At 57.9% G+C, this 86,581-nt stretch carries 76 protein-coding genes (1 of these 76 only partly in view); 40 read left to right on the top strand and 36 right to left on the bottom strand.

From position 1 onward, the window contains the following. Window positions 1–332: 332 nt before the first annotated feature. On the bottom strand, window positions 333–1,874 hold the full coding sequence (locus tag ACR0FE_RS15615; protein ID WP_480913747.1) for an acetolactate synthase large subunit: 1,542 nt from the start codon (window positions 1,872–1,874) through the stop codon (window positions 333–335). Window positions 1,875–2,082: 208 nt separating this feature from the next. Next, a complete protein-coding gene (locus tag ACR0FE_RS15610; protein WP_170611469.1) occupies window positions 2,083–3,051 on the bottom strand; it encodes a LysR family transcriptional regulator in 969 nt (322 codons plus the stop codon). 129 nt (window positions 3,052–3,180) lie between these two features. On the opposite strand from ACR0FE_RS15610, the gene ACR0FE_RS15605 reads away from it, so the two are divergent. The 6 genes from ACR0FE_RS15605 to ACR0FE_RS15580 all read left to right on the top strand — a co-directional run bounded on the left by ACR0FE_RS15605 (window position 3,181) and on the right by ACR0FE_RS15580 (window position 10,151). Next, on the top strand, window positions 3,181–4,188 hold the full coding sequence (locus ACR0FE_RS15605) for a TAXI family TRAP transporter solute-binding subunit (RefSeq protein ID WP_480913744.1): 1,008 nt from the start codon (window positions 3,181–3,183) through the stop codon (window positions 4,186–4,188). A gap of 80 nt (window positions 4,189–4,268) precedes the next feature. Beyond that, window positions 4,269–6,482, top strand: a complete 2,214-nt coding sequence (locus ACR0FE_RS15600) for a TRAP transporter permease (RefSeq protein ID WP_480913742.1) — start codon at window positions 4,269–4,271, stop codon at window positions 6,480–6,482. Window positions 6,483–6,486: 4 nt separating this feature from the next. Continuing rightward, a complete protein-coding gene (locus tag ACR0FE_RS15595) occupies window positions 6,487–7,725 on the top strand; it encodes an NAD(P)/FAD-dependent oxidoreductase (protein WP_170611475.1) in 1,239 nt (412 codons plus the stop codon). Window positions 7,726–7,753: 28 nt separating this feature from the next. Then, complete coding sequence (locus tag ACR0FE_RS15590; protein ID WP_480913740.1) at window positions 7,754–8,494, top strand: aspartate/glutamate racemase family protein; 741 nt, start codon at window positions 7,754–7,756, stop codon at window positions 8,492–8,494. Between the two features lie 332 nt (window positions 8,495–8,826). Continuing rightward, window positions 8,827–9,918, top strand: coding sequence for a peptidoglycan-binding domain-containing protein (locus ACR0FE_RS15585; protein WP_480913738.1), 1,092 nt, complete (start codon window positions 8,827–8,829; stop codon window positions 9,916–9,918). A gap of 47 nt (window positions 9,919–9,965) precedes the next feature. After that, window positions 9,966–10,151, top strand: coding sequence for a hypothetical protein (locus ACR0FE_RS15580; RefSeq protein WP_480913736.1), 186 nt, complete (start codon window positions 9,966–9,968; stop codon window positions 10,149–10,151). Window positions 10,152–10,504: 353 nt separating this feature from the next. Here the strand turns inward: ACR0FE_RS15580 and ACR0FE_RS15575 are convergent, their stop codons facing one another. Then, a complete protein-coding gene (locus ACR0FE_RS15575) occupies window positions 10,505–10,981 on the bottom strand; it encodes an Lrp/AsnC family transcriptional regulator (protein ID WP_170611484.1) in 477 nt (158 codons plus the stop codon). Window positions 10,982–11,177: 196 nt separating this feature from the next. Here ACR0FE_RS15575 and ACR0FE_RS15570 point away from each other — a divergent pair, with 196 nt between their 5' ends. From ACR0FE_RS15570 to ACR0FE_RS15560, 3 genes are all read left to right on the top strand, one after another. Continuing rightward, complete coding sequence (locus ACR0FE_RS15570) at window positions 11,178–12,080, top strand: pyridoxal-phosphate dependent enzyme (RefSeq protein ID WP_480913734.1); 903 nt, start codon at window positions 11,178–11,180, stop codon at window positions 12,078–12,080. Beyond that, on the top strand, window positions 12,073–13,197 hold the full coding sequence (locus ACR0FE_RS15565; RefSeq protein ID WP_480913732.1) for an amidohydrolase: 1,125 nt from the start codon (window positions 12,073–12,075) through the stop codon (window positions 13,195–13,197). Before ACR0FE_RS15570 ends, ACR0FE_RS15565 begins: the two co-directional genes overlap by 8 nt. Before the next feature lie 357 nt (window positions 13,198–13,554). Beyond that, the gene (locus ACR0FE_RS15560) at window positions 13,555–16,875 is read left to right on the top strand and encodes an ATP-binding protein (RefSeq protein WP_480913730.1); all 3,321 of its coding nucleotides are present in this window, start codon (window positions 13,555–13,557) and stop codon (window positions 16,873–16,875) included. Between the two features lie 50 nt (window positions 16,876–16,925). Here the strand turns inward: ACR0FE_RS15560 and ACR0FE_RS15555 are convergent, their stop codons facing one another. The 14 genes from ACR0FE_RS15555 to ACR0FE_RS15490 all read right to left on the bottom strand — a co-directional run bounded on the left by ACR0FE_RS15555 (window position 16,926) and on the right by ACR0FE_RS15490 (window position 30,956). Beyond that, entirely contained in the window at window positions 16,926–17,621 is a 696-nt protein-coding gene (locus ACR0FE_RS15555; protein WP_170682677.1) for an RraA family protein, read from the bottom strand. Beyond that, complete coding sequence (locus ACR0FE_RS15550) at window positions 17,618–18,313, bottom strand: alpha/beta fold hydrolase (protein WP_480492131.1); 696 nt, start codon at window positions 18,311–18,313, stop codon at window positions 17,618–17,620. The genes ACR0FE_RS15555 and ACR0FE_RS15550 overlap by 4 nt, the downstream gene beginning before the upstream one ends. Continuing rightward, window positions 18,310–19,434 carry a cobalamin-independent methionine synthase II family protein gene (locus ACR0FE_RS15545; RefSeq protein ID WP_480913728.1) on the bottom strand — a complete coding sequence of 375 codons (1,125 nt, stop codon included), beginning with the start codon at window positions 19,432–19,434 and terminating at the stop codon, window positions 18,310–18,312. The genes ACR0FE_RS15550 and ACR0FE_RS15545 overlap by 4 nt, the downstream gene beginning before the upstream one ends. Before the next feature lie 102 nt (window positions 19,435–19,536). Continuing rightward, complete coding sequence (locus tag ACR0FE_RS15540) at window positions 19,537–20,499, bottom strand: cupin domain-containing protein (RefSeq protein WP_480913726.1); 963 nt, start codon at window positions 20,497–20,499, stop codon at window positions 19,537–19,539. Window positions 20,500–20,650: 151 nt separating this feature from the next. Further along, window positions 20,651–21,625 (bottom strand): nuclear transport factor 2 family protein, encoded by a 975-nt coding sequence (locus ACR0FE_RS15535; protein WP_480913724.1) that lies wholly within the window; start codon window positions 21,623–21,625, stop codon window positions 20,651–20,653. Continuing rightward, complete coding sequence (locus tag ACR0FE_RS15530) at window positions 21,622–22,641, bottom strand: LacI family DNA-binding transcriptional regulator (RefSeq protein ID WP_480913722.1); 1,020 nt, start codon at window positions 22,639–22,641, stop codon at window positions 21,622–21,624. The genes ACR0FE_RS15535 and ACR0FE_RS15530 overlap by 4 nt, the downstream gene beginning before the upstream one ends. Then, a complete protein-coding gene (locus ACR0FE_RS15525; protein WP_480913721.1) occupies window positions 22,641–23,408 on the bottom strand; it encodes an SDR family NAD(P)-dependent oxidoreductase in 768 nt (255 codons plus the stop codon). Before ACR0FE_RS15525 ends, ACR0FE_RS15530 begins: the two co-directional genes overlap by 1 nt. 1 nt (window position 23,409) lies before the next feature. Beyond that, window positions 23,410–24,459, bottom strand: coding sequence for an ester cyclase (locus ACR0FE_RS15520; protein ID WP_480913719.1), 1,050 nt, complete (start codon window positions 24,457–24,459; stop codon window positions 23,410–23,412). A 98-nt stretch (window positions 24,460–24,557) separates the two neighbouring features. Beyond that, window positions 24,558–25,895 (bottom strand): histidinol dehydrogenase, encoded by a 1,338-nt coding sequence (gene hisD / locus ACR0FE_RS15515; protein ID WP_480913717.1) that lies wholly within the window; start codon window positions 25,893–25,895, stop codon window positions 24,558–24,560. 11 nt (window positions 25,896–25,906) lie between these two features. Continuing rightward, window positions 25,907–26,437 carry an ester cyclase gene (locus ACR0FE_RS15510; RefSeq protein ID WP_170682669.1) on the bottom strand — a complete coding sequence of 177 codons (531 nt, stop codon included), beginning with the start codon at window positions 26,435–26,437 and terminating at the stop codon, window positions 25,907–25,909. Between the two features lie 135 nt (window positions 26,438–26,572). After that, window positions 26,573–27,454, bottom strand: a complete 882-nt coding sequence (locus tag ACR0FE_RS15505) for a carbohydrate ABC transporter permease (protein ID WP_170463829.1) — start codon at window positions 27,452–27,454, stop codon at window positions 26,573–26,575. Between the two features lie 9 nt (window positions 27,455–27,463). Then, a complete protein-coding gene (locus ACR0FE_RS15500) occupies window positions 27,464–28,495 on the bottom strand; it encodes a carbohydrate ABC transporter permease (RefSeq protein WP_480913714.1) in 1,032 nt (343 codons plus the stop codon). Between the two features lie 71 nt (window positions 28,496–28,566). After that, on the bottom strand, window positions 28,567–29,811 hold the full coding sequence (locus ACR0FE_RS15495; protein WP_480913713.1) for an ABC transporter substrate-binding protein: 1,245 nt from the start codon (window positions 29,809–29,811) through the stop codon (window positions 28,567–28,569). A 98-nt stretch (window positions 29,812–29,909) separates the two neighbouring features. Further along, the gene (locus tag ACR0FE_RS15490) at window positions 29,910–30,956 is read right to left on the bottom strand and encodes an ABC transporter ATP-binding protein (protein ID WP_170463835.1); all 1,047 of its coding nucleotides are present in this window, start codon (window positions 30,954–30,956) and stop codon (window positions 29,910–29,912) included. 162 nt (window positions 30,957–31,118) lie between these two features. Here ACR0FE_RS15490 and ACR0FE_RS15485 point away from each other — a divergent pair, with 162 nt between their 5' ends. The 7 genes from ACR0FE_RS15485 (at window position 31,119) to ACR0FE_RS15455 (ending at window position 37,723) form a co-directional block, all read left to right on the top strand. After that, window positions 31,119–32,120 carry a nuclear transport factor 2 family protein gene (locus ACR0FE_RS15485; RefSeq protein ID WP_480441446.1) on the top strand — a complete coding sequence of 334 codons (1,002 nt, stop codon included), beginning with the start codon at window positions 31,119–31,121 and terminating at the stop codon, window positions 32,118–32,120. Next, window positions 32,117–33,007 (top strand): amidohydrolase family protein, encoded by an 891-nt coding sequence (locus ACR0FE_RS15480; protein WP_170682666.1) that lies wholly within the window; start codon window positions 32,117–32,119, stop codon window positions 33,005–33,007. The genes ACR0FE_RS15485 and ACR0FE_RS15480 overlap by 4 nt, the downstream gene beginning before the upstream one ends. Further along, a complete protein-coding gene (locus ACR0FE_RS15475; protein WP_480913709.1) occupies window positions 33,004–33,480 on the top strand; it encodes a thioesterase family protein in 477 nt (158 codons plus the stop codon). The genes ACR0FE_RS15480 and ACR0FE_RS15475 overlap by 4 nt, the downstream gene beginning before the upstream one ends. A gap of 505 nt (window positions 33,481–33,985) precedes the next feature. Next, complete coding sequence (locus tag ACR0FE_RS15470) at window positions 33,986–34,468, top strand: paraquat-inducible protein A (RefSeq protein WP_480492140.1); 483 nt, start codon at window positions 33,986–33,988, stop codon at window positions 34,466–34,468. Next, complete coding sequence (locus tag ACR0FE_RS15465; protein ID WP_480913707.1) at window positions 34,429–35,079, top strand: paraquat-inducible protein A; 651 nt, start codon at window positions 34,429–34,431, stop codon at window positions 35,077–35,079. Before ACR0FE_RS15470 ends, ACR0FE_RS15465 begins: the two co-directional genes overlap by 40 nt. Beyond that, entirely contained in the window at window positions 35,076–37,157 is a 2,082-nt protein-coding gene (locus ACR0FE_RS15460) for a PqiB family protein (RefSeq protein ID WP_480913705.1), read from the top strand. Before ACR0FE_RS15465 ends, ACR0FE_RS15460 begins: the two co-directional genes overlap by 4 nt. A 2-nt stretch (window positions 37,158–37,159) precedes the next feature. Then, window positions 37,160–37,723 (top strand): PqiC family protein, encoded by a 564-nt coding sequence (locus ACR0FE_RS15455; RefSeq protein WP_480913703.1) that lies wholly within the window; start codon window positions 37,160–37,162, stop codon window positions 37,721–37,723. Between the two features lie 182 nt (window positions 37,724–37,905). Here the strand turns inward: ACR0FE_RS15455 and ACR0FE_RS15450 are convergent, their stop codons facing one another. The 4 genes from ACR0FE_RS15450 to ACR0FE_RS15435 form a co-directional block, all read right to left on the bottom strand. Then, the gene (locus ACR0FE_RS15450) at window positions 37,906–39,156 is read right to left on the bottom strand and encodes an aminotransferase class V-fold PLP-dependent enzyme (protein WP_480913701.1); all 1,251 of its coding nucleotides are present in this window, start codon (window positions 39,154–39,156) and stop codon (window positions 37,906–37,908) included. 211 nt (window positions 39,157–39,367) lie between these two features. Beyond that, on the bottom strand, window positions 39,368–39,955 hold the full coding sequence (locus ACR0FE_RS15445; RefSeq protein ID WP_480913699.1) for a TetR/AcrR family transcriptional regulator: 588 nt from the start codon (window positions 39,953–39,955) through the stop codon (window positions 39,368–39,370). Between the two features lie 304 nt (window positions 39,956–40,259). Then, on the bottom strand, window positions 40,260–40,781 hold the full coding sequence (locus tag ACR0FE_RS15440) for a DUF2141 domain-containing protein (RefSeq protein ID WP_480913697.1): 522 nt from the start codon (window positions 40,779–40,781) through the stop codon (window positions 40,260–40,262). Between the two features lie 4 nt (window positions 40,782–40,785). After that, window positions 40,786–41,694, bottom strand: coding sequence for a sterol desaturase family protein (locus ACR0FE_RS15435; RefSeq protein ID WP_480913695.1), 909 nt, complete (start codon window positions 41,692–41,694; stop codon window positions 40,786–40,788). 238 nt (window positions 41,695–41,932) lie between these two features. Here ACR0FE_RS15435 and ACR0FE_RS15430 point away from each other — a divergent pair, with 238 nt between their 5' ends. After that, the gene (locus tag ACR0FE_RS15430) at window positions 41,933–43,684 is read left to right on the top strand and encodes an adenylate/guanylate cyclase domain-containing protein (RefSeq protein ID WP_480913693.1); all 1,752 of its coding nucleotides are present in this window, start codon (window positions 41,933–41,935) and stop codon (window positions 43,682–43,684) included. A 57-nt stretch (window positions 43,685–43,741) separates the two neighbouring features. On the opposite strand, the gene ACR0FE_RS15425 is transcribed toward ACR0FE_RS15430, so the two are convergent. The 4 genes from ACR0FE_RS15425 to ACR0FE_RS15410 are packed head-to-tail and all read right to left on the bottom strand — an operon-like array spanning window position 43,742 to window position 49,961. Then, entirely contained in the window at window positions 43,742–44,722 is a 981-nt protein-coding gene (locus tag ACR0FE_RS15425; RefSeq protein WP_170611535.1) for a C45 family autoproteolytic acyltransferase/hydrolase, read from the bottom strand. Between the two features lie 5 nt (window positions 44,723–44,727). Further along, window positions 44,728–46,179: a biotin carboxylase gene (locus ACR0FE_RS15420; RefSeq protein ID WP_170611537.1), complete on the bottom strand. Its 1,452-nt coding sequence runs from the start codon at window positions 46,177–46,179 to the stop codon at window positions 44,728–44,730. 18 nt (window positions 46,180–46,197) lie between these two features. Then, window positions 46,198–48,942: an aminotransferase class I/II-fold pyridoxal phosphate-dependent enzyme gene (locus ACR0FE_RS15415; protein ID WP_480913691.1), complete on the bottom strand. Its 2,745-nt coding sequence runs from the start codon at window positions 48,940–48,942 to the stop codon at window positions 46,198–46,200. Between the two features lie 50 nt (window positions 48,943–48,992). Further along, window positions 48,993–49,961: a carbon-nitrogen hydrolase family protein gene (locus ACR0FE_RS15410; protein ID WP_480913749.1), complete on the bottom strand. Its 969-nt coding sequence runs from the start codon at window positions 49,959–49,961 to the stop codon at window positions 48,993–48,995. A 478-nt stretch (window positions 49,962–50,439) separates the two neighbouring features. On the opposite strand from ACR0FE_RS15410, the gene ACR0FE_RS15405 reads away from it, so the two are divergent. Then, a complete protein-coding gene (locus ACR0FE_RS15405) occupies window positions 50,440–51,495 on the top strand; it encodes a tyrosine-type recombinase/integrase (protein ID WP_480913689.1) in 1,056 nt (351 codons plus the stop codon). A gap of 66 nt (window positions 51,496–51,561) precedes the next feature. Here the strand turns inward: ACR0FE_RS15405 and ACR0FE_RS15400 are convergent, their stop codons facing one another. Further along, window positions 51,562–52,668, bottom strand: coding sequence for a ParB/RepB/Spo0J family partition protein (locus ACR0FE_RS15400; RefSeq protein WP_480913687.1), 1,107 nt, complete (start codon window positions 52,666–52,668; stop codon window positions 51,562–51,564). Beyond that, window positions 52,665–53,972 carry an AAA family ATPase gene (locus tag ACR0FE_RS15395; RefSeq protein ID WP_170611545.1) on the bottom strand — a complete coding sequence of 436 codons (1,308 nt, stop codon included), beginning with the start codon at window positions 53,970–53,972 and terminating at the stop codon, window positions 52,665–52,667. Before ACR0FE_RS15395 ends, ACR0FE_RS15400 begins: the two co-directional genes overlap by 4 nt. A 462-nt stretch (window positions 53,973–54,434) precedes the next feature. Between ACR0FE_RS15395 and ACR0FE_RS15390 the strand changes: the two genes are divergently transcribed. From ACR0FE_RS15390 to ACR0FE_RS15365, 6 genes are all read left to right on the top strand, one after another. Further along, window positions 54,435–55,118, top strand: a complete 684-nt coding sequence (locus tag ACR0FE_RS15390) for a DnaA N-terminal domain-containing protein (protein ID WP_170679209.1) — start codon at window positions 54,435–54,437, stop codon at window positions 55,116–55,118. A gap of 714 nt (window positions 55,119–55,832) precedes the next feature. Then, a complete protein-coding gene (locus ACR0FE_RS15385; protein WP_170611548.1) occupies window positions 55,833–56,924 on the top strand; it encodes an ABC transporter ATP-binding protein in 1,092 nt (363 codons plus the stop codon). Then, a complete protein-coding gene (locus tag ACR0FE_RS15380) occupies window positions 56,924–57,853 on the top strand; it encodes an ABC transporter permease (RefSeq protein ID WP_170611550.1) in 930 nt (309 codons plus the stop codon). The genes ACR0FE_RS15385 and ACR0FE_RS15380 overlap by 1 nt, the downstream gene beginning before the upstream one ends. Before the next feature lie 3 nt (window positions 57,854–57,856). Then, a complete protein-coding gene (locus ACR0FE_RS15375; RefSeq protein WP_170611552.1) occupies window positions 57,857–58,666 on the top strand; it encodes an ABC transporter permease in 810 nt (269 codons plus the stop codon). A gap of 19 nt (window positions 58,667–58,685) precedes the next feature. Further along, window positions 58,686–59,723 (top strand): extracellular solute-binding protein, encoded by a 1,038-nt coding sequence (locus tag ACR0FE_RS15370; RefSeq protein WP_480913685.1) that lies wholly within the window; start codon window positions 58,686–58,688, stop codon window positions 59,721–59,723. A gap of 437 nt (window positions 59,724–60,160) precedes the next feature. Next, window positions 60,161–60,523: a cupin domain-containing protein gene (locus ACR0FE_RS15365; RefSeq protein ID WP_170817115.1), complete on the top strand. Its 363-nt coding sequence runs from the start codon at window positions 60,161–60,163 to the stop codon at window positions 60,521–60,523. 17 nt (window positions 60,524–60,540) lie between these two features. On the opposite strand, the gene ACR0FE_RS15360 is transcribed toward ACR0FE_RS15365, so the two are convergent. The 8 genes from ACR0FE_RS15360 to ACR0FE_RS15325 form a co-directional block, all read right to left on the bottom strand. Beyond that, window positions 60,541–60,801, bottom strand: coding sequence for a CBU_0592 family membrane protein (locus tag ACR0FE_RS15360; RefSeq protein ID WP_480913683.1), 261 nt, complete (start codon window positions 60,799–60,801; stop codon window positions 60,541–60,543). A gap of 8 nt (window positions 60,802–60,809) precedes the next feature. Beyond that, window positions 60,810–61,958: an acetylornithine deacetylase gene (argE, locus tag ACR0FE_RS15355; protein ID WP_480913682.1), complete on the bottom strand. Its 1,149-nt coding sequence runs from the start codon at window positions 61,956–61,958 to the stop codon at window positions 60,810–60,812. 117 nt (window positions 61,959–62,075) lie between these two features. After that, complete coding sequence (locus tag ACR0FE_RS15350; protein WP_480909442.1) at window positions 62,076–63,014, bottom strand: LysR substrate-binding domain-containing protein; 939 nt, start codon at window positions 63,012–63,014, stop codon at window positions 62,076–62,078. 25 nt (window positions 63,015–63,039) lie between these two features. Further along, window positions 63,040–64,536 (bottom strand): aldehyde dehydrogenase, encoded by a 1,497-nt coding sequence (locus ACR0FE_RS15345; RefSeq protein WP_480913680.1) that lies wholly within the window; start codon window positions 64,534–64,536, stop codon window positions 63,040–63,042. Between the two features lie 15 nt (window positions 64,537–64,551). After that, a complete protein-coding gene (locus ACR0FE_RS15340; protein WP_480812777.1) occupies window positions 64,552–65,226 on the bottom strand; it encodes a DUF1028 domain-containing protein in 675 nt (224 codons plus the stop codon). A gap of 84 nt (window positions 65,227–65,310) precedes the next feature. Continuing rightward, window positions 65,311–65,727, bottom strand: a complete 417-nt coding sequence (locus ACR0FE_RS15335; RefSeq protein WP_170611570.1) for a RidA family protein — start codon at window positions 65,725–65,727, stop codon at window positions 65,311–65,313. Between the two features lie 17 nt (window positions 65,728–65,744). Beyond that, window positions 65,745–67,022, bottom strand: coding sequence for a flavin-containing monooxygenase (locus ACR0FE_RS15330; RefSeq protein ID WP_480812778.1), 1,278 nt, complete (start codon window positions 67,020–67,022; stop codon window positions 65,745–65,747). A gap of 301 nt (window positions 67,023–67,323) precedes the next feature. Beyond that, window positions 67,324–68,127 (bottom strand): helix-turn-helix transcriptional regulator, encoded by an 804-nt coding sequence (locus tag ACR0FE_RS15325; RefSeq protein ID WP_480913677.1) that lies wholly within the window; start codon window positions 68,125–68,127, stop codon window positions 67,324–67,326. 167 nt (window positions 68,128–68,294) lie between these two features. Between ACR0FE_RS15325 and ACR0FE_RS15320 the strand changes: the two genes are divergently transcribed. The 6 genes from ACR0FE_RS15320 to ACR0FE_RS15295 all read left to right on the top strand — a co-directional run bounded on the left by ACR0FE_RS15320 (window position 68,295) and on the right by ACR0FE_RS15295 (window position 74,489). After that, the gene (locus tag ACR0FE_RS15320; RefSeq protein WP_480913675.1) at window positions 68,295–70,364 is read left to right on the top strand and encodes an oxidoreductase; all 2,070 of its coding nucleotides are present in this window, start codon (window positions 68,295–68,297) and stop codon (window positions 70,362–70,364) included. A 195-nt stretch (window positions 70,365–70,559) separates the two neighbouring features. Next, complete coding sequence (locus tag ACR0FE_RS15315) at window positions 70,560–70,922, top strand: YybH family protein (protein WP_480492158.1); 363 nt, start codon at window positions 70,560–70,562, stop codon at window positions 70,920–70,922. Between the two features lie 343 nt (window positions 70,923–71,265). Then, window positions 71,266–72,750, top strand: a complete 1,485-nt coding sequence (locus ACR0FE_RS15310; RefSeq protein WP_480913673.1) for an FAD-binding oxidoreductase — start codon at window positions 71,266–71,268, stop codon at window positions 72,748–72,750. Next, window positions 72,747–73,157 (top strand): DUF4383 domain-containing protein, encoded by a 411-nt coding sequence (locus ACR0FE_RS15305; protein ID WP_170806796.1) that lies wholly within the window; start codon window positions 72,747–72,749, stop codon window positions 73,155–73,157. Before ACR0FE_RS15310 ends, ACR0FE_RS15305 begins: the two co-directional genes overlap by 4 nt. Beyond that, window positions 73,154–74,206, top strand: coding sequence for a hypothetical protein (locus ACR0FE_RS15300; RefSeq protein WP_480913671.1), 1,053 nt, complete (start codon window positions 73,154–73,156; stop codon window positions 74,204–74,206). The genes ACR0FE_RS15305 and ACR0FE_RS15300 overlap by 4 nt, the downstream gene beginning before the upstream one ends. Further along, complete coding sequence (locus ACR0FE_RS15295; protein WP_170611585.1) at window positions 74,196–74,489, top strand: hypothetical protein; 294 nt, start codon at window positions 74,196–74,198, stop codon at window positions 74,487–74,489. Before ACR0FE_RS15300 ends, ACR0FE_RS15295 begins: the two co-directional genes overlap by 11 nt. A gap of 53 nt (window positions 74,490–74,542) precedes the next feature. On the opposite strand, the gene ACR0FE_RS15290 is transcribed toward ACR0FE_RS15295, so the two are convergent. Continuing rightward, a complete protein-coding gene (locus tag ACR0FE_RS15290) occupies window positions 74,543–75,583 on the bottom strand; it encodes a LacI family DNA-binding transcriptional regulator (RefSeq protein WP_480812785.1) in 1,041 nt (346 codons plus the stop codon). A gap of 113 nt (window positions 75,584–75,696) precedes the next feature. Between ACR0FE_RS15290 and ACR0FE_RS15285 the strand changes: the two genes are divergently transcribed. The 10 genes from ACR0FE_RS15285 to ACR0FE_RS15240 form a co-directional block, all read left to right on the top strand. Continuing rightward, entirely contained in the window at window positions 75,697–77,208 is a 1,512-nt protein-coding gene (locus tag ACR0FE_RS15285; RefSeq protein ID WP_480913669.1) for a tripartite tricarboxylate transporter permease, read from the top strand. Then, window positions 77,205–77,660 (top strand): tripartite tricarboxylate transporter TctB family protein, encoded by a 456-nt coding sequence (locus tag ACR0FE_RS15280; protein ID WP_170679178.1) that lies wholly within the window; start codon window positions 77,205–77,207, stop codon window positions 77,658–77,660. Before ACR0FE_RS15285 ends, ACR0FE_RS15280 begins: the two co-directional genes overlap by 4 nt. A gap of 43 nt (window positions 77,661–77,703) precedes the next feature. Next, window positions 77,704–78,663, top strand: coding sequence for a Bug family tripartite tricarboxylate transporter substrate binding protein (locus ACR0FE_RS15275; protein ID WP_152459978.1), 960 nt, complete (start codon window positions 77,704–77,706; stop codon window positions 78,661–78,663). Between the two features lie 60 nt (window positions 78,664–78,723). Then, complete coding sequence (gene sauS / locus ACR0FE_RS15270) at window positions 78,724–80,145, top strand: acylating sulfoacetaldehyde dehydrogenase (protein ID WP_170611590.1); 1,422 nt, start codon at window positions 78,724–78,726, stop codon at window positions 80,143–80,145. Next, window positions 80,142–81,653 (top strand): class I adenylate-forming enzyme family protein, encoded by a 1,512-nt coding sequence (locus ACR0FE_RS15265; RefSeq protein WP_480913666.1) that lies wholly within the window; start codon window positions 80,142–80,144, stop codon window positions 81,651–81,653. The genes sauS and ACR0FE_RS15265 overlap by 4 nt, the downstream gene beginning before the upstream one ends. Before the next feature lie 296 nt (window positions 81,654–81,949). Continuing rightward, complete coding sequence (locus tag ACR0FE_RS15260) at window positions 81,950–82,162, top strand: hypothetical protein (protein ID WP_170817108.1); 213 nt, start codon at window positions 81,950–81,952, stop codon at window positions 82,160–82,162. A 251-nt stretch (window positions 82,163–82,413) separates the two neighbouring features. Beyond that, window positions 82,414–83,211 carry an inositol monophosphatase family protein gene (locus ACR0FE_RS15255; protein ID WP_480913665.1) on the top strand — a complete coding sequence of 266 codons (798 nt, stop codon included), beginning with the start codon at window positions 82,414–82,416 and terminating at the stop codon, window positions 83,209–83,211. A gap of 4 nt (window positions 83,212–83,215) precedes the next feature. Next, the gene (locus ACR0FE_RS15250) at window positions 83,216–84,916 is read left to right on the top strand and encodes a Na/Pi cotransporter family protein (RefSeq protein WP_170806787.1); all 1,701 of its coding nucleotides are present in this window, start codon (window positions 83,216–83,218) and stop codon (window positions 84,914–84,916) included. Window positions 84,917–85,246: 330 nt separating this feature from the next. Next, window positions 85,247–86,077, top strand: coding sequence for a DeoR/GlpR family DNA-binding transcription regulator (locus tag ACR0FE_RS15245; RefSeq protein WP_480441482.1), 831 nt, complete (start codon window positions 85,247–85,249; stop codon window positions 86,075–86,077). Between the two features lie 341 nt (window positions 86,078–86,418). After that, window positions 86,419–86,581, top strand: partial view of a RidA family protein gene (locus ACR0FE_RS15240; protein ID WP_480492165.1) — the start only. The gene runs 182 nt beyond the window's last position; 163 of the gene's 345 nt are visible here — the first part of the coding sequence; the start codon lies at window positions 86,419–86,421; its stop codon lies beyond the right edge, outside the window.

The raw sequence follows: 86,581 nt of genomic DNA, 5'->3' as shown, positions 1-86,581 counted from the left end.
AGCCGCGACCCGATAAAACCCGCGCCCCCCGTGATCAGAATCTTCATTAAGCTATCCACCATGTCTACAGATGGCGCGTCACTAGTTCATTAATACTTCGATTGCAATCGGGGGGCGCATTGCAGCCTGCCGTTCTGCCACGGTGGTTGCAGTATATCTGGCATGTCCCGAGGGGTATGTTTTTGAGGTTCGAAACCGCTGTTCGCCACCCGTTCTTCTTGCTCTGTTCTACCCTCGCCTAACACGCCTTAGACCCAACAGGGTCAAACACCGCGCTCTAAGGTGTCGTATTCTTATTGCTCTCCCGAGGCGCGGCGACGTATCGGGCACCATCAGACGATCAGCTCGATCAAGAATGGACCGAGTCTTGCGAAACTGGCCTGCATCAGATCGCCAAGCTGGTCCAGATCGGTGGCCACTGCGGCCTCGACCCCCATGCCGTTGGCCAGATTGACCCAGTTCAGATCCGGTTTGCCAAGGTCCAGCATGTCCATCGCCGTAGGGCCCGGCGTTGCACCGACATTGCCGTATTCGCCGATCAATATCTGGTACTTGCGGTTCGAGATGATGATCGTCGTGCAGGGCAGCCCTTCGCGCGACTGTGTCCAGAGCGACTGAAGCGAATACATCGCCGAGCCGTCGGCCTGCAAGCTGATCACCCGGCGTTCACCTTTAGCCGCGATGGCGGCCCCGGTGGCCACCGGCAGGCCATCGCCAATGGCCCCTCCGGCCAGATGCAGCCAGTCATGGGCCGGGGCCGCGAAGGTGTGCGGATAGAAAGCCCGTCCATAGGACACGCTTTCATCCGAAATGATCGCATTCTCGGGCATCAAAGCCGCAACTGCCTGCGCCAGACCTTCCGGGCTGCAAGCGCCCGAAGGGGCCTCGAGTCGAGGGCCAGGATCAGGGATCGCGACGGCGGGCGCGTTCAGTTCATCCACCAGTGCCTGAAGCGCGGCTTCGGCGTCCTGATCCGGGCGCGACAGACGAATGAAACGTGCGTCGTCGGCATATTGGGTCGAGGATTTCCCCGGATACGCGAAAAACCCCACCGGAGGTTTTGCCCCGACCAGAATGATGGTCTTGAAATTCGCAAGCGTTTCCCGCGCCAGGTCGGTGTCATAGGGCACCCGCACTAACGGCAGACGCCCGCGTCCCCGCGCCAGATGCGGCGTGACGAAATCTGCCATCAGCGCCGCGCCGGTCGCCTGCGCCACCCGCCAGGCCAGGCCCTGCGCGGGGGTCAGCACACCGTGGCCTGCCAGCAGGATCAGGACATTTTCGTCATCCCGCAGGGTGCGGGCGGCCTGAGCGACAGCCGCAGGATCGATCTTTGCCGGTGCTGGAACCGGCAGCGGATGGGCAACCCTGCCGCCCTTATACCAGCTGGCATCCGAAGGCAGGATCAGTGTGGCGATCTGCCCCGGCATAGTTTTTGCCGCCTGAATGGCACGGGCCGCATCGGCCCCGACCTGATCGGATCGCGAACTGGTATGAACCCAGTTCGACACCGTGCGCGCCATACTGTCCGTGTCGGCCTGTAACGGAGCATCGTGCCTGGCATGATAGGTGGCCTGATCGCCCACGATATTGACTATCCCCGACCGCGCCCTGCGGGCATTATGCAGGTTGCCCATTCCATTGGCCAATCCCGGACCGCAATGCAGCAAGGTCGAGGCTGGTTTGCGCGCTATCCGGAAATAGCCGTCTGCCATGCCAGTGACGACGTTCTCCTGCAGGCCAAGAACGCAGTGCATCCCCGGGATCTGATCCAGAGCCGCCACGAAATGCATCTCGCTGGTGCCGGGATTGGCGAAACAAGTGTCCACACCCGCCCCAAGAAGTGTTCTGACCAGGCTTTCTGCACCATTCATTCTCGCTCTCACCGTTCGAAAAGTCTCGTCTGCAAATCAGCCTAGCGGCCTCAGCGGCAGATCAGAACCCGTTATGTGCCTTCAGTAATGCCTTTCCTAACTCCTGAACATGACAGCTTGTCGCCTGGACCGGCAGAGCACGATGAAGAGAAAACCGGCGTGATCGTCGCAAGGTATCTCGACGCCCGCCTTTGATGATCACGATTATTCAGTCTTGCTTGCCTTCGGTTTCATCAACCCATTCTGCACGGGGATTGGCCCCCACTTCCTCCAGTTTCTTCAAAACTTCGGCTTTCCAGCCTGCCTTGATGTTGAGCGCTAGCTGTGACGCTGGTCGGTGGTCAGGCTGAAGGATCGCGTATTCATATCTGAGCGGGTTTTCGAACGGCAAAAACGCAACTTTCCCTTGAGACAGCCCCAGTTCACGTTCGGTGGCAAAGGTCAGCGGATCAACGATTGTGCAGCACTGACCCGAACTTACAAAGGGGATCAACGGAAGAAAGTACTGGCAGGTGACCGTCGGTTTGTAGTTTGCAGATTCGTCCTGAAACTCTTGCCGGATCTTACGCTGGAACGGATGGGTTTCGTGCAACCCGCCCATGGGGATCCCGTCCAGATCAGAAATCGTTATGCTTTTCCGGGACGCCAGAGGGTGTGCGCTGTCTATGGCGCAAAAACAGTCAGCCCGGATGAGTTCGGCTGAATATTGCGGTTTTCTGCCGGCAGAGTGTTCAAAATCAGCGAAACCAAAATCGATATTCTGGGTACCTGCAAGCTCCATGATCTGGGGCGAACTGCGTGTGGACAGCGTGATGCGTATATTGGGGTTTTCCCCGACAGACTGGCTGATGAACCGCGGGAAAAGAAACGCCGAAGGACCAGGCATTGTGGCGATGTTCAAACTGCCGGAATGCCCTTTGATCAGTCCTTCCATGGTACTGGAAATCGTCGATAGCCGATCCAGGATACCCGTAGTTTCCGCAAGAAGGTAGTGCGCTTCGGGAACCGGCACCAGACGCCGCCCTTTGCGTTCGAACAACGTAAGGCCCAAGTTCTTTTCAAGGTTCTTCAATGCCAGGCTGATCGCTGGTTGCGTGCGGTTCAGTTTTTTCGCCGTCTGAGAGATGGAACCAGTTTCCATCACTTCGCGAAATACGGCCAGTTGGGTAAGATTCATGCGCTATATATAAGCTAAATTTAAGTTTTGTGAAATATAACAAATTTGTATTTATGTGAATTCCCTCTACGCTGGCGGGATCAAATTTCGGGCAAACCGAATCCGATGATCCACAACTTGGAGGAAACGATGAGACTATCGAAATGCCTGGCAGGCATCGCTCTGGCTGGCGCGCTGGCCGCACCGGCGCTGGCACAGGACCCGACCTTTTTCCGCATCGGTACCGGCGGGGCTGGCGGCACCTACTTTCCCATCGGCGGCACAATCGCAAACGGGATTTCTGCCCCTCCGGGTTCGCGCCCGTGTGAAGAAGGCGGCCAGTGCGGCGTGCCCGGTCTGATCGCGATTGCGCAATCCACCACTGCGTCTGTCTTTAACAATGCGGCCGTTCAAAACGGCGAGCTGGAGGCCGGTCTGGCCGCCGCCGACGTCACTCGCTCGATGTATCTGGGTGAAGGCAAGTTCGAAGGCAAACCGCATCCCAACCTGCGCATCGTGGCCAATCTCTTCCCCGAGGACCTGCATTTGGTTCTGCCGGCAGGTCAGACGATCAATGATCTGGGCGATCTGGAAAGCAAGCGTGTTGGTATCGCGCAGGCGGGTTCGGGCACTCAGGTGGCCGTTCTGCAGATGCTGGACGCCTGGGGCGTCAACCGCGACAACATGGACGAGGCCGAGCTGAACAACAGCCAGAGCGCGGAGCGTCTGGCCGACGGTCAACTGGACGCCTATTTCTATGCTGCGGGCTGGCCGGTCGCCGCGATGGTTCAGCTGTCCTCGACCAAGGGCATGAACCTGCATTCCTTCTCGGACGAGGATCTGGCGAAGATCAACGAGATCATCCCGGCTTATATCCCCTCGGCCATTCCGGGTGGTGTGTACGAAGGTATCGACGGTGAGACTAAGACACCGGCCGTCAGCGCGATGCTGGTTGTATCCTCGGACCTGTCGGACGATCTTGTCTATCAGCTGACCAAAGCCCTGTGGAACGACAACACCCGCAAGCTGCTGGATAACGGTCATGCCAAAGGCAAGCAGATCACAGCCGAGACGGCGCTGGACGGTGTCGAGGCACTGGGTGTTCCGCTGCATCCAGGCGCTGAGAAGTTCTACAAAGAAGCCGGGCTTCTTCAGTAATCCTCTCTCACGAAACTTAAACGTCCGGTGTCCCGATTGGGGCACCGGGTACTCGAAATACGCGTAATCAGGGGGCCATCATGTCCGAGACACAGAAACTTGATGACCACGAGCTGACAGCCGAGGAACTGGCTGCCATCGAAGAACAATTCGACGAAGGCGCCGCCGTCCGGCAAGTGTCGCCCGCAACCGCCAAGGTTCTGCGAGTCGTCGCCCTGATCTTTGCATTCTATGAATTCTTCACCGCCGGGTTCGGCCTGCCCGCCGATCACTGGCACATGGGCATCTATCTGGCCCTGCTGTTCATTCTGGTTTATGCGACAATACCGATTATCGGGGCCAAAAGCCTCTATGCGCTTAAAGTAAGCCACTTCCGCATCGGTAACATCCCACTCTACGACTTGGTCTTCATGGCGCTGGGGATCATCGCTGCGCTGTATGTCGGGCTCGCATGGCGCGGCATTCCGTTTCTCGGGATCGAGGAACAGACGTTCCGCATGGGCAACCCCAACACGTACGACGTGATTTTGGGCGTAATCATCATTCTGCTGGTTCTGGACATCGCGCGCCGCACGTTGGGTTGGGTGCTGCCGCTGATCATCTGTGTGTTCATCTCCTACGCCCTGCTCGGCCCCTATTTCCCCGGCCTGCTGCAGCATCCCGGCGTGAATTTCAAAACTTTCGTATCGTCGATGTACTTCCCGCAGGAAGGCATCTACGGCGTCACACTTTGGGTTGTTTCCACAATTGTGTTCCACTTTGTGCTGTTTGGCGTCATTGCCCAGCGCACAGGGCTGGGACAGCTTTTCATCGACAACGCAACCATTTTGGCGGGCCGTTATACCGGCGGTCCGGCAAAAGTGTCGGTGGTATCCTCGGCGTTCTTCGGCACGATTTCGGGTTCTTCGGTGGCCAACACCGTTTCGACCGGCGCGCTGACAATTCCCAACATGAAGCGCCTGGGATACCCCGGCCATTTTGCAGGCGGGGTCGAGGCCGCGTCCTCGGCCGGTGGCCAGATCACTCCGCCGATCATGGGGGCGGCCGCCTTCATCATGGCCGAGTTCCTCGAGGTTCCCTATACAACCATCGTGATCGCGGCGATCTTCCCGGCCATCCTGCACTATGTCGGCGTCTTTGCCGTCGTGCACCTGATGGCACGCAAGCTGAACCTGAAGGGTCTGGCGAAAGAGCAACTGCCGCAGCTCAAGGCTGTCTGGACCGAAGGATGGGCCAATATCGTGCCCCTGATCGGACTGCTGGTAGTGCTGTTCACGGGCTACACGCCGTTCATGTCCGCCTTTTGCGGTATCTCCCTTGCCGTGATCGCGGGCATGTCGCGCCTGAAGCAACCTCCGACACTGATCTATGCGGCGGCGTTCCTTGCCTTCGTGCTTTGGAAGTTCTCGGATGGTGGCTTCGATCTGACCATGACGGCCATTCTTTGCGGCCTGTCAGTGATCGCTACACTGAACCCCCAGAAACGGATCGAAATTCCCGAGATGCTGGCCGCGGTCGAACTGGGCGTGAAATACTCGCTGGCCGTGGGGGCCGCTGCGGCCGCTGTCGGCATCGTGGTGGGTGTCATCAATACCACCGGCATCGGGTTCCGCATCGGTTTCATGGTGACGCAGGGCGCGGGCAACCTGGCGGCGGATCTGTACAACATGATCTCGTTCGGCAGCTTCCAACTGTTTGCTATGGAAGACCTGCAGCTGTTCATCTCGCTGGTGTTCATCGCCATCGTCTGCATCCTGATGGGCGCAGGCATCCCGACCACAGCGTTATACATCATGCTGGTTTCGGTCGCACAGCCCGCGCTGGCGCAATTGGGCGTGCCGCCCATCGCCAGCCACCTGTTCGTGCTATACTACGGTGTCGTGTCCGAGATCACGCCGCCGGTCTGCACTTCGGCCTATGCGGCCGCGGCCATTGCCAATTCCAACCCGTTCCGAACCGGGCTGTCCGCCTTTACACTTGGGCTTGGCAAAGTCATCGCGCCCATGGCCTTTGTCTATGCACCGGTTCTGCTGTTCGTGTCGTCAACCGGGTTCAATCTGTGGGAGTTCACCTACACTGCCGCCAGCTGCATTGCAGGGGTCATCGCCCTGTCCGCCGCCGTGGTGGGATATTGGCTAAAGCCGCTGAACATAGCCTCGCGTATCTTGATGGCATTGGCAGGCGTTATCTTTGTCGCGCCCAGCCTGACCGCTGATCTGATCGCGCTGGCCGTGGCCTCTCCGGTCATCGTCACTCAGATGATCGCCCGCAACCGCAGTCATTCCCCGGCATAACAACATGGCGAAAGAAGTCACCATCATCGGCGCTGGCATCGTCGGCATCTGTTGCGCGTTGTCCCTGCAGGAGCGCGGCATTCCCGTCCGGCTATTGGACAGAAGCGAACCGGGGCAGGAAACCTCGTTCGGAAACGCGGGCGTTGTCTCTCCGTGGTCGATCATCCCGCAAGCCGTGCCGGGGATCTGGAAAAAGCTTCCGGCAATGCTGCTGAACCCAAAAAGCGCGCTGTCTGTCCGGCTTTCGTTTTGGCCAAAGATGGTTCCCTGGGGGATGCGCTTTCTGGGTAACTCCGGCGAAAAGACGGTGCGTGAGATCTCGGATGCGATGGAGCTGTTGTGCCGTCCTTCCATTGATCTGTACCGGCGGCATCTGCAGGGCACCGGTCACGAGGATCTGATCACCGACAGCCTCTATGTCCACGCGTTCCGCCATCCGGAACAGGCCAACCTGGATGGGCTGGACTACCTCATTCGGCGGGAAAAGGGAGGCGACCTCGACCGCATCGATGGCGTCGAATTGCGGCGTATCGAACCTGCGCTGAGCCGTGATTTCAAGGCTGCCATTGTGATCAAGGGTCAGGCACGCGTCACATCTCCGGGACGGTTGGCTGCGGTTCTGGCCGACAAGGCCAGAATACAGGGCGCAGAAATCGTCCAAACCGAGCTAAAAGGGCTGAGCCGTGCGCAGGATGGCGGCTGGCAGCTTGCCACCGCGCAAGGGCTCCTTCATGCCGACAAGGTCGTTCTGGCCGCCGGAGTCTGGTCAGCCGAAATCCTGAAACCCCTTGGCTTGTCGATCCCGCTGGTCGCCGAGCGCGGATATCATGTCGAGTTTCCAACGCCTTCCGCCAGTCTGAACAATTCGGTCATGGATGTGGACGCAAAAGTTGTCGCAAGCTCGATGCAGGGTGGCCTTCGTGTCGCGGGAACAGCCGAGTTCGCAAGCGTCGACGCGCCCGCCGATCCCGGAAAGGAAAAGACACTGACCGCGCAAGCCAAGTCCATGGTTCCGGACCTTGATACAAGCGGCGCAAGGTTCTGGATGGGGCGGCGTCCGTCCTTTCCGGACAGCCTTCCCGCAATCGGACCTTTGAACGGAAAAGATGGTCTCTACACGGCGTTTGGCCATTCCCACTATGGGTTGATGATGGCTCCGAAAACCGGCGAGCTTGTGGCCGACATCATCTCCGACCGCAGCCCAAATATCGACCTGGACCCGTTTTCACTGGCCCGGTTTTGAACCTCTGATCTGAAAGGAACTGACGACCATGCCAATTTACGAAGGCGGCCAGAACATCTGCGGTGCCTCGATAGGGGTTTTATGCCTTGAGAGCTATTTCCCCAAGCCTCCGGGTCATATCAAAAACCCGTCCAGCCTGCCGTTTTCGGTGCTATACGAAATGATAGATGGCGTTACCGTCCCGACCCTGTTGAAGAACCCGACCCCGGAACTGCTGGGCCCCTTTATCGCCGGGGCACGGCGCCTTGAGGCCGAGGGTGTACGGGCCATCACCGGCAGTTGCGGTTTTCTGGCGCTCTTCCAAAAGGAACTGGCGGCTGCCGTGTCCGTCCCGGTCTTTGCATCCAGTCTGATACAGGTGCCTTTGGCGTTTCACATGACCGGCGCAAATGCCCCAGTGGGCGTGCTGACCGCAGATGCGTCGGCACTAACGCCGAAACATTTCGAAGGTGTAGGTGCCGCGGGCATCCCCGTCGCGGTACAAGGGCTGGAGGACAGTACCGAATTTGCCGAAGTGATCCTGCGCAACACGCGAACGCGTATGGACACTGATCTAATCGAAGTTGAAGTCATGCAAGCGGTTCACAACCTGAAGCGGAGGGACCCGGGCATCCGGTCATTGGTTCTGGAATGCACCGATCTGCCACCCTATGCCGCGCGGATTCAGGAAGAACTGCAGCTTCCCGTTTTTGACCTGACGACACTGGCGCAGATGGCGCATTCCGTAAGCACGCGCAGTTCGTATTCAGGGATCATGCCCTGGTCTTAAAGACCAGAAGGCACACTATTGGACGTGCCCAAAAGCACGAGATGGCGACGTTACAAGTGTCGGCGGCTTTCGCTGATACACTAAAAAAGACGCGCGCATCCCAACGGTTATGATCCTGACGGATGGGCAAAACCTGTTTTCGCGTTTGCGGCAGGCCCTCGGAAACAAGTCCGGTCTTGAAGGGTTGCCCAACACCGCAATGACACCTGGCCCCGGCAGCGATGATCGAAGTCAGAGTGTCCCACGGAGCGGATTTGCATCGCTGGAAGGGGAACAATCGGCTACTCTGAACGCAAAGCTGCTGAACCTTGGAGACCTTCTTGCGGAGACGAATGCCAAATCTGACGTGTGACAAGACCCTGCAAAGACGAGTTTCAACTCTGGCCTATGCCCTGCTGCTTTGGGTTTGCTTTCATGGGGTATCCACCGCTCAGGTTAACGACCCCGCGCAGTTGGCGGCCGCTGCGGATTGCATCCGAAAAGCGATCTCAGGGAATCCTCAGATCGACGTTGAGATTGAATTCGAAGTTGGTCCAGCCGGCGACATCGTGGGGCTGCCGGTGATGACCGCGCCGGCGGCCGCCCGGTCCGCGCATCGCCAGTTCTACTTTTTCTTCGCATCTGCGCTGGAGGGTTGCGCGCCGTTCCGGGATGGCCTGGAGGGTAAACAATACATAGCCAAGTACAGTCAGGGCAACCTGACCATAACCGGTGCGCCAGCCACACAGTCTGCATTGCTCCGGGAAGCTCCGCCTGCGCTGAAACAGCTTCCGCCGCTAAGACCGCTCCCCTCGCTGAAACCGGTTCCGGAAATTGGCACTGCAGAATCGGAAGCTGCTTTGGCGCTGGACAAACAGGCGATCCGCGACATTCAGGCCCGGCTGAGTGTTCTGGGCCATGATCCGAATGGAATAGACGGTGTCATGGGTCGCGGGACCAAAGGGGCAATTCAGGCATGGCAGGCAAGCCGGGGCTTTCCGGCAACGGGTTACCTTTCAGCCAGCCAACTGGCAGCACTCAGGATCCAGTCGGAAGCGCAATTGCAGTCCTGGCTGGCGTTTCCCGACAACAGCGACCTCTACAACCCTCCGCCCCCGATTCCGATTGGGCCAACGGAAATGTCGGGGAACTGGCGTTTCACAACAACTTGCGGATCCCGCAGCAAAATCGGACAGCAGAAAATAACGGGTGCAATGAAGGTCAGACATGTCGGTGGCGGCAATTACACGGGCCAGGTGAAAACCTCGCAAGGGTTTACTGGGCGGTTCAACGGTCGGCTGTCGGGGCGTCGAATGTCGGGTGAGATTAATTATGGCTTCCTGTTGGGGCGTGTTCGCAGCAACGGGGTTGTCGCGGACCAAAAACTGGCAATCAGCGGGCGCGATTCAAACGGTTGTTCGTTCTACGCGGCAAAAACCAGTTAGTACTGTTTTGACTTGGACTGGTTTCAACCGTCTTCACCAAACCTGACTTGCCACACGTTCTCGCACTGATGGTTGGGTCGCAAAGGCTGTCGTCTGACACAGACGAGACACCGGAAACCGCACCGATATTCCTGAATGTCTGGCTGTTTACACATGCCGATCAAGGCGGACGCGCATCCCTGGCAGCCATGAAGGAATGGCTGTCGGGCATTCCGTGGCCAAATCCGACATAACAACTGCCGTTGGTCAGCGTTCAGGCCGTCATGTTAGTTTCCCGGTTGAACGTCCGGAAGTCGCAGGAATCGCCCAGCCGAACGCAGTCCTTTGCAACGTTGTCCACTGTACACTTGGCAAGCGGCGTGTTCGAACCGCCAGTCTGCAACAGGGTGGCAAGCCACTCCATTCATCGTCCAAAGCAAAACGACGGCGATACAAGCGGCATTTGCGGTGGCTGATCGAAGCCGGCGATGAAAACCGAGTTCGCTTCCGAGCTTTGGCGTGACTTAAGCGTCTATAAGGCAAGAGATTTCAACAAGGGTCGCCCAAGCCTTGCCGTACAGATTGAACGACTTCACGAGGGCTTTCGTCACTTTGCCCCTTCGCCATCAACCGGAACACCCAACCCGATTTTTTTCCGGCCCATGACCACAGATGTTCGAAAGCGACGGACGTTTGAATTGTCGAAAAACAGGCGCTTCGTAAGTTCTTGAAAATCATCCATGTCCTTTGCAGTGCAGACCAGACAGAAGTCGGCGTCTCCTGTGATGTAATAGCACTGCTGGACCATGGGCTCGGACTGCACCTGACGCGAGAACGCGTCTATCTGATCCTGACGTTCGCGCTCCAGTTCAACCATGACAATGAAGCTCATCGCGACGCCAAGTTTTTTAGCGTCAACAATCGCCACTTCGGACAGAATAGCACCCGAGGTTCTGAGCGCCTTCAGACGCCTTTGTACGGATGCGACAGACAAGCCCGTCTCTGACGCAAGGGCTTCGAGGCCCATCTTTGCATCGGCCTGCATCAGTTGAAGCAGCTTTCGGTCAAACTGATCGAGTTTCACACCACACCTTCATCATTTAGAGAAAATTTCCCGAAAATTTGGCAAATTTGACCATAATAGATCATCGTTTGCGCGTACAACTCTCTCCATGAAAAACTCAAAGATACTCGACGTCGCAAAACCGCTGGCTCTGCTTGCTGCTTGCCCTGCCTACAGACCAAGCCCCTTGGAGACCCGCATTTTCCAGGGAAGACCGATGCTGATCAAGGACGAAACCGGCAGAATGGGCTTGGGCGCGTTCAAAGCCCTCGGCGGTGTTTATGCTGTCGCCAAGCTGATCGAAGCGCGCGTTGGCCACCCCGTAGAAGCAAACGCCTTTCTGGACGATGCGGTAAAGGACATCGCACGCTCGATGACTTTTGTTTGTGCCAGCGCAGGTAATCACGGCATGGCTGTGGCCGCTGGCGCGCGTCTGTTTGGAGCAAAGGCCCGCATTCACCTCGCCGAAACGGTACCCGAGGACTTCGCCATTCGTCTGCGGGACAAGGGCGCAGAGGTAGTTCGGTCCGGCGATGACTACGAGGAAAGTGTTGCGGAAGCCATTGCCGATGCCGAGGCAACCGGCGCCATCCACCTCGCCGACGGCTCCTGGCCCGGATACACCGAACCACCCCGGCTGGTTATGGAAGGATATACCGTCATTGCCGAAGAAATTCGGCAGGCGTTGGAGACCGCCGGAACCTGGCCCAGCCATGTATTTTTGCAGGCTGGCGTTGGCGGCCTGGCCGCAGGGGTCGCTTATATGATCCGGTCCAACTGGCCGGTTCAGCCAAAGATCATAGTCGTCGAACCGGATGCCGCGCCTTGCCTCAAGGTAAGCGCCATGGCGGATGAGATCGTCACTGTCAAAGGACCAGTGTCAAACATGGGGCGGCTCGATTGCAAGACGCCGTCCATGTTGGCCCTGGATATCCTGAAACAGTGCACTGATGATTGGGTTACGGTCAGGGACCAACAGGCTTTGGACGCCGTAAAACAGGCCCAGGACCTGGGTTTCTCCACGACACCTTCCGGTGCAGCGGGTTTGGCAGCCTGCTTGATGGTTGAAGCCGACCTGCCGCTGATCATCCTGTCCGAAGGAAGTGTGGCCGATGCTTGACCTCACCGCATTTCGGCGGGATTTGCATGCCAACCCGGAAACCGGTTTCGATCTTGACCGGACCTCTGGACAGATCGCAGCAGCGTTGGAAGACGCAGGGCTTGAAGTCACCCGTGGGGTTGGCCGGACTGGTCTCGTCGCGACCCTGCGACGGGGTCCCGATGAAACTGCGATCGGCTTTCGTGCCGATATGGACGCCCTGCCGATACATGAGGCGACAAACTTGCCCTATCGCTCGCAAACGGACGGCAAGTTTCATGGATGCGGGCACGATGGTCACAGCACCATGCTGCTTGGGGCCGCGCTGGAACTTGCGGCGGATCCATCATTGAAACGGACCATTCACTTCATCTTTCAGCCGGACGAAGAAAACGGAAATGGAGCCGCCGCGATGATCGCGGATGGTTTGTTCGACCGCTTCCCCATGACCGCAATCTTCGGTCTTCACAACATGCCGGGAATGGAGCTTGGTCATTTCGCGACGCAGGCAGGGCCATTCTGTGCGTTTGAGGATAATTTCGAGGTCCATATTCAGGGTCGGGGCGGGCACGCTTCCATGCCCGAAAAGGGCATCGATCCGATTGTGGTCGGGGCCGCGATTGTGCAGCAATTGCAATCGATCGTCTCTCGCTCGCTTCCAGCCAGCGAACACGCCGTGGTTTCCATCACCGAATTCCTGACGGACGGTGCGCGCAATATCCTGCCCAGCAATGTAACACTGCGCGGGGACTGCCGAGGGTTCACCGGAGATGTGTCTGAAAGCATAGAACGCAGAATGCGCGCGATTGTGGCCGGTGTCAGCGCGGCGCATGCTGCAGAGGCGCAAGTTGATTACACGACTTTATTCCGGCCGCTGGTGAACGACGACAGGGCAACCGATTGTATTTCAGGCGCGGCCCGTGACGTTGGTAGAATAAACGATACTTATGGTCGGGTCGGTTTTTCGGAAGACTTTGCCGAGTTTCTTGCACATCGCCCGGGGGCATTCATCCTGATGGGTAACGGGGTTGAGGGGAACAATGCGATGCCGCTTCACAACCCGTCATATGATTTCAACGATGATGCTATCCGCCATGGAATTGCGTTTTGGACCAACCTTGCACGCCGGGAGTTCTGATACGGAAGCCTGTGTTCAAGCCCACGATCTGAACGGCGGCATTGTTACGCCGATTTTATATTGGTGATGCGTCGGGCCAATGAAACGCTTCCGGATGAAGCGCAGACATCCAATGATTACGGCAACCATTACAAGGGCCGTCAAAGCGCGCCGCCGAGAAGTTTATGTTGGGCCGGGTTAAAAAGGCGCATCGAAGCCCTTGACCCGTTAACAAAGTGGGCTTCTTCATTGAAAGAATATTTCCTAGGATGTCACCGTAAATTGCAACGAGTGTGTTGAAAGCTAAGCTAACAGGGAGATGCCTGTTGTTGGAGCGCAGACATTGCGCCCTGCCAAGACGGCAAGTGAAACCATCGAATGTCCGATATTGCGCTTTGGCTTGAGAAACACAGTTTGACCAAGTACGCCAAGGCCTTTGCCGAGCATGAAATCGAGCTAAGCGATCTATCCGAATTAACGGACCAGGATCTTGTCACGATCGGACTTCCCCTTGGTCCGAGACGGCGTTTCCTGAAAGCGGTTCGTGTCGATGCAGAGGCCGGGCAAAGCCAGCCCAAGGGTCCTGACGGCCCGACAATCGTGGCCGAGCGCCGGCAGCTTACCGTAATGTTCATCGATCTGGTCGGGTCAACTGAAATTGCCCAGCGCGTCGATCCCGAAGATCTGGCGGAGGTACTTCGGCTTTTCAAGGAAACATGCGCTGCGTCCGTTGCGGCCTTTGACGGCCATATTGCAAGTTATTATGGCGATGGAATCATGGTCTTTTTCGGGTTTCCTCACGCCCATGAAGATGATGCAGAGCGTGCCGTTCGTGCGGGGCTTCGCATTATCCAGGAAGTGCCGGATATCCGCACCCACGCGAAACTGAATGTCAGAATAGGGATAGCGACCGGATTGGTCGTCGTTGGTGATTTGCGCGGCGAAAAAATGTTTGAGGATGGAACCGCCATGGGCGAGACGCCCAATCTGGCCGCCCGTCTGCAGACTATGGCGGACCCGGGAACGCTGATCGTCGCTCCTAGCACGCAACAATTGGCGGGCGACGCTTTCAACTACGTTCTGCGCGGCGCATTCAAACTCAAGGGTTTCGCCAGGGAGGTTGAAGCCTGGCAGGTTACCGGAACGCGGGAAACCGTCAGCCGCTTTTTGGCCTTGGATGACGAGTTGCTCAAGCCTTTGGTCGGCCGCACCGCAGAGTTTGAGACCCTGAACGAAAAGTGGCAGTTGGCCAGGAACGGTCAGGGACAGGTTGTGCTGGTGTCAGGCGAGCCTGGAATTGGCAAGTCGCGATTGGTTGAGGAATTACGACAGAGTATTGCGGGGGTGCCGCACACTCAAACTCGATACCAGTGTTCGCCTTACCATTACGCAAGTGCATTTTATCCCCTCATTCGCCAACTCGAAATTGCGGCGGGACTCCGTTCCGACGATTCAAGCGACGTAAAATTGAAAAAAATCTCTGCCGTTCTTGGCGATCAGACTGACCATGCCTTGAAGTTGGCAGCATCGCTTCTGTCCGTTCCATTTGAAGATCAATTGGGCCCGTTGAATCTGACTCCGCAGCATCTCATGGAGCAGACGCTGGAAATGCTGCTGAGCAATCTGACGGCAGTGGCCGGAGAAAAACCGCTGCTGTTCCTGTTCGAGGATGCGCATTGGATTGATCCGACGACCAAGCTGTTGCTGGATCGGATCGTGTACCGGATTCATGACCTTCCGGTGCTGGTTGTCATGACATTCAGACCCGAGTTCGACCCGGGCTGGGCGCTGCAATCAAATCTTTCGAAAGTGGTTTTGAAGCAGTTGGATTTCCATCAGGTCAAAAACATTGTGGATGAAGTCGCCAAAGGCCAGCCGATCTCGGACGAGATGTATGAGGTGGTTGCGGCCAGATCCGACGGTGTGCCCCTATACGTGGAAGAAGTGACCAAAGACCTTCTGGAATCCGGCGGTTTGCCCGAAGGAACAGACACGTATTCAATGGGTCTGGTTTCTCCGGCGAACTCGGTTCCCAGTGCCTTGCACGATGCGTTGATGGCGCGCCTTGACCGGTTGAGTTCGGCCAAGGAAGTGGCCCAGATCGGAGCTGTCATCGGACCTCAGTTTTCGTATCCGTTGATCGCCAAGGTGGCCCGCATTGAAGATACAGCGTTGCGCGCGGGATTGGAGCTTCTGCTGGATGCAGGGATCGTTACGGTTTCTGATGCCGATGATCATGAAACCTTCAGCTACCGTCACGCGCTTATTCGCGACACCGCCTACAACAGTCTTCTGAAAAGCGAACGCCGTGTTTTGCACGCTCGTGTTGCCCGAAGACTGGAAGACAAGGAGGTTCATTCGGGTGATGCCAGCCCGGAAATTCTGGCACACCACTACACGATGGCGGGCATGAACAAGGAAGCAATCGACTACCGGCATCTTGCGGGCCAGCGCGCGGTTCAACGATCCGCCAACATCGAGGCAGGTACACAATTGTCCCTGGCGATTGAGCAGTTGGCGGAACTGAGCCAAAGCACCGATCGGGACCGAAAAGAAATCGAGATACAGGTTCTCAGGGCAGGTGTTTTGCGATCAACGGCTGGTATTGCCGCTGATGAAACCGGTTCTGTCTACTCAAGAATACGCGACCTTTGTGAACGCGTTGAAGAGACAGAACACTTGTTCCCGGTTTTGAACGGTTTGTATTCCTTTCATTTGGTGCGTGCCGAGTATGATTTGGCCAGAAATGTTGCCGGGCAATTGCTGGATCTGGCGCATTCGACTGGCCAGACGCAACATCAAATGGTGGCGCACCGGGCGATGGGCGCGGTGCTGTTCCATATCGGGGAACTGGACCCGGCCTACACGCATCTGAGCAAGGCGCTGGAACTCTACAGCCGGGAACGCGATGGGCATCTGGCATTCATTTACGGATCGGACCACGCCGCGATTACCTCATGTTTCCTGAGCCTTGCGATCTGGATGCGTGGTGCGCCGGACAAGGCGCTTGAAGTCCAGAAAAAAGCCGTCGCTGCCGCAAAGGACCTTCAGCACGCCCACAGCATCGCGCAGTCGCTGACCTACCTGTGCATGCTTCATCTTCTGCGCCGCGAACCGGAACAGGTTATCGAAGTTGCTGATCAACTTGAGCAGCTTTCCTCCAAGCACTCTTTCACATTCATGACTTTGACGGCATCCCTCTGGCGAAGCTGGGTGGATGCCCATGTTTCACCCCAGCCGGAAACGATCCGCGCATTACGCATGGCGTCAGAAGCATGGTGGGCCAGCGGCGCGGGAAACTACAAGCCGTTCTTTCTTACCTTGATTGCAGAGCTCACGCTGAAATCCGGCGACCGGGAAGGTGCGCTGGACTGCCTTGCCGAAGCACGCAAACACCACGGCCTGACCAATGAGGGATGGGCCCAAGCTGAGACGGAGCGGGTCTATGCCCTCGCATCTTCAGAGAATGGTGTCGCTGAAACAGAGTTTCGTGTGGCTTTGGACGTGGCGCGACAACAGAATGCAAAGATGTTCGAACTTCGAACGGCATTGGACTATGCCAAGCACTGCCAAAAATACGGTCGAACTGGCATCCCCACTTCCGATCTTCGTGCCGTTTTGCAAACGGTCACGGGCGGAGAGCATACAATTGACGTGAGCGATGCCTTGAAATGGCTTGATGAAACAACCGTCGGCTAACGCTCATCTGCTCAAGGTGACACGGACGGGTAACCCGTCCCATGCGCCTCCTAGGTTCGAGAGGCTTCAAACGCCACCCACGCTTTTTCAAAGGCGTTGAAATCGAACCCAGATTGACGCGCGGGCACCAGGATCAGCTTCTCAGTTTCAAGTAACTTGATGATCGCCTGCTCAAGCACGTCCACCACCTCGGGCGGAACCACCAATGCGCCATGCCGGTCTGCATGCACAAGGTCCCCGTCCCTGATTGAAAGTCCGAAGATCGACACCTGCGTTCCAACCTCTTTCACGTGCACGAAACCGTGGCTTGGCCCGACCGAGCCCGCCACAACCGGAAACCCGTCGGGCAAATCGCCGAGGTCGCGCATAACCCCGTTGGTTAATGCGCCACTGATGCCAAAACCCTTGTGGATCGTGGTGTTGATCTCACCCCAATAGGCGCCGATGCAATGCGGGTAATCCGTATCCTCGACCACGGTCACGACCGGACCGGTCCCCGAAGCCATGTGCCGGTAGTAGTCCATCCGGCGCTTTCGGATCACCTCCGGAGCCTCGGTCGGCGGGTTCACGGCGGCAATCTTCGCGGTGCGTGCATATCCCACCATCGCGCCCGCACCGGGATCAGAGCACAACATCGTGCCCCGGGTGAAATCATTGAACCCACGTTTGCCCTGCGCCACTTCGATGGCGTTGCAAACCGTGGGGGTATCGACCTTTTTCAGCAGGTCCAGCAGGGACTTCTTCATATCGCCTCCAGCCAGCGGGTCAGAGCCGCCGTGGTTTGTTGCGGTTGTTCCAAAGTCGGCAGGTGACCAGCCCGTTCGATAACCTCGAGCCGGCTCTGCGGCATCAGCGCGTGCATCATTTCGTGCCGCGATACCGGACATAAGGCATCGTCGCGCCCACACAGAACAAGGGCTTCACCGTGGAAGTTTTGCAGCGTTTCGCTTTGGTCTGGCCGATCTCGCAACGCTTTGGATTGATTGACAAAGACATCGGGACCAAGACCCTCTGCCATATCCATGCAAAGGTTCAGAATTGCAGCTTTGTCCGGGCCATCGGTCAGATAATTGGGTTTCATCTCGTCCGCCATCACGATGCGCAGGTCTCCTCGTTCGACAGCGGCTATCTGCGGACCGCGCCTGGCTTTGACCTCATCCGTTTCGGCCAAATGGTTGGTGTCCATCAGCGCCAGGCCCACCACACGGTCCGGTGCCTGCCGCAGGATTTCCATAGCCACGATACCGCCCATTGAGAGCCCTGCCACAGCAAACCGTTGCGGCGCGCAGGCCAGCACGTCTTTGGCAAGAGCCGCCATCGTGTCACGGCCCCCGATTGGCGCAGTCAGAATTGGAACCCTGCCCGACAAAGCCGCGATTTGGGCGCTGAATAGCCGCGCGTCACACATCATCCCGGGCAACAGAACAAGTGGCGTCATTTGACCAGTGCGGTCCCTTCGGCAAGCGCGCCCAGCTTGGCATAGGCTATGTCCGGGTCGACCGCGCCGAAGCCGGCAAAGGTGCCAAAGCCGCAATCCGATCCCGCAATCACCCGGTCGCCCCCTACGATATCCGCAAAGCGTTCAACCCGCTGCGCGATCAGTTCAGGATGTTCGACAAAGTTCGTCGTGGTGTCGACGACGCCTGGCACCAGAATCTTGTCGGCTGGAATTTCGGCTTTGCGGTCACTAAACACGGTCCATTCATGGGCATGGCGCGGGTTCGAGGTTTCGAACAGCACATAGCGCGACTTTGTCGACATCAGTGTCGAAAACACCTTGTCCATGCCGATATCGCAGCAATGCGGACCTTCATAATTGCCCCAGCAAATGTGAACGCGCACCTTGTCGGCCGGCACATCCTGCAACGCGTGGTTCAGCGCCTCGACATGCATGTTGGCGATTTTCAGGAACTCATCGTCGGACAGACCGGTGAACAGCATATGCCGCGACAGCGCAAGATCGGGGCAATCCAGTTGCAGATCAAGACCGGCACCAACAATGGTTTCGTATTCCGCCTTCATCGCGTCGGCCAGCGCTGCCAGATAGGCCTCGCGCGTTGGGTAAAAGTCGTTTTGCAGGAACAGGGATATCACCCCGGGGCTGGCCGCGTTCATGAAGCCGCGCGCCACCCCGTGTTCGGCCATCGCCGCCTTGAGATTGGCAATATCCTTCTGCAACTCATCTTGGCCTTTTGAACGCACCTCGCCCACACACATGGGCCGGGCATATTGCGGGGTTCCGCCGTCATTCGCCAGCCGCTGCAGAAAGCCCGGGAACATCTTGAGGTCCGCAGGCGCGTTGCGCGGGCTGTCACCGGAAAAGCCGGTGTAGCGGTCCTTGACATAGGTGGCGTACGAGATTTTCGAGGTTTCACCGTCCGATACGATATCAATCCCGGCCGCCGCCTGTTTGCGCACGGTATCGGACACGGCTGCGGTCATGCAGGTGTCAAATTCGGTCTGATCGAACGGCTCCTCCCGCTCGCGTGCGAAGATGAAGTCCACGACCTCCTGACTGCGCGGCAAGCTTCCCACGTGGGTGGTCAATATGCGGGTCATTTGTTCATCTCCCTTCGAAACTCAGTCCCGCGCCGGGACGGGTGCCCGACGCAAGGTTCATTCCGCACGCCCCAACCGGAAGGGGAACGCGCGCTGGCACCATTAAGCACCCGTCCAGGTCGCCCCGGCCGGATCATCGGTTGCAATGATCCGGTACAGGCCCGCTTCGCCGGTCATCGAAGGCTCGGCGCTGTAGCTTTCGCCGGGCAAGGCCAAGGCAGTGTCGCCGTTCGACAGGGTGGTCTCAACATCGTTGATCCGGATGCGCCAGTGACCGCTTGCGGGCATCAATACGACCGGTTTTTCAGCCACGGCCGGCTCGGTCACGGCCGAGCCGCGTGTCAGAAAATCAACCTCGAACCCGGGCTTGTCCTTGATCAAACCCTTTTCGCCGATCACAACCGCCGGCTTGTGCGCCGCCAGTGCCATCAGGTCCCAGTAGCGGGCGACATACTTGCCGATCACCGCGTCGACGGGAACCTCGGGGTACGATTTCAGTTCTTCTTCGGTCAGCAGCGGCATGGGCTGCACATTGTGCGGCAGGTCCTCGCCCTTCTTGCGGTCGTACAGAACACCGTTATTGCCCAGCATCAAACCGTGTGCCTGTGCGTCCTCGATCACCTGCGGTGCCCAGGTCACGCCGCCACCGGCATCGTCGCCACCCAGCATCGACATGATCATCCCATAGTCCTGGCCCACATTCTCGAAGCCGCGGAAGATGCCCGTCGGGATGTTGAAGATGTCACCTTCCTCGGCGATGAATTCGCCCGCAGTGCCATAACGGCCCCAGAAAAACCGCCACCGGCCTTTGGCAACAAAGAAAACCTCGGCCGTGGTGTGACTGTGCAACGAGTTGCGGCATTTCGGGGGCTGCCCCGCTGCGCCGATGTTGAACCCGATCTTGTCGGTTATGTGGACGTGCTGGTCCGGGCTTTCGCTGACCCCACCGCCGATGATGGTAAAGTTTTCTTTCTGGTCCGAGCCCGGCGTATGGGCGTCGATAAATGCGGTTTTACAGGGTTTCAGCTCGCCATAGCGGACAATGCGGCTTTCGATGGTACTCATATCTTTCTTCCTTTTGCGGGGGGTTTGATCGGATCAAACCGTTCCACCCGGCGGGCGATTGTTCAGCCGCCGGGCGCGCAGGCTGGCGCGGTGGGCGTGGTACCGCCGGATCGCCTGCCCGGCATCCAGATTTGAGATACGGCACGGCATGCTAGAGATCGCCGGTTTTCAAAAGGATCTGCTTCCAGATCGAGGTTTCGTCAAAGAGGGTGTATTCCCTGCGCAGACCCCAGGGGCCGAACTCGGCCTGGCTGATGCCCAGCACAAAGACCTCGGCCCCGGTTGGAACGCCAAAGACACCCCAGCCGTCGTGCTTGCCGTGCAGCGTCCAACGGATCGCGGCGCGCGGCGGCATCATCGGATCGTCGCGGCCAATCTGATGGTGAATCTTGAATTCTGCATTCGGGAACGAGGCGCGCAGGCCCATCCAGAACCGGTCCACTGGACCCCAGCTATGCCCTGTGGTGCCGCCGGGATATTCCGACAGGACGGCGCGGTCATACTCTGCCTCGATCACACCCATGTCGGCATTCATGATACGGGTCAGGATATCCGCGTATTTTTGACCGCACTCGTTGTCATTGCCATGCCCTTTGTAAGGGCCGGGCTTGTCATTTGCGGGCGTGTAGGGTTGCACGCAGGCGTCTGGCCCACCTTCACGGGCGATCAGGTCTCGGGCGTATTCCTTGGGATCCCAGCCCATCTGCTGGACAATCGCGCTCTGGTCGCGGATCAGCCATTCGTCGTTGATCTGGTTGTTGATGGCGTGGCAATCGGCAAGAATTCGGTAAACCAGCTTTTTCCCGGTCGCCTTACCGTAAACGCCATCGCCCAGATGGGTCGCCGTTGACAGCAACCGGTGCGAGGACAGCATCCCTTCTTCCGGGGTTCCGGACCAGATCACATCCTCGCCCAGAAGCGTACGGTCGGGAAACTCGGCAAGGGTGGCCATCGTGGCGGCGATAACGCCCTGATTGCCCACCACAACCGATCCAGGCGAGCGCACCACGATGTCCGGCGCGTAATAATGATGCAGCGTGGCTATGCCGCGATCTTCCCAGATCTCCTTGGTGATGCCGATGATGTAATCGGGAAAGTCTTTGAATTTGGGATCAAACCCCTTCATGTCTTCCATCCTTCAGGTATGCGGGCCGAGCCGCGAACAATAAGAGGTCCGTCAATCTCGACCCGGCGCGGACTGACATCAGGATCTTCGATTTTGCTGAGCAGAATATCGACGGTCTCAGCGACCATGCGGTTGGCGGGTTGGCGAATGGTGGTCAGGTTGTACGCCGGCCATGACGCCACGGCGACATCGTCATATCCGATGACCGAAACGTCGCCCGGAACATTCAAACCCAACTCGAACCGCAGCGTGTCCATCACTGAAATGGCCATGTGATCGTTGGCGACAAACACCGCATCAGGCGCATCGTAGTTGAACATCTTAAGCGTCGCTTGCCGGGCTTCTTCCGCCACAAAATTCCCGATTTCGCGGGCGTGCAACGTAACACCGGCCTCCTGCAGGGCCGCAACGAACCCGGCTTCGCGATCCCTCTGGGTCGAAGCACCTTCCCATCCCGCGACGTAACCGATCTTTTGGTGCCCGCCGGCCAACAGGAACTCGGCGGCCTTTCGTCCTCCGGCCACGTTGTCGGACGTAACTGACGACATGGCAGTATCGTCTTGCGCCCGATTGAACAGCACCATCGGTACGCCTGCGGTTCGGCAGCGGTCGGACAGATCCGACGACAGTGCAACCGAGGCCGCGATGATCCCGTCGACCTGAAAGTCGAGTATTTCCTCGACCACATTGTCGATATTTCCAGCCTGATGCGAGGCCATGAAAATCAACACGTGGTACCCACGCTCCTGCAACGTGTTTGTCAGTTTTTCAAGCGCTTCGGGGTAGAACTGATTGTTCAGATAGGCGACAACAAGCCCGATGATCCGGCTTTTCCCGGACACCACGGCGCGGGCCAGAACGTTCGGGCGATACCCCAGTTCCTTGGCGGCCTTGCGCACTTTTTCCACGGTTTTCTTTGATGCAGATGCACCAGGGGTGAAGACCCGGCTGACCGCAGACTGGCTGACCCCTGCGAGGCGGGCGACTTCCAGTGATGTAACCTTTTGTGTCGCCATCAGTCCGCCGTCCAACCCCCGTCAACCATCAGCGCCGTGCCGGTCACCAAGGCCGATGCATCCGACGCCAGGTAGACCACCGCCCCCATGATGTCCTCAATCTCACCCGGGCGGCCCAGCTTGATCTTGCCCAGAATCCAGGTTCGTTTGTCCGGATCGTCGAACGTGGACCTAGTCAGGTCGGTCAGGATGAATGTGGGACAGATGGTGTTGACGCGGATCTTTGCGGACCCAAACTCCAGCGCCATCGCCTTTGAAAACCCCTCGACCGCGAATTTCGACGCGCAGTACACGGCGCGTTCGCGGCCCCCGACATGACCCATCTGGCTTGAGATGTTGATCAGCGAACCGGGGCGACCGACTTCCAACAACCCTTTGGCAACGGCTTGGGTCAGGAAATAGGCCCCTTTGACATTAACGCCCATGACTGCGTCAAAACCATCCGGTTGCGTGTCCACAGCCTTGCTGTGGCGGGCAAGGCCGGCCGAGTTCAGCAAAATGTCGAAAGGTCCGTTTTGCGCCACGGCCGCGGCTGTGGCTGCAACGTCCGAGACGTCCAGCTCAAGTGTCTTGGCTGACCATCCGCGCGCTGACATCTCATTCGCGATGTCTTGCAACGCGCCAACGCGGCGCGCTGCCAATGTGACCTCAGCACCATGTTCCGCAAGGGCTACAGCGCAGGCCATGCCGATGCCAGATGAGGCGCCGGCGACCAGAGCGCGCTTGCCGCTCAGACTGAAACTTGGGGTGCTGGGGAATTGGGGCATATCAGACCTCGCCGACCGGGAACGGAATTGTGCCCGGAACACGTGCCTTGTTGAACTCGCGCAGGCGGGCAAAGACATCTACGCCCAGTTGGCGGTAGGCGTCCAGCAGATCGACCATCACCCAGTTTTCGCGGATCAGGCCATCCTCGAGCCGCCAGAAATCAAGGCTGCGCATGGTGATCCGCTTGCCGGACGGCGCAATGCCCATCCAGCCATCATGCGTGACGGTCTGGATCATGTCCGGCCAACCGGTCACGGCGGCATAGTCGCCGTCGCCAAAGAAATGGTAGGTGATTTCATCGACGTATTTGCCGCGGTCGGGCATACCGTTCAGAAAGGGGATCTGGTGCCAGTTGCGGAAACCCGCGATGCCGCGCCCGGTTCCAATCCCGGCGGGGCCGTACCAGTTCATGCGCGGATGCCAGAACTTCTCCATCTCCATCACTTCAGGTCCACCCTGGCTGGGGTGTTTCTTCAGATGGTCCAACATGTCGACGATATGGGCGCATGAAGTCTTTGACTTCGCTTCATCCCACGGACCTGGCACCATCCCGTCCAGCGTCGCTGGGCCGGGAATACAGAACTCCAGCCCCAGTGACGGGGCCATCGGCCAGGCCTTGGCCTGCATCATCACTTCGGGGATGTCCCAGAGCGTCTGGATTTCCACAACCTTGTCGCCTTCGAAGCGGTAGAATTCGTGGAACCGCATATGGGTCAGATGCCCCGTCGGCGGGATGTCCAGCCAGGGGGCGACGAAGGTACCAACGTAGTGGCCGCCACAGCCGACCCAATCATTGCCCTGTTCGGTCCCGCCACCCATGACGATCCAGTCACGACGCTCCAGATCGGGCATGGATCTCAGCAGCGGCGCGTAGCAAGTGTCATAGAGTTCCTGCGGTCCGGTTAGGTCACCAAACGGGTGCGGCATGTGAACGATGGCATCCGGCGCGATCACCGCACCCAATGCCGCGCGAACGCCGGTTTCATCGAAGTTGTACATGGCCTCGCGCAGGGGCGCGATCAGGGCCTTGTGGGTAGAGTGTTTGTCCATTGCGAAATCTCGCATTGCTTTTACTGCTTACTTCAGAAATTCCGTGACGCCCGGGCCAACCCCGGGCGCTGGTTTGACAGCGATTTCCGCCGCGCCTGTCAGGAGGCCTCGGCCGTCTCGCGATACACAGCACCCTCGCCATATGGCACGTTGATGCCGCCAAAACGGCGGACGCGGATGTTGCACTGTTCGGCGTGGCCGACAAAACCTTCCAGCATGCAAAGCCGCGAACCGTATTCGCCGACCATTGTTGCGGCCTCGTCGGTCAGAACCTTCTGATAGCTGTGAGTTTTCAGGAACTTGCCCACCCAGAGGCCGCCAGTGTAACGCCCGGCTTTCTTGGTCGGCAGCGTGTGGTTGGTGCCGATTACCTTGTCGCCATTGGCAACGTTGGTGCGTGGCCCGAGGAAAAGCGCGCCGTAGCAGGTCATGTTTTCCAGGAACCAGTCATCGCGGTCGGTCATGACCTGAACATGCTCGGACGCGATGTCATCAGCGACTTGCAGCATCTCGTCATAGGTATCGCAGACGATGACCTCGCCATATTCCTCCCAACTGACCTTGGCGGTACCGGCGGTGGGCAGGATGCCGAGGATACGGTCGATCTCGCTCAGCGTGTCTTCGGCAAGCTTGCGCGAGTTGGTGACCAGAACGCAGGGGCTGTTATAGCCATGCTCGGCCTGCCCCAGCAGATCGGTGGCGCAAAGCTCGGCATCGGCTGCGGTTTCATCGGCGATGACCATCGTCTCGGTCGGACCCGCGAAAAGATCGATACCGACGCGGCCAAACAGCTGGCGCTTGGCTTCGGCAACAAAGGCATTGCCGGGTCCAACCAGCATGTGAACCGGATCGATGGTTTCCGTACCGATCGCCATGGCGCCAATCGCCTGAATGCCGCCCATGACATAAATCTCATGCGCACCGCCCAGATGCATCGCCGCGATTACGGCCGCGTTCGGCTTACCCTGAAATGGCGGCGTGCAGGCGATGATCCGGGGAACACCCGCAACCTTTGCCGTTGCTACCGACATATGCGCCGAAGCGACCATCGGGAACTTGCCACCGGGCACGTAGCAGCCCACGGACTGCACCGGGATATTCTTGTGCCCCAGGATCACGCCGGGCAGGGTTTCAATCTCGATGTCCAGCATCGAGTCGCGCTGCGCCTGTGCGAAATTCATCACCTGCTTCTGGGCGAACTTGATATCGGCCAGTTCACGCTCGGACAAAGACGCAATCAGATCGTCGATCTGTTGCTGGCTCAGGCGAAAGCTTTCGGGCGAGTAGCTGTCGAATTTCTCCGACAACTCGCGAACCGCGGTATCGCCTCGGGTTTCGATATCCTTCAGCGTTGCCTCGACAACGGCGCGGGTTTTGGCATCGTCGTCGGCCCGGTCAGCCTCGGGTTTGCCGCGTTTCAGGTGTTCAATTGCCATTGTCCTAATCCTCAGTTTTCGGGCCGGGGCGGAACCTTCTCTCCCCGGTCAAATGCTTCCCAGCCTTCGCCATTGAACAGATCAACGCCCAGCTGCGCGGCAACGTGGGCAAAATCGACATTCACCCAATTGTCGACGATCTTGCCGTCAACGACTTTCCAGAAGTCCATGTAGCGGATCTCGACCCGCTTGCCGGTGGGGGCGATGCCCAGAAACTCGCCCGAATGTGTCGCCTCCTGCCGGCCAAAGGCTGCGGCCCACTCGCCCATGTAGAGGCGCGCTTCGTCGATGCAGGTCTTGTCGGAAAACGCCGCCTGAAACGGGCGCTGCCAGTTTTCCTGAAATTCCTTCAACCCGGTCTTGGTGCCGCAGCCCTGGTTGCCCAGCCAACGGAACCCTTCCGCGAAAAACTCGCCGATATCGTCGATGCGGTGGTCGTTCAAACCGTCGACCATCCCCTCGATCACGGCCCGGGTTTGTTCGGTTTTGCTCATGTCCGTGTCGCGTGTCAGCACGGCCTGTTCAGGGCGGGAACCCTTCATGTCTCTATTCCTTATCTGGTTGCCAAGAGGTTTTCTGTGAGGACGGGGAGGGTTAATCGGCCGTCAGAAAATCCCTTGGCATCCGGTTGAGCGCCGGGTGGCGCGCAATGGCATTATGTCTTGCAGATGCACTCATCAGCCCTTGACCGCCCCTGCTGTCAAACCGCTGACAATCTGACGCTGGAAGAACAGGATCAGGACGAACAGCGGGGCGGTGGCCGAAACCACGGCGGCGACCGCGTACATGACCTTGCCTTCAACCTGCGTGGTGCCCATGAAGCTGTTGATGGCGGGAATGATGGTCTCGTTCTCTTCACTCAGCAGCATTACGGCCACGGTAAAGTCGTTATAGGCCAGCAGGAAACTGAACAGGCCTGTGGTGATCACGCCGGGCCACATGACCGGGACAATCACATGCCGGAAGGCCTGAAACCGGGTGCAGCCATCAACCATGGCGCTTTCGTCCATGTCCTTGGGAATGTTCTTGAAGAACGAGTGCAGCATCCACAGAGTAAAGGGCTGGTTGATCGCCACAAGCACGATGATGGTGGTCGGCAGGATGCCCCAGACATTCCACTCGAAGAACCACAGCAGGTAACCCGAGACCAGCGTCATATGCGGCATCGCGCGGAAGACCAGCGCAGCCATCAGGATCCAGAACGCATAGCGGAAACCGGATCGCGCCAACGCATATCCCCCCAGCGTTCCGAAGGTCAGCGAGATCAGCACGGTGAAGAAGACCACAATGCCGGTGTTCTTGAAGTTGAACCAGAAATCTTCCAGAACCCACGCCCCGTGATAGCCGGCACCGGTAAAGGCGCTGCCGGTTTGCTCAATCGTGTTGGCACCCGTCAGGGCGTTCATCCAGTTGGCCTTGGACAAGAAGTCGGCCTGTACCTTGAAGCTGCCCCAGAAGGTCCAGAAGAACGGGAAGGCAGCGATCAGCAGCCAGAGGGCCACGAAACCGTAAGAGAACAGCTTTAGCGGGGTCATGCGGGATTGTGCTTTGGTCGCCATGTCGTGTCCTCAGTGAGATTTACGGGTGAAGTCGCGCCAGGTGCGAACAAGCACCGGTGACATCAGGATGACCGCAAGGATGATAGTTATCAGCGAAGTCGCACCTGCTGAGGCATAGAGCGGATTGCCGCTTTCGCGCAGATCGTTGTAGATGATCCAGCTGAGCGACTGTGCGTGGGCCTCGGCTTTGAAGCTGACGATCGGCTCAAAAACGCGGAAGTTATCCATGATCAGCATGAGCGTCACAAACGAAACCAGCGGCATCAGGTGTGGAACGATCACATGGATCAAGCGCTGCCACTTCGTCGCGCCATCGATCTGTGCCGCTTCCATCGTATCATCGGGGACGGTTTGCAAACCCGCGTAGAAGGTGATGAAACTGAACGGCAGGGTATGCCACACGCCGTAAACCATCAGCATGGTCCATGTCAGCGCCGTCGACGCCTTAAGGCTGAGTGTCGGATCATTGAATATGCGTTGAATGGTGGCGCCGATAACACCATCACCATCGACCATCCAGAACAGGATCAGCGAGCCGACAAGCGGTGTGACAAGAAACGGCAGAAGCGAAATGAAGATCGCAACCCCTTTGAGCGCGCGGGGCAGGTTATTGACGCCTACGGCAATGGCCAGCCCAAGGGCCAACACCAACGGCGTGACAATAAAGGTATAGGCCAGGGTGAATGTCAGGGCGCTGTAGAACGGCAGGTTATACACCTTAGCCCAAAAATCACCCAGGCTTTCAGAGCTTGCCCACGCTTCTCCGATCTCGGCAAAAGCCAGGTGTGAACGGTTGATGTAAGTGCCCAGACCGTTAAACCGCCCAAGGGGTTGTTCTGCGCGCAGCTTTGCAGTGGCCTCGGTGTCGACCGTGGTGGTCGGGGTACACCCAAATGGTCCGCAGCTTTCAGAAACCAGCAGAACCTGCTCATGCGCGACAAACAGCGATTGGACGAAAACCGAGACGATCGGCAGAGCGATGAAAAGGATCATCGCGGAAAGCGTGGGCAGAATGAACCAGAAAAAGGTGCGGTGCTTCATGGCGTACGTCCCAGTCTTTAGTCCGGAAAAAGATGAGGGGGGCAGATTGCGCCCCCTCAAGTCGGGGAGTGTTACTTGAGAAAGCCGGCTTCCTTGGCCGACGTCCGGTAGGCGGCTTCGACATCCGCCAACGCCTGTTCAGCGCTTTCGTCACCCTTCAGAAAATCCGCCAGCTCCGCACCAAGTGCCGCATGCAGAAGGCCAATTTGCGGGATCATCGGATAGGGCTTCGCACCACCGCTAACGGTCTCTGCAACCCCTGCCGCAGCCGGTCCGGGCTGGAACCCGTCAAGCAGCCAGACGGCATCATCGTTGTTTGCTGCAACCATTTCCGGGGTCAGGGCGCTGATCAATGCCGCAAAGGATGCCTCGGCCTCTTCATCCGACACGTTGGATGCGATGGTAATACCGTCCCACCACAGCGTGGCAGATGGAATCGATCCGCCGCCAACGGTTGGTGCAGCCGACAAAACTGTATTCGAGGTCACCTCTTCGGTGGACCCTTCATCATCCAGAATTGGCGCGCCGCGCGAACCCCACATGACGGCCAGAGCCGCCTGACCGGATTCCCAGAGGCCCTGCGTTTCGTTTGACGCGTGGGTCAGGTGGTCGGGATGGGCGTATTCCGCCAGAGCCTTCATGACTTCCAGTGCGGCCACGCCTTTTTCGTTGTTGATCGACGGCTCGGCCGAACCGGGTACAAAGAACTCACCGCCATGACCGAGATAGATCATGTTGAACACCTCGGCCAGGTTCCATCCGGTCTGAAGGTTCATTGCGATCGGATGTTCCATGATACCGGCAGCACGGATTTTCTCAGCGGCTTCAAGAACCTCTTCATAGGTGGCCGGGATGCCGTCGAAACCAGCTTGTTCCAGGATATCCTTGCGCGAGAACAGGTGCTGCGAGTTCGCCATGAAGGCCACAGCCATGACATTGCCATCGATGGTGATCAGCAGGTTCGGCGGGATGCTGTCTTTGTATTTTTCGACCAGATCGTTCAGCGGCCGCACCAGACCGTCGTTCATCAGCTGGGTCAAAGTCGAGTTGGCCAGGATCACCGATGTATATTCCGACGGGTTCGGGGTCAGAGCGGCGTTCATGATCGAGCGCGCTTCGGTGGTGTGGTTGGTGTTGAATTCAGCCGCGGCCCCACCACAATTGGCTTCGGCGGCTCCCGCGACGGCGTGGATTGCCGGAAAGTCACTGGCCAGAATGCGGATCGATTGCCCCTCGGGGCCGCAATTGGCGGCATAAGCTGCCGAGCCCATCAGGCCCACAAAGGCGGTTGCTGTAGCGAAATTTCTTAGGAACATTTCTGTCTCCCTGTTGTTTTGAGAATTTGAGCGCGAGGCCCGTTCGCGCATGAAGTTCTGTTGCCGGGGTTCGCCCCGATCATTGAGCAGGGCCGTGTTCAGATCCGGGCGCCGGTCTTGCCATCAAACAGATGGCAGATTTCGGCCGGAACCGAGATTGAAACCATGTCGTCGATCTCTGCCCGGAAATTCTTGTCTGCCTTCACCGAAATGAGGGCACCGCCAACGCGAACCGAAATCATAGTGGCGTCCCCCAGCAATTCCTGCGTGTAGATCGGGGCGTTGATCTGCCCCTGCCCTTCGGCAGCAAGGCCGGCATCTTCGGCCCGGAAGCCTAATGTCAGCGGGCCGTCCGGAGCGTTCAGCCCGGAAATTTCAACGTTTTTGGCCGTGAAGGTGCCGCCCCGTGCCTCACCTTCCATCAGGTTCATCGCAGGGTTGCCGATGAAGCTGGCGACAAAAGTGTTGGCCGGAGTGTCGTAAATGTCGGTCGGGCTACCAACCTGCTGCACCACGCCCTGTTTCATGACCACAACACGATCGGCCAGCGTCATCGCTTCGATCTGGTCGTGGGTCACATAGATCGTGGTCACCGCCAGTTCGTGGCTGAGGTTCTTGATCTGTGCCCGGGTAGACACGCGCAGCTTGGCGTCAAGGTTGGACAGCGGCTCGTCCATCAGGAATACGTTCGGCTCGCGCACGATGGCGCGGGCAAGCGCGACGCGCTGACGCTGACCACCGGACAATTCCGCAGGCTTGCGATGCAGGAAGTCGTCCAGTTCCACCATTGCCGATGCACGGCGTACTTTTTCGTCATGCGTGGACGGGTCGATTCCGCGGACCTTCAGCGGGAACCGGATGTTCTCGTAGACGTTCATGTTCGGGTACAGTGCATAGGACTGGAACACCATCGCCACGTCACGATCCTTGGGCTCCATGTCGTTCACACGAGTCCCGTCGATCAGAATGTCGCCCTCGCTGGCATCTTCCAGACCGGCGATCATGCGCATGGTTGTCGTCTTGCCGCAGCCTGACGGGCCAAGAAGAACCAGAAACTCCTTGTCGGAAATCGTCAGGTCAAAATTATCAACCCCCACAAAAGAACCCCAACGCTTTCCAACATTGCGAAGTTGAATTTCGGCCATTCTGCCCTCCCAGCTGGACCTAGCGTGCATACGTTTGCAAAAAGCATAGACAGCAAAAGAAACATCTGGCAAGTTTTTTTTGCATGCGCATGCAAAATCACCCCTTGCCATCCTTGGCATACAGCTCCATCCCAGCGCTTAGAGCACTGAAAGAAATTGAAAATGTCCTACGAAGCCCAAAAAGCCGTCGTCGTCGAGTACTACGAAGCACTCAGCAAGAACGGAGAATCGGCCGCCGCTGACGCGATGTCCGAGTTCTGTGCCGAAGACTACCTGTGGCGCGGATTTCATCCGTTTGATGAATTGCATGGCACGGACACGGTGGTACAGAGATTCTGGCAACCTCTAAGGCACAGCCTGCGGCATATGCAGCGACGGATGGACGTGTTCATGGCCGGCCGAAACGAGATGGACGGATTTTCCTCGGTTTGGGTTGTTTCCATGGGCCATCTGATGGGGCTGTTCGACAATGCGTGGCTGGGCATCGCCCCCACAGGCAAGATGGCGTTTCTGCGATATTGCGAGTTCAACAAGGTCGAGAACGGCAAGATCACCGAGACGGCGATGTATTTCGACATTCCTCATCTCATGATGCAGGCCGGGTTGCGGCCATTCCCGCCGCAGACCGCAGCTCAGCTTGTCCAGCCCGGGCCGATGACTCACGACGGTCTGATGTTCGGACCCCAACCCGCCGAGGAAGGAGAACGGACCCTGGCGGCCATCAACGCCATGATTTCCGATCTGGGCCAATGGGATAGCGGTCTCAGCCTTGAGGACGAGCTGCGGCGCACATGGTGCGAAGACATGATCTGGTGGGGTCCGTCCGGTATCGGTGCAACCTACACGATCGAGCGTTACGCACAGCAGCACTCAGGCCCCTTCCGCGCAGGCTTCGCGGACCGGTCGAAAACCAAGCACATTTGTCGGATGGCAGAAGGTTGTTATGGCGGGTTTTTCGGATGGCCGAATTTCACGGCCCGTCCCACCGGCGGGTTTATGGGGATGCCTGCCACCGACAAAGCTGCCGAGTTCCGGGTGATCGACATCTATCGCCGCAAGGGGGATAAACTTGCCGAGAACTGGATTTTCATCGACCTTCTGCATTTCTGGAAACAACAGGGTGTCGACATTCTGGGGCGCATGGCAAGGGTACCGCGAACATGACCGGCTGGATTGACGCGCATCACCACCTTTGGGATCTTACCGCGGTGCATTACCCATGGCTGATGGCGCGCGGGGTGGACAGGTTCTTTGGTGACCCGACACCCATTCAGCGGGATTACCAGTTGACCGAATTTCGCGCAGACGCCGCAGCCTGCGGCATCCGCGCTTCGGTGCATATCCAGGTGGGGGCCGAGAACGGTCTGGACGAAGCCAGATGGGTTCAATCCGTCGCCGACGCCTCCCCGGACTGGCCGATGGCGCAGGTTGTGTACTGTGACCTGACGTCGTCCGATCTGTCCGACCTACTGGACACATTTCAGACCCTGCCGACTGTGCGTGGCGTGCGCCAGATCGTCGGTCGCGCGCCCGGAGAGGACGCGCAAACCGGCACCAATGCTTTGCTGGACGATCCACACTTCCTGGCTGGCTTGCAAGAAGCCGGACAACGAAAGCTCAGCTTCGATCTGCAACTTATTCCTGAATTGATGGAGAAGACCGCCCGCGTTCTTTCGCAGGCGCCGGAGACGCCGATTGCGCTCTGCCATGCCGGATCGCCCCATGACCGCAGCCCAACGGGCCTGAAAGACTGGGCATTACAATTGCGCGTCCTGTCCGACTTGCCGCATGTAACCTGCAAGCTGTCCGGTCTGGGCATGTTCGATCACACCTGGACCACCGACAGTATTCACCCCATCGTGGAAGTCTGTCTTGAACAATTCGGACCAGAGCGGGTCATGTTCGGATCGAACTTCCCGGTCGACAAACTCTACAGCGATTACGCGACGCTGGTGCAGGCTTACCGTGATCTGATTCCGGCTGAGGTTCAGGCGGCCGTATTCCATGATACTGCCGCGCGGTTTTATGACCTGAAGGCCCCAACGGCATGATATTCATCTTTGAAACTACCGTGAGGCCCGAGTGGATCGACTACAACGGCCACATGCGGGATGCCTATTACGGGCTGGTCTTCAGCCTTGCCGTCGATGCAATGCAGGATGAGGTCGGCTTTGATGCCGATTATCGCGCGCGCACCGGATGTACGATCTACCTGCTGGAAGATCACAAGTTTTTCCTGCGAGAAGTCAAGGAAGCGGACCGGCTTCGCATTGAAACCCGAGTTCTGGACTGTGATGAAAAACGCTTTCATCTGCACATGAAGATGCTGAACAAAGGTGAGCTATCGGCCGTTTGCGAGTTCATGGAGCTTCACGTCCAGCAAATACCAAGCCCTCATGCTGCACCGATTCCGGCAGACATGCTGCAGCGATTGCAGAAGGCGAAATTGCCAGATCGGGAAGCGGCAGAGCTTGAGTTCCGTTCACGCCCGATGACAACTGGGCGCATCCCCCGATCAACATGACTGCAAAATCAGTAAATCAGCTTGCAGGAAACTGAGGATTGGCGAACGATCCCGATCCTAATGAACGAGCACGCATAGTCATATCCGCGGACCTGCGCAAGTCGTCCCGAAGAGAACAGCGGGAAGACGCCGCTCGATTGACAAGACAGGCACATCGGCCTCATGGCAAAGGCATCAGCCTATCCACGCAGTCGTGTTCAAAGTCAGCTCCGCGAAAGCTGACCAAGTGATTTAAGCTGACCGATTTCAAAAAAACATCTGTCAGGATAAATCAATATGATCTAAAGCACACATCCTAGGTGCACCTTTTTTGGTCCGTCCCAAGGCAAGCATTGGGGGAGAAGGTCAGATAACAAACGCGTCTCATGAACCTGTCACCCCGACGGATGTGATCGTGTGCCCGAACTGTGATGCCGCATTTCGGCTGGTTAAGCCCGAATTCGCCGAGCGTGCCAGATGCGCCAGATGTCACACTGTGCTCATTACTCCGAAGCGGAAGGCCGGTATGCAGATCATTGCCCTGGCTATTTCGGTCGCTGTACTTGTGGTCGCTGCAATGTTCTTTCCGTTTCTCACCGTCCGGGCGGGTGGCGTTCACAACTCGGTGTCGATCATGAGCACCGCGCTGGCGTTCCGAGGCGGCATTTACGGCCCTCTCGTGTTGGCCATGATCCTGCTGATCGTTCTGATCCCGCTGGCCCGCGCAGTCCTCAGCATCTATGTACTTCTGCCGATCGTGCTGGAACGCCCTTTGCTTCCCGGGGCAAAGCCCGCGTTTCGATGGGTCGAAGCGCTGCGCCCCTGGTCCATGGCCGAGATTTTTGTGTTGGGCTGCGCCGTTGCGCTGACCAAAGTTGCTGACGTCGCCGAAATTCAGTTCGGCGCCGCCTTCTGGATGTTCACCGCACTTGTCCTGCTCGTCATCGTGCAGGACAGTCTTCTGTGTAGATGGTCTGTATGGAACTCTCTGATTCATCCCAGAAAATAGTCAGCGCGCGCGAGCTTGGGCTGGTCGCCTGCCGATCCTGCACAAAGGTGCATCGCCTGGGCGAAACCCGCACTTGTCAAAGATGCGGGCGAAAACTCCGGTCGCGTGATGAAATGGCGATCCAGCGCGTTTGGGCATGGTGGTTGGTCGGCGTCATGGCGTACATCCCGGCAAATCTGTACCCGATGCTGGAAACACGCACGCTTTTCACCCGGCAAGCAGACACCATCGTGGGTGGGGCCGTGGATCTGATCCATCACGGCGCATTCGGAATTGCGGCCATAATCCTGCTGGCCAGCGTCGCCATTCCGTTGGGCAAGTTTGCCGCCATCGCCCTATTGGCGCTCAGCATATCCCGCCGGTCTTCACTCTCCATGACGCAGCTCCGACTGGTGCACGAGGTCGTGGAATACGTGGGCCGCTGGTCGATGATCGACATTTTTGTAGTTGCAATCCTGTCCTCTCTGGTTCAGCTCAGCAGCCTGGCATCGATCAGACCCGGCACCGCCAGTCTCTTTTTTGCACTCTCGGTGATATTCACCATGCTCTCCGCCCAAAACTTTGATTCAAGGTTGATCTGGGATTCACGCCGACGTCAGGAAGCCAAATGAACGATATTCCCGATGTACCGATCGAACAGCAACCGCGCCGGATATGGGACCGTGTGTCGCTGATATGGGTTATCCCGATTGCAGCGATCGCGGTCGCGCTGGCGGTTGCATGGCAGTCTCTTTCCAGTCAGGGCCGGGTAATTCATGTCACATTCGAGGACGGCGCGGGCCTTGTCGCAAATTCGACCGAGCTGCGCTTTCGGGACGTGGCTGTAGGGTTGGTCGAAAAGGTCGGCCTGACCGAAGGGCTTAAGGCCGTCGAGGCACAAATCCGTCTCAGCAAGGAGATTTCGCCATATGTCGATGCTTCCGCCCAGTTCTGGGTGGTTCGGCCTGAACTCACCACTCAAGGCGTGTCGGGACTCGAAACGGTTCTAAGCGGCGTCTACATCGAAGGCAGCTGGGATGCGAATTCGGGCGAACCGACCAAACTCTTCAAAGGCAGACCGCAGCCGCCATTGTTCCGGGCAGACAAGCCCGGATTGCAGCTGACCTTGCGCAGCTCGGCCCGTGGCCAGTTGACGGATGATGCGCCCATTCTTTTTCGTGGCATCGAGGTTGGGCGGGTCGGCAAAGCCTCGATCGATCCGCGCGGAAATTTTGCCGTGGCCGAGGCGATCATCTACAATCCGCACCAACGTCTCATCAATGACACGACGCGGTTCTGGGACACGTCCGGTTTCAGTATTTCTGTCGGCGCGGCCGGGGCATCTGTCGATTTCACTTCCATAGCCAGCCTCGTGGCAGGAGGCATCACATTCGACACGTTCGTGTCAGGAGGCTCGGCCGTATCTGACGGTACGTTGTTCCAGGTCTATGAAGACTCCGAAGCCGCACGGGACAGCATCTTCAACCAGTCGCAGGTCGATGAACTGTTTGTCAGTGTGATCTTTGACGACAACATCTCGGGCCTCAGTGTGGACGCCCCCGTCGAACTGGCGGGTCTGAGGATTGGAACGGTGAACAGCGTCATCGGTCTTATTGATGAGGAGGCCTTCGGGGACAACCGGGTGCGCCTGAATGCGGTCCTGGCCATACAGCCGACGCGTCTTGGCCTGCCAGATGAAGTTTCACCCGCTGCCGCGCTTGAGTTTCTGAAAACGCGGGCCGACGAGGGGATGCGCGCGCAACTGGCCTCTGCCAGCCTGCTTTCCGGTGGCTTGAAGGTGCAATTTGTCGACAACACCGATGATGATCCGTTCGACTGGAATGAAACCGCCGAAGGGATAACAATCCTGCCCACCACTCAGAGCGAGATACAGTCGGGGGAAGCCTCGGTCGAGCGTGTTCTGACGCGTATCCAGGCGCTTCCGGTCGAAGAGTTGATGTCCAGCGCCGTCGCGTTTCTTGACACTGCTCGCGCTTTTGTGGCCAGCGACGCAATCCGGGAAACGCCCGAAGACCTGCGTAAGCTGCTGGCGGCGGCCACGGCGGTGGTTGAATCTGACGACGTTCGCTCGGTCGCGGGGAATATCAACAAACTGCTGGATCAGGTCGATGCAATGTTGACCGAACTCAGGACCGAGCAGGTCACACAGCGCCTGCTCGGCGCCGTTGATGCGGCGAGAAACGCCATGGAATCCGTGGACACATCCATTGCCGGCCTTCCAGAGCTGTTGTCGAGCCTGAACACTCTGGCTTCGAGGGCCAGTGCATTGCCCCTGGACCAGTTGGTCACCGAACTGACCGGGATTGTCGCAACATTGGATGAGCTCATTCAAACCGAAGGCGTTCAGGACCTGCCTGTGCAACTGAATGCGACACTGGCCGAAGTCAACGCCGCTTTGGTCGATTTGCGCGAGGGTGGCGCGGTCGACAACGTAAACGCAACCCTGACCTCGGCGCGCAATGCCGCCGACGCGATTGCCAGCTCGACCAGCGAACTGCCCGCTCTGGCCGAGAGAGCCAGCAGACTGATGGACGAGGCATCTGCCACCATCAGTGGTTTCAACAAGGGTGAAGCACTCAGCCGCGATGCACGAGCGGCGCTGCGCGACATTCAGAAGGCGGCCAATGCCCTTGCGGCGCTGCTTCGAACGCTGGAACGCGACCCAAGCATATTGATCAAGGGACGATAGACATGCCGCTACAAAAATTCCTCACGTGCCTGAGCCTGGTGCTGTTGGCGGGCTGCGGCGGGCTGAACGACCGGGTTTCAGTCAATGAACCAACTTTGGAAGGCCGTGTCAGAATAGGCGTTTCATCGCTTGAGATCAAAGAGCCATCGCTGCCCGGCTATGCCGTGGCGGACGAGATTTCGATCGAGGGCGAAGGCGGTCTGCTGGTTACCGAGGGGTCGGTTCTCTGGGCGGACAAACCTTCACGCGCGATTGCGCTGGAACTGACCCGTCACCTCACCGGCCTGACCAGAACTCGGATTGCATCCTCACCGTGGCCATTCGAGGAACCGCCTGCAGGAATTCTGGACCTGCGGTTTGAGTCCTTCGTGGCGCGGGCCGACGGCACCTTTTTTGTCTCAGGGCAGTATTTCCTCGGTCGGCTCGACGGCGGGCGGGAACGGTCGGGGTTGTTTGAACTGGTTGAGCCGATCGGTGAACCGCTTGACAGCACCAACATCGCCAAAGCCCGGGGCCGAGCCGTTGCAAATCTTGCCCGGTTCCTGGCGAACAATGCACTGAAATAGTCCTTTGGCCGGGCGGTTGTCCATGGGACAAGGGGAACGCGCAAAGGGGTGAAGGCAGGTCAGATACGGGCGTTTTGAGGGCTTCATTCCAGCGCACCGCGCTCCAAACGAGCGCAAACCAGGCCTGCCCCGATCACTGCTGCCCAGACATGCGTTTTCAAAGGGCGTTCCCGCCTGCGGATTCAGGCGGCGATGGATTTCATTGCGCCCAGGAACTGGGCGACTTCGGCAACGCTGTTGTAGTGGCACATCGACACGCGCACACAGCTGTCCAGGCCAAGCGGCGTCAGGATATTGCCAGAGTAGTGATCTGCCTTGCGCAGATGCGTTCGGATACCCTGCTCGTTCAGCATTCGCACCACATCGACTGAAGGCACACCCTCGACCCGCAGCGACACCAGACCTTCGCGCGCCGGGTTGTCGATGCCGCCCAGAATGGTCACCTTCTCCATCTCGGCCAGACCCGGCAGGTTGCCGGTGCCGTGGATCATCGCATCCGTCAGCGCCTTTTCCTGCGCGTGGATCGCCTCGCCCGCCGCAACGAACTTGGCCCGCCGGTCGGTGGCGTCGCTGACCTGCTCGCCCAGCCACTCGAAATAGCTGACCACGTCGGACATGGTGGCGTAAGATCCGGTGTCGCGGGTCCCCATCTCCCAGTTGTCGGCAGGGCCATCCAGCAGGCTGTTATGCGGCAGCGCCGTCAGCCGGTCCGAGATCCAGGCAACCCCATAGCCATGGCGCGAAAACACCTTGTAGGGCGAAATCACATAGCCATCCACACCATAGGCCGTCAGGTCGATCCGGCCATGCGCGGCGTGCTGGATGCCGTCGACGATGATGTAGCATTCGGGCGCAACCGCCCGGATGGCTGCGGCCACGGCCGCCACGTCGACACCCATGCCGGTGACGGGTGAAGTATGAACGATGGTTGCAACCTTAGTGTCGGGTGTGACTTTTGCGGCATAAGCCTCGGCAGTCACGGTACCAGTGGCATTGTCATGCGCGACCAGTACATGGTTCTGCCCAGCGATACGCGCCCAGCGGTCACAGGCGCTGCGGGTGGCCGGGTGTTCCAGGGTCGTCCCCAGAACCTGACCCGCGCCGGTGCCCAGACAGGCGTTCATGATCAGGCGGAACAGCAATTCGGTGCCACTTTCGCCCACAAAGAACTGCCCGCCCGGCGCATTCATGAACACGGCCATATCTTCCTTGGCCGTGTTGATCACGCGTACCAGCTCATGGCTGCCCGGGTTGTCACGCCCCTGATTGTCGGGAATTGCCGTATAGTCCTGCGAGGTTTTCACCACTGAGTTCAACGTCAGCGCGCCGCCCGCGTTTTCGAAGAAAATCCGGGGTCCCTGTTGCGGGCAATGGTCGACCTGGGCAAAGCGATCGCGGATCTGCTCAAGCAGCGGTGTGTTGATCTCGGGCATGGGGACTCATTCGTGTAAATACTTCTGTCTGACATATACTGTTCGCGGGCCCAGTTTCCTCACAAAAAATGAATGGGCAATGCCTTTGCATTTTTCATGCTTCATCGGACGATCAGGTATCGGCAGCCCCGACCAACGAATACGGTGCCTGACTTTGGTAAGCTGGCACCCGAATTCCCGTGAACCTCCCTTTATTTCGATGCTGTCCCTCTCAAGGGCTTCCAAGCGACTGCGCCAACTTCACAGCCCCCAGATAGGCCGATCGACGCCAATCGGGCGGGGGGTTCAGCGGCGACAAGGCATCGGCCGTAAGATAAAGGTCGACGACTCCGTGCGCCACTGTCTGGACATCCTCCGGGTCCGCCGACGGATACTCTTTCTGGACGATTTGGCGGGCAAGCGCGTAGAACTCAGCCATAACACCCGTCAGAATTTGTCTGAGGTCCGGGCACTGTTCCACGACCATAACCAATGCCTGATAAGCGTTGTTCAGTCGCGTGTCAGTTTCGCTTTCCTCGCTGAACAGGGCGTCCACAAAGTTCATTAGCCCCGGATAATCCTGCAAAGCTGTTCGCAAATTCTCCAAAGAGATGCGCTGTTCTTCCACAACATGCAGGGCCAAGGCGCGTACCATCTCGTCTCTGTTTCCAAGATGGTGCCGTATCAACGGCCGCTTAAGTCCGGATTCCTCCGCAATCCTCTCCAGCGTTGCGCCCTCAACCCCGAAACGGGCCACCAGCGTCATGAATGCATCCAGCACTTCGGCTTTACGCTGTTTCTGAACCGAGGGACGCCCCATTGGTATTTCTCCGTCTCTTCAATTTCGAACCGGGCGGATCCGTCCAATCAGACCGTCAACTATTCTGAACTGCCCAGTGTCTGGCATACCGGAACTATGCTTTTTCCAGCTATTTTTCATCAAGCGCAAAGCTGGCGTATGTACATTTTGCCGCCCGCCTTTAGGCATTTGCAAGCCCCGCGATACCCGAGGGAAGTGAGTAGCGCCCTGACCCGCTGATTGGCAGCCCAACGCCCGGGGCAAAGCGGCGTCACCACACCGAAATGCCCCGGTTCGAGACAACCATAACCTACCGGCAGGATGATCAGAACCAACCCGTAAAATACTGATCTGGCCAGTAAAAGAACGCCAGATCCACCGGAATACCCGGGCTGATCAGTGAGTACTCGAATACAGGGTCATCGTAGAGATCATTCAATCCGGAAACCGCATAGCCTTCCGTTGGCGTCCAGCTCTCATCAAGACCCATCTGGTAGTCACTGTCTTCGTCATGAAAGGCCACCACGCTGTAGTAGTTGTCATTCAGGTCCGGGAAATCGACGCGCTGCGGTTCCGTGCTGGCGGGAAGCGTGACGTAGCCAACCGCCGTGCTGAAATCAAGCGCGTCAAAGGAAGCCGCGTTGTCAAAGGCCATGACAACAAACTGGCCTCTGTCGTTACGAGCACTGTGCAGGTTAATCACCAACCCACTGTCCGAAGACGTACCGGTCGAGGATGCCGATGTCCGGGGGATGTCCGTACCAAATCCCGAGGCCATCCAGGCTCCGCCGACGAACAGGGCCGTTGTTACCAGCGCAGCGACCATTCTCTGTGAATTTGAAGGCATGGCTTTAACCCCGTTTATCGCTTGCCGAAGCGTTGGCGCCTTGTTTTTGGGGTCGCCAGCCCGGCGGACCAAACAGAACCCCCAGCTTGTTTCGGAACCCCGGCATTTGCCAGGCGTCGCCAAAGGCACGGGCAAAGCCATGAAAAAAGGCGACAAACGGATTGACCGAATTGATCGGCGTAACCAGACCGTAGGTGACCTCTTCTTTTTCTTCTTCGAACGTGCCGAACATGCGGTCCCAGATGATGAAGATTCCGGCGTAATTCTTGTCCAGATACTTGCGGTTGGACCCGTGATGCACACGGTGATGCGACGGCGTGTTCATTATGTATTCAATGGGTTTCCAAAGCTTGCCGATGACTTCGGTGTGCAAAGCGGTCTGGTAGAGTTGCACCAGCAATTCCGCGACCAGGACAACAAATGGATTGAAGCCCAAAAGCACCAGGGGAATATGAAAGAACAAGGGCCAAAACCCATCCAGCGGACCATGCCGGTAGGCTACCGAAATGTTGAAGAAGGGTGAGCTGTGGTGCACCGAATGTGTGGCCCACAAGATGTTTATCCGATGCAGGATACGATGCTCCCAATAATAGGCCAAATCCGCGAGGATCAGCACAATCAGGAACGAAGCCCATGTGGTGGGGATGTCAAAGAACGCATATTGAGACGCCCAGACATAGGCTCCGACGTAGAAGCCGGCCATCAAAACAAAAGTGATCGCAAGGAAGAAGCCCAGCGTGATGAAGTTGGTGACGGTATCGCCCACCATCTCGAAGGTCAGCTTTTTGCCAATCGCGTAACGCGCAAGTTCAAACACCAGAAAACCGATCGCAAAGACGAAAAACCAGTCGTCGATCATCGTCTCCCAATAGCTGATCTGGAAGTCGCTGACATACGTGTTGAGGAAGTCCATTTAGGTAGATCCTGTTAAATTGTCTTTTTTGACAATTAAAGAGTTTTAGCCCCGTGTCAAGTGGCCCTCACGCCAACGCTCGACCTTGATGTCGACACAGCCCTATCCATTGCGCTGTCTTGCGATCATGCTCGACATCGGTAATTCCTGAAAGAAACCGTTCGTCAAAACAGACACCTACCCATTACAAGTTTAGCAAATGCCCAAAGCTGGCCCGCAATCAAAAGTCCGAATTGGAATGTCAACGCTTCTGGCGCTGGCCATAGGCGGGTTGGTGGCGCTTTCGGTCAGTACGGTGCTTCTGGTATCAACCTACGCCAATGTTCAAAACACAACTGAATTGTGGAACACCTCAGCGTCGATGATCGTCGAGTCAATTGAGGACAGGGTCGTTAGCCTGACGACCCCTATCGAGGAATTGGCGAACTCTCTCCAGAAAGATGCAAGTTCGGGCGACGTCGAATTGTCCAACACTGACTTTCTGAAGGCATATTTCAAGGGCGTCGCAGCCTCCGCCCCCTATCTGACGGACCTTGCCGTTGTTTACCCGGACGGCAGCCTTTTTGTGACCAGTCAAATCGCCGATTCAGACGGAATTTCCTTTGTCACCATCACAGAGCCCCCGGTGGATGGGCGATTGCGGTATCTTGAAGATATCAAAAGTTATGAGAGCCTGTTCTGGAACGAACCGTTTTTTGAAGAAGGCAGGACGCATATTTCGGCCACCGTACCGGCGTATCGGGACGATGTGTTCCTAGGTGCCATATTTGTGTCTTCAACCGTGCATCATTTCTCGGACATCATCGATGAGTTGGGCAGCAAATTCGGCGCGACCGGTTTCATTCTCTATGGCGACAACCGCGTCCTGGCACATCCGAAGCTGCTGAACCTGTCCGGAAGTTCCTTAAGTCCGGACACGCCTTTGCATTCAATCGCTGCGCTCGATGACGCGGTGATCTCGCAAGTGCTAAAACAAGACCCCGAGTTTCAGGGGGGCGACAGCTCTTTTGACGGCTACGTAGTGGAGAACGCAACCGGTGAGTACTTGGTTCTGACCAGTACTTTGGATGAGTACGGTTCGGAACCATGGGTCATTGGCCAGTACTCCCCGCTAAGCGATTGGAGCAGTCAATGGAAGCGCCTCAGCTACACTGCCTTTGTCAGCATTGGGTTCCTAATAGCGTCAATGATTGCGGCGATTGTGCTGGCCAGAAAGCTTTCGGCCCCAATCAAAAAATCAACCGAAGAAGCCATCAAGATCAGCGAACTCAATCTGGATCAGATCGACTATCTTCCCCCCTCGCGCGTTGAGGAGGTAGACCTGCAGGCCGTGGCATTCAACAAGATGCTCGACGGGTTGCGCTGGTTTGAAACCTATCTGCCCCGCACTCTGGTGCGGCAATTGTTGAATTCCGGAGACCCTGATGTTGTCCGGCCTCGCGAGGTCGAGCTGACTGTCATGTTCGCCGACATTGTGGGCTTTACGGCTGCGTCAGAAACGATGACACCGCAGGCCACGGCCGACATGTTGAATAGCCATTTCGCGATTCTGAACCGTTGCATCCAGGCCGAGGGTGGAACGCTCGACAAGTATATCGGCGACGCCGTGATGGCGTTCTGGGGCGCTCCTCAGGAACAGGTCGACCACGCCGAGCGGGCCTGCCGCGCAGCGGTGGCCATCAAGCAGGCGCTGGCTGAGGCGAAAGTTGGCTATGGCCTGAAGATTGCGATTCACACCGGTCCGCTCATCGTCGGGAATATCGGAGCAGTCGAGCGGATGAATTACACCGTGATCGGAGATACGGTTAACACCTGCGCGAGGATAGAGACTTTGGCCGGTGATCTTGCCACGGAAGAGCCGACCAACATCCTGGTCAGCGATGCAACTGCGCGACGCCTCAGCGCGTCATTCCAGCTGGAACATGTCGGCGATTTCCATGTGAAAGGTCGGTCGAAACAGGTGACCGTCTACCGGGTCAAAACTGAATAAATGATGGGATCAGTGGTACTGTATTGGAACTGCCCGCCCTGTCCGATCTGTCAAGTTTCAGACCGGATCCCGTGGGTAAATGACCTGCAGGCTGTCCGTGTGAAATTGACCAATGCTCTTTTTCCATCTCCGGCCCGGCCACAGCAGTTCGGCTGTCAGATCGTGGGGATGGTAGGCTGCGGTGTAAAGGGTTCCGAACCCCTGATCGAAAGCCAGTGAATACAGCGGCGGCTTCAGAAAAGACCCGACAAAAACCTCTTTCGTCTCTGGGTGCAAAGTCAGGCGATGCAGCAGGAAACGCTCACGCTCGACCGTGGCGGTAAGGCGTGCATGGCTTTTCCATTCCACGCGCTCCTGATGGTTGGTGGAAACAGCAGCATGGGTGAAAAGCGTCGGCCGGTCCGGTGCAAGAAACGCCGTAAAGAACTGCCGGTCCCGGTTCAGGACCGTAACGTTGTAGCTCATGTGGCACGGGACCCGTAGCAGAACCTCTTTCGCCTCTTCCAGCGTCGAACATGTCTGCAACAGGTATCGCAGGATCAGGGGAACCCCAAAGCCTTCGCCGACCGCGCGGCGGCCACCGAATGTCAGGGAAACGGTTAGCCCTGCATCATTCATGCCATCCAGCAATCCAAACAAGCCATCCGAGGTGCCCATGACCTGACGCCCGTTCCATCCGGTCTTCAGGAATATTCCATCAAAGGCCGACGGGTTGTAGTCGTAGTTCCGCACCATCAACGGTTCTGGCCCCTGCCAAATCGCCTGGCTGCACCCCGCCAGATAGCGCGGCGGGCAAAAGAAGCTCAGGAACCGCGCCTCCAGATCGCCGGCGCCAAAGGCGGCGCACAGCATATCATACGGCTCGAGCATTTCCGGCATATATGTTTTCAGCGCATGACGGCACTCGGAATATGTCGGGCGTGATGACAACCCTTCGCTTGCCCACCATTTAAGGTAGGCATTTCGATATTCGGAGAAAATCCCGGACAGTTTCTGTCCGGGTTTCTTTTCTTCTACGGCGCGAAAGGTTAATTTCATGCACTCTACATAATCTTAAACGCCGGATCCTCAAATGCCTGAGCCGATGGCAGCGGACGTGCCGAGAACGCGTTCTTGATGCCATTGATCCAATGCTTCGACTTTGCCGTAAGCTGAAAACCCTTGGTCATCGACCGGCCGCGTGTGACCAGGATGCCCAGATCGGCCCCTTCGTACCGGTAGTCGCCAACATTCGATATCCGCAAAAAGAACGCTTCGTCTTCGCTTTCCACCGCGCGCCGGTGATAGTCGAACCGGTCGAACACCACCCGCCCGTCCGGCAACATCTTGTAGATCCCGGATTCCGGGGCATTGGTGATGATATCGACCGTGTCCTCGGTGTGCTTGATCACCATTTGCGACCAGGAATCGATCATATCGGGATCGGCCCAGCGTGCGTTCAGCTCTTCGACACCCAGGTTGAACGGCTTTTTCGAGAACTCCAGCAGGTGAAACAGGAACAGCGGCGCATCAGCATGCGCGAAAGCCGCGTGGTTGGTCATCGAGGACGCGCCCGTGATCCGGGGGTTGAGCTCGCCCAACCAGATGTCGCCGGTCTTTTTGTCGATCAGGAAATCCAGTTCGAAATAGCCGCGATATCCTTCCTTGCGAAGTTGTTCGCCAAATTTGAACGTCAGTTCCCGCGCTTTCTCGCGCGTCTTCGGCGGGAACGCAGTCGAGAAAATCTCGTTTCCGCACCAGCCTCCGCGATAGGGGGTCAATTCCTTGAACCCGACGAGTTCCGTCATCAGGGGGCCGACAATCGTGCCTTCGGACGTGGCGCAGGCTTCGATCGCCGAACCCCGGCAATCGATGCGTTTCATGATTTTGATTTCGCCCTGGCCCACGATCTCATGTTCGTGTTTGCGGAAATCGGCCTCGGACTTGATGAAAAAGGTGGTGTGGCCCGAGTCTCCAAACGCACTTTGCAGGACAAGATCATCGCCGAGCCCCGCCTTTTTGCAGACCTTTTTCAACTGGTCATAGCTGTCGACCTTGGACAGCGTGTTGGGAACCGACGGGACACCCGCTTTGTTGCCGACCCGGACAGTTTCGATTTTGTTGTCCATCTTGGTACGCAGCTTCGCCTTGGGGAACCAGACCTCGCCGCCCAGTTCCTTAACCAGTTTTTCCGTCTTTTCGTCGAACATCAGGAAAACGAATTTCGGCTTGCCGCCGCGCGCCTTGACGTAATCGACAACTTCCTTGTGCTGAAGCAGATAGTTGTTGATGTCTTCGATCGACTGAAACTCGTCATGGGGAAGTTCGGAAGGAACCAGAACGTTGGGATGGCGTCCGTCAAAGCAATCCATGTAGCAGATGTACTTGAAATTCTTGACCCATTCATCCAGACCGAGCAGGTTGAAATTGGTCGCCGAGACAAAGTAGATCGGGTCCGAATTCGTGTGAAAGTAACGACGGATTTCCGAAATGTTCTTGAGTACCTTCTTGGGCATTTAACCTCTCCCCTGATATTATTTTTTGACGGACTCCAAAGCCTCTTGGGTAAACACGCGCAGACCCAGGTCTTCGCGGAAACCATGAATTTCACTGACGTCCAGCGCCCGCATGAATGACAGGATTTCCGGACTGATGACCTGACCGGGCACCAGAATCGGGAAGCCTGGCGGATAGGGAATAATGAAACTGGACGAGACAAGCTCTTCACCCGCTTCAAGCCGCGCCATCAGCTTGTCATCGGTCGGAATATAGTCGCAGTTGTCCTCGTCATAAGCGAGGAAAAACGCGGTCCGGATATCTCCTTCGGGCGTATCTGATCCATCCCTGAAGGCATCGTGGAACCGGCTGAAATCCGGCAACGGCGGCACGTCTTCGACCAAAGCCTGGACCCGGTTTTCAAATGACCTGCGTTCCATTTTCGAGGCATCGTCCAGAAGCTCGTCCAGGTCATTGGCAATTTCGACCAGCACTTCGATCAGGTATGCGACCGAGGATCGGGTTGTCCCGATATTGGTCATGAACAGCACGGTGTTCCGCGACGTCTTGTTGATCTGGATGCCATATTTGTCCATCAGGATCTTGGTCTTGAACGTGTCGCCGTCCCAGCCTGTTCCACCCACGGCCAGCGTTATGCGTGTCGGGTCCAGTACAAATTCGTCCTGGCTCCACATCGTCCACTTTTCGACCCAACCGTGATCAGGATCATAGTAAGCCTCGACGCCGCTCTCCCGGAACTGTTCCGGAATCATTTCGCCGGCAGTCACCACCGTGAAATACTTCTGCAAAACCGGATGGTCCGAGATGGCCCGCCGGATCGACATGGCTGTCTCGATCTGCTTTTGCACAAATTCGAAACCTTCCAGTTCGACCTGTCGGCGCCCCACGTCCAGAGAAGCGATGATCTGGTAGTTTGGTGAAGTCGAGGTGTGGGTCATGTAGGCCTCGTGGAAAGCCTGCTCCACCTCGCCTTTGAAGTCCTGATCGTTGACGTGAATCATCGACCCCTGCCGCAATGACGTCAGAGTCTTGTGGGTCGATTGCGTGGCATAGACGCGGACGCGGGCATCGGGTGGCGGAACCAGCCGGGTCTCGAGCAGCTTTTCGTGGCTCGCACTCTCAAGCTTTTCCTGCTGGGCCGCCCAGGCGCTGGCCGCTTCCGGCGTGCGCAGCGTTTGCCGCAACACGTTTGCAACCCCCATGGCGGTACGCTGGCGGTAGGTCGGGTCAAACCGCGCAAAACCGAACCAGGCTTCGTCCCACAGAAAGATCAAGTCCTTCTTGATGGCCAGACACTCTTCCATGACACGCTGAACATTGTAGACAACCCCGTCGAAGGTGCAGTTGGTCAACAGCACCATCCGGACGCGATCCAGCTTTCCGGCATCTTTCAGCTTCAACAAGGTGTGCTTGATCTCTTTCAGCGGCACGGCACCGTACATCGAGTGTTCGTGCAGCGGATAGCTGTCCATATAGACGACGCTCGCCCCGGCCAGAACCATGCCGTAATGGTGCGATTTGTGGCAATCCCGGTCGACCAGAACAATGTCACCGGGTCGAACGACCGACTGAACAACGATCTTGTTGCACGTCGAAGTGCCGTTGGTGGCAAAGAACGTGTGTTTCGCCCCAAAAGCGCGGGCGGCCATGTCCTGCGCTTCCTTGATCGGGCCGCGCGGTTCCAGCAGGCTATCCAGCCCCCCCGAGGTCGCGGATGTTTCGGCCAGAAAGATGTTAGACCCGTAGAATGCCCCCATGTCCTGAATCCAGTGCGAACGGCTGATCGATTTGCCGCGGCTGATCGGCATGGCGTGGAAAACACCAGTTGGCTGCTTCGAGTATTCTTTCAGGGCCGAGAAAAACGGGGTTTTGAATCTGCGATCGACGCCGCGAAGGATGTTCAGGTGCAGTTCCTGAAAATCTTCCTGATTGTAAAAGACCCGTCGGCAGCGGCCCAAATCCAGCCCGGCAATATCCTCGGCAGAACGGTCTGTGACAAGATACGCGTCCAGTTCGGGTCGGATTTTCTCGATAAGCCGGCAGGCCTCTGGTCCGTATTCATGCGGGTCGAGGCCGTCAACATCCTCGTCCTCGCTGACACGCGTCAGGTACTGGTTCAGGATCGGAAGATCGATCTTCGACTTGAGCGACAAGCCCGGCCTGATCACCACGGCCTGAACGTTGTAGTTGAACAGAACCCCGATCAGCGCGTCCTCCAGCGACGGAACAATGACCGGTTCATAAATGAAGGAATCTTCCAGCCGGCGCATGCGCAGCAGGTTTTGCCGCAGGAATCTTTCCTGATGTTCAGTGACATCGTCGACAATCAGCACCTCGAAATAGGGCCGCCCCAATGCGCGGGCTTCCGGCGCAAGCGAGGCTTCGTCTTCGTAGTCTTCATTGTCTATTTCATCGGAAGACAGTGGGATCGACCGCCGCCGGTAAGCGCCCGAGGTCAGCGCACGTGCAATACGACGGACGCAGATCGACAGATCCTGAACATTGCCATTTTGCAGAAGACGCCGCAGATGCTCGAATGCGTGAATTCCGGGGAACGCCCAATAAAGCTCGATCGGTTCCAGAGCATCGAACAGGTGCTCTGCCGTCGCCATCAGCTTCTGGCTCTGTCGTTTTTCCCGCCCATGAAGGGCGAGGCCTTCAGCCGCTTCGCGTAAGGCGCTCCATCGATCGGCGCGAAGTTGCGTGGCGCTGTAATAATCTCGTAGGGACGGCAACTTCTTCTTCTGCGAGTGCAAGTTCAATACCTGCCTCCTTTCTGTCGCGTCCGGATCAGTGCCGCCCTCTGATCCGATTAATCCGAACCTGTCTTTCCGTGTAAGACAGAAAGGTTAGGCGGCGTCAGCAAATCTCTTTCCGCTTCTTCAATCGAAGTTCTGGGGTCGGATGCCAGCAAACCGCGATCCGAGCCCTGCCGGGGAATTTCCAGCGGCCCGAGCGTGTTCAGGTAAGCATCGGCACCACTCGTGCGATCATAAACCGTGAAATCCGCGTCGCGATCCCGGAAGCTCTTGAGAACTTGCCCAAGTCCCTTGAGACCGGTTTCCCTTTGACGCCGCACCTGATCCAGATCGATTTCGATCGGGAACATGTCTTCCTGTCCGGCGGACTGGTGCAACACTGTTGCTGATGGGTCGACCACCAGCGAACGACCGACACCACCGGCCCCCAGGCCATTCACGTCAAAAACGTAACACTGAAACTGCGCCGCGGTCGCCCTTGCAATGGCAAGTTCCGCTTCGCGGTCAGTGGTCCCGGTCAGGACCGGGTGAAGAAGAACTTCGACGCCCTGACTGGTCAATTGCCGCGTCGTTTCCGGAAACCAAATGTCGTAGCAGATGGAAAGGCCAAAACGCCCGACATTCGGGACATCAAAAACACAGAAATCAGTCCCGGCTGATATCCCAGCCTCATACGGCCGGAAGGGAAACATCTTCGAGTACTTGGCGACAATTTCGCCGTCGGGATTGATGACGACGGAAGTGTTCAGAATACGCCCATCTTCGGTTTTTTCGAACATCGACCCGGGGATCAGCCAAATACCGAAGCGGCGCGCATCCTCCTGAAACTGCAACAAAGCGTCATTCGGGAAGGGCTGCGCGAAACGGTCCAGTGGCCCATACGGCGCAAGTTCGGAAAACAGAACCATCTGAGTCCATGGAAACCGGGCCATAAGAATTTCAATTCTATGGCGCATCGCCTCGACGTTCGAATGAAGCGCACCAACGTGCATCTGAACACCGGCGATCGCAAATGGAGTCATATTGGGCATCTCTCCCGAGTAAGCTGTCTGATCACCTTATTTTCAGGCGAACCCCGTGACCAGCCTGTTTTTTTGGGGGCCGCAGATTTCTGTCGCAAACTGTTTGACCGCTGGCCCTCGTGAACTTGGCGATGAGTGATTTAGGGAATTGGCAAGGTGCCAGTCTGTTTTTGACTTGCGTCCATGCTGGGGCTTGTCGCCAATCTGCCCGCCCTGCCCCGGTCGGAATGGCAGCGCGAGGATCGACGATTTTCCGGTCATACATGTCGCATCACCTGATTGGTAAAATAGTCGTCTCGCTCCAATACATCGGCTTTTGAATAATTGTTGTTCGTATTTCCATCTTCTCATCATATGCGCAAAAGTTCTATGTTTTGCTCACTACTCCGAACGCGGTCCCATGTGATCACTTATATCTGATAAGTACTGCTTATCGGATCAATTGAAAAGCGAACCAAATTGACGCAGAATACGCGCTATGAGTACCCCTGCCCCATATCTCCCAGCCTCTTCTCTTGCACTGTCCTCTGCAGATCAGGACGCGCTGACCGATCTCTATGTCCGCGGCACGCCGGAGAACACGTTACGAGCGTACGAACGTGACCTGGTCTACATCACGGCCTGGAAGGCCGCTCGGATGGGCTCGATCCTCAACTGGCCCGAGAATGAAGAAACCGCCCTCGCCTTCATCCTCGATCATGCCCGGGATCTGAACGACGCGCCGAAAACGGATGTCGCCCGCCAGACGGCAGAAGCGCTGATTGCACAAGGGTTGCGCAAGTCAATGGCCTGCCCGGCCCCCTCAACGCTGGACCGGCGTATCGCCTCCTGGCTGGCCTTCCACCGGATGAAGAATCTTCCCAGCCCGTTTGAGGCGCCGCAGGTGAAGCAAGCGCGGGCCAAGGCACGCCGCGCCGCGGCCCGCCCCCCTGCCCCAAAATCCGCCCACCCCATCACCCGCGATGTGCTTGAGCAACTGTTGGCGACCTGCCGTGGCAGTCGTCGCGATTGCCGCGACCGGGCGATCCTGATGCTGGGCTGGGCCAGCGGCGGGCGCCGCCGCTCGGAAATCACGGCGTTGATGCGCGAGGATGTATCCCTTAAGGAATTCGGCAAGAGCGGTGTCATCTGGCTGTCCCTGCTGGAAACCAAGACCACCCAGAAGGGAGAAACCCCCAGACTGGTGCTGAAAGGCCGAGCAGCGCAGGCTTTAGTGCATTGGATCGGAGTTGGGCAGATCAAGGACGGCCCCCTCTTCCGCCCGATCTCGAAAGCTGATCGGGTGCTGAACCGCCGCCTTTCCCCCGACGCGGTAGCGCAGATCGTCAAACATCGATTGAAGCTGGCCGGTCTGCCCGAAGACTTTGCCTCTGCCCACGGTCTTCGTTCGGGCTTTCTGACCCAGGCCGCATTGGACGGCGCCCCGATTCAGGCAGCCATGCGACTGTCCCTGCACCGCTCAGTCGCGCAGGCGCAGAAGTATTACGACGACGTCGATATCGCAGAAAATCCCGCTACGGACCTTTTGGGTTAACACGAAAAAGGGTGCTGGCTTCAAATCCAGCACCCCACGGAAGCTTCACATGTTCTCTGTAGGTTCTTACCCGTGGGTAAGATCATCCTCCTCTCGCAGGTATTCAATCATCGTTGCAATGGCGGCCTCCAGCCTCGCACGATCAACACGCGTAAAGTCCAGATCGTGCCTGATCTCCAACCGTCCACTCGAGGCCGAACACTTTGCAATCCCCGCGCGGCCAGACACCTGAAACGTCGTTTTCGCCCGGCGCGGCTTTCCGGGACTGTCCGGTTTCGGCCTGGCAACAGCTTCCGAGGCCTGTCCCAAAAAAGACCGGAGAATCGCCACCTCTCGTGCGTTGTCCCTGTCGGGTTCGCTCATCAACGCAGTGCTGACTGCGCGGATCAAACCCGGATCGGAATCAAGCTTGCGCTTCAGTTCGACCCCCACATTTCGCGGGATTTCATTTGGGTGATTCAGAACCTTGTCCAGCCTGGTCAGCAGGCTCGCGAATGCCCGAATATAACTTCGCTTTGTGTAGCTTGCTGATTTGAAAAGAATCGAAACCGCCTTGTCCACATCCGCACAGTCATTGGCCGGATCCTCTGCGTAGGCCCGGGCCAACGCACCCATTTCCGCAAAGGAGATGTCCTTTCGGATCAGGTTTTCATCCACCATACGCCGATAGCTGCTGTCCAGATCAGCGGCGTCCGAAATGCCGGCCGGAATTTTTGCGTAGATGGAATCGCCGGTTTCTTCCAGCAACAAACGATAAGCGGAAAGGCGGCGCATCCCCTGAATCAGGTCAAATCGCCCGTCTGCGCGACGCTCCAGCCGGATCGGGTTGGAAAGACCGATTTCCCTGATCGACGCTTTCAACTCCTCCAATTCCGGATCCGAACCGGGTTTGCGATCGCGCGTCAGTTTTTCTGTAACGACGTCTGACAGGGCTACACGTTCCGTCACCAGTCCTTCGGCCCGCAGGCTCACCAGTTCATGCGCAAGCCTGTCGTTTTCCGCGCGAATGGCATCCTCGGTTGACTGCTGATCGCGCAGAGCACCAGCATTCTCCGAGATTGCTGCGGCCATCGGACCCCGCCGCTTCTCCAGAACTTGGTCCGGAACCTTACCCACGGGTATGTCTTCCATGGCAGGCATATCAATGTCGAACATTCTGCGTTTGCGGGTCATGCGTCATCCTCCAGCTTATCCCAGGCCGACAGCATGACGCCCCGAAACTCTTCATATACGTTGTCAAAGGTCGATCGTGCGCGGCGCCAGGTTTCCCGGGTCATCTCTCGGTAATCCATCTCGTAGACCGAACTGAGGAAACGACCGGATTGTTCAACCGCGCGGGTCATCTCGACCGGGTGCTCGGCCACGTGTTCCCCGAACACCTTTCGAAATGCGTCGAACATGGCGTGGTGCAGGGCGTTGCCGGGCTCATATCGCGTCAGCAGAAAGCGCAACTCACAGAAGGTCTTGGGAAGCCCGATCTTACCCGTGGGTAATGTTTTGTCGAACCCATAAGCGAGGTCCTCCAGAGCTTCAGCAAGCTGGCCAATGAACGAGGTCGTGGAGTCGTATTCCCAGTAACCCGGGCCGGATGGGACATACAGCATGTCCGCCGCAAACACTGCGTTCATCGACTGGTAGCCAATGGCAGGCGGGCAGTCGAACAGGATCAGGTCGTAAGAGTCATCGGGGATCTGGTCCAGATAACGCGATACTGCCGCAAAGAACGACCATTCCGGATTCAAGTGCCGGTACTGAGCCGAGGCAAACTCGACAAAAGCGGCGTTGGCGCAGGACGGGATGGCGTCGATGCTGGACCAGGACGTCTGCTTGATAAAGTCACCGATCCGCAGATCACCGAGCCCCATGTCCGTAATCGATGGCGGCAACTCGCGGCGGGGCAGGGCGGTCCCGGATTCGGCGGCGGCGGGGCGGTTGTTCATCCGTTGGGTCTCGCGGATAAGATCACGCGCCATAATGCCCCAGACCGTAAAGTCTTCGGCAACATCCGTCAGGCCCATCGAATGGCTCAGTGTCGCCTGCGGGTCGAAATCCACCACCAACACCCGGTAGCCATCCAGTGCCGCGGCATGGGCCAGATGCAACGCCACCGTAGACTTGCCCGCGCCACCTTTGAAGTTGGCTACAGCGGCACGGATGGCACGCTTGCCGGCCGGGCGGGGCGGCATCAGGGTCTTGCGGTTCACCTTCAACCGTCGACGCAGCTCGTTGACTTCTTCCAGGCTGAACCATCTCTGCCGGCCATCTGGCTCCACCTCACCACTGGGCAGGGTCGGGTCCGAGGCCAGCTTGCCCCGAAATGTGGATTGGTTGACCTTAAAGATCAGCTCCGACACTTCCCAGCTTGAGAACCGGCGGAGGGTCTTCTCCATCTCAGGGCTAAAGGTCTGCTGGCGAATCCAGCCCTGCAATTTGAGCGACTGATTACGCAATGCATTCAGGTCTTCGTGCGTGTACATGCCTCGGGTCTCGTTCCTTAGGACGTTAAATTTTGTGGTTTTCATATTTACGCTTGATTTGCAGCTTTGGCAAAAGAAATTATGATGGGATGACAATCTTACCCACGGGTAAGAAAACAAGGGCCATCGGCACGTGGGCCGATTCGATTCGCGACGCTGACGAGGAAAGGCGCTCGCTAGGGCGAACGCTCCAGAATTAGGGGGTCAATAAGTTCGAATATACAGCATTTAGGGGGACAAAATACCCAAATAAGGGGACAGACAGGGTGTCCCCTATCACCAATACTTCACCAATTTCTTTTCTTTTTTGATTGCCGGAAATAAATCCCCAACCGCCCAAAACAAGACAGCTCTTGACAGAATCGATGCGCTGGACGCTAATTGGGACATCATCACGAAAAGCGTTGGAAAAGCGCGAGGCGGTAAGCAACCGCGTGAGGCAGATAGAGCGGTGAGGGACAAATGCAGGTTGCAAAACCGGTCGGGCGCAATGCCTCGGCCCTGAAATATGACATTCTATCGGCGCTGTCTGTCCACGCGCTGTCTGGCGACAAGCATCGCCAGCGCAGCATTCTTCGCATAATGGTTCTGATCACCACCCGCTACAACTGGCGCAACAACGAGCTTTCAATCGGGCGCGAGGAAATTGCGCGCCTGTGGTCCGTGGATGAACGAACCGTCAAACGCGAGATGGCCAAGCTGCGCGGCAGAGGGTGGATTTCAGTCAAACGACCGGCAGCACGGGGGCGGGTTGCGGTCTATGAACTGGATCTGAAGCAGATCATGATCGACACCGAAGAGATCTGGCCTACTATTGGCAGGGATTTTCAGGACAGGATGGGGCAGGCCCCGGCCGAAGAAACCAACATCATACCGTTCAAATCCAAACCTCCGGCTCCGGAATCAGGTGACGATGACGTCTGGCGGTCGGTCCAGGCGTTTCTGTATGAACGCGACCCCGAGCTTTGGTCCAGTTGGTTCCAGCATCTGGTTGAGGCTGGCAGGGCAGGGGGGGTGGCCACCCTGATTGCGCCCAGCCGTTTCATGGCGGATTACATTTCGCAAAAATGGACAACCCGCGTTTTGGCAGCGTATGCGCGTGTGGACCCTTCTGTCCGAACCCTGCGGATCGACGCTGCGGAATAAGTCAGCGAGGGCAGGCAAGACCAGCTGATAACCATACGGGTCACCGGCGTCGCCTCTGATTGCGCCAAACGAAGGTTTTCTGAACATCGCGGTTGCGATGCGGGGTATTTGTGGAAAAGTAATCAAATATGGGTGGTGCGCAAAATGCCCGTTTTTTGCGTATCAGTATCTGACTGAAGCTTTAACGCATGTTTCCGGAAAGACCTGGAAGTTCCGTAGTACGTGGCCCGTCTCAGCCAACATGGTCCAAGATGGCCAAATCACGCCGGGCTTTTCTTCTTACTACAGTTGATCCAAATGGCCGGCTTCCGTCACGATACTACACGAAGAAAATGTCGGGCGTTGTCTTCAAGGCGATGGCCGCGTGCCCGGTGGTCAACGGTTCCTTGTAACCGTGTGAAAAACGGTCTTGGCCATTTAGCTTGTGTCTTGTGGTACGCTGTGTCGCAATTAGTCTGCCCCGCACGCGATGAGGGTCTTCCGCCCTGGGCTGTACAAAACCAAGCGGCAATCCAAGGTGCATTTCTGGCAGGTGAGGGGCCACGCGAACCACGGGGCAACGACCAGGCATTCCATTGGTAAATGCCTGCGTCGCATCAGGAAACAATAAATGATTAGGTTTAGCCTAATGTTTGGTGAGGAACTCAATTCTTCAGAGGTTTCGCCGCTCCGTATATACCTGTGCCAAATTTCGCGGTGCTTAGGGAGGCGGATGTGTCTGACAGTGGAAATGTCGCGATTGACGTGCGGGATGCGGTCAAGCGCTACGGCGACTTTACGGCGCTGAAAAGGATCTCACTGTCGATCATGGACAATGAGTTCTTTACGCTTCTGGGGCCGTCGGGCTGCGGCAAGACCACTTTGCTGCGGATGATTGCCGGGTTCGAGGACGTGACCGAAGGCGCCATTTTCCTGTATGGCGATGAGATTGAAAACCTGCCACCGAACAAGCGCCCGGTGAATACGGTGTTCCAGAACTATGCGCTGTTTCCGCATATGACCATTCTGGACAACGTGGCTTTTGGGCTTGAGATGCGCGGTGCGTCGAAGTCTCAGGCGCGCACGAAAGCCGGTGAAATGCTGGAACTGGTGCAGCTCAGCCAGTTTTCGGCGCGCAAACCAAGCCAGCTTTCGGGCGGCCAGCAACAGCGGGTCGCGTTGGCGCGTGCATTGGCGCCACAGCCCAAAGTGCTGTTGCTGGACGAGCCGCTATCCGCCCTGGACCTGAAGCTGCGCAAGGCCATGCAGCTTGAACTGAAGCACCTGCAGCGGGAAACCGGGATTACCTTTATCTTCGTGACGCACGATCAGGAAGAGGCGCTGACCATGTCCGATCGCATTGCGGTGATGTCAGCGGGTGAAATGCAGCAACTGGGCGCGCCGACGGATATCTATGAGCGACCGCGCAACATGTTTGTTGCCGATTTCATCGGCGAGACGAACCTGCTGGAAGTATCCGTCGACGGGCTCCGGGACGGTCGCGCGATCTGTCATCTGGGCGGCGGGCACGAATTGACCTGTGATCAGGTCGAAGGTGTCGGGGTGGGGTCTAAGGTTCACATGTCGATCCGGCCCGAGCGTCTGTACATGTCCGACAAACCGGTCGAAAGCGAAAGCCTCAAGGGGCGCGTGAAGGACAACATATTTGTCGGCACCGACATCACCACGATCGTGGATCTGCAGGACGGACCCGATTTCGTGGTGCGCACGTCGAACTCTGATCGCGGCAACAAGCGCATCTTCGAGCCGGGCACCGAGATGTTCGTCAACATGGAGCTGGGGGCCGCGCGCCTCCTGGTGGACTGATGGCCGCCGGTGCAGCAAGCGGCGGCAGCGCAACGACCGACACCTATAAGGAGGCCCGCACTTGGCTGCTGTTGCCTGCATGGGTGACGCTGAGCATTTTGGTCCTGGCACCGGTGTTCATGATGCTGGTCTACTCGTTCCTGACGAAAGAGTTCCGCGGCGGCGTGATCTGGGAGTTTTCGCTGGCCGCTTATGATCAGTTCTTCTTTGACCGTGGTCTGTTCGGGGATGAACCGCCCAAGATCGAATGGACCTACCTCACCATCTTCTGGCGTTCGATCTGGCAGGCGGGCGCGGCGACGGTGCTTAGCCTGGTGATCGGCTTTCCGACGGCCTATTTTATTGCCACCCGGCCCGAAAACATGCGGCCCGTCTGGGTGTTCCTGATCACGATCCCGTACTGGGTGAACCTGCTGATCCGGACCGTGTCGATGAAATTCCTGCTGCGCGACCAGGGTCCGCTGAATGATTTTTTGATCAGCATCGGTTTGATCGACAGCCCCCTGCATATCGTCAATACCAACTTCGCGGTGCAACTGGGCCTGTTCTATTCCTATCTGCCCTTCATGGTGCTGCCGATCTACGCGGCGGTGGAACGCTACAACTTCGCGCTGAGCGAGGCGGCAGCGGATCTGTATGCAACCAAGTGGACGACTTTGCGGCGCATTCTCCTTCCGGCGGTGAAGCCCGGCGTGATCGCCGGATGCATCCTTGTGTTCGTTCCCTCAATGGGTTCCTTCCTTGCCCCCGACCTGCTGGGCGGCGCCAAGAACTTTATGATCGGCTCGCTGATCGAGGAACAGTTCAAGGGCAATGCCGGTAACTGGCCGTTTGGCGCGGCTGCGTCGATGATCCTGCTGACCATGGTTCTGATCCTGCTGATGCTGTTTGCACGGCAACAGGCCAAAGCCGAGAAAGCGGAGGGCTGACCGATGGCAAGCAAGCAATTCGACATCAAGTCCTATCGCGGCTTCAAAGGTATCACCCTGTTGTGTCTGATCGTTCTGTATGCGCCGCTGCTGGTCGTGACGATCTACAGCTTCAATGCCTCGCAATCACTGACAAACTGGGAAGGTCTGTCGCTGCGCTGGTATGCGGACGTGTTCACCGGACCGGAAAGCGATAAGTTCAAGCAGGCCGCCAAGAACAGTTTTATCATCGCCATCGTTGCAGCCACAGTGTCGACGTCAATTGCGACCCTGGCGGCGACCGGAATGGTCCGGGGCGGCAGGTTCAAGCTGCGCACCCTGTCATTCGGCCTGATCAGCCTGCCATTGATGGTGCCCGAGATCGTGACGGCCGTTGCAACCCTGATCTTTTTCAATTCGATCGGATTTGAACGCGGCATCATGACCATCCTGCTGGCTCATATCGCGTTCTGCATTCCCTTTGCCTATTTGCCGATCTCGGCCCGGATGCAGGGGATCGAGGACAGCTATGAACAGGCCGCGCAGGACCTTTATGCCACCAAGCGGCAGGCATTTACCAAGATTCTGCTGCCGCTGATGATGCCCGGTATCATCTCGGGCTTCCTGCTGGCTTTCATCGTCAGCCTGGATGACTTCATCATCACCAACTTTGTCAAAGGCGCGGGTGTCGAAACCCTGCCGACGGCGATCTTCGGTTCGGTCAAACAGGGTCTCAAACCCAATATCATGGCGATTTCGACCATGCTGCTGGCCGTGTCCGTCATCATGGTCACGATAAGCTACTTCGTCAGCAAAACTGACAACACGAAATAACCAACAGAGGGAGAACACAATGAAACATATGATGAAAAGCGGCGTCGCCGCGCTGGCCCTGACTTTGGGCGCAAATGCAGCAGCAGCCGAAGGCGAACTGGTTGTCTATCACTGGTTCGAATACATCCCGCAGGAGCTGATCGACAAATTCTCCGAGGAAACCGGCGTCGAGGTGACCATGGACACCTACGATTCAAACGAGGCGATGCTCGCCTCGCTCAAGGCTGGCGGGATCGGAACTTATGATGTTTCGGTGCCGGGCGACTACATGGTGTCGATCATGGCAGGCGAGGGCATGCTGGACACGATCGAAGACGGCGAACTTAAGAACAAGGGCAATATCGAACCCGAATGGGCCGATCCCAGCTTTGACCCCGGCCGCAAACACTCGATCCCGTATCAGTGGGGCTCGACCAGCTTTGCCGTGAACCGCGACGTCTATTCCGGCGACATCCAGACCACCGACATCCTGTTCAACCCGCCGGCCGAGTTGCAGGGGCGGATCAACATGCTGGACAGCCAGGGTGAGGTCATGGCCATGGCGGCGCTGCATATGGGCATCCCGCAGTGTTCCACCGACCGCGAACAGCTCAAGGCGCTGAACGCCATGCTGCAAGAGGCCAAGCAGCACTGGTCATCCTTCAACTCGGACACCGCCAAAGAGGTTCTGGTCTCGGGCGATGCGGCGGTCGGCCAGATCTATGACGGGTTCTCGGCCAAGGCGCGCGAGGAAGGCGCAAATGTCGAATATGCCTACCCGACACAGGGCTATATCGCCTGGATGGACAATGTCGTTCTGCTGAAAGATGCCCCCAACCGTGACAACGCGCTGAAATTCATGGATTTCCTGCTGGAGCCGGAAAACATCGCCGCTGTCACCAACTTTGCTCGCTATAACGCGGGGGTCGCAGGCGTCGAAGAGTTCCTGGACCCCGCGCTTGCGACGCAACCGGAAAAGAACCCGCACGACAAGGTCGGCCCCGGTGTCTTTATCGAGGTTTGTTCGCAGGAAGTTCAGGCCGTCTATGACCAGATCTGGACAAATCTGAAGAAGTAAACTCTCCCCGTGCAATAAGCACCAATTTACCGGGCGGCCAGGCCGCCCGGTCTTTTACTCTATCGGTACTGCGACGAGTTTGAGCAGCAGCAGGAAAAGCGCACGCTCGGTGATGATGTCCAGCTTGCGATAGGCGCTTTTTGAGTTTGCGCAACGCTGCATCCATGGTGGTGCAGGTTCGGCGCTGCCGTTGGGTACGGCTGTTGTGCTGACGTCAAAAAAACCCGAAGATCACGTCTATCAGAACCTGATTGTGTGCGGGGACGAGTGGGAGGCGCAGGCGTCAAATCCGTCAGCCGGATCGGCGATTGCGAGGCCCCGTCGGTCTTTGCGGCAGCCGTCCATGCCGGACACCGCTGGGCACGGGACCTGGATAGCAGCGAGAGGCCGGTGCCGAAAATTCTGCCGATGCCACTGCGTTAAAAAAGGAGGAAAGCATGACCAAACCTATCCGCTTGCTGGCCGATGGCCACCCCGAATCCGGCTTTGTCCCGTCTTCCCTAGTGGCTGACGGTGATTTCACCACCTCGGACAAGACCGAGACCATAAGCAGCTTTTTCGAAAGCCGGGATGAGAAGATTTCGGTAGGGGTATGGGAATGCGCGCCCTGTCGCGAGGATATCGAGGCTTATCCGGTGGATGAGATGATGACCGTGATCTCGGGTTCGGTCACGCTGACCGGATCGGACGGGGTGGCGCAGGTTTTTGGGGCCGGAGACACCTTTTTTGTACCCAAAGGCACGCCCTGTACGTGGGAAATCACGCAGACATTGCGCAAGTTTTACATGATTGCGGAATGATAGGCGCGCGGCGCGGGTTACCGTGCGCCGCGCAAGTTTCGCAAGACCGCCAGAACGGCGATGAAAATGAACATGACCTCGATCACGATTGCGCCCGGATTTGGCCGATGGATCAGGGAAATCATGACCAGTAATCCGCCCAGAATGTTCCAGGCATTGAAGGGTATCTTGTTTGCGGGAAGGACATTGCATGTCGCCAGATAGTAGACACACACGATAACTGCCGACCCCAACAGGCCGATTCCGTCAACAAGAGTGAGGTCCTGCAGCAATTCCATATCCGGTCTCAGTGGCTGATATCGGCCAGGATACGGTCCATCATCGCGTCACAGGCGCTGAGTTGCCCGAGGTCCAGATATTCGTCCGGCTTGTGTCCTTGCCTTTCCATAGATCCCGGCCCGCAAACGACGGTGGGAATGCCCAACTCGCTGAAAAACCCGGCCTCGGTGCCAAACGCGACCTTCGTGGTCGCGTTGCTTTGCGACAGCTTCAGGGCATAGCCGATGACGGCATCCGTGTCGGGCACGTCCAGACCGGGATAGGCGTTATATTGTTCGACCTCGACGCGCGCCTCGGGGCATAGGTTCTGATACGCCGCACCAACTCTGTGGGCCGCATCCTGTATCTGGTCGAGGATATCTTTGCCGCGATCCGATGCCAGATGCCGGTATTCAAAAGTCAGCTCGGCGCGGTCCGCCACGATGTTCAAAGCCTTGCCGCCGGACATCATGCCGACGTGAAAGGTTGTGTAGGGAACGGAATATTCCGGGTCGATGTTTCCACTTGAGGCATAGGTTTTTTGCAGGGCGCGCAACTCATTCACGAAATCAGTCGCCAGGTGCAGCGCGTTGACGAATTTCGGCGCCAACGCCGAATGCCCGCTTTGCCCGTGGCACACGGCCCGCAATGCGGCTTTGCCCTTATGACCGACAGCGACCTGCATCTCGGTGGGCTCGCCCACAAAGCAGGCGCGGGGTTGACCCAGCATCGGTGCCAGCCGCTCCAGCATGTGCTGAATGCCAACGCAGCCGACTTCTTCGTCATAAGACAATGCAATCCTGAGCGGCTCGCGCAGGTTCGAGGTGCCTGTGCGGTCGGCCAAAGCCATGACCGAGGCCACATAACCCTTCATGTCCGTTGTGCCGCGCCCGTAAAGCCGGTCACCTTCGCGGGTCAGCCGGAAGGGATCCCTGGTCCAGCTTTGCCCTTCGACCGGAACGACATCCGTGTGCGCGGATAGCAAAACGCCATCTCCGTCCGGTCCCTTTTCGGCATAAAGCCCGGTTTTCTCGCCGCCGGGGTCGGTGATGCGGTGAACAGCAAAACCGCGCGCCTCAAGAAACGCTTCGACATAGCTGGCCAGCTCAAGGTTCGAGTTCTTGCTGACCGTATCGAAGCCGACCAGCTTTTCCAGAATTTCCAGCGAAGACGTCATACCCTTTGTGCCTGTGATTTGGATGAAAATACCCGTGTTGTGCACAGCCTATACGACCTGCAAAAAACATAAATCCGGGATTGGCGAACCAGAGGTTAGGATAAAACGAAGCTGATATCAGCCCGCTTTCTGATTGCAGAGACCCGGGAGCGTGCCGGACTTCTCGGCTTGTTCACAATGCTCGACAAAGGCCTTCACCGTATTGGTCTCATTCTCGGCGCGCGCTGTGAGCAACCCAAGATGCATCGGTCTGAGATCCCCTGCCAAAGGAATGAAGATCAGCTTTTTGCCATCGGGCGACAGCACATTCAGGGGGCGGATATTTGCGATCGAAAATCCGAAGCCATTGGCCACCAGGGACCGCATCACGGACATGTCGGCAGTGCGTTCCCCGATATTCGGTTTGATATTGGCATCCCGGAAGAAAGACAGGAAATACTCACCACTGAATGGCAGGTCCAATAACACCATCGGGCTGTCCTGAAGATCGGGGATCGTCAGCTCTGTCCGGTCGGCCAGCGGGTGGCCTTCACCCAGGACAACATAGGGCGGCAGCTTGTGAAGGGGCCGGAATTCCAGATCGGCAGGTATATCCAGATCATATGTCAGCGCGATATCCAGTTCTGCCCGGCGCAACTGGCTGAAGATTTCCGCCTGATTGAGTTCGCGCTGCTCGATGCGCACGTCGGGGTATGTGATCTCGAATTCCCGCCGCAATCCGGGCAGGACGATCTGCGCAAAGGTCATTAGACAACCCACAGAAAGGATGCCCTGAACCTTGCCGGTGATTTCACCTGCCAGCGTCGCCAGAAGTTCGGCCTCGCGCAGAACGAATTCGGTGCGTTCCATGAACTTGTGCCCGGCCTTGGTCAGTGACAGGCCCCGTGCGTGTTCACGCACGAACAGATTGACGCCGAACTCAAGCTCAAGCTGGGTGATCGCCGCCGAGATCGACGGCGATGAGACATTCAGTTTGTCGCTGGCAGCGGCGATGCTGCCTGCCTTTCCAACGGCCACAAAGTATTCCAGCTGCCGCAGCGTGTATCTGAAAGGCAATGGCGCATCCCCGCGTGGTTGCGGATCAAGCCGTGTACTTGATCCACGTGGTCTTCAAAGCAGTATACTTTTCAAGCGAGTGCAATGACAAATCCCGTCCGAAGCCCGATTGTTTCATGCCGCCAAATGGCGTTTGGGCAGACAGGGCGTCAACGGTGTTGACCGAAACAGTGCCGACCATCAACTTGTCGGACACCCGGCAGGCGCGGCTGAGGTTGTCGGTCCAGACCGAGGCCGCCAGACCGTAGATCGAGTCATTCGCCATGGCGACGACCTCATCCTCGCTGTCAAAGGGAATGACCGACAGGACGGGACCAAAGATTTCATCGCGGGCCAGAGGGTTGTCGTGGCTCACGTCGTCAAAGATGGTGGGCTGAACAAAGCAGCCCTTGCCGTCGACAGTGACACGCTCGCCGCCGGTAACCAGATTGGCCGATTTCTTGCCTTCCTCGACGAAACGGATAATGCCTTGCGTCTGCTTTTCGTCGACGATGGCACCCATTTTCGAGGCCGGGTCCAGCGGGTCGCCCGGCTGCGTCGCCTGCGCCCGTGCGATCAGCTTTTCGACGAAGGCATCCTTGATCGAGCGTTCGACATAAAGCCGCGAGTTGGCCGAGCAGACCTCGCCCTGATTGAAGAATATTCCAAAGGCGGCCATGTCGGCGGCAGTGTCCAGATCCTCGCAATCGGCAAAGACAAGATTGGGGCTCTTGCCGCCGGTTTCCGGCCAGACCTGTTTCAGGTTCGACTGCCCCGAATACTGCATGAACATCTTGCCGATGGCGGTCGAGCCGGTGAAGGCCAGACAATCCACTTCCATATGCAGACCCAGCGCGCGACCGGCCGTCGCGCCATAGCCCGGCACGACGTTGAAGACCCCGTCCGGGACACCGGCCTCGGCGGCCAGTTCGGCCAGGCGCAATGCCGAAAGTGGCGATTGCTCGGCCGGTTTCAACACAACCGAGTTTCCTGCGGCCAGCGCGGCGGCGGCTTTCCACGTGGCCATGTCCAGTGGGAAGTTCCATGGGGTAACGGCGCCAACGACACCAAGGGGGACGCGGCGGACCAGTGCCAGATCGCCGGGACCGGTGGGGGCAACCTCGTCATAGACCTTGTCGATGGCCTCGGCATACCACTGGAAGAAATGCGCGGACCCCGGCGCGTCGATGGTGGCGGCATCTGTGATCAGCTTGCCCATGTCGAGGCTGTCCAGCAGCGCCATCTCTTCCAGATTGTCCCGGATCAGATCGGCCAGTTTCAGCATCACCGCCTTGCGGTCCCCCGGTGCCATGCGTGACCAACGGCCATCTTCGAACGCAGCGCGTCCCGCGGCCACGGCCCGGTTGACGTCCTCTTCGTCACATTCCGCAACTTTGGTCAGAACCGCGCCGGTGGCCGGATTGACGCTGTCAAAGGTCTTGCCTGAGGCCGCATCGACGAACGAGCCATTGATGAAGGCCTGCCCCCGGAACGACAGACCGGCGGCACGGGCTTTCCAGTCTTCGTGTGAATAGTCCAACATTCTGTCTCTCCCTGATTATTGGTCGCCGGGCACGCCGTAGGACGGCGCCTCGCGCGGGTCGAGGGCGCGCTGGATGTAGGCGTCCAGTTGTGGCTTGTAGATGTCCCAAGCGGTTGCAACAGCCTCGATGGGACAATCCTCGGTCCAGTCGCAGCGCAGATCGGCCACCGGCCAGCTAACTTTGTCGACAATCTTCAGGCCTGCGGAATGCACCGGACCGGCCTCGCCACCCGCAGCAAGACCCGCGCGCATCGCGGCAATCAGGCGGTCGCCGATATGGCCCGAGGCGGAAAGGAACCCGTCGACGATGGCCTGCGGAATGCCGTCATTGTCCAGCAGGTTCCCGCCCGATGCGACGTTCTCGGCCTGCGCCTGTGTCCAGATGCCAAGGCTGTTCGGGCCGGAGTGAATTGCGGTGCGCCCGGCCGTGTCCACAGCCAGCACCTGACGGTATTCGATGAATTTTGCGCCGGCCTTCATGGCCTCGATAGCCTCGGGTGCGGTCTTGCCCTGTTCCATCAGATCCAGCGTCAGCGGACCAAGGCTGGGGTCGGTCACGTTCTGCGTTGCGACCGCCCCGACTCCGGCGCGGGCAAAGGAACAGCGGGCCGCCACGGCGGGCGACGAGGAGGAAATCGCTAAGCCGAACATTCCGGTTTCAGCGCAGCGGGCAACCAATGAAAAAGTCATTCAGGTCTCCTTGAATCACAGCAACCGGACCGCGCGTGAGAGCAAGAAAGAGACGCGGTCCGGTCTGTCGACTGATCGAAACGATCAGTCAGGGATAACGGCGGTGCCGTCGATTTCGACCAGCCATTCCGGACGCGCCAGCGCCTGAACCACCAGACCGGTCGAGACCGGATGAACGCCTTTGATGTACTCGCCCATGGTGCGATAGACGGCCTCGCGGTGGCGGACATCGGTGATGTAGACGACGACCTTGACCAGATGCTCCATCGAGCCGCCGCATTCCTCGATCAGCTGCTTGATGTTCTGCATCACTTTGTGGGTCTGCTCGACCGGGTCGTGACTTTCGATGTTGACCGCATCGTCCAGGTTCTGCGGGCACTGGCCACGCAGGTAGACGGTCTTGCCACCTTGAGTCACAACGGCCTGGCAAAGGTCGTTGTCGAGGTTTTGCTCGGGGTAGGTGTCGGAGGTATTGAATTTGCGGATACGTGTATGCGCCATGTCGGGGTCCTGTCTTCTTACTCTGCTGCGGGGGCAATGATGGCTGCTTCGCCGTCATAATCGGCATAGGCCCGCTGGATCGCGATCTGATCGGCAATGTATTTCGCATCGTGCCAGACGCCCCACAGGAAGGTCGAGCCGCGGCGCGACTGCCAGGGCAGGCCAAGGAAATACACGTCCGGTTCAACCGAAACCCCGCGCTGATGGATCGGCGCGCCTTTGTCGTCGAAGGCATTGGCCTTGATCCAGCTGAAATCCTGACGGAAACCCGTGGCCCAGATGATCGTGGTAATGCCTTCCTTGGTGAAATCGACCGAACCGAGCGGGTTGGTCAGGCTGTCGGGATCGGCGAAGGCTTCGCGGGCCTCGGGTTCTTCCGGAAGATCAAGGCCGGTGCGGTCCACATAGGCGTCCGCCAAATCCAGCATTTCGTGATAATTGGCATCGCCAGCGGCCACATTGCGCTGCAAATCGTCGGCAAAGCTCAGAACGCCGTTCTCGAAGCTTTTTGTCATGCCAACCAGGGTAACGCCTTCGTTGCCAAGACGACGGAAATCCATTGTGTGCCCGCCATAGGCACCGCTGACCGAGATGGTCACGTGTTCGGTTCCCGGCTTCATCGCGGCCACGTCCCACAGGCCCAGAACGCCCAACCACCAGACGAAATCCCGGCCTCGATAGCGGCGCGGCGGGCGGTCATGCGGTCCAACCGACAGAAACACCTTGCGGCCGGCCCGGTTCAGCTCATCCGCGATCTGTGCGCCGGATGATCCGGCGCCGACGACCATCACGGCACCTTCGGCCAACTGGCCGGGGTTCTTGTAGAAAAACGAGTGAATCTGGTCGACACCTTCCGTTTCCGGCACAATCGGCGGGATCACCGGATGCTGGAAAGCGCCCGTAGCGGCAACAATGCGCTTGGCATGGATCTCACCGGCCGAAGTTTCGACACGGAAGCCGCCCTCGCCGGGCATACGCTCGGCCCTGAGCGCCTCGACGCCTTCGCGGATGGGCGCGTTCACCATTTCGGCATATTCGACAAGATAGTTGGCCACCCGGTCTTTCGAGACAAAGGCATCCGGATCGTCGCCCTTGAACAGCAGGCTCGGGAAACGATCGTGCCAGGCCGGGCCGTTGGCGACCAGAGCATCCCAGCGACCGGTACGCCATGCCTCGGCCGTCCGGTTCTTTTCCAGAATGATATGCGGAACATTGTTGTTTCCCAGATGCTCGCTGAGCGCGATACCGGCTTGACCGCCACCAACAACCAGTGTGTCCGTTTTCTCGATGGGCATGTTTCGTTTCCCTTTGACTGTATCTCGGTCCGACACAAATGGCCGGGCAAACTCCTGGCTGAACTGGATAGGGTCTGACAGACGGCTCCAAATATGGAGGCCCCTGTAGTCACCGATTTCGGAGGCCGGCGTGCAGTCGTAAAAGTGACCATTGTTCGGGCGACGGTCACTTCGCGATTACAGCTTTCCGTGCCGATCCAGCACGCCTTGCGCGTTTCGTGAGGAACGTTCCACAAGTTGGAATTGGGCGAAATTACTGTCTAGCTTACCCTTAGTTAGGTTTTGGCTAATCTGGCAGGATTTACGCTTGTTTTGATTGCAGTTGGCCGTGATCGGACAGGTACGGTGCGATCAGATAAAACAGCTCTCCCTGCGAAGAGATCTGGCATTTCCTGTAAAGCTGCTTGCGTATGACTTTGACGGTTTGCGGGCTGATCCCAAGCGTGAGGCCGATGGAAACCGACGAATGCCCCTGCAGGATCAAAAGTGCGATCTCAGCTTGCCTTGCGCTCAAACTGATCTCGAGTTCCGAGGACAGTCGGTGACGCAAAAGATCGACGACATCTTCCGGCGTGTCTGAGCCCCGCGGTCTGAGGTCCGACCAGTTCTGCCTGACCAGCGCGTTTACAACCGGGGCCAGCTGCCTTGCCTGTTCAAGATCACGGGATGAAAACCGTGATGCGGTGGTCGCATCCCGCCCCAGACAGACGGTTATCGACACGCCCTGCGTCGGAGACGAGAAGAATGCGATCTCGTCGGCGAGCGTGGTGCGTTGATAATAGGATTTGTAGTACTCGTTGCGATGAAACTGGTCCGGGGCAATGTCGCTTAGCCGATACATCCCATCTGCCGCGTCTGCCGCGTGCAGGGAATAGAACGGGTCCAGCAGGTAAGCGCCTGTTACATAGTGGCTGTTCATACGTTCAAAAACTCGCTTCTCGCTGGCTTGGGTCAGAAAGACCTCTGGTTGTTGGCTTTTGAAGAAAGCGACGATGGTCATGTTATCGATACGCAGGCAGGCGCCGAGCCAGTTTTGCAATCGCCGGGCAAACCCGGTGGTACCTATGGACAGGATTGTGTCTGCCAGAAGCTCTGGCTTGGGCATGTGGTCCACGGCGCTATACCTCTTTGGGGGTATATACCCCCTCATGATCCATGATCTACCATGATTGTCGAAATAAGGGGGTATATCCAGTGCGAAATACGCTCTGACCATCAGAATTTCGGCCCGCCACAGGGCGATACCGCCAGATGCCTAAGGGAGATCCAGCAATGCGCGATCCACGCTATGATGTTCTGTTCGAACCGATGAAGATTGGCCCGCTGACCGCCAAGAACCGCTTCTATCAGGTGCCGCACTGCAATGGCGGCGGCTATCGTGATCCTTCGGCTGCTGCTGCGATGCGGGGTATCAAGGCCGAGGGCGGCTGGGGCGTGATCTTTACCGAACAGTGCGAGATGCACCATACCTCGGAGATCACGCCGTTCATCGAATTGCGTTTGTGGGAAGACAAGGACATTCCGCAACTGCGCAAGATGTCCGAGAAAATGAAAGAACATGGCGCGCTGGCCGGGATCCAGTTGGCCTATTCGGGCATCAACGGGCCGAATCTTTACACGAAAGAGGTACCGCTGGCACCGACCGCATTGCCAATCCGTACGTTCACCAACGATCCGGTTCAGGCGCGCGCACTGGACAGGCAGGACATCCGGGACCTGCGCCGATGGTTCGTGAATGCGGCCAAACGGTCGAAGGATGCCGGATTTGACCTGATCTGCCTGTATGGCGCACACGGGTTCGGGATTTTTCAGCATTTCCTGAGCCGGGCCACCAACCAGCGCAGCGATGAATATGGCGGCTCTCTGGAAAACCGCGCCCGGTTCAGTCAGGAAGTCATCGCTGACATGCGCGACGCTGTGGGCGACAAGATGGCGATCACGCTGCGGGTGTCGCTGGACGAAACCATCGGCGAACTCGGCTTCTCGAACGCCGAGGTGCGCGACTATGTCGAGATGAACAAGGATCTGCCCGATCTCTGGGATCTGGCGCAGGGTACCTGGGAAGATTGCTCCGGCCCGTCGCGGTTCAAGGAAGAGGCGGCGCAGGAACATCTTGTGCGCGGCATTCATGAACTTACAGACAAGCCCATCGTCGGGGTAGGGCGGTTTACTTCACCGGATGTGATGGCCAGGATGATCAAGTCCGGAACGCTGGATTTCATCGGCTGCGCCCGCCCATCCATTGCCGACCCGTTCCTGCCGAAGAAGATCGAGGAAGGCCGGATCGACGACATTCGCGAATGCATCGGCTGCAATATCTGCATCACCGGCGACATGACCATGTCGATCAGCCGCTGCACACAGAACCCGACCTTCATGGAGGAATGGCGCAAGGGCTGGCACCCCGAGAAGATGAACGAAAAGGGCGACAGCTCGAACGTGCTGATTGTCGGCTCTGGTCCTGCGGGACTTGAAGCGGCCTGGGCACTGTGCCGCCGCGGGTATGATGTGGCCGTGGCCGAAGCGCGGGACGTGATCGGAGGGCGTGTCACCCGCGAACGCGCGTTGCCGGGGCTCAGCGCCTGGGGGCGTGTCGTGGACTACCGGGAATACCAGTTGCAACAGCGCCCGAACGTGGAGATCTACCGAGAGAGTGAGCTGGATGCCGACAGCATTCTTGAGTTCGGATTCGAGAACGTCTGCATCGCGACCGGATCCAAATGGCGTCGCGACGGTGTTGCCCGTCAGCATGTCGTGCCAATGCCGATTGCAGATGGCGCCAAGGTCTATACGCCTGACGACCTGATGGATGGTACGATCCCTTCGGGCCGCGTGGTGGTATATGACGACGACCACTACTACATGGGGGGCGTGCTGGCCGAGTTGCTGGCCAGAAACGGAGCGCAGGTGACGCTTGTCACGCCGTCAGCCTATGTCAGCGACTGGACGAACAACACGCTGGAACAGATCGCTATCCACCCGCGACTGGTCGAAGCTGGGGTCGAAATCGTGCTCAATCAGGGTGTGGCGGAAATCCACACCGATCATGTGGTATCGAACTGTGTGTATACGGACCGCACCTGGAAGATCGAAGCCGATGCCGTCGTAATGGTCGCATCCCGGCTTGAGAACAACGGCGTCTACAACGCCCTGAAGGCGAAAGAGACCGATTGGGCCGACGCAGGCATCAAGTCTGTCAAGCTGATCGGAGACGCCAATGCACCGGGGCCGATTGCATGGGCGACCTATGCCGGGCATCGATACGCCCGCGAGCTGGACGGGCCGGATATCGGGGACGCCTTGCCCTTCCGCCGCGAGATCACGGAACTGGCAACGGATTGAGATTGGCGTGGGCTTGTTTGCCGCCGCCAATCGGGCGATGGAGGACCTCAGGCAAAGCGACCTAAGCTGAGCCGATTGGCCTTCGTCGCCTTCCGCTTTTCCCGGGGCTTACCCGGTCCTGGCATCGCAGATGTGAAGCGACTCGGGCAACTGTGGTAGTCTGTGATCATCTGCGGGAAAACTCGGGAGGAGAAGATGTCAGTTCTGGACACCGTTAAAGCGCTCGATGCGGCAATCATTGAAGGGATCAACGCAAAGGATGCCGGCAAGGCAACCGCACCCTATGCCGAAGACGGCGCGATCATGCCGCCGGGCGCACCGACCATGTCGGGTCACTCCGCGATCCGCGAGTATTGGCAGGCCGCAATTGACGGAGGTCTAAGCAACGTCGTGGCCAACCCGACCGGGGCGCATGTCAGCGGAGACTTTGCCGTTACCATGGGAACGTTGACGGGCTCGATGGGAGGGCAGGACCTCTCAGGGAAGTACATTCTCTACTTCCAGAAAGGCAACGACGGCTGGAAGGTTCAGCGCGACATCTGGAACTTCGACGCCTGAACCAAGCAGAGCGGGTATTTTTCGTCACTTGCATCAAGCTGTCGTGATGTTCGTCGGTCGGCTTTGATCACTGGTTTCAAGGCGGTCTGAATATCCGCGCAGAAAGCTGCCACCGGCGGGTTCGAAAACGCGAGAGACCGATGCAGAGCTTCCTGTCATCGGGCGGAATGGCGTGTTTCCTTCCAGGCATTTCGCACACGGAAATTGCCACTTGGTTTCATTTCTCTGCGGTGCCTTCCCTGCGGCCATGACTTTGTGAGATAACTCCTCCAAAACACGGTATTAGCTCAGCTGATTTCAGTATTGTTTTGGGTTTCCGCACCGACTGTGGGAGGAAGACATAATGAAGAATTTTACACGCCGCGCCGCGCTGGTCGGTGCCGGTGGTTTGGCGGGATGGGGATTGGCAGGCCTGTTTCGGGCGGAGTTGCCCACCTATGCCGGTGCAAACCGCATCGTTGCGCCGACCGGGGAGAACTACCTGAACGATGCAAGCGGTCTGTCGGCGACGCCGATCCAAAAGCATCTGCGGATTTCAGAGGGCGATCAGGAACTGGTTGCGGTGATCCGGCGAGAAATGTCACAGGCGCGTGCGGAAGGACGGCCCCTGAACGTCGGCGCGGCGCGTCATTCCATGGGAGGGCAAGCGATCCCGCGTGATGGTACGGCCATGACTTTTGACAATGCGCGTATCGAACTGGACACGGCCAATCAAAGCTATCGGGCCCATGCGGGCGCGCGGTGGTCGGATGTCATTGCGGCGCTCGACCCCCAGGGATGGTCGCCCAAAGTGATGCAATCCAACAATGACTTCGGCCTCGCTGCGACCTATTCGGTCAATGCGCATGGTTGGCCGGTGCCGTTCGGACCGATGGGATCCACTGTGCGTTCCCTGCGGATGGTGTTGCCGTCCGGCGATCTGGTGACCTGTTCACCAACCGAAAACACCGACCTGTTCAACCTTGCGATGGGGGGATACGGCCTTATCGGAGTCATCGTGGACATGGAGATCGAGATGGTCAGGAATGCCCGGCTGTCTCCGGCATTTGAGGTGATGGAAACCGGCGAATTTGCCGACCGTTTCAAGGCGGCAATCATGGATCCGACAGTGACAATGGCCTATGGGCGGCTGAATGTGGAACGCGAGTCGTTCTTTCAAAAGGCGCTGCTGATCACATATCGCGAGACAGAAGATCAAGACGATCTGCCGGCGGCCTCCGGTTCCGGATGGATGGCCCATGCGGCCAGCCGGATTTATCGCGCCCAGCTTGGCAATGAGATATTCAAATCCTTCCGCTGGTGGAATGAAACCAAAGTTGGCCCGGCTCTGGGGTCAGGTGAGGTGACGCGCAACTCGCTGATCAATGAACCGGTGGTGACACTGGATGATCGCAACCCCGACCGGACGGACATTTTGCACGAGCATTTCGTCGGGTTTGACGCTTTCGACAGCTTTGTCGAGGCCTGCCGCGAGGTGATCCCGGCCTCGTATCAGGAGTTCCTGAACGTGACCCTTCGGTATGTGGCGCAGGACGATCAGTCCGTGCTGTCCTTTGCCCGTGTACCGCGGATTGCTGCCGTCATGTCTTTCAGTCAGGAGCTGACCCAACGCGGCGAGGCGGATATGGCGCGCATGACCCGCGCGCTGATTGACCGGATCGTCAAGATCGGTGGGGCCTATTACCTGCCTTACCGCCCGCACGCCACAATCGGTCAGTTGAGTGGCGCCTACCCACGGGCAGAGGAATTTGCGAAAGCAAAGCGGGAACTGGACCCCGATCTGGTGCTGCGCAACAATCTTTGGGATCAGTATCTGGGGCAGCTATGAGCAATCTGCAAAAACTGTGTTTGGGGTATTTCGTGGCGCTCATGATCGCGGCGTCGCTGAACTATATCCCGGGCCTGACGGATGACGATGGGCTGGTTTTTGGCATCTTTGCGCTGGATATCTACGACGATGCACTGCATGTGGCTTCGGCCCTGTGGGCGCTGATCGCGGGGCTACTTTCACATCGGGCGGCGCGGACATTTCTGATCCTGTTCGGGCTGGCCTATCTGGGGGATGGGATATTCGGCATCTTCACCGGCTACGGGTTCCTTGATCTTGGAATATTCACCAACGCATCGCTGGGCACCGATTGGTCGCTGCCGCGGTTCCTTGCGAACCTGCCGCATCTGGCATTGGGCGGAATCGGCGTCTGGGCCGGGTTTCGCGGCGGAGCCGAGCACGGGTGAGGCGGCTGTGGCGATACTGCAAATGGCTGTTTCTGGTGGTGGTGATCTGCGTTGCGGGATTGCTGTCGCCGATTGCCTATGTGGAAATCATGTGCCGGGGGTCGGGCCAGCCTGCCGCCTATGAGGCGCTGATCGATCCCGCCTTTCACCGACCCGAAACCCGGACCCTGATGACCTATCCGGAATGGCACATCGTTCATGCTTACGAGGATTACGCCACGGTCATCCAATCCGGTGATCCGCATGAGTACGGATATTTTCGCGCTGTCGGAGGGTTCTGGTCTTCGCTTTGCGCGCTGAGTGCTGCTGCAAGTTCCCATGGCGCGGTTGATGGCGCGACCAAGCAAATGGTCTATGTGATCGGGGTCAGTTTTACTGCCGAATTGCTGCTTAAAGCCGCCTATGAGGAAACCTTTGGCCGGGTTTTCGCGGCGCTGCGCGGACAGACACGGGCGCCTTTGGATGATCTCTCGGCCAGTCAAGCCGCTGGCTATGCCAGGTTTTTGCAGCAGGTTCCGTGGTACAAATGGCGGTTTCGCGAGGATCGGGCTGATTTGAACGAACAGGCCACGGACAATTTGCGGGACCGTGAGCGGCGGATCGCCCTGGGGATCGAATACGGGGTCAAGGCCGCCTATGCGGATGTGATCGCCTATGCGGTGGCGCAGACGGGCCAGGATGAACCGACCCTGCGGATGATTGTTCAAACAGCGGACCGTTCCCTGCTGGACGCAGAGGAGGGTGTTCATGTTCTGGCGGAGCATCCGCAGGGGATCGAAGTGGAAACTCCCCGATACCGCGCGTTGACCCTTCTGCTGCAACGCTGGGCGCGTGAGGGAGTGGATTTTATGGAGATCGCAGGGAATGACGACATCCTGTTCACAGTCCTGTCCGGTGATCCGGACATGGACGGTGCTATCTACAGTCGTTTACGGCAAGGGTCTGGCGATTACCGGCATCTGATGGTGGTGAAAGTTTCCGAATTGGCCGACCGGATCCGTGCATTAGATATAGGAGAGCAGAAGCTGGAGCATATCCATGACTACTAGGTCTGTCCTGATTGCATTACCTTCAATGCTGATCGGCTGGCTGGTCATCATGCTGGTGACGGCCCTGTTGACGGACGAGGCCCCGGCCTATGTCGTCTTGTTCCCGACCGACGGGTTTCTGCAGTCCCTTCCGAACGAAATATCGATGATCTCAGCTTCAGTTGTCAGCGTTACACTCACGTCCGAGCAGGATGGCTTCGTGCCACTATTGTATCGGTCGGGGGCCTGGATGGTGCTGCCTGCGGGATTGACAGGCTGCTTGCCCATGCCGAAGGCAGATTGAGCAAGGCCCGCCTGGGATCACGCGGTCGTCTTGTCTTACTGGGCAAGAACCATTCAAACAGTTCGGGAAAAACGAGTGCTGGCAGTTGTTCCCCTGACAATGCATTCCAGTTCACAGCAGAGTCTGAAAGGCTCTGGTTCATCCGAGGTTATGTAGTCGGTGAACCTTTCACCGGCGAGCTTGCCGATGGTTTCGGCGGGGATTCGAATGGTGGTGAGCCCCGGTTCGACATCTGCGGATCCCTTGAAATCCCCGATACCGATGATCGAGAGGTCATCAGGAACCTTCAAACCTAGGCTCTGGGCCGCAAACAAAGCGCCCTGCGCGATGACGTCATTTCCGCAAAGCAGGGCCGTGGGACGAGAATGTTCCGTCAAAAGCGTCAGGGCGGCCTGTTTGGCCTGAGACACACTGTACGGAGCTTCCGACTCATGCTCGCTCGGGATGGATACACCCATTTCCTCAAGTGCATCATGCACGGCGGACAGCCGGTTTTGCGCACGGTCATTGCCGGTCGTTTTGGGGAAGATCAATCCAATGTCCCGGTGCCCCAAGGCCAGCAGGTGCTCGGTCGCAAGACGTCCTGCCAGTCGATTGTCTGCCCCAACACAGGGAAGGGCGGAATCCTCGGAATAGTTCCAGATCGCAAGCGCCGGGATTTTCTGCTGTTCGATCAGTCGGGCGGTGGCATCGGAATGTTCCAACCCAACCAGTGCCACGCCGTCGACGCGATGTTCCAGCAGCTTGCGAACCATGGCGTATTCCCGATCCAGGTCATACCCGTGCGACGCCAGCAAGAGACTGAAGCCGGCCTTGTCGATTGAATCCGAAAAAGCCTGAATGACTTCGGCAAAAATGGCGTGATTGATTGTTGGCACCACCAGGCCGATCGTGCCCGACCGTTTTCCATGCATCGTTTGAGCCGCGCGGTTGCGGATGTAGCCCAATCGCTGAACGGCCCGGTTGATCTTTTTCCGAGTCGCAGGGTTGACCAGATTGGGGTGGTTGAAAGTGCGGGAAACGGTCGACGGTGAAACTTTTGCGGCCTTTGCAACGGCCACGATATCCACCTTATCTTTTTGAAATTTAGCCATAAAACCCTCTCGCATAGTCGATTTTATGAAAACATTTGCAATACTATTTTCATCGCCTAACCTGATTTGTCAACAAAAGTAAAAGTGTGAACCGACGGGTTGGGAGGCCCTGAATGGAATTCATTTACTACTTCGGAGATGTGTTCACGCCGCTCTCGTTCCTGTTGCTTTTGGGTGGCACGATCGGCGGGTTGATCCTTGGGGCGACGCCGGGCCTGTCACCCACGATGGCGGTTGCGTTGCTGATCCCGTTCACCTTCCAGCTTGAGGCCGCGCAGGGCCTGATCCTGCTGGGCGCTGCCTATACCTCGACCGTTGCGGGCGGCGCGGTCAGCGCCATTTTGCTGAAAATCCCCGGAGCGCCTGCCAATATCGCCACAACGCTGGACGGGCACACCATGGCGAAACAGGGACAGGGAGCGCGGGCGCTGCAATTGTCCTTTCTAGCCTCGGCCGTGGGTGGCATTTTTGGCGTTTTGCTTCTGATCTTCCTGACCCCGGTTCTGGCGAAATGGGCGCTGGCCTTTGGTCCGTCGCACCTGTTCTGGCTGGCCATTCTGGGTGTGACGGTGATCGGAACGCTGGATTCCGCGTCGGTTGTCAAAGGGTTGCTGTCGGGTTGCATCGGGCTGTGGCTGGCGACCATCGGCTTCGACGACATCATGGGCGCGCAGCGGTTCATTTTTCATCCCGCCTTGGGCGGAGGTATCAACATCATTGCCGCCCTGATCGGACTTTTCGCAATCCCGCAGGTTCTGACGATGTTCGCCAAAGGGCGCCACAACGCCGGAGCCGAGGTCATCGAGGTACAGCGCCATTCGATTATGGCCGCCTTCCGGGAGCTGTTCAGCCGCACGCGGGCCCTGAGCATCGGAACCCTGACAGGTTCGATCATCGGCCTGATCCCGGGTGTCGGTGGGCAGATCGCGGGCCTTGTGGCCTATGACCAGACCAAGAAGTTCTCATCCGAAAAAGACAAGTTCGGCACCGGTCATTCCGAGGGCGTCATTGCCGCGGAATCCGCCAACAATGCCATGGTCGGCCCGTCTCTGGTGCCGCTGCTGACCCTTTCGATCCCCGGAAGCCCCACCGCTGCGGTTCTGCTGGGCGGATTGCTGATCCACGGCATCTTCCCGGGGTCGGACCTGTTCGACAACCACCCGGACGTGGCATGGACCTTCATCAACTCGATGCTGATCGGGCAGGTGCTGATGTGCATCTTTGGCCTTTACGTTGCCGGTCTTGCAGCCCGTGTCGCGCAGGTGCCGCAATCGGTGATGGCTGCAATCGTCCTGGCGCTGTCCGTTTTCGGAGCATACTCGGTTCAGGGTTCGATGGGTGACGTCTATGTCATGGCTTGCCTGGGGATAGGCATGTTCTTTCTGGAACGGTTCGGTTTTTCCGCCGCGCCACTGGTCTTGGGCCTGATCCTGGGACCCATCGCCGAAGCCAACTTCATTCAGGGCGGAATGATTGCTGACGCCACCGTGGGCAAGGCAGCATACTTCCTGAGTGGCGGGTTGAACCTGTTCCTGATCGCCATTGTGCTGGCCTCGGTCGGCTATTCGGTTTGGATGGAGCTGCGCCACCGTCGCTACACCACCAAAGAGGAGGCACAGGCATGAACCGTTCGCAGCATGTATTCGGATCAGGTCTTGTCTTTGCGGTCGGCCTTTGGGTGACCTGGGTCAGCTACACCCAGCAACCGGCCGAGGCGTTCCTGTTCCCGCGTCTGATCGCAACCGTTTTTGTGGTTCTGGCCGGATGGACGTTTGGCAAGGCAGTCATGGGATTGTCCAAGGTTGGCAACGGTGTCACGCGCACCATGTTTGTCAACATGCTGCCGGGTTTGATCGTGACGCTGATCTACGTGTTCTGGGCGGCCAAGTCGCTGGGCTTTTACACCGCGACGACAATCGCCTTCTTCATCCTGCTGTCGATCTATGACCCGGCGCCGCATTCGGACGTCAAAAGCTGGATCCGGCGCGGGATCATCACGGGCGTCTTCGTGGCGGTGATGTACGGCCTCTTTTCCATGCTTCTGAACGTCTACACGCCAAGGGAAATTCTGTTCTGACCGCGCAAACAGCGGAAGAACCAAATCAGGGAGGAAACGCAAAATGAAACGATTGATTGCCGGGGCGGCTTTGGCCCTCATGAGCCTGACGGGTGCGGCGGCGGCCGAGGACTATCCTGAGCGGCCGATCATGATGATGGTCAGCTACGGGGCTGGCGGCGCGACAGACTTTCAGGCGCGGATCGTGACCATGACCGCCGGAAACGAGGACGCGCTGGGAATGCCCATCGCCATCATCAACAAGCCCGGCGCGGGTGGCCGCGTGGGCTGGAACTGGTTCGCCACGCAGGCGGATGCAGACGGCTATACGCTGGCGGCCTACAATGTTCCGCATTTCATCGCCCAGTCGATCAAGGGTGGCGTGGAATATTCGACCGACAGTTTCGAACCTATCGCGAACTGGGGTGCGGATCCGGCGGTATTTGTCGTGGGCGCCGACAGCCCGTTCAACTCGATGCAGGATGTCATTGCCTATGCCAAGGAAAACCCGGGCAAGCTGACGGTATCCGGTGCCGGATTGTTTGTGGGCCACCACATCGCGGCGCTGCAAATCGACAAGGCAGCCGGAACCAAGATGGCCTATATCCCGACCAAGGGTGGCGGTGCGGCGGCCATGAAGGCCGTGATTGCCGGTGAGGTCATGGGCGGCATCAACAACCTGTCCGACGCATTCCGCGCGCAGGAAGCGGGCAATGTCAAAATTCTGGGTGTCGCCGATCTTGAACGCAACGCGTTCCTGCCGGATGTTCCAACGATGATGGAACAGGGGCTGGACGTGGACAACTCGTCGGTCAATTTCCGGGGTGTGATGGTGCCAAAAGGAACACCGCCCGAAGTGATTGAAAAGCTGGCCGCGACAGTACCTGAGATGTTTGCCAATTCGCGTGTCGCCAAGAAGATGGAGGCCGGCGGGTCGCCCATGCACATCATGACCCGTGACGAGGTGATCGAGATGTGGGGCCAGCGTCAACAAACACTGAACGAACTGCTGGCCGGTCTCTGACCCGGACATTCTAAAACGGGGCGGAACAGGTCCGCCCCGGTCAATCTATCGAGGACCAAGATGAACGCTCAGGACGGGATTGCCCCCGAAATTGCCGAAGTGGACCGGATCGTCGAACGGGCGCGTGCCGCTCAGTCTGCTTTCGAAGCCAGTGGTAGTCAGGCGCTATATGACAAAGCGGCACTTGCAGCGGGATGGGCCATCATGGAACCGGAACGCAACCGGGCCCTTGCCGAACTGGCCGTGGAAACCACCGGCCTGGGTAACGTGCCCGACAAGATCACCAAGAACCACCGCAAGACGCTCGGGTTACTGCGCGATATAGCCGACGCCAATACGCACGGGATTATCAGCGATGATCCGGCAACAGGTATCACCGAGATCGCGCGCGCCATCGGCGTGATTGGTGCGGTTGTGCCGTCGACCAACCCTGCCGCGACGCCGGCCAACAACATCATCAATGCACTCAAGGGCGGCAATGCCATCGTGGTCGCGCCGTCCCCCAAAGGTGTTGCGTCCTGTGAATTGCTGCTTGGCTACATACATGCCGAATTCGACAAGCTTGGGCTTAATCGCGATCTGGTGCAGATGCTGCCTGCGCCCGGGTCAAAGGCCAAGACACAACGGTTGATGGAGGCTGTTGACCGGGTGATCTGCACCGGCAGCCAAAACAATGTTCATCGCGCACAATCCTGCGGCACGCCGGCGGTGGCTGTTGGGGCTGGCAATGTCACGGTTATTGTCGACGAGACGGCCGATCTGCAGGCCGCAGCGGCAAAGATTGCCGCTTCGAAGTGTTTCGACAACGCGACCTCCTGTTCGTCCGAGAATGCTGTGGTCGTGGTGGATGCGGTCTACGACGCTTTCGTTGCGGCGATGGCCGCCGAGGGTGGTGCCCTGGTCCGTTCTTCCAAAGCAGGTGATATCATCGCCCGGCTCTGGCCCGATGGTCATCTCAACCGTTCGGTCATCGCGCAGGACGCGGAAAGGATGCTTGAAGCGCTGGGCATGGCGGGCAAGGTGCCCGAGGGAACCCGATATTTGGCGGTTGAGACTGACGGGATCGGCCCGGATCATCCCCTGTCCGGAGAAAAGCTCAGCCGGGTTCTGGCGCTCTATCGCGCGGCAGACTTCGAAGAGGCCCGGACAATCACCGCCCGCATTCTGGCACATCAGGGGGCAGGGCATTCGGTTGGAATTCATACAAAGGACGACGCGCGCGCGATCGGGTTGGGTCGGGATCTGCCGACCTGTCGTGTTATCGTAAACCAGGCGCATACCTTTGCCACCGGCGGTAGCTTTACCAACGGGATGCCTTTTTCCCTGTCGATGGGCTGTGGCAGTTGGGGGGGAAACTCCATCGACACAAACCTGCATTGGCGGCATTTCATCCAGACCACCAAAGTCGTGCGTGAAACTCCGCCGCGGGAGCCCGCGCTGGGAGAGATTTTCGGAAAGTACTGGTCGGAGGCCGGGCAATGATCGACCCGCCCAAAGGAACCCTCCGTGACTGGCTGGACAAACGGGCAGCCGAGGGCGGAACCGGTTTCGTTTTTCCGGATGGCGCAAGCGACCTGAGCTGGCCCGAGCTGCGCGAAACAGCGCAAAGAATTGCGGTCATGTTGACCGGGTTAGGTGTCGAAAAAGGAGAGAGCGTCGCCATCCTTTATCCCAATTGCCGCGAAGCGCTGGAGGTCCTTTTCGGCGTCCTTTACGGCGGGTTCCGGGCGACGATGATAAACCTCGTCGCGGGGGACAGCGCGGTGGCCTATGCGCTGGACCACAGCGGTGCGCGCTATGGTTTTGTGCACCCCGAACAGGTGGATTTGTTTGAACGTATGGCCGACCCAGCGAAAATTACCGCGTTGAGAATTTCAGATGCGAAAAATGTCAATGTTGACCTGCACGACCTTTCGCCAGGCGATCATGCGCTGTTGATGTACACGTCCGGAACAACAGGGCGCCCAAAAGGCGTCGTTCACACCCATTCCAGCCTGTTGGCGGGCGGCTGGACCACGGTGGTTGCACATGAGCTGTCCGAAGCTGATCGCGGGTTTTGCGTTCTGCCAATCTACCACATCAACGGCCTGTGCGTGACGGTTATGGGAACGCTTGTCTCTGGCGGATCATTGGCCATGTGTGAACGATTTTCCGCCAGCCGGTTCTGGGAAAACCTTGGGAAGGCCGAGGCGACATGGTTTTCGGTGGTTCCGACCATCATTTCCCACCTGCTGCATTCCGATACAAAACCGGATGCGCCGACCCGCCATCGTGTGCGTTTTGGCCGTTCTGCATCTTCCGCTTTGGCGCCGGACGTGCAGCGTGCGTTTGAAAACCGTTTCGAAATCCCGATTGTCGAGACCATGGGGCTTACGGAAACCGCCGCGCAGATACTGTCCAATCCGTTGCCGCCCGGCATTCGCAAAATCGGATCACCGGGCATCCCCTTTGGAAATGAGGCGGATATCTTTGACAAGAACCTCCGGCCCGTTCCACGCGGAGCGGAGGGTGAACTGGTCATACGCGGTCCGAATGTCATGCTGGAATATCTCCAGAACCCTGACGCAACCGCAGGCACATTTACATCCGATGGCTGGCTGCGGACCGGAGACCTCGCCCGTATGGATGAGGATGGCTACGTCTATGTCACCGGCAGACTGAAGGAACTTATCATCAAAGGGGGCGAAAACATTGCGCCGCGCGAGATTGACGAGGTGCTTTATTCTCATCCCGATGTCGTCGAAGCCGCCGCCTTCGCCCGACCTTGTGCCAGTTATGGTGAGACTGTCGAGGCGGCGGTGAAAATTCGCGAAGGCTCCTCTTTGACGCCACTGGAATTGTCCAGGCTTTGCAATGCTCAACTGGGCCATTTCAAGTCGCCCGATGAAGTTCATGTTTTGCAGGACCTGCCAAAGGGGCCATCCGGAAAAATCCAGCGAAACAAGATCCTCGAAATGATCAATGAAGAGACCAGCAAAAGGTCTGTTTGACATGCAGGTCGGGTGGTCGAGTTTCATGCCGCTATCGGCCAACTCTGTTCCCAGATCGTGCTGCCGGCGCGTGGGCGCCAGAAGATCGGCAAATTCGAGCTCTGAAAAGTAAAACTAGCGCCAGCTCGTAGGCCCACTTTCGACGTAATCTGCGCGGTCACGGCCTGTGAAGCGTTGTTATACCGTTCGCTTTCGGTAATGAGTTGTCCGACCCGGCCAATATGGGGATCGGCTTCGGGTGAAAAGAGCGCCGGATCTTACGCGTCAAAGAAGCGTGGAGCTTGCGACGTATCGGTGTGGCCGACGGTGCGGGCGTTGTTTACACCCCATTTTCTACGCAAGCTGTTTCAGCCGGTTGGAAAGAGGCCTGTGAAATCCCCAAACACCCACACAGTTGTCCGGAAAACAAACAAAAACAGTACTATTCACTTGTGTTGGAGAGAATTTGTGGGTTTATTGTGGGGATTGATCGCGAAATGTGGGATTTTGATGCCGCAAATACGCTATAGTCATAACCTTCGGGAGCGGAGGGTTTGTTTGCCCGGATCACTGCAAAGCCATGGTTTCTTCGAAGGGTCTGGCGTTGTGCGTGGCACAAGATGGTGCGTCGAACAACAGGACCCTTTCAGCAATCGGGAAAAGACTGCGGGTCCGGTAGTGAAAAACGTTCCAAGTAGCGTGGGATGGGACCTTCGGCGGGTTCTTTCGCAGTTGTTGTTTCACTGAGCCAAGACTCCAAAAGTAAACAGGACAGAAACGGATGCTGAATCCAAAGAACTCTCAAACGTTCGAAACGGCCGAATTGGTGTCACACGCGGTGAAGATTGCCGAATTGGCCAACAAGGCGGCACGGGGGTACTTTCGCGGCAGACTTGGTGTTGAGTTCAAGTCCGACGAGAGCCCGGTGACGCAGGCCGACAAGGGTGTCGAGGCGCAGGTTCGGGCCTACCTGGAACAACACTTTCCGGATCACGGCATCTTTGGAGAAGAACATGGGTTTGAAGGGCAGAACCGCCGCGAAGTCTGGATAATCGATCCGATCGACGGCACCCGGTCTTTCCTTTCGGGGCATCCGCTTTTTGGCTTTCTGCTTGGGCATCTGATCGATGGTAAGCCGGATATCGGAGTGATCGGCATGCCTGCGATAGATGAGGTTTTCATTGGTGTATCCGGTCAGGGCGCGACAATGAACGGCAAGGAGATCGCAACTTCGAACCAGACGCGGTTGGATCAGTCCATCCTGTTTGTGAATGAAGGGGATAAGATCTATCGTGATCATCCGGCGTTATTCGCCAAGCTGATGCAGTCCGGTCAGACCAGACGGTTTGCCTATGACTGCTACCCGCACGCGCTTCTTGCGGCGGGGCATGTGGACGCAGTGATAGACTATGATCTGCAACCTTATGATTTTCTGCCGGTGCTGGCCGTGATCGAGGCCGCAGGTGGGGTGATGACGGAATGGGATGGCAAACCACTCGACCTGAATTCGGATGGTTGTGTGATTTCGGCGGCGACGCCCGAGCTGCATGCGGAAATGCTGGAAATGGTGAACGGATAGGATCATGGCGATTGTAAGCTTCCTCATCAGTCTGGCCGGAGCCACGATGTTGCTGCTTTATGCGGTGCGAATGGTGCGCACCGGGATCGAGCGCAGCTACGGAGCCTCTTTCCAGCGGGTCATGACGGGCCAGCGCAGTTATGTGCAGGCATCAATGGTCGGTCTCGCAATGGCGGTGGTCCTGCAAAGTTCGGCCGCGGTCGCATTGCTGACATCCGGTTTTGCAGCTGGTGGTTTTCTGGTTTTTCCAACCGGTCTCGCGATTGTTCTGGGGGCCGATCTTGGGTCTGCGCTCATTATCCAGGTCCTGTCCTTCAAGTTGGACTGGCTGGTGCCGCTGCTGCTGGCGATTGGCGGGTATCTCTTCGTCAAGACCGAGTCCAAAAAGCCCCGGCAACTGGGTCGCATCCTGATGGGTGTTGCGTTCATTCTGATCTCATTGCGCTTTCTGCGCGAGGCGATGGATCCGATCCGGGACAGTGCTTTTCTGCCCGCCGTCGCAGAATATCTGGCCCGAGATTACATAACCGCATTCTTGGTCGGCGGAGCGCTGGCCTTTGTCATGCATTCATCGGTCGCGGCGATCCTGATGTGTGTGACACTGGTTCAGATTGGCGCAATTCCGTTTGCCGCCGGACTGTCGCTGGTGTTGGGGGCCAATTTCGGCTCGGCCTTCATACCGGTTTGGCTGACGCGAGGGATGGAATTGCCAGCTAGGCGCATTCCGTTCGCCAATCTCGCGTTGCGTGGCAGTTGGGCCGTGGTCACCCTGTTTGCAGCTACTGCGGCTTTGCGTGCGGGTGTTTTGGGGGATCTGCAAGGCGGGCAGATGCTGGTCAATGCGCATCTGGCGTTCAACGCCTCGTTGCTGGTGTTGGCTTTGCCGTTCTGCGGACGTTTGCGTGCTCCGTTCGAGCGGCTTTTTCCGGAACCGAAATCAGCCGAGGCAATGGTCCAGCCGGGCCGTCCGACCAGCGCGCTGGATATGCGCAATAGCGGCAGCCCCAGTCAGGCGCTTTCCAGTCTCAAGCGCGAGCTGTTGCGGATGAGCGATCTGGTCGAGTCGATGTTCAGGCCGTCGCTGGAGTTGTACCGCAGCGGTGACAAGGAGCAGATACGTGCTGTTCGGCTGGTGGATGAAGACGTGAACGACTGCCTGTCGGGTATCCGGAAATACGTGGCCGCCATTTCAGCCGAAGAGTTCGGCAGGCAAAACGCCAAGGTGGCCCGGGATCTGATGGAATACGCAATCCGTCTGGAAACCGCCGGCGATGTGGTTGCCAAGCGGTTGACTGTTCTGGCCGCCGACATGCGCAAAAAGGGGGCCTCATTCTCGAAAGAGGGATGGTCGGAACTGGTCGAAATGCACGAAGGCATCCTGGCCAATCTGAAATTGGCCTCAAATGTGTTGATCTCGGACGATCTGGAAAGCGCCCGCCTGTTGAGCCTTGAAAAAACCGAGATCAAGCGGGCTGAGCGTGACAGTCGCAAACGCCACCTCAGACGTTTGCAGCATGGCAGCACGGAAAGCTTTGAGACCAGCGACATCCATCTGGAGACATTGCGCGCGTTCCGGGAGTTCAACAGTCACATCGCAGCCGTGGCTTATCCGATCCTGTATCGGAACGGGCAATTGCTTGAAACGCGCCTGATCGAAGAAATGCCGCGGATGGAAAAGGATGCGGACACAGAGGCCGATGGATGACGGCACCGGTCGATGGCGGCTTCCGCGCCTTTTGCAGGACCTCAACGACAGCCCCGGCGGAAACGCCATCAATCTCACAAACCTCTTCAAAGCCGCGTTGTGATCTGAATCGGACCCCGCACGTTTGTTTCGGATCAATAGGCGCGTAACAACGAAACAGAGCCGAACCAAAGGGCGGTCAAGCTGACACTCGACTTGAAGCTAAAGAACAAAGCCCGGCCCAGTGAACGAATTTGTTGGAAAATGAGGGTGCCCGACCCAAAAGGCGGAAATTGTCACAGAACAATTGCCTGCGACGTGGAACTTTAGGCTAAACTATGGTGAAATTTGATGATGGCTGACGACAGCGAAAACATCCCCCACCGCGGCCGAGAGCTGCTTGATGTGCTGGCGCGGCTGGGAGGCTCGGCACGCAATACACAGATTGCGCAGGTCATGGACGTATCGGAAGAAACCGTTCGCCGACTGGTCAAGGGCCTGGCAAAGAAAAACATGGTTGAAAGGGTGCACGGCGGGACCTTTCTGTCGCGTGCGCAGGATACACCAATGTTTTCCGGGGCGCTGGAACTCAACGCGGAAGAAAAGACGCTTATCGCGAAAAAAGTCAGTCAGATTGTCGAGGACGGCATGGTGCTGTTCCTTACGGTGGGGTCAACCATGACGCATGTCGCCGAGCAATTGCGCGACCGGAAAAATTTGACCGTGGTCAGCAATTCGCTGTCGGTTGTCGCATCGCTGGCTGATCACAACGGAACCCGTGCGGTTCTGGCCGGGGGAGAGGTCATTCGATCCGAACGCGGCAGTTTCGGTCGTGCCGCCGAGCAGCTTGCCTGCCAGTACAGCTATGACGCGGTAATATGTGGCGCGGATGCCCTGTCGCTTTCCGGAGGGGTTCTTGCGCTAAACCCGCTGGAGGCTGAACTGACGCGCGCGTTGCATAACAACACCCGGCGCATGATCGTTGCGGTGGATCACACGAAGTTCGGAGAGAGAGCGGCCAATGTGGCCTGTCGGTTTGACCAGGTCACCGATCTGGTGACCGATGCTGCACCGCCCGAACCTTTTGCCGCGGCTTTGAAGGATGCTGGGGTCAAAATTCACATCACATCTCGCCGGGGTGGCAAAAAGAAGAAGAAAGGTAGCGGTGGCGCGATCACCTGACCTGTTTCGCGATCAAAGGAAAACGAAAGCGCGCTAGCCTATGGGAGACAATAACAGACACTCCTGATGTCAGTTGTGGCCGTTGCCGAAAGCGCCGACAGAGATTTGGCAGGCAACGAAGGTGAGCCGGGTTGGAGACCTGCATGCCTGACAACCTGCCGGTCATCGGATCGGCCGCGCGCCTTTCACGCTTTCGGGATTTCAACGCATGGATTTCAGATGGCTTCTGCTGTAGGGCAGGTTGTGGCGGATTTGATGACTGGCGGAGCAGGCCGTTTCAATCTATCGCCCTTCCGCATTGACCGATTTGACCGCAAGGTCCCTTGATGGAGAGATCCGACATGACAATCACCCGTATCGAAACCGGCCAACGCATGAGCAAGATCGTCAAGCACAATGGTGTTGCCTATCTGTGTGGGCAGACTTCGGATGCGGCCACTGTGGCGGATCAGACCCGCGATATCCTGGCCAAGGTCGAGGATCTGCTGGCCAAAGCGGGCAGTG

The organism is Ruegeria sp. K7, assembly GCF_056531785.1.
This window is presented reverse-complemented; position numbering and strand designations above follow the sequence as displayed.

Bases quoted from the DNA above. Each gene is read 5' to 3' on its own strand.
- ACR0FE_RS15440 (WP_480913697.1), bottom strand. From the start codon at position 40,781: ATGCCTTCAAATTCACAGAGAATGGTCGCTGCGCTGGTAACAACGGCC.
- ACR0FE_RS15610 (WP_170611469.1), bottom strand. From the start codon at position 3,051: ATGAATCTTACCCAACTGGCCGTATTTCGCGAAGTGATGGAAACTGGT.
- ACR0FE_RS15380 (WP_170611550.1), top strand. From the start codon at position 56,924: ATGGCCGCCGGTGCAGCAAGCGGCGGCAGCGCAACGACCGACACCTAT.
- ACR0FE_RS15310 (WP_480913673.1), top strand. From the start codon at position 71,266: ATGAAGAATTTTACACGCCGCGCCGCGCTGGTCGGTGCCGGTGGTTTG.
- ACR0FE_RS15505 (WP_170463829.1), bottom strand. From the start codon at position 27,454: ATGGCGACCAAAGCACAATCCCGCATGACCCCGCTAAAGCTGTTCTCT.
- ACR0FE_RS15360 (WP_480913683.1), bottom strand. From the start codon at position 60,801: ATGGAATTGCTGCAGGACCTCACTCTTGTTGACGGAATCGGCCTGTTG.
- ACR0FE_RS15550 (WP_480492131.1), bottom strand. From the start codon at position 18,313: ATGACGCCACTTGTTCTGTTGCCCGGGATGATGTGTGACGCGCGGCTA.
- ACR0FE_RS15595 (WP_170611475.1), top strand. From the start codon at position 6,487: ATGGCGAAAGAAGTCACCATCATCGGCGCTGGCATCGTCGGCATCTGT.
- ACR0FE_RS15320 (WP_480913675.1), top strand. From the start codon at position 68,295: ATGCGCGATCCACGCTATGATGTTCTGTTCGAACCGATGAAGATTGGC.
- ACR0FE_RS15585 (WP_480913738.1), top strand. From the start codon at position 8,827: ATGCCAAATCTGACGTGTGACAAGACCCTGCAAAGACGAGTTTCAACT.
- ACR0FE_RS15530 (WP_480913722.1), bottom strand. From the start codon at position 22,641: ATGGCGACACAAAAGGTTACATCACTGGAAGTCGCCCGCCTCGCAGGG.
- ACR0FE_RS15465 (WP_480913707.1), top strand. From the start codon at position 34,429: ATGGTCTGTATGGAACTCTCTGATTCATCCCAGAAAATAGTCAGCGCG.
- ACR0FE_RS15395 (WP_170611545.1), bottom strand. From the start codon at position 53,972: ATGTACACGCACGAAGACCTGAATGCATTGCGTAATCAGTCGCTCAAA.
- ACR0FE_RS15410 (WP_480913749.1), bottom strand. From the start codon at position 49,961: ATGACTCCATTTGCGATCGCCGGTGTTCAGATGCACGTTGGTGCGCTT.
- hisD (WP_480913717.1), bottom strand. From the start codon at position 25,895: ATGGCAATTGAACACCTGAAACGCGGCAAACCCGAGGCTGACCGGGCC.
- ACR0FE_RS15420 (WP_170611537.1), bottom strand. From the start codon at position 46,179: ATGCCCAAGAAGGTACTCAAGAACATTTCGGAAATCCGTCGTTACTTT.
- ACR0FE_RS15605 (WP_480913744.1), top strand. From the start codon at position 3,181: ATGAGACTATCGAAATGCCTGGCAGGCATCGCTCTGGCTGGCGCGCTG.
- ACR0FE_RS15370 (WP_480913685.1), top strand. From the start codon at position 58,686: ATGAAACATATGATGAAAAGCGGCGTCGCCGCGCTGGCCCTGACTTTG.
- ACR0FE_RS15470 (WP_480492140.1), top strand. From the start codon at position 33,986: ATGCAGATCATTGCCCTGGCTATTTCGGTCGCTGTACTTGTGGTCGCT.
- ACR0FE_RS15265 (WP_480913666.1), top strand. From the start codon at position 80,142: ATGATCGACCCGCCCAAAGGAACCCTCCGTGACTGGCTGGACAAACGG.
- ACR0FE_RS15555 (WP_170682677.1), bottom strand. From the start codon at position 17,621: ATGAAGAAGTCCCTGCTGGACCTGCTGAAAAAGGTCGATACCCCCACG.
- ACR0FE_RS15520 (WP_480913719.1), bottom strand. From the start codon at position 24,459: ATGGACAAACACTCTACCCACAAGGCCCTGATCGCGCCCCTGCGCGAG.
- ACR0FE_RS15345 (WP_480913680.1), bottom strand. From the start codon at position 64,536: ATGTTGGACTATTCACACGAAGACTGGAAAGCCCGTGCCGCCGGTCTG.
- ACR0FE_RS15340 (WP_480812777.1), bottom strand. From the start codon at position 65,226: ATGACTTTTTCATTGGTTGCCCGCTGCGCTGAAACCGGAATGTTCGGC.
- ACR0FE_RS15535 (WP_480913724.1), bottom strand. From the start codon at position 21,625: ATGAAGGGGTTTGATCCCAAATTCAAAGACTTTCCCGATTACATCATC.
- ACR0FE_RS15445 (WP_480913699.1), bottom strand. From the start codon at position 39,955: ATGGGGCGTCCCTCGGTTCAGAAACAGCGTAAAGCCGAAGTGCTGGAT.
- ACR0FE_RS15485 (WP_480441446.1), top strand. From the start codon at position 31,119: ATGTCCTACGAAGCCCAAAAAGCCGTCGTCGTCGAGTACTACGAAGCA.
- ACR0FE_RS15305 (WP_170806796.1), top strand. From the start codon at position 72,747: ATGAGCAATCTGCAAAAACTGTGTTTGGGGTATTTCGTGGCGCTCATG.
- ACR0FE_RS15545 (WP_480913728.1), bottom strand. From the start codon at position 19,434: ATGACCCGCATATTGACCACCCACGTGGGAAGCTTGCCGCGCAGTCAG.
- ACR0FE_RS15570 (WP_480913734.1), top strand. From the start codon at position 11,178: ATGCTGATCAAGGACGAAACCGGCAGAATGGGCTTGGGCGCGTTCAAA.
- ACR0FE_RS15405 (WP_480913689.1), top strand. From the start codon at position 50,440: ATGAGTACCCCTGCCCCATATCTCCCAGCCTCTTCTCTTGCACTGTCC.
- ACR0FE_RS15590 (WP_480913740.1), top strand. From the start codon at position 7,754: ATGCCAATTTACGAAGGCGGCCAGAACATCTGCGGTGCCTCGATAGGG.
- ACR0FE_RS15435 (WP_480913695.1), bottom strand. From the start codon at position 41,694: ATGGACTTCCTCAACACGTATGTCAGCGACTTCCAGATCAGCTATTGG.
- ACR0FE_RS15400 (WP_480913687.1), bottom strand. From the start codon at position 52,668: ATGACCCGCAAACGCAGAATGTTCGACATTGATATGCCTGCCATGGAA.
- ACR0FE_RS15330 (WP_480812778.1), bottom strand. From the start codon at position 67,022: ATGCCCATCGAGAAAACGGACACACTGGTTGTTGGTGGCGGTCAAGCC.
- ACR0FE_RS15295 (WP_170611585.1), top strand. From the start codon at position 74,196: ATGACTACTAGGTCTGTCCTGATTGCATTACCTTCAATGCTGATCGGC.
- ACR0FE_RS15495 (WP_480913713.1), bottom strand. From the start codon at position 29,811: ATGTTCCTAAGAAATTTCGCTACAGCAACCGCCTTTGTGGGCCTGATG.
- ACR0FE_RS15285 (WP_480913669.1), top strand. From the start codon at position 75,697: ATGGAATTCATTTACTACTTCGGAGATGTGTTCACGCCGCTCTCGTTC.
- ACR0FE_RS15460 (WP_480913705.1), top strand. From the start codon at position 35,076: ATGAACGATATTCCCGATGTACCGATCGAACAGCAACCGCGCCGGATA.
- ACR0FE_RS15490 (WP_170463835.1), bottom strand. From the start codon at position 30,956: ATGGCCGAAATTCAACTTCGCAATGTTGGAAAGCGTTGGGGTTCTTTT.
- ACR0FE_RS15280 (WP_170679178.1), top strand. From the start codon at position 77,205: ATGAACCGTTCGCAGCATGTATTCGGATCAGGTCTTGTCTTTGCGGTC.
- ACR0FE_RS15375 (WP_170611552.1), top strand. From the start codon at position 57,857: ATGGCAAGCAAGCAATTCGACATCAAGTCCTATCGCGGCTTCAAAGGT.
- ACR0FE_RS15365 (WP_170817115.1), top strand. From the start codon at position 60,161: ATGACCAAACCTATCCGCTTGCTGGCCGATGGCCACCCCGAATCCGGC.
- ACR0FE_RS15315 (WP_480492158.1), top strand. From the start codon at position 70,560: ATGTCAGTTCTGGACACCGTTAAAGCGCTCGATGCGGCAATCATTGAA.
- ACR0FE_RS15245 (WP_480441482.1), top strand. From the start codon at position 85,247: ATGATGGCTGACGACAGCGAAAACATCCCCCACCGCGGCCGAGAGCTG.
- ACR0FE_RS15425 (WP_170611535.1), bottom strand. From the start codon at position 44,722: ATGAAATTAACCTTTCGCGCCGTAGAAGAAAAGAAACCCGGACAGAAA.
- argE (WP_480913682.1), bottom strand. From the start codon at position 61,958: ATGACGTCTTCGCTGGAAATTCTGGAAAAGCTGGTCGGCTTCGATACG.
- ACR0FE_RS15450 (WP_480913701.1), bottom strand. From the start codon at position 39,156: ATGCCCGAGATCAACACACCGCTGCTTGAGCAGATCCGCGATCGCTTT.
- ACR0FE_RS15390 (WP_170679209.1), top strand. From the start codon at position 54,435: ATGCAGGTTGCAAAACCGGTCGGGCGCAATGCCTCGGCCCTGAAATAT.
- ACR0FE_RS15480 (WP_170682666.1), top strand. From the start codon at position 32,117: ATGACCGGCTGGATTGACGCGCATCACCACCTTTGGGATCTTACCGCG.
- ACR0FE_RS15615 (WP_480913747.1), bottom strand. From the start codon at position 1,874: ATGAATGGTGCAGAAAGCCTGGTCAGAACACTTCTTGGGGCGGGTGTG.
- ACR0FE_RS15560 (WP_480913730.1), top strand. From the start codon at position 13,555: ATGTCCGATATTGCGCTTTGGCTTGAGAAACACAGTTTGACCAAGTAC.
- ACR0FE_RS15430 (WP_480913693.1), top strand. From the start codon at position 41,933: ATGTCAACGCTTCTGGCGCTGGCCATAGGCGGGTTGGTGGCGCTTTCG.
- ACR0FE_RS15475 (WP_480913709.1), top strand. From the start codon at position 33,004: ATGATATTCATCTTTGAAACTACCGTGAGGCCCGAGTGGATCGACTAC.
- ACR0FE_RS15250 (WP_170806787.1), top strand. From the start codon at position 83,216: ATGGCGATTGTAAGCTTCCTCATCAGTCTGGCCGGAGCCACGATGTTG.
- ACR0FE_RS15275 (WP_152459978.1), top strand. From the start codon at position 77,704: ATGAAACGATTGATTGCCGGGGCGGCTTTGGCCCTCATGAGCCTGACG.
- ACR0FE_RS15500 (WP_480913714.1), bottom strand. From the start codon at position 28,495: ATGAAGCACCGCACCTTTTTCTGGTTCATTCTGCCCACGCTTTCCGCG.
- ACR0FE_RS15600 (WP_480913742.1), top strand. From the start codon at position 4,269: ATGTCCGAGACACAGAAACTTGATGACCACGAGCTGACAGCCGAGGAA.
- ACR0FE_RS15525 (WP_480913721.1), bottom strand. From the start codon at position 23,408: ATGCCCCAATTCCCCAGCACCCCAAGTTTCAGTCTGAGCGGCAAGCGC.
- ACR0FE_RS15255 (WP_480913665.1), top strand. From the start codon at position 82,414: ATGCTGAATCCAAAGAACTCTCAAACGTTCGAAACGGCCGAATTGGTG.
- ACR0FE_RS15565 (WP_480913732.1), top strand. From the start codon at position 12,073: ATGCTTGACCTCACCGCATTTCGGCGGGATTTGCATGCCAACCCGGAA.
- ACR0FE_RS15325 (WP_480913677.1), bottom strand. From the start codon at position 68,127: ATGCCCAAGCCAGAGCTTCTGGCAGACACAATCCTGTCCATAGGTACC.
- ACR0FE_RS15455 (WP_480913703.1), top strand. From the start codon at position 37,160: ATGCCGCTACAAAAATTCCTCACGTGCCTGAGCCTGGTGCTGTTGGCG.
- sauS (WP_170611590.1), top strand. From the start codon at position 78,724: ATGAACGCTCAGGACGGGATTGCCCCCGAAATTGCCGAAGTGGACCGG.
- ACR0FE_RS15335 (WP_170611570.1), bottom strand. From the start codon at position 65,727: ATGGCGCATACACGTATCCGCAAATTCAATACCTCCGACACCTACCCC.
- ACR0FE_RS15540 (WP_480913726.1), bottom strand. From the start codon at position 20,499: ATGAGTACCATCGAAAGCCGCATTGTCCGCTATGGCGAGCTGAAACCC.
- ACR0FE_RS15290 (WP_480812785.1), bottom strand. From the start codon at position 75,583: ATGGCTAAATTTCAAAAAGATAAGGTGGATATCGTGGCCGTTGCAAAG.
- ACR0FE_RS15510 (WP_170682669.1), bottom strand. From the start codon at position 26,437: ATGAAGGGTTCCCGCCCTGAACAGGCCGTGCTGACACGCGACACGGAC.